The sequence below is a fragment of the Citrobacter sp. Cpo147 genome (assembly GCF_030332405.1).
Taxonomy (GTDB): domain Bacteria; phylum Pseudomonadota; class Gammaproteobacteria; order Enterobacterales; family Enterobacteriaceae; genus Citrobacter; species Citrobacter portucalensis.
Window position 1 is genome coordinate 1 of record NZ_JAOWHX010000040.1, and the last position, 104,385, is coordinate 104,385.

The 104,385-nt window shown below is 52.9% G+C and carries 90 protein-coding genes, 2 rRNA genes and 2 pseudogenes; 53 read left to right on the forward strand and 41 right to left on the reverse strand.

What is annotated here, in order from left to right:
- Positions 1 to 1,626, forward strand: a 23S ribosomal RNA gene (locus OGY06_RS20095); the annotation flags it as partial.
- A gap of 96 nt (positions 1,627 to 1,722) precedes the next feature.
- Positions 1,723 to 1,838 (forward strand): 5S ribosomal RNA (gene rrf / locus OGY06_RS20100).
- Between the two features lie 214 nt (positions 1,839 to 2,052).
- On the opposite strand, the gene OGY06_RS20105 is transcribed toward rrf, so the two are convergent.
- A complete protein-coding gene (locus OGY06_RS20105; protein WP_003826501.1) occupies positions 2,053 to 2,490 on the reverse strand; it encodes an acetyltransferase in 438 nt (145 codons plus the stop codon).
- A gap of 157 nt (positions 2,491 to 2,647) precedes the next feature.
- Here OGY06_RS20105 and metA point away from each other — a divergent pair, with 157 nt between their 5' ends.
- From metA to aceK, 4 genes are all read left to right on the forward strand, one after another.
- The gene (gene metA / locus OGY06_RS20110; RefSeq protein ID WP_003826503.1) at positions 2,648 to 3,577 is read left to right on the forward strand and encodes a homoserine O-acetyltransferase MetA; all 930 of its coding nucleotides are present in this window, start codon (positions 2,648 to 2,650) and stop codon (positions 3,575 to 3,577) included.
- Between the two features lie 268 nt (positions 3,578 to 3,845).
- Complete coding sequence (gene aceB / locus OGY06_RS20115; protein ID WP_032942053.1) at positions 3,846 to 5,447, forward strand: malate synthase A; 1,602 nt, start codon at positions 3,846 to 3,848, stop codon at positions 5,445 to 5,447.
- Between the two features lie 31 nt (positions 5,448 to 5,478).
- Positions 5,479 to 6,783 (forward strand): isocitrate lyase, encoded by a 1,305-nt coding sequence (gene aceA, locus OGY06_RS20120; protein ID WP_003826506.1) that lies wholly within the window; start codon positions 5,479 to 5,481, stop codon positions 6,781 to 6,783.
- A gap of 103 nt (positions 6,784 to 6,886) precedes the next feature.
- Complete coding sequence (aceK, locus tag OGY06_RS20125) at positions 6,887 to 8,668, forward strand: bifunctional isocitrate dehydrogenase kinase/phosphatase (protein ID WP_003826508.1); 1,782 nt, start codon at positions 6,887 to 6,889, stop codon at positions 8,666 to 8,668.
- 86 nt (positions 8,669 to 8,754) lie between these two features.
- Here aceK and iclR read toward each other — a convergent pair whose 3' ends face one another.
- The gene (gene iclR / locus OGY06_RS20130; protein ID WP_063941206.1) at positions 8,755 to 9,579 is read right to left on the reverse strand and encodes a glyoxylate bypass operon transcriptional repressor IclR; all 825 of its coding nucleotides are present in this window, start codon (positions 9,577 to 9,579) and stop codon (positions 8,755 to 8,757) included.
- 195 nt (positions 9,580 to 9,774) lie between these two features.
- Here iclR and metH point away from each other — a divergent pair, with 195 nt between their 5' ends.
- Both metH and OGY06_RS20140 read left to right on the forward strand, forming a co-directional pair.
- Positions 9,775 to 13,458 carry a methionine synthase gene (metH, locus tag OGY06_RS20135; RefSeq protein ID WP_003826511.1) on the forward strand — a complete coding sequence of 1,228 codons (3,684 nt, stop codon included), beginning with the start codon at positions 9,775 to 9,777 and terminating at the stop codon, positions 13,456 to 13,458.
- Between the two features lie 220 nt (positions 13,459 to 13,678).
- A complete protein-coding gene (locus OGY06_RS20140) occupies positions 13,679 to 15,310 on the forward strand; it encodes a Na/Pi cotransporter family protein (protein WP_003826514.1) in 1,632 nt (543 codons plus the stop codon).
- Between the two features lie 114 nt (positions 15,311 to 15,424).
- On the opposite strand, the gene pepE is transcribed toward OGY06_RS20140, so the two are convergent.
- The 5 genes from pepE to OGY06_RS20165 all read right to left on the reverse strand — a co-directional run bounded on the left by pepE (position 15,425) and on the right by OGY06_RS20165 (position 18,154).
- Positions 15,425 to 16,114 (reverse strand): dipeptidase PepE, encoded by a 690-nt coding sequence (gene pepE / locus OGY06_RS20145; RefSeq protein ID WP_218667728.1) that lies wholly within the window; start codon positions 16,112 to 16,114, stop codon positions 15,425 to 15,427.
- A gap of 110 nt (positions 16,115 to 16,224) precedes the next feature.
- Entirely contained in the window at positions 16,225 to 16,503 is a 279-nt protein-coding gene (locus tag OGY06_RS20150) for an addiction module antidote protein (RefSeq protein WP_032942057.1), read from the reverse strand.
- Positions 16,496 to 16,813, reverse strand: a complete 318-nt coding sequence (locus OGY06_RS20155; protein WP_063941209.1) for a type II toxin-antitoxin system RelE/ParE family toxin — start codon at positions 16,811 to 16,813, stop codon at positions 16,496 to 16,498. The genes OGY06_RS20150 and OGY06_RS20155 overlap by 8 nt, the downstream gene beginning before the upstream one ends.
- A gap of 539 nt (positions 16,814 to 17,352) precedes the next feature.
- The gene (locus OGY06_RS20160) at positions 17,353 to 17,820 is read right to left on the reverse strand and encodes a DUF2846 domain-containing protein (RefSeq protein WP_258893357.1); all 468 of its coding nucleotides are present in this window, start codon (positions 17,818 to 17,820) and stop codon (positions 17,353 to 17,355) included.
- A 172-nt stretch (positions 17,821 to 17,992) separates the two neighbouring features.
- A complete protein-coding gene (locus tag OGY06_RS20165) occupies positions 17,993 to 18,154 on the reverse strand; it encodes a phage protein (RefSeq protein WP_003841416.1) in 162 nt (53 codons plus the stop codon).
- Positions 18,155 to 18,295: 141 nt separating this feature from the next.
- On the opposite strand from OGY06_RS20165, the gene OGY06_RS20170 reads away from it, so the two are divergent.
- On the forward strand, positions 18,296 to 18,652 hold the full coding sequence (locus OGY06_RS20170; RefSeq protein WP_286605906.1) for a hypothetical protein: 357 nt from the start codon (positions 18,296 to 18,298) through the stop codon (positions 18,650 to 18,652).
- 49 nt (positions 18,653 to 18,701) lie between these two features.
- On the opposite strand, the gene OGY06_RS20175 is transcribed toward OGY06_RS20170, so the two are convergent.
- From OGY06_RS20175 to OGY06_RS20210, 8 genes are all read right to left on the reverse strand, one after another.
- The gene (locus OGY06_RS20175; RefSeq protein WP_286605907.1) at positions 18,702 to 19,514 is read right to left on the reverse strand and encodes a shikimate 5-dehydrogenase; all 813 of its coding nucleotides are present in this window, start codon (positions 19,512 to 19,514) and stop codon (positions 18,702 to 18,704) included.
- A 1-nt stretch (position 19,515) separates the two neighbouring features.
- Positions 19,516 to 20,739 (reverse strand): L-sorbose 1-phosphate reductase, encoded by a 1,224-nt coding sequence (gene sorE / locus OGY06_RS20180; protein WP_267397792.1) that lies wholly within the window; start codon positions 20,737 to 20,739, stop codon positions 19,516 to 19,518.
- Between the two features lie 68 nt (positions 20,740 to 20,807).
- The gene (locus tag OGY06_RS20185; protein WP_218667698.1) at positions 20,808 to 21,632 is read right to left on the reverse strand and encodes a PTS system mannose/fructose/sorbose family transporter subunit IID; all 825 of its coding nucleotides are present in this window, start codon (positions 21,630 to 21,632) and stop codon (positions 20,808 to 20,810) included.
- A gap of 11 nt (positions 21,633 to 21,643) precedes the next feature.
- Positions 21,644 to 22,441: a PTS mannose/fructose/sorbose transporter subunit IIC gene (locus OGY06_RS20190; RefSeq protein ID WP_003826527.1), complete on the reverse strand. Its 798-nt coding sequence runs from the start codon at positions 22,439 to 22,441 to the stop codon at positions 21,644 to 21,646.
- Between the two features lie 65 nt (positions 22,442 to 22,506).
- Entirely contained in the window at positions 22,507 to 23,001 is a 495-nt protein-coding gene (locus tag OGY06_RS20195; RefSeq protein WP_003826529.1) for a PTS sugar transporter subunit IIB, read from the reverse strand.
- Entirely contained in the window at positions 23,001 to 23,408 is a 408-nt protein-coding gene (locus OGY06_RS20200; RefSeq protein ID WP_063941214.1) for a mannose/fructose/sorbose PTS transporter subunit IIA, read from the reverse strand. Before OGY06_RS20200 ends, OGY06_RS20195 begins: the two co-directional genes overlap by 1 nt.
- A 9-nt stretch (positions 23,409 to 23,417) precedes the next feature.
- Positions 23,418 to 24,224, reverse strand: a complete 807-nt coding sequence (locus OGY06_RS20205) for an SDR family oxidoreductase (RefSeq protein ID WP_008786899.1) — start codon at positions 24,222 to 24,224, stop codon at positions 23,418 to 23,420.
- A 70-nt stretch (positions 24,225 to 24,294) separates the two neighbouring features.
- A complete protein-coding gene (locus OGY06_RS20210; protein WP_003826536.1) occupies positions 24,295 to 25,248 on the reverse strand; it encodes a sugar-binding transcriptional regulator in 954 nt (317 codons plus the stop codon).
- Between the two features lie 469 nt (positions 25,249 to 25,717).
- On the opposite strand from OGY06_RS20210, the gene rluF reads away from it, so the two are divergent.
- A complete protein-coding gene (gene rluF, locus OGY06_RS20215; protein ID WP_008786901.1) occupies positions 25,718 to 26,593 on the forward strand; it encodes a 23S rRNA pseudouridine(2604) synthase RluF in 876 nt (291 codons plus the stop codon).
- On the opposite strand, the gene OGY06_RS20220 is transcribed toward rluF, so the two are convergent.
- From OGY06_RS20220 to lysC, 7 genes are all read right to left on the reverse strand, one after another.
- Positions 26,590 to 26,862: a YjbD family protein gene (locus OGY06_RS20220; RefSeq protein ID WP_003826541.1), complete on the reverse strand. Its 273-nt coding sequence runs from the start codon at positions 26,860 to 26,862 to the stop codon at positions 26,590 to 26,592. The two genes, rluF and OGY06_RS20220, sit on opposite strands and share 4 nt — an antisense overlap.
- A gap of 73 nt (positions 26,863 to 26,935) precedes the next feature.
- Positions 26,936 to 27,694: a DeoR/GlpR family DNA-binding transcription regulator gene (locus tag OGY06_RS20225; RefSeq protein ID WP_126957391.1), complete on the reverse strand. Its 759-nt coding sequence runs from the start codon at positions 27,692 to 27,694 to the stop codon at positions 26,936 to 26,938.
- Positions 27,681 to 28,544: a Cof-type HAD-IIB family hydrolase gene (locus OGY06_RS20230; protein ID WP_193134906.1), complete on the reverse strand. Its 864-nt coding sequence runs from the start codon at positions 28,542 to 28,544 to the stop codon at positions 27,681 to 27,683. Before OGY06_RS20230 ends, OGY06_RS20225 begins: the two co-directional genes overlap by 14 nt.
- 18 nt (positions 28,545 to 28,562) lie before the next feature.
- Positions 28,563 to 29,402 carry a beta/alpha barrel domain-containing protein gene (locus OGY06_RS20235; protein ID WP_032942081.1) on the reverse strand — a complete coding sequence of 280 codons (840 nt, stop codon included), beginning with the start codon at positions 29,400 to 29,402 and terminating at the stop codon, positions 28,563 to 28,565.
- A 27-nt stretch (positions 29,403 to 29,429) separates the two neighbouring features.
- On the reverse strand, positions 29,430 to 31,016 hold the full coding sequence (locus OGY06_RS20240) for a PTS sugar transporter (protein WP_185879296.1): 1,587 nt from the start codon (positions 31,014 to 31,016) through the stop codon (positions 29,430 to 29,432).
- A 243-nt stretch (positions 31,017 to 31,259) separates the two neighbouring features.
- Entirely contained in the window at positions 31,260 to 32,198 is a 939-nt protein-coding gene (gene panS, locus OGY06_RS20245) for a ketopantoate/pantoate/pantothenate transporter PanS (RefSeq protein WP_126957387.1), read from the reverse strand.
- 87 nt (positions 32,199 to 32,285) lie between these two features.
- Complete coding sequence (gene lysC, locus OGY06_RS20250; protein WP_003826556.1) at positions 32,286 to 33,635, reverse strand: lysine-sensitive aspartokinase 3; 1,350 nt, start codon at positions 33,633 to 33,635, stop codon at positions 32,286 to 32,288.
- 314 nt (positions 33,636 to 33,949) lie between these two features.
- Here lysC and pgi point away from each other — a divergent pair, with 314 nt between their 5' ends.
- The 6 genes from pgi to psiE all read left to right on the forward strand — a co-directional run bounded on the left by pgi (position 33,950) and on the right by psiE (position 40,396).
- Positions 33,950 to 35,599, forward strand: coding sequence for a glucose-6-phosphate isomerase (gene pgi / locus OGY06_RS20255; protein WP_286605908.1), 1,650 nt, complete (start codon positions 33,950 to 33,952; stop codon positions 35,597 to 35,599).
- A gap of 390 nt (positions 35,600 to 35,989) precedes the next feature.
- Positions 35,990 to 36,232 carry an exopolysaccharide production protein YjbE gene (gene yjbE / locus OGY06_RS20260; protein ID WP_003826562.1) on the forward strand — a complete coding sequence of 81 codons (243 nt, stop codon included), beginning with the start codon at positions 35,990 to 35,992 and terminating at the stop codon, positions 36,230 to 36,232.
- Positions 36,233 to 36,351: 119 nt separating this feature from the next.
- Positions 36,352 to 36,990: a YjbF family lipoprotein gene (locus OGY06_RS20265; protein ID WP_126957385.1), complete on the forward strand. Its 639-nt coding sequence runs from the start codon at positions 36,352 to 36,354 to the stop codon at positions 36,988 to 36,990.
- Positions 36,987 to 37,724, forward strand: coding sequence for a capsule biosynthesis GfcC family protein (locus tag OGY06_RS20270; RefSeq protein ID WP_126957383.1), 738 nt, complete (start codon positions 36,987 to 36,989; stop codon positions 37,722 to 37,724). Before OGY06_RS20265 ends, OGY06_RS20270 begins: the two co-directional genes overlap by 4 nt.
- Positions 37,724 to 39,820: a YjbH domain-containing protein gene (locus tag OGY06_RS20275; RefSeq protein ID WP_286605909.1), complete on the forward strand. Its 2,097-nt coding sequence runs from the start codon at positions 37,724 to 37,726 to the stop codon at positions 39,818 to 39,820. Before OGY06_RS20270 ends, OGY06_RS20275 begins: the two co-directional genes overlap by 1 nt.
- A gap of 165 nt (positions 39,821 to 39,985) precedes the next feature.
- Positions 39,986 to 40,396, forward strand: coding sequence for a phosphate-starvation-inducible protein PsiE (psiE, locus tag OGY06_RS20280; protein WP_063941223.1), 411 nt, complete (start codon positions 39,986 to 39,988; stop codon positions 40,394 to 40,396).
- Between the two features lie 45 nt (positions 40,397 to 40,441).
- Here the strand turns inward: psiE and xylE are convergent, their stop codons facing one another.
- The 3 genes from xylE to malF form a co-directional block, all read right to left on the reverse strand.
- Positions 40,442 to 41,917 carry a D-xylose transporter XylE gene (gene xylE, locus OGY06_RS20285; protein WP_126957379.1) on the reverse strand — a complete coding sequence of 492 codons (1,476 nt, stop codon included), beginning with the start codon at positions 41,915 to 41,917 and terminating at the stop codon, positions 40,442 to 40,444.
- Between the two features lie 324 nt (positions 41,918 to 42,241).
- Positions 42,242 to 43,132, reverse strand: a complete 891-nt coding sequence (malG, locus tag OGY06_RS20290) for a maltose ABC transporter permease MalG (protein WP_003826575.1) — start codon at positions 43,130 to 43,132, stop codon at positions 42,242 to 42,244.
- Between the two features lie 14 nt (positions 43,133 to 43,146).
- The gene (malF, locus tag OGY06_RS20295) at positions 43,147 to 44,691 is read right to left on the reverse strand and encodes a maltose ABC transporter permease MalF (RefSeq protein WP_003826577.1); all 1,545 of its coding nucleotides are present in this window, start codon (positions 44,689 to 44,691) and stop codon (positions 43,147 to 43,149) included.
- Between the two features lie 40 nt (positions 44,692 to 44,731).
- On the opposite strand from malF, the pseudogene OGY06_RS23335 reads away from it, so the two are divergent.
- A pseudogene (locus tag OGY06_RS23335) lies at positions 44,732 to 44,806 on the forward strand (hypothetical protein); the annotation flags it as partial.
- 15 nt (positions 44,807 to 44,821) lie between these two features.
- Here OGY06_RS23335 and malE read toward each other — a convergent pair.
- Entirely contained in the window at positions 44,822 to 46,012 is a 1,191-nt protein-coding gene (gene malE, locus OGY06_RS20300; RefSeq protein ID WP_003031680.1) for a maltose/maltodextrin ABC transporter substrate-binding protein MalE, read from the reverse strand.
- Between the two features lie 360 nt (positions 46,013 to 46,372).
- Here malE and malK point away from each other — a divergent pair, with 360 nt between their 5' ends.
- From malK to ubiA, 5 genes are all read left to right on the forward strand, one after another.
- Positions 46,373 to 47,482: a maltose/maltodextrin ABC transporter ATP-binding protein MalK gene (gene malK / locus OGY06_RS20305; RefSeq protein ID WP_048215134.1), complete on the forward strand. Its 1,110-nt coding sequence runs from the start codon at positions 46,373 to 46,375 to the stop codon at positions 47,480 to 47,482.
- 91 nt (positions 47,483 to 47,573) lie between these two features.
- On the forward strand, positions 47,574 to 48,929 hold the full coding sequence (locus OGY06_RS20310) for a maltoporin (protein ID WP_003826583.1): 1,356 nt from the start codon (positions 47,574 to 47,576) through the stop codon (positions 48,927 to 48,929).
- Between the two features lie 113 nt (positions 48,930 to 49,042).
- Positions 49,043 to 49,990, forward strand: coding sequence for a maltose operon protein MalM (gene malM, locus OGY06_RS20315; RefSeq protein ID WP_003826585.1), 948 nt, complete (start codon positions 49,043 to 49,045; stop codon positions 49,988 to 49,990).
- A 180-nt stretch (positions 49,991 to 50,170) separates the two neighbouring features.
- Positions 50,171 to 50,668: a chorismate lyase gene (gene ubiC / locus OGY06_RS20320; protein WP_286605910.1), complete on the forward strand. Its 498-nt coding sequence runs from the start codon at positions 50,171 to 50,173 to the stop codon at positions 50,666 to 50,668.
- Between the two features lie 13 nt (positions 50,669 to 50,681).
- A complete protein-coding gene (gene ubiA, locus OGY06_RS20325; protein WP_003826589.1) occupies positions 50,682 to 51,554 on the forward strand; it encodes a 4-hydroxybenzoate octaprenyltransferase in 873 nt (290 codons plus the stop codon).
- Between the two features lie 55 nt (positions 51,555 to 51,609).
- Here ubiA and plsB read toward each other — a convergent pair whose 3' ends face one another.
- The gene (gene plsB / locus OGY06_RS20330) at positions 51,610 to 54,030 is read right to left on the reverse strand and encodes a glycerol-3-phosphate 1-O-acyltransferase PlsB (RefSeq protein ID WP_003826592.1); all 2,421 of its coding nucleotides are present in this window, start codon (positions 54,028 to 54,030) and stop codon (positions 51,610 to 51,612) included.
- Positions 54,031 to 54,200: 170 nt separating this feature from the next.
- On the opposite strand from plsB, the gene OGY06_RS20335 reads away from it, so the two are divergent.
- The 4 genes from OGY06_RS20335 to OGY06_RS20350 all read left to right on the forward strand — a co-directional run bounded on the left by OGY06_RS20335 (position 54,201) and on the right by OGY06_RS20350 (position 57,085).
- A complete protein-coding gene (locus tag OGY06_RS20335; protein ID WP_003826594.1) occupies positions 54,201 to 54,569 on the forward strand; it encodes a diacylglycerol kinase in 369 nt (122 codons plus the stop codon).
- A 110-nt stretch (positions 54,570 to 54,679) separates the two neighbouring features.
- Positions 54,680 to 55,288 carry a transcriptional repressor LexA gene (lexA, locus tag OGY06_RS20340; RefSeq protein WP_003826596.1) on the forward strand — a complete coding sequence of 203 codons (609 nt, stop codon included), beginning with the start codon at positions 54,680 to 54,682 and terminating at the stop codon, positions 55,286 to 55,288.
- A gap of 131 nt (positions 55,289 to 55,419) precedes the next feature.
- Complete coding sequence (gene dinF / locus OGY06_RS20345) at positions 55,420 to 56,739, forward strand: MATE family efflux transporter DinF (RefSeq protein WP_126319527.1); 1,320 nt, start codon at positions 55,420 to 55,422, stop codon at positions 56,737 to 56,739.
- A 136-nt stretch (positions 56,740 to 56,875) separates the two neighbouring features.
- A complete protein-coding gene (locus tag OGY06_RS20350) occupies positions 56,876 to 57,085 on the forward strand; it encodes a CsbD family protein (protein ID WP_003031706.1) in 210 nt (69 codons plus the stop codon).
- A gap of 48 nt (positions 57,086 to 57,133) precedes the next feature.
- On the opposite strand, the gene zur is transcribed toward OGY06_RS20350, so the two are convergent.
- Positions 57,134 to 57,652: a zinc uptake transcriptional repressor Zur gene (zur, locus tag OGY06_RS20355; protein ID WP_063941225.1), complete on the reverse strand. Its 519-nt coding sequence runs from the start codon at positions 57,650 to 57,652 to the stop codon at positions 57,134 to 57,136.
- Between the two features lie 115 nt (positions 57,653 to 57,767).
- On the opposite strand from zur, the gene OGY06_RS20360 reads away from it, so the two are divergent.
- The 3 genes from OGY06_RS20360 to pspG all read left to right on the forward strand — a co-directional run bounded on the left by OGY06_RS20360 (position 57,768) and on the right by pspG (position 59,739).
- A complete protein-coding gene (locus tag OGY06_RS20360; RefSeq protein ID WP_003031710.1) occupies positions 57,768 to 58,256 on the forward strand; it encodes a cupin domain-containing protein in 489 nt (162 codons plus the stop codon).
- A gap of 108 nt (positions 58,257 to 58,364) precedes the next feature.
- The gene (dusA, locus tag OGY06_RS20365) at positions 58,365 to 59,363 is read left to right on the forward strand and encodes a tRNA dihydrouridine(20/20a) synthase DusA (RefSeq protein WP_003826604.1); all 999 of its coding nucleotides are present in this window, start codon (positions 58,365 to 58,367) and stop codon (positions 59,361 to 59,363) included.
- A gap of 133 nt (positions 59,364 to 59,496) precedes the next feature.
- Entirely contained in the window at positions 59,497 to 59,739 is a 243-nt protein-coding gene (gene pspG, locus OGY06_RS20370) for an envelope stress response protein PspG (protein ID WP_003031713.1), read from the forward strand.
- A 179-nt stretch (positions 59,740 to 59,918) separates the two neighbouring features.
- On the opposite strand, the gene OGY06_RS20375 is transcribed toward pspG, so the two are convergent.
- Entirely contained in the window at positions 59,919 to 60,902 is a 984-nt protein-coding gene (locus OGY06_RS20375) for a quinone oxidoreductase (protein ID WP_240389515.1), read from the reverse strand.
- Positions 60,903 to 60,966: 64 nt separating this feature from the next.
- Here OGY06_RS20375 and dnaB point away from each other — a divergent pair, with 64 nt between their 5' ends.
- The 5 genes from dnaB to OGY06_RS20400 all read left to right on the forward strand — a co-directional run bounded on the left by dnaB (position 60,967) and on the right by OGY06_RS20400 (position 66,311).
- A complete protein-coding gene (gene dnaB / locus OGY06_RS20380) occupies positions 60,967 to 62,382 on the forward strand; it encodes a replicative DNA helicase (protein WP_003826610.1) in 1,416 nt (471 codons plus the stop codon).
- 145 nt (positions 62,383 to 62,527) lie between these two features.
- Positions 62,528 to 63,607 carry an alanine racemase gene (alr, locus tag OGY06_RS20385; RefSeq protein WP_003826612.1) on the forward strand — a complete coding sequence of 360 codons (1,080 nt, stop codon included), beginning with the start codon at positions 62,528 to 62,530 and terminating at the stop codon, positions 63,605 to 63,607.
- A 128-nt stretch (positions 63,608 to 63,735) separates the two neighbouring features.
- Positions 63,736 to 64,929: an aromatic amino acid transaminase gene (gene tyrB, locus OGY06_RS20390; protein ID WP_286605911.1), complete on the forward strand. Its 1,194-nt coding sequence runs from the start codon at positions 63,736 to 63,738 to the stop codon at positions 64,927 to 64,929.
- Between the two features lie 184 nt (positions 64,930 to 65,113).
- Positions 65,114 to 65,827 carry an acid phosphatase AphA gene (gene aphA / locus OGY06_RS20395; protein WP_003826615.1) on the forward strand — a complete coding sequence of 238 codons (714 nt, stop codon included), beginning with the start codon at positions 65,114 to 65,116 and terminating at the stop codon, positions 65,825 to 65,827.
- Between the two features lie 127 nt (positions 65,828 to 65,954).
- Entirely contained in the window at positions 65,955 to 66,311 is a 357-nt protein-coding gene (locus OGY06_RS20400) for an MmcQ/YjbR family DNA-binding protein (RefSeq protein ID WP_008786927.1), read from the forward strand.
- Between the two features lie 284 nt (positions 66,312 to 66,595).
- On the opposite strand, the gene uvrA is transcribed toward OGY06_RS20400, so the two are convergent.
- On the reverse strand, positions 66,596 to 69,418 hold the full coding sequence (uvrA, locus tag OGY06_RS20405; protein ID WP_016155358.1) for an excinuclease ABC subunit UvrA: 2,823 nt from the start codon (positions 69,416 to 69,418) through the stop codon (positions 66,596 to 66,598).
- Positions 69,419 to 69,669: 251 nt separating this feature from the next.
- On the opposite strand from uvrA, the gene ssb1 reads away from it, so the two are divergent.
- The gene (gene ssb1 / locus OGY06_RS20410; RefSeq protein WP_003826621.1) at positions 69,670 to 70,194 is read left to right on the forward strand and encodes a single-stranded DNA-binding protein SSB1; all 525 of its coding nucleotides are present in this window, start codon (positions 69,670 to 69,672) and stop codon (positions 70,192 to 70,194) included.
- A gap of 66 nt (positions 70,195 to 70,260) precedes the next feature.
- Here ssb1 and OGY06_RS20415 read toward each other — a convergent pair whose 3' ends face one another.
- Positions 70,261 to 70,542 (reverse strand): YjcB family protein, encoded by a 282-nt coding sequence (locus OGY06_RS20415; protein ID WP_003826625.1) that lies wholly within the window; start codon positions 70,540 to 70,542, stop codon positions 70,261 to 70,263.
- Positions 70,543 to 71,094: 552 nt separating this feature from the next.
- Between OGY06_RS20415 and pdeC the strand changes: the two genes are divergently transcribed.
- A complete protein-coding gene (gene pdeC, locus OGY06_RS20420; protein ID WP_003826627.1) occupies positions 71,095 to 72,681 on the forward strand; it encodes a cyclic di-3',5'-guanosine monophosphate phosphodiesterase PdeC in 1,587 nt (528 codons plus the stop codon).
- A gap of 2 nt (positions 72,682 to 72,683) precedes the next feature.
- Here pdeC and soxS read toward each other — a convergent pair whose 3' ends face one another.
- Positions 72,684 to 73,007, reverse strand: coding sequence for a superoxide response transcriptional regulator SoxS (gene soxS, locus OGY06_RS20425; protein WP_003031731.1), 324 nt, complete (start codon positions 73,005 to 73,007; stop codon positions 72,684 to 72,686).
- Positions 73,008 to 73,093: 86 nt separating this feature from the next.
- Here soxS and soxR point away from each other — a divergent pair, with 86 nt between their 5' ends.
- From soxR to OGY06_RS20440, 3 genes are all read left to right on the forward strand, one after another.
- On the forward strand, positions 73,094 to 73,552 hold the full coding sequence (gene soxR, locus OGY06_RS20430; RefSeq protein ID WP_003826630.1) for a redox-sensitive transcriptional activator SoxR: 459 nt from the start codon (positions 73,094 to 73,096) through the stop codon (positions 73,550 to 73,552).
- A gap of 608 nt (positions 73,553 to 74,160) precedes the next feature.
- Positions 74,161 to 75,510 carry a guanine/hypoxanthine transporter GhxP gene (ghxP, locus tag OGY06_RS20435; RefSeq protein WP_003826632.1) on the forward strand — a complete coding sequence of 450 codons (1,350 nt, stop codon included), beginning with the start codon at positions 74,161 to 74,163 and terminating at the stop codon, positions 75,508 to 75,510.
- A 157-nt stretch (positions 75,511 to 75,667) separates the two neighbouring features.
- Complete coding sequence (locus OGY06_RS20440; protein WP_003826634.1) at positions 75,668 to 77,314, forward strand: Na+/H+ antiporter; 1,647 nt, start codon at positions 75,668 to 75,670, stop codon at positions 77,312 to 77,314.
- Between the two features lie 147 nt (positions 77,315 to 77,461).
- Here the strand turns inward: OGY06_RS20440 and OGY06_RS20445 are convergent, their stop codons facing one another.
- Positions 77,462 to 78,352, reverse strand: a complete 891-nt coding sequence (locus OGY06_RS20445; protein WP_003826636.1) for a LysR family transcriptional regulator — start codon at positions 78,350 to 78,352, stop codon at positions 77,462 to 77,464.
- A 101-nt stretch (positions 78,353 to 78,453) separates the two neighbouring features.
- On the opposite strand from OGY06_RS20445, the gene OGY06_RS20450 reads away from it, so the two are divergent.
- Positions 78,454 to 78,864 (forward strand): CidA/LrgA family protein, encoded by a 411-nt coding sequence (locus OGY06_RS20450; RefSeq protein ID WP_003826638.1) that lies wholly within the window; start codon positions 78,454 to 78,456, stop codon positions 78,862 to 78,864.
- Complete coding sequence (locus OGY06_RS20455) at positions 78,857 to 79,546, forward strand: LrgB family protein (RefSeq protein WP_003826639.1); 690 nt, start codon at positions 78,857 to 78,859, stop codon at positions 79,544 to 79,546. The genes OGY06_RS20450 and OGY06_RS20455 overlap by 8 nt, the downstream gene beginning before the upstream one ends.
- 45 nt (positions 79,547 to 79,591) lie before the next feature.
- Here OGY06_RS20455 and actP read toward each other — a convergent pair whose 3' ends face one another.
- From actP to acs, 3 genes are all read right to left on the reverse strand, one after another.
- Complete coding sequence (gene actP / locus OGY06_RS20460; protein ID WP_003826641.1) at positions 79,592 to 81,241, reverse strand: cation/acetate symporter ActP; 1,650 nt, start codon at positions 81,239 to 81,241, stop codon at positions 79,592 to 79,594.
- The gene (locus OGY06_RS20465; RefSeq protein WP_003826643.1) at positions 81,238 to 81,552 is read right to left on the reverse strand and encodes a DUF485 domain-containing protein; all 315 of its coding nucleotides are present in this window, start codon (positions 81,550 to 81,552) and stop codon (positions 81,238 to 81,240) included. Before OGY06_RS20465 ends, actP begins: the two co-directional genes overlap by 4 nt.
- A gap of 191 nt (positions 81,553 to 81,743) precedes the next feature.
- Positions 81,744 to 83,702: an acetate--CoA ligase gene (acs, locus tag OGY06_RS20470; RefSeq protein WP_003826645.1), complete on the reverse strand. Its 1,959-nt coding sequence runs from the start codon at positions 83,700 to 83,702 to the stop codon at positions 81,744 to 81,746.
- A gap of 434 nt (positions 83,703 to 84,136) precedes the next feature.
- Between acs and nrfA the strand changes: the two genes are divergently transcribed.
- The 7 genes and pseudogenes from nrfA to gltP all read left to right on the forward strand — a co-directional run bounded on the left by nrfA (position 84,137) and on the right by gltP (position 92,306).
- Positions 84,137 to 85,573: an ammonia-forming nitrite reductase cytochrome c552 subunit gene (nrfA, locus tag OGY06_RS20475; RefSeq protein ID WP_003826647.1), complete on the forward strand. Its 1,437-nt coding sequence runs from the start codon at positions 84,137 to 84,139 to the stop codon at positions 85,571 to 85,573.
- Between the two features lie 44 nt (positions 85,574 to 85,617).
- Entirely contained in the window at positions 85,618 to 86,184 is a 567-nt protein-coding gene (gene nrfB, locus OGY06_RS20480; protein ID WP_003826649.1) for a cytochrome c nitrite reductase pentaheme subunit, read from the forward strand.
- Positions 86,181 to 86,852, forward strand: coding sequence for a cytochrome c nitrite reductase Fe-S protein (gene nrfC / locus OGY06_RS20485; RefSeq protein WP_003031761.1), 672 nt, complete (start codon positions 86,181 to 86,183; stop codon positions 86,850 to 86,852). Before nrfB ends, nrfC begins: the two co-directional genes overlap by 4 nt.
- A complete protein-coding gene (gene nrfD / locus OGY06_RS20490) occupies positions 86,849 to 87,805 on the forward strand; it encodes a cytochrome c nitrite reductase subunit NrfD (RefSeq protein ID WP_063941232.1) in 957 nt (318 codons plus the stop codon). The genes nrfC and nrfD overlap by 4 nt, the downstream gene beginning before the upstream one ends.
- A gap of 8 nt (positions 87,806 to 87,813) precedes the next feature.
- A pseudogene (gene nrfF, locus OGY06_RS20495) lies at positions 87,814 to 90,043 on the forward strand (heme lyase NrfEFG subunit NrfF).
- Complete coding sequence (nrfG, locus tag OGY06_RS20500) at positions 90,040 to 90,651, forward strand: heme lyase NrfEFG subunit NrfG (RefSeq protein WP_164563237.1); 612 nt, start codon at positions 90,040 to 90,042, stop codon at positions 90,649 to 90,651. The pseudogene nrfF and the gene nrfG overlap by 4 nt, the downstream one beginning before the upstream one ends.
- Positions 90,652 to 90,995: 344 nt before the next feature.
- A complete protein-coding gene (gene gltP / locus OGY06_RS20505) occupies positions 90,996 to 92,306 on the forward strand; it encodes a glutamate/aspartate:proton symporter GltP (RefSeq protein WP_003826659.1) in 1,311 nt (436 codons plus the stop codon).
- 78 nt (positions 92,307 to 92,384) lie between these two features.
- Here gltP and yjcO read toward each other — a convergent pair whose 3' ends face one another.
- On the reverse strand, positions 92,385 to 93,068 hold the full coding sequence (gene yjcO, locus OGY06_RS20510) for a Sel1 family TPR-like repeat protein YjcO (protein WP_032934129.1): 684 nt from the start codon (positions 93,066 to 93,068) through the stop codon (positions 92,385 to 92,387).
- Between the two features lie 91 nt (positions 93,069 to 93,159).
- Complete coding sequence (gene fdhF / locus OGY06_RS20515; RefSeq protein ID WP_081003612.1) at positions 93,160 to 95,307, reverse strand: formate dehydrogenase subunit alpha; 2,148 nt, start codon at positions 95,305 to 95,307, stop codon at positions 93,160 to 93,162.
- A 288-nt stretch (positions 95,308 to 95,595) separates the two neighbouring features.
- On the opposite strand from fdhF, the gene OGY06_RS20520 reads away from it, so the two are divergent.
- On the forward strand, positions 95,596 to 96,327 hold the full coding sequence (locus OGY06_RS20520) for a response regulator (RefSeq protein ID WP_003826666.1): 732 nt from the start codon (positions 95,596 to 95,598) through the stop codon (positions 96,325 to 96,327).
- 154 nt (positions 96,328 to 96,481) lie between these two features.
- Here the strand turns inward: OGY06_RS20520 and OGY06_RS20525 are convergent, their stop codons facing one another.
- The 3 genes from OGY06_RS20525 to OGY06_RS20535 are packed head-to-tail and all read right to left on the reverse strand — an operon-like array spanning position 96,482 to position 99,041.
- A complete protein-coding gene (locus OGY06_RS20525; RefSeq protein WP_122973898.1) occupies positions 96,482 to 97,486 on the reverse strand; it encodes a carbohydrate kinase family protein in 1,005 nt (334 codons plus the stop codon).
- Complete coding sequence (locus tag OGY06_RS20530) at positions 97,483 to 98,343, reverse strand: ketose 1,6-bisphosphate aldolase (RefSeq protein ID WP_126319506.1); 861 nt, start codon at positions 98,341 to 98,343, stop codon at positions 97,483 to 97,485. The genes OGY06_RS20525 and OGY06_RS20530 overlap by 4 nt, the downstream gene beginning before the upstream one ends.
- A 14-nt stretch (positions 98,344 to 98,357) precedes the next feature.
- The gene (locus OGY06_RS20535) at positions 98,358 to 99,041 is read right to left on the reverse strand and encodes a D-lyxose/D-mannose isomerase (protein WP_003826672.1); all 684 of its coding nucleotides are present in this window, start codon (positions 99,039 to 99,041) and stop codon (positions 98,358 to 98,360) included.
- A 548-nt stretch (positions 99,042 to 99,589) separates the two neighbouring features.
- Between OGY06_RS20535 and OGY06_RS20540 the strand changes: the two genes are divergently transcribed.
- The 4 genes from OGY06_RS20540 to OGY06_RS23340 form a co-directional block, all read left to right on the forward strand.
- Complete coding sequence (locus tag OGY06_RS20540; RefSeq protein WP_286605912.1) at positions 99,590 to 100,765, forward strand: type VI secretion system Vgr family protein; 1,176 nt, start codon at positions 99,590 to 99,592, stop codon at positions 100,763 to 100,765.
- Positions 100,766 to 100,867: 102 nt separating this feature from the next.
- Positions 100,868 to 102,130: a DUF2345 domain-containing protein gene (locus tag OGY06_RS20545; protein ID WP_286605913.1), complete on the forward strand. Its 1,263-nt coding sequence runs from the start codon at positions 100,868 to 100,870 to the stop codon at positions 102,128 to 102,130.
- Complete coding sequence (locus tag OGY06_RS20550; protein ID WP_286605914.1) at positions 102,123 to 104,219, forward strand: T6SS effector phospholipase Tle3 domain-containing protein; 2,097 nt, start codon at positions 102,123 to 102,125, stop codon at positions 104,217 to 104,219. Before OGY06_RS20545 ends, OGY06_RS20550 begins: the two co-directional genes overlap by 8 nt.
- A 9-nt stretch (positions 104,220 to 104,228) precedes the next feature.
- On the forward strand, positions 104,229 to 104,385 hold a 157-nt coding region (locus tag OGY06_RS23340), incomplete at its 3' end, for a T6SS immunity protein Tli3 family protein (RefSeq protein WP_502872878.1).

Here is a 104,385-nt window from a genome sequence, read left to right on the forward strand (position 1 = left end):
AAAAACCCGCACGCCGGAAGACCAAGGGTTCCTGTCCAACGTTAATCGGGGCAGGGTGAGTCGACCCCTAAGGCGAGGCCGAAAGGCGTAGTCGATGGGAAACAGGTTAATATTCCTGTACTTGGTGTTACTGCGAAGGGGGGACGGAGAAGGCTATGTTAGCCGGGCGACGGTTGTCCCGGTTTAAGCATGTAGGCGGGAAGTTTAGGTAAATCCGGACTTCTTTTAACGCTGAGGTGTGATGACGAGGCACTACGGTGCTGAAGTAACAAATGCCCTGCTTCCAGGAAAAGCCTCTAAGCATCAGGTAACACGAAATCGTACCCCAAACCGACACAGGTGGTCAGGTAGAGAATACCAAGGCGCTTGAGAGAACTCGGGTGAAGGAACTAGGCAAAATGGTGCCGTAACTTCGGGAGAAGGCACGCTGATATGTAGGTGAAGTGATTTACTCATGGAGCTGAAATCAGTCGAAGATACCAGCTGGCTGCAACTGTTTATTAAAAACACAGCACTGTGCAAACACGAAAGTGGACGTATACGGTGTGACGCCTGCCCGGTGCCGGAAGGTTAATTGATGGGGTTATCCGTAAGGAGAAGCTCTTGATCGAAGCCCCGGTAAACGGCGGCCGTAACTATAACGGTCCTAAGGTAGCGAAATTCCTTGTCGGGTAAGTTCCGACCTGCACGAATGGCGTAATGATGGCCAGGCTGTCTCCACCCGAGACTCAGTGAAATTGAACTCGCTGTGAAGATGCAGTGTACCCGCGGCAAGACGGAAAGACCCCGTGAACCTTTACTATAGCTTGACACTGAACACTGGTCCTTGATGTGTAGGATAGGTGGGAGGCTTTGAAGTGTGGACGCCAGTCTGCATGGAGCCATCCTTGAAATACCACCCTTTAATGGCTGGTGTTCTAACGTAGACCCGTGATCCGGGTTGCGGACAGTGTCTGGTGGGTAGTTTGACTGGGGCGGTCTCCTCCTAAAGAGTAACGGAGGAGCACGAAGGTTAGCTAATCCTGGTCGGACATCAGGAGGTTAGTGCAAAGGCATAAGCTAGCTTGACTGCGAGAGTGACGGCTCGAGCAGGTGCGAAAGCAGGTCTTAGTGATCCGGTGGTTCTGAATGGAAGGGCCATCGCTCAACGGATAAAAGGTACTCCGGGGATAACAGGCTGATACCGCCCAAGAGTTCATATCGACGGCGGTGTTTGGCACCTCGATGTCGGCTCATCACATCCTGGGGCTGAAGTAGGTCCCAAGGGTATGGCTGTTCGCCATTTAAAGTGGTACGCGAGCTGGGTTTAGAACGTCGTGAGACAGTTCGGTCCCTATCTGCCGTGGGCGCTGGAGAATTGAGGGGGGCTGCTCCTAGTACGAGAGGACCGGAGTGGACGCATCACTGGTGTTCGGGTTGTCATGCCAATGGCATTGCCCGGTAGCTAAATGCGGAAGAGATAAGTGCTGAAAGCATCTAAGCACGAAACTTGCCCCGAGATGAGTTCTCCCTGACTCCTTGAGAGTCCTGAAGGAACGTTGAAGACGACGACGTTGATAGGTCGGGTGTGTAAGTGTAGCGATACATTGAGCTAACCGATACTAATGAACCGTGAGGCTTAACCTTACAACGCCGAAGATGTTTTGGCGAAAGACAGAGACAATATTCAGCCTGATTACAGATTAGATTGACATGCAAAAGCGTGTTGATAAACAGAATTTGCCTGGCGGCTGTAGCGCGGTGGTCCCACCTGACCCCATGCCGAACTCAGAAGTGAAACGCCGTAGCGCCGATGGTAGTGTGGGGTCTCCCCATGCGAGAGTAGGGAACTGCCAGGCATTAATTAAAGTGAAGAAGCCCATCCTGCCGGATGGGCTTTTTTGCGTCTGTGCGGGATGAAAACCGCCGGATGCGGCGTGCCGCCTTATCCGGCCTGCAGGGGCCGGGCTGAACGCATTTTGTAGGCCTGATAAGCGCAGCGCATCAGGCAACACGTCTGCACACTGCCGGATGCGGCGTATCGCCTTATCCGGCCTACAAAAGCTAGTCCTGCTACCCTCGTACGAGGTTGAGTAACGGGTACGGTCGTCCGAGATCGTCCACCTCTGTACGTCCCGTCACGCTAAATCCCATCTTCTTATAGAATCCAACCGCCTGCTCATTCTGCTCGTTAACATTGGTTGTTAGCGTTGAACTCATTGATAAAGCATGTTCAATCAGCAGTTTACCAACGCCACTACCACGCACATCCGGATCGACAAACAAAGCATCTATATGCTGGTCGGTCAGGAGCATAAAGGCGACGGGCTCATCCTGTTCTGTCACTGCAACCCACAGAGGGGCTTCTGGTAAAAATGAACGTACCAGCTCCTCCAGCTCAATCCGATAATCCGCAGAGAGGAAATGGTGCGTGGCATCTACTGAGCGACACCAAATAGAAACTAACTTATCTCCTTCGTCCTGACGCGAACGACGAATGGTAAGGTTCATAGCATTCTCCTTTTTTCTTTACTGCACTATTCTACAGCAAGGAGCCGTGAAACTTTCTCAACTTGAGGATGCAGGCTCGACATTCGCATGATTCCTGGGTATCTTCAGCTATCTGGATGTCTAAACGTTTAAACGTATGTTGTGAGGTTATCAGGTTATGCCAATTCGCGTGCAGGACGAGCTACCCGCCGTCAATTTTTTGCGTGAGGAAAACGTCTTCGTGATGACGACATCCCGCGCTTCCGGTCAGGAAATTCGTCCACTGAAGGTGCTCATCCTCAACCTGATGCCCAAGAAGATTGAAACGGAAAACCAGTTCCTGCGCTTACTGTCTAACTCACCGCTGCAGGTTGATGTTCAGCTATTGCGCATCGATGCCCGCGAGTCACGCAACACCCCAACGGAGCATCTGAATAACTTCTACTGTAATTTCGAGGATATCTGCGATCAGAACTTTGACGGATTGATCGTGACCGGCGCGCCGTTGGGCCTGGTTGAATTTAATGATGTGGCTTACTGGCCGCAGATTAAGCAAGTACTTGAATGGGCCAAAGATCACGTTACCTCGACGCTATTTGTCTGTTGGGCGGTGCAGGCCGCGTTGAATATCCTGTACGGAATTCCCAAGCAAACCCGCACGGACAAACTCTCAGGCGTCTATGAGCACCATATTCTGCACCCTCATGCGCTTCTGACGCGTGGATTCGATGATGCGTTCCTGGCCCCGCATTCCCGCTATGCTGATTTCCCTGCAGCGCTTATTCGCGACTACACCGATCTCGAGATCTTTGCTGAAACCGAAGAGGGAGATGCCTACCTGTTTGCCAGCAAAGACAAACGTATCGCCTTCGTGACGGGTCATCCTGAGTATGACGACCATACACTCGGCAGCGAATATTTTCGTGACGTCGAAGCGGGCTTATCGCCGGAAGTACCCTATAACTATTTCCCGAAAGATGACCCGCAAAACAAACCGCGGGCAACCTGGCGTAGCCACGGTAATTTGTTGTTTACCAACTGGCTCAACTATTACGTCTACCAGATCACGCCATATGATCTGCGTCACATGAATCCAACGCTGGATTAATCTTCTGTAGCAGACGATCCTTAAGCGTTTCAGCATATTGAATCAGGCACCTTCGGGTGCCTTTTTTATTTCCGAAACGCACCTCATCGTGTAATTAAATTTTATTTATATTGTTATCAATAGGTTAATTGATAATTAAATTAAAAATGGAAATTGTTTTTGATTTTGAAATTTAAATGAGTAGTCTTAGTTGTGCTGAACGAAAAGCGCACAACGATCCTTCGTTCGCATTGGGGATGTGTTTGGATCAATGACGAGGAACTACTCAATGAATCAACAGGCAACGACAACCGATGAACTGGTCTTTACCAGGCCGCGTGGCGAACAGGAACAGCAAATTCTGACCGCTGAAGCTGTGGAGTTTCTGACTGAACTGGTGACAAGATTTACGCCAAAACGGAATAAACTTCTGGCTGCACGTATCCAGCAGCAGCAGGATATTGATGACGGTAAGTTGCCTGATTTTATTTCGGAAACAGCTTCCATTCGTGAAGGTAACTGGAAAATTCGCGGAATTCCTGATGATTTACTGGATCGCCGCGTAGAGATCACCGGACCCGTTGAGCGCAAGATGGTCATCAACGCGCTGAACGCGAACGTCAAAGTCTTTATGGCTGACTTCGAAGATTCACTGGCTCCTGAGTGGAGCAAAGTTATCGACGGGCAGATCAACCTGCGCGATGCGGTCAATGGCACCATTAGCTACACCAACGAAGCGGGTAAAATTTATCAGCTCAAGCCTAATCCGGCTCTGTTGGTATGTCGCGTTCGTGGTCTGCATCTGCCGGAAAAACACGTCACCTGGCGTGGCGAATCTATCCCGGGCAGCCTGTTCGACTTTGCCCTCTATTTCTTCCACAACTACAAAACGTTGCTGGCGAAAGGCAGCGGCCCTTATTTCTATCTGCCAAAAACGCAGGCCTGGCAAGAAGCGGCATGGTGGAGCGAAGTGTTCAGCTATGCAGAGGACCGCTTTAACCTGCCGCGCGGCACCATTAAAGCGACCCTGCTGATTGAAACGCTGCCTGCCGTCTTCCAGATGGACGAAATTCTGCACGCCCTGCGTGACCACATTGTGGGTCTGAACTGCGGTCGTTGGGACTACATTTTTAGCTATATCAAAACACTGAAGAACCACCCGGATCGCGTGCTGCCGGACCGTCAGGTGGTGACGATGGATAAACCATTCCTCAGCGCCTATTCGCGTCTGCTGATTAAAACCTGTCATAAACGTGGCGCATTCGCGATGGGCGGCATGGCAGCGTTCATTCCCAGCAAAGATGCGGAACGTAACAACCAGGTTTTGACCAAGGTAAAAGCGGACAAAGCACTGGAAGCGAATAACGGTCATGACGGCACATGGATTGCCCATCCGGGACTGGCCGATACCGCTATGGCGGTGTTCAACGACGTACTCGGTGAAAACAAAAATCAGCTGTTCGTGACCCGTGAAGAAGATGCCCCGATTACCGCAGAGCAACTGCTGGCACCTTGTGAAGGTGAGCGTACTGAAGAAGGCATGCGCGCCAATATCCGTGTCGCGGTGCAGTACATCGAAGCGTGGATCTCCGGTAACGGCTGCGTACCGATTTACGGTCTGATGGAAGACGCGGCCACCGCCGAAATCTCCCGTACCTCCATCTGGCAGTGGATCCACCACGAGAAGACGCTCAGCAACGGCAAGCCGGTTACCAAACCGCTGTTCCGTCAGATGCTGGCCGAAGAGATGCTGGTGATCCAGGACGAGCTGGGCGAACACCGCTACAGCAGCGGGCGTTTTGACGATGCTGCGCGCCTGATGGAGCAAATCACTACCTCTGATGAACTGATCGATTTCTTGACCCTGCCAGGCTACCGCCTGCTGGCGTAATTCACCACATAACAATATGGAGCATCTGCACATGAAAACCCGTACTCAACAAATCGAAGAATTACAGAAAGAATGGACTCAACCGCGCTGGGAAGGCATCACCCGTCCATATAGCGCGGAGGAAGTGGTGAAATTACGTGGCTCGGTCAACCCGGAATGCACGCTGGCGCAGCTTGGCGCGGCGAAAATGTGGCGTCTGCTGCACGGCGAATCGAAGAAAGGTTATATCAACAGCCTCGGCGCGCTGACCGGTGGTCAGGCGCTGCAGCAGGCGAAGGCCGGTATTGAAGCGGTCTACCTTTCAGGCTGGCAGGTGGCGGCAGATGCCAACCTGGCATCCAGCATGTACCCGGACCAATCGCTGTATCCGGCGAACTCCGTCCCGGCGGTGGTTGATCGGATCAACAACACATTCCGTCGCGCCGATCAGATCCAATGGTCAACCGGTATTGAGCCGAACGATCCTCGCTATGTCGATTACTTCCTGCCGATCGTTGCCGATGCGGAAGCAGGGTTTGGCGGCGTACTGAACGCGTTTGAACTGATGAAATCGATGATTGAGGCTGGTGCAGCGGCCGTTCACTTCGAAGATCAGCTCGCATCGGTGAAAAAATGTGGTCACATGGGCGGCAAAGTGCTGGTTCCGACTCAGGAAGCTATCCAGAAACTGGTGGCCGCCCGTCTGGCAGCCGACGTCATGGGTGTGCCGACGCTGGTGATTGCACGTACCGATGCTGACGCAGCCGATCTGATTACGTCTGATTGCGACCCATACGACAGCGAGTTCATCACTGGCGAACGTACCAGCGAAGGGTTCTACCGTACGCATGCGGGTATTGAGCAGGCGATCAGTCGTGGCCTGGCCTACGCACCGTATGCGGATCTGGTGTGGTGTGAAACCTCCACGCCGGACCTTGAGCTGGCGAAGCGATTTGCCGATGCGATCCATGCGAAATACCCTGGCAAACTGCTGGCTTACAACTGTTCGCCGTCGTTTAACTGGCAGAAAAACCTGGATGACAAAACCATCGCCAGCTTCCAGCAGCAGCTGTCGGATATGGGTTACAAATACCAGTTCATTACCCTGGCGGGTATCCACAGCATGTGGTTCAACATGTTCGACCTCGCGCACTCCTATGCGCAGGGTGAAGGCATGCGCCACTATGTTGAGAAGGTTCAGCAGCCAGAATTTGCGGCAGCTAAAGACGGTTACACCTTCGTCTCCCATCAGCAGGAAGTGGGCACAGGTTACTTCGATAAAGTCACCACCATCATTCAGGGCGGAGCTTCCTCGGTGACCGCGCTGACCGGCTCGACCGAAGAATCGCAGTTTTGATTAATGCGCCGGTGGCGCTGCGCTTACCGGGCCTACGAAGGGATGTAGGCCGGATAAGCGAACGCGCCATCCGGCATGACGTTGTGCCGGATGGGAGACATTGATGACGCGTGGCCTGGAATTACTGATTGCTCAGACTATCTTGCAAGGTTTCGACGCCCAGTACGGGCGTTTTCTGGAAGTCACCTCCGGCGCGCAGCAGCGTTTTGAACATGCTGACTGGCATGCGGTTCAACAGGCGATGAAAAGCCGTATTCACCTTTACGATCATCACGTGGGTCTGGTGGTGGAGCAGTTGCGCTGCATTACTGACGGCAAAAGTACCGACGCGGATTTTTTACTTCGCGTGAAAGAGCATTACACCCGGCTACTGCCGGATTACCCGCGCTTCGAGATTGCGGAGAGTTTCTTTAACTCCGTTTACTGTCGGTTATTTGACCACCGCTCGCTGACTCCCGAGCGGCTGTTTATTTTCAGTTCTCAGCCAGAGCGCCGTTTTCGCACGATCCCACGTCCGCTGGCGAAAGACTTTTTTCCGGATACCGGCTGGGAGTGGCTGCTGACACGCGTCCTTAGCGATCTGCCCCTGCGTCTGCCGTGGCAGAACAAACATCGTGATATCCACTACATCATCGAACACCTGACCGAAACCCTGGGAGCGGATGTGTTGTCGGGTTGCCATTTACAGGTGGCGAACGAACTGTTTTATCGCAATAAGGCTGCCTGGCTGGTCGGTAAGTTGATTACTCCTTCGGGGACGCTACCGTTTTTACTGCCAATCCACCGGACTGATGAAGGCGAATTGTTTGTCGATACCTGTCTGACCACGACGGCGGAGGCGAGTATTGTGTTTGGCTTCGCCCGCTCCTATTTTATGGTTTACGCCCCTTTGCCCGCGGCGCTGGTGGAGTGGCTGCGCGAGATCCTGCCCGGTAAAACCACCGCCGAACTGTACATGGCGATTGGCTGTCAGAAACACGCGAAGACCGAAAGTTACCGCGAATATCTGCTCTATCTTGCCCATTGCGATGAGCAGTTTATTGAAGCGCCTGGGATCCGCGGCATGGTGATGTTGGTGTTTACGCTGCCGGGTTTTGACCGGGTGTTTAAAATCATCAAAGACAAATTTGCCCCGCAAAAAGAGATGTCTGCCGCCCACGTCCGCGCCTGCTATCAACTGGTCAAAGAACACGATCGTGTTGGGCGGATGGCTGACACCCAGGAATTCGAGAATTTTGTGCTGGAGAAACGGCAAATCGATCCGGCGCTGATGGCGCTGTTATTGCAGGAAGCCCCGGAAAAAATTACCGATCTCGGCGATCAGATCGTCATTCGCCATCTGTATATTGAACGACGGATGGTGCCGCTGAATATCTGGCTGGAGCAGGTCGAAGGTCAGCAACTGCGCGATGCCATTGAAGAGTACGGCAACGCCATTCGTCAGCTGGCCGCCGCCAATATTTTCCCCGGCGATATGCTGTTTAAGAACTTCGGCGTGACCCGTCACGGGCGCGTGGTATTCTACGACTACGATGAAATCTGCTACATGACGGAGGTGAATTTCCGCCATATCCCGCCGCCACGCTACCCGGAAGATGAGATGAGCGCTGAGCCGTGGTACAGCGTATCGCCGGGAGATGTCTTCCCGGAAGAGTTTCGTCACTGGCTATGTGCCGACCCGCGTATAGGGCCACTATTTGAAGAGATGCACGCTGACCTGTTCAGCGCTGACTACTGGCGCGGCCTACAGACGCGCATCAAAAACGGTCACGTGGAAGATGTTTACGCCTACCGGCGTCGGCAGCGGTTCAGCGTGCGTTATGAAACCGACCGTAGGCCGGATAAGGCACTTGCGCCGCCATCCGGCAATGTGCGCCGTGCCTGATGCGCTACGCTTATCAGGCCTACAAATCTGCCCTAACCTTAGATAGCAGGCCGGGTAAGGCGTAGCTGCCACCCGGCAACCCCATCTTAGCGAAATCCGCCGTACGCCAGCGTTACTTCTTTCGCCGCTTTGATCGCCATGGCGCCAAACTCGGTCACGCGATCGTCGGTAATACGCGAAATGGGTCCGGAAATGGAAATCGCAGCGAACGGCTCGCGGTGCTCGTCATAAATGCACGACGCCACGCAGCGCAGACCCAGCGCATGTTCCTCATCATCAAAGGAATAGCCGCGCTTGCGCGTCTGGGCCAAATCCTCTTTCAGATGCACTGGCGACACCAGCGTGGCGTGTGTATAAGCATGCAGGCCTTTACGGTGCAGCAGGCCAGTCACTTGTTCTTCGCTCAGTTGGGATAAAAACGCCTTACCCGCACCGGAGGCGTGCATCGGCAGCTTGCCGCCGATAGGCGCGGACATGCGCATCAGTTGGGTGCACTGCACCTGGTCGATAATAATGGCCTGATGATCGCTTTGATCCAGCACGGCCAGGTTTACCGTCTCACCGGAATCTTCCATCAGCTTGCGCAGGATCGGATGGACAATCGCCAGCAGATTACGGCTTTGCAAAAAGCTGCTGCCGACGATGAACGCATGCGCACCTACGGCCCAGTGGCCTAATTCACCCACCTGACGGACAAAACCCTGCTGCTGCATGGTGGTCAGCAAACGGTGAGTCGTGGAGTTTGGCAGGCCAGCCTGCTGCGCCAGCTCGGTCAACGCCACGCTGCCGTTGGATTCCGCAATCCACTCCAGCAGCTTCAGACCGCGGGTCAGAGACTGAACCTGCCCGGTTGCAGGCGCAGTAGCGACGGCGGGTTTTCTACCGCGTTTCGCGGGGACAGTGGCTACCATGGCAGACTCCTTTTCTGTATCGTGGAAATCATTTTCGTTTTATTCAATTATAATGCAAGAATTCCTGTACTGATCGGATGAGTGAAGCTGAACATGTCTCATGTTGGCCGTTGTTCTCTTTTCCGCCTCTCAGGTTTGTGCCAGTATGACCTGTTGAGTTTTTTTCGGTCTGGTTGAGCGTTGTCGGGAGCGAGTGTGAGCAGCAAAGTAGAACAATTACGTCAGCAGTTAAATGAACGTATTCTGGTGCTGGACGGCGGTATGGGCACCATGATCCAGGGATATCGTCTGAGCGAAGAGGATTTCCGCGGCGAACGCTTTGCCGACTGGCCGTGCGATCTGAAAGGTAACAACGACCTGTTGGTGCTCAGCAAACCGGAGGTGATTGCCGCCATCCATAACGCCTACTTTGAGGCGGGCGCGGATATCATCGAAACCAACACCTTTAACTCGACGACTATCGCCATGGCGGATTACCAGATGGAATCCCTGTCGGCGGAAATCAACTTTGCGGCAGCCAAACTGGCGCGTGCGGCGGCTGACGAATGGACGGCGCGCACGCCGGAAAAACCGCGCTACGTCGCGGGCGTGCTCGGCCCAACGAACCGTACGGCGTCTATCTCGCCTGATGTTAACGACCCGGCTTACCGCAACATTACCTTTGATCAGTTGGTGGCCGCCTACCGTGAATCCACCAAAGCGCTGGTGGAAGGCGGCAGTGACCTGATCCTGATTGAAACCGTCTTCGATACTCTGAACGCCAAAGCCGCTATTTTCGCGGTTAAAACTGAATTCGAAGCGCTGGGCGTTGAGCTGCCGATTATGCTCTCCGGCACCATCACCGACGCTTCCGGCCGTACGCTTTCCGGCCAGACTACCGAAGCATTCTACAACTCCCTGCGCCACGCCGATGCGCTGACCTTCGGTCTGAACTGCGCGTTAGGTCCGGACGAGCTGCGCCAGTACGTGCAGGAACTGTCACGCATTGCCGAATGCTATGTGACTGCGCACCCGAACGCCGGTCTGCCGAACGCCTTTGGTGAATACGATCTCGACGCCGATACCATGGCGACGCAGATTCGCGAGTGGGCTGAGGCCGGTTTCCTGAATATCGTCGGCGGCTGCTGCGGCACCACGCCGGAACATATCGCCGCCATGAGCCGCGCGGTGGATGGCTTACCGCCGCGCCGCTTGCCGGAAATCCCGGTTGCCTGCCGCCTTTCCGGCCTTGAGCCGCTGAACATCGGCGACGACAGCCTGTTTGTAAACGTCGGCGAGCGTACCAACGTCACCGGTTCGGCGAAGTTTAAACGCCTGATCAAAGAAGAGAAATACAGCGAAGCGCTGGACGTCGCCCGTCAGCAGGTGGAAAGCGGCGCGCAGATCATCGATATCAACATGGATGAGGGGATGCTCGATGCCGAAGCGGCAATGGTGCGTTTCCTCAACCTGATCGCCGGTGAGCCGGATATCGCCCGCGTGCCGATTATGATCGACTCCTCGAAATGGGACGTCATCGAGAAAGGCCTGAAGTGCATTCAGGGTAAAGGCATCGTTAACTCCATCTCGATGAAAGAGGGGGTTGAGACCTTTATCCATCATGCGAAGCTGCTGCGTCGCTACGGTGCCGCGGTGGTGGTGATGGCCTTTGACGAGCAAGGGCAGGCCGACACCCGCGCACGTAAAATCGAAATCTGCCGTCGGGCGTACAAAATTCTTACCGAAGAGGTGGGCTTCCCGCCGGAAGACATCATCTTCGACCCGAACATCTTTGCTGTCGCGACCGGTATTGATGAGCACAACAACTACGCGCAGGACTTTATCGGCGCGTGTGAAGACATCAAACGCGAACTGCCGCACGCGCTGATCTCCGGCGGCGTTTCTAACGTTTCATTCTCGTTCCGTGGCAACGACCCGGTACGTGAAGCCATTCACGCGGTATTCCTCTACTACGCCATTCGCAACGGCATGGACATGGGGATCGTCAACGCCGGACAGCTGGCAATTTATGACGACCTGCCCGCCGAGCTGCGCGATGCGGTTGAAGATGTGATCCTCAACCGTCGTGACGATGGCACCGAACGACTGCTGGAGCTGGCAGAGAAATATCGCGGCAGCAAAACTGACGATACGGCGAATGCCCAGATGGCGGAATGGCGCACCTGGGACGTGAAAAAACGCCTCGAATACTCGCTGGTGAAAGGCATTACCGAGTTTATTGAGCTGGATACTGAGGAAGCGCGCCAGCAGGCAGCGCGTCCGATCGAAGTTATTGAAGGACCGCTGATGGACGGCATGAACGTCGTTGGCGATCTGTTCGGCGAAGGCAAAATGTTCCTGCCGCAGGTGGTGAAATCCGCCCGCGTGATGAAGCAGGCGGTGGCGTACCTCGAACCGTACATTGAGGCCAGCAAAGAGAAAGGCTCCAGCAACGGTAAAATGGTCATCGCGACCGTGAAGGGCGATGTGCACGATATCGGCAAAAACATTGTTGGCGTGGTGCTGCAATGTAACAACTACGAAATCGTCGATCTTGGCGTGATGGTGCCAGCGGAGAAAATCCTCAGAACGGCGCGTGAAGTGAATGCCGACTTGATAGGCCTTTCCGGGCTGATTACCCCGTCGCTGGATGAAATGGTCAACGTGGCGAAAGAGATGGAGCGTCAGGGATTCACTATTCCGCTGCTGATTGGCGGTGCGACCACCTCAAAAGCGCACACGGCGGTGAAAATTGAGCAGAACTACAGCGGCCCGACGGTGTACGTGCAGAACGCCTCGCGTACCGTTGGCGTGGTGGCTGCGCTGCTCTCTGACACCCAGCGCGATGACTTTGTCGCCCGTACGCGTAAAGAGTACGAAACCGTGCGTATCCAGCATGCGCGTAAGAAACCGCGTACCCCGCCAGTAACGTTACAGGCTGCCCGCGACAACGATCTGGCCTTCGACTGGGAAAACTACACGCCGCCGGTGGCGCACCGTCTGGGCGTGCAGGAAGTGGAAGCCAGCATCGAAACTCTGCGCAATTACATCGACTGGACGCCGTTCTTTATGACCTGGTCGCTGGCCGGGAAATATCCGCGCATTCTTGAAGATGAGGTGGTAGGAGAAGAGGCGAAGCGCCTGTTCAAAGACGCCAACGACATGCTGGATAAACTCAGCGCTGAGAAGACCCTGAATCCGCGCGGCGTGGTGGGGTTATTCCCGGCCAACCGCGTGGGTGACGACATCGAGATTTACCGTGACGAGACGCGTACGCACGTTATCAACGTGAGTCATCACCTACGCCAGCAGACGGAAAAAGTCGGTTTCGCCAACTACTGCCTGTCTGACTTTGTTGCGCCGAAACTGAGCGGCAAAGCGGATTACATCGGTGCTTTCGCGGTGACCGGTGGTCTGGAGGAAGATGCGCTGGCGGATGCCTTCGAAGCCCAGCATGACGACTACAACAAGATCATGGTGAAAGCGATCGCTGACCGTCTGGCGGAAGCGTTCGCAGAATATCTGCATGAGCGCGTGCGTAAAGTCTACTGGGGCTATGCGGCGAATGAGAATCTCAGTAACGAGGAGCTAATCCGCGAAAACTACCAGGGGATTCGCCCGGCACCGGGTTATCCGGCGTGTCCGGAACACACCGAAAAAGCCACCATCTGGGAGCTGCTGGATGTGGAAGCGCACACCGGGATGAAACTCACCGAATCTTTCGCCATGTGGCCAGGCGCGTCGGTCTCCGGCTGGTATTTCAGTCATCCGGACAGCAAGTACTACGCCGTGGCGCAAATCCAGCGCGATCAGGTTGAAGATTATGCCTTCCGTAAAGGCATGAGCGTGGCAGAAGTGGAGCGCTGGTTAGCGCCGAACCTCGGCTATGACGCCGACTGATTCACAAAACTGTCATCTTTCTTTACAACAAACAGGGCGCTCAATGAGTGCCCTGTCTCTTTATTACGTTTAAACCCTTATACTGAAAGGGGGCCGTTGCCGGATGGCGGCGTAAACGCCTTATCCGGCCTACATAGGGATGATTTGTAGGCCTGATAAGCGCAGCGCCATCAGGCAAATGAGCCTCAAAAAACCATAAAAATAAGGAGAACCTGATTCCGTGTTAACTCTGTTACACCTGCTTTCTGCCGTCGCGATGCTGGTTTGGGGTACGCATATTGTGCGTACCGGCGTGATGCGCGTCTTTGGCGCCCGCTTGCGTACCGTGCTCAGCCGTAGCGTTGAAAAGAAGCCGCTCGCCTTTTGTGCAGGTATCGGCGTAACGGCGCTGGTGCAAAGCAGCAACGCCACCACCATGCTGGTGACCTCGTTTGTTGCACAAGATCTCGTGGCGCTCACCCCTGCGCTGGTCATAGTGCTCGGCGCCGACGTGGGGACCGCGCTGATGGCGCGTATCCTGACCTTCGATCTCTCCTGGCTGTCGCCACTGCTGATTTTTATCGGCGTGATCTTCTTTCTCGGTCGTAAGCAGTCCCGCGTGGGGCAACTGGGGCGGGTTGGTATTGGACTGGGGTTGATTTTGCTGGCGCTGGAGCTGATTGTGCAGGCGGTAACGCCGATCACCCAGGCGAATGGGGTACAGGTTATTTTTGCCTCGCTCACCGGCGATATTATGCTCGATGCGCTGATTGGCGCCATGTTTGCGATTATCAGTTACTCCAGCCTGGCGGCGGTGCTGCTGACGGCCACGCTGACCGCGGCAGGTATTATCTCGTTCCCGGTGGCGTTGTGTCTGGTGATTGGTGCCAACCTCGGGTCCGGCCTGCTGGCGATGTTGAATAACAGCGCCGCTAACGCCGCAGCACGTCGTGTGGCGCTCGGTAGCCTGCTGTTTAAGCTGGTGGGGAGCCTGATTATCCTGCCGTTTGTTCATCCGCTGGCCAATCTGATGGATGAACTGCCGCTGCCGAAATCTGAACTGGTTATCTACTTCCACGTCTTCTACAACCTGGTGCGCTGCGTGGCGATGGTGCCGTTCGCCGAACCGATGGCGCGTTTTTGTAAGCGCATCATCCGCGATGAGCCGGAGCTGGATGCACATCTTAAACCCAAACATCTGGACGTCAGCGCGCTGGATACGCCGACGCTCGCTCTGGCCAATGCCGCCCGTGAAGCCCTGCGTATCGGCGACGCGATGGAGCAGATGATGGACGGGCTGAAGAAGGTGATGCACGGCGAGCCGCGTGAAGAAAAAGAGCTGCGCAGGATGGCGGACGACATTAACGTGCTGTACACGGCAATTAAGCTCTATCTGGCGCGGATGCCAAAGGATGAGCTGGCGGAAGAGGAATCGCGCCGTTGGGCGGAGATTATCGAAATGTCGCTCAACCTTGAGCAGGCTTCCGATATTGTCGAACGTATGGGCAGCGAGATAGCCGATAAGTCGCTGGCCGCCCGCCGGGCATTCTCTGTCGAAGGGCTGAAAGAACTGGATGCGCTCTACGATCAGTTGCTCAGCAATCTGCAGCTGGCGATGTCGGTGTTCTTCTCAGGAGATGTGACCAGTGCCCGTCGTCTGCGCCGCAGCAAGCACCGCTTCCGTATTCTCAATCGTCGTTATTCGCATGCGCACGTTGACCGTCTGCATCAGCAGAACGTGCAGAGCATCGAGACCAGCTCGTTGCACCTGGCGCTGTTGGGCGATATGCAGCGTCTGAACTCGCTGTTTTGCTCCGTGGCTTACAGCGTGCTGGAACAGCCGGATGAAGACGATGGGCGGGATGATTTTTGAGTGAGGTGAAGCGGTAGGCCGGATAAGGCATTTATGCCGCCATCCGGCAATGTTGTCGTTTACTTTGTAGGCCGGATAAGGCGAAGCCGCATCCGGCATCAGACAATAAATCAACTAAAAGCAGTGGCCTGCTTCAACGGCAGCCGCCTCTTCACCCGCTTTGAAGATATACGTGGTGTTCGGGCCGCCAAGCACGGATTGACCGTTACTCACTTTGATCCAGTTACCTTCCGGCAAGCCAATCACCGTCAGCTCTGGTGCCACAACCAGCAGCTCGCGGATACGCTGTTCACGCGTTTCGCCTTTGTGGCCTTCCGGCAGCGCGTTGGTGAAGTGTGGGTTAATTTGCAGCGGGAACAGACCGAGCGCATCAAAGCCTTTTGGATCAACAATCGGCATGTCGTTGGTGGTGCGGATGGTCTGGCAGGCGAGGTTGGAACCTGCGCTCCAGCCAATGTACAGCGCACCGCGTTTGACGACATCCACAATCGGCGCCAGCAGTCCGCGTTCGCGGCTTTCTTTCAGTAACTGGAAGGTATTACCCCCGCCGACAATCACCAGCTCTGCGTTTTCAATAGCGGCAATCGGGTCGGCAACGGTATGAATACCCGTAACTTTGACGCCCATTGGCGCAAAGATGGCTGCCGTTTTCGCCGTGTACTCATCCCAGGTTTGCGTCACGCCAGCGAACGGAATAAACACCGCCGTACGGCGACCATTCAGTTGTTCAGCAATCAGCGGCAGCGCATGTTCCATCCAGCCTTTGCCCGGCAGCGTCGAGTTACTCAATAAAAGCAGTTCCATCATTTCTCCATGTAATCAGAAAATTACAAACCGCGCTAATGCTACCACTATCAGGCTAACGCCTTACTGATATGGCTCACGATGTTGGAAGGGGGAGATAGAAGCTGAGGCTATTTTTTAAGTGTCAATTCAATACCGAGCACCTTCATCACTGCAAGTGTGGTTTTCAGCGTCGGGTTACCTTTCTCACTAAAAGAGCGATAAAGCTGCTCGCGGGATAATCCCGTTTCTGCTGCGATGTTCGCCATACCCTTAGCACGAGCCACCACGCCCAGTGCTTTTGCAATGTATGCTGCATCACCTGTTTCGAGGGCATCGGCCATAAACACGGCAATTTCTTCATCATCAACCAGCGCAGTCGCGGGATCGTAGTGAGTAAGTTTATTCATGGCGGAAGACCTCCTGATAATCCAGTGAACGGGCAAGCATTTTTGCAAGAGTAATATCGTTGGCTTGTGAGCTTTTATCGCCCCCACATAACAAAATGATGATGCGGCAGCCTTGCTGTTTAAAGTAAATCCTGTAGCCAGGACCGTAAGAAATGCGCATTTCGCTGACGCCTTCCCCAACAGGTTTTACATCACCAGATAAACCATTAGCCAAACGAAAAAGGCGTGTGGCAATGAGCGTTTTAGCTCTCCTGTCCCGTAGGTTTTGCTCCCAACGCCGGAAAACCATTGTCTGAAGAATTTCCATGATGACGTTCCATGTATTTTATAAACTACATTATGAATTGACAAGTTGAGACCAGAGAGTAAAAAAATGGGGAGTAAGGGGAAATGTTGGGTGGAAGAAACAGGAAAGTGCCTCGCAATAATAGATAGTTTTTCAGGATGCTGCGGTTGATACGAGAAACGATAACAGGGGATAGGAGCGGCTTTGTGCCAGGAGCGGAAGTTGCCGAGGGGTCATAAAGCGCTAAACCCCGGCATTGCTTGTCAGTTGTTTATAGCCGTTCCTGGGAACAATTGAGCACTAAGACGAGCATTGTTAAAATCACCAACCAATCACTGGTGGTGTACAAATTCTGACCACAAAGCGAACTCTCCGGCATGTAGGTTGGAGAAAGCACAGTTGACCTAAAATGCTCCTCCAGCCAGAAACAAAAGGCGGCTGATAATTCGAAAGCCAAAAAAGATAAAGTGGAAAATGTGCCCGTAAATTCTTAACCATATAGTCAAACCGAGCAGCGAATGATATCCAGCCCTGATGCAGGCTGGATATTAAATTTCCGCCGGTCAGTTATCGCAATGACCTGGCACTGCTAACTTAACTTCAGGTTTAGAAAGGACGCGGATACCTTCGTTTTCGGAAACTTGCTCAAGTCCAGCGCCACCAACAAAAACGCCCATTTTGATGTATTGGCGAACAAAGTAGTTTTTCCCGGACGTGACATTGAGTGTCAGATTATTTGGTGAAAACTCGGATTCAGTTCCCAGCGTATGTGGTTGGCTGGTCGATATTTGCTGATAGAAAAAGACTCTGTCAGCCGTTTCACCAAGACAACGTCCGTCAAGATAAACATCCTTTTTTAACGCTTTACCGACAAAGCTGTCTCTGTAAACGTATAGACCGGCTTTGCCATTTTCCGGGACTGGGAAAGACTTAGCCGTCTCGTTTTCAGCATTACTGGCCAGAGGAACCGATGCACACCCCCCCAGAAGTACAGAGGAAAGAATGACTGCAGCAATTATAATTTTATTCATTGAATTCTCATGGAGTTAAGTAAATCATGCTTGATGAAAATAATCTCATTTTACACTTATGTCATTAAAGGAGGCATTGAATCACGACAACATCAATGTTCATCCCGGAACAGTCAACTTCCGCTGTTCGCTCTAAACAGACCTTCAGAAAAGCGATATAAACTACTGCCTGTTACACTTCAATTCCTTTCTGTTTCAGCTCTTTTCTAATCACACGTTTAATCCAGGCTGCCAATGATTCATCGCCATCCTGCCGTTGTGCTTCTTCCATCGCTTTGCGCAGTTCCGGATCCAGACGGAATTGAAACGGGGGATTGCCTCTTCTTTCGTTCATGTGTGTTGACACCTTAATTACACAAGAGTAGTGTGAGTATGTGTGATGACACATTACTCTCACACACCCAAAATGACAACGCCCCGAAAGTGCGGGAACACGATCAGGGCGTCTTACCACAACATTATACGAGGTAATGCTATGGTTGATGCTAATAGTACTACTAACGCCTGTTTTGCGTCTTCTTCTCCCATTCCGCAAGCCGATCTGCTTTATTTTCCACTCGCCGAGGCGTTCCACCATCTTGATTGTAGCCATCTCACTACCGAAGAAAATCTGGCGCTATCGTTTGGCTGTGAAGAGGCGCTGGCAGGGTTGTACCAGACGCTGAATTTTATGGGCGAAAGCCTGCTGACCATGGCGGGTGAAGGTCAGGAACATTTTGCGTATGAGAGCATATGCCAGTTAGGACACAGTCTGGTCAACATCAGCCAATTGATTCCCGCGCTGGCGCAGTTGGAAGCGAAAGCTGACCAGCAACTGTTCGCTGTTGCATAGTACCTAAAATAGACAGAGCGCCCATCCCTGGCGCTCTGTTCCTGCTTCTTTACCCCGCCCGAGCAAATTCTGCCGCTTCGGCGATTAGCGCGTCATCCGGGCGTACGCCGGTGTACATGGCGAACTGCTCCACGGCCTGTAAGGCAATCACCTCTGCACCGCTGATGGTCTTTTTACCTAATTGCTGTGCCAGTTTGATTACCGGTGTTTCCGGCGGCAGGGCGACGACGTCAAACACCACGCTGGCGGCAGCGACCATCGCTTCGCTGTAGGCCAGTTCATCGCTCTCTTTACCGCCAGCCATGCCGACGGGCGTCACGTTGACCAGAATATCGCAGGTAATCCCTTCCGGCTGCGGTTGCCACTGGAAACCGTACTGTTGTGCCAGCGCCGGACCGCTCTCCCGGTTACGGGCGGCGACGATCACATCGCGAAAACCGGCATCGCGAAATGCAGCAATGACAGCTTTACCCATTCCACCGCTGCCGCGGATCATGACGCGTGCGTGGTTATCAAGCTGGTGGCTGGTAATCAGGCTTTTTACCGCAATGTAGTCGGTGTTAAATCCTGTCAGCGTACCGTTGTCATTGACAATGGTGTTGACGGAATCAATGACTTTTGCGGAAGGATCGATGGCATCCAGAAACGGCATGCAACTCTCTTTAAACGGCATAGAGACCGCACAGCCGCGAATCCCGAGTGCGCGAACGCCTTTCACTGCGGCCTCAATATCCTGCGTAGTAAAGGCTTTGTAGATAAAATTTAACCCTAACTTTTCATACAGATAGTTATGAAAGCGTGTGCCAAAGTTGCCGGGGCGACCGGCAAGCGACATGCACAACTGGGTGTCGCGGTTAATCATGTTAAATCTCCTCGGCGTGAGACAATATGTACTGTTCGGCTTCCTGCGACCAGATCCCCTGATGACGCTCCAGGATATCGCGCAAGGCCGGATCGTCAATCTGGGTGAGCGCAGTTAACGGCAATGCTTTTCCGGTGTAAACCAGTTTTTTACCCCCACCGACTTGCGGCAGTTCCAGCGTTGTTTCACCTGCCGCATTCAATCCCAGAATGTGCGTCACCACTTTTGCCGCCTGAACTTTCTTCTCTTCGATCAGTTTTACCGCCGTGCGCATGTCGTCGGTATTGCCGCCAGATGTCCCAACATAATGGGTGAAGGCATAGTGCACGTCGTAGAAGTTAATCGGCGCGCTAAACTGCTTATCCTGCGGACCGGCAAAGAAGTTCATGCAACCATCCGCAGCCAGCAAAGAAGAGGCCAGCGTGACCAGCTGTTCATTGGGCACAAACACAAAGATGTCATCAAACCCGTGCCCGCCGCTCAGCGCCATCAAGCTGTCATAACTCGCATCCTGGGCGTGGAGATAATGGATCAACGTTTGTGGTTCTGATGGATAGTGCTTGCGGGCGTAGCTCAGCTTGTCGTTATTGGTGTCGGTCACCACCAGCAGCGCTGGGTTAACCGGACCATGCAGCGCGTAGTCGATCGCCAGTAGTCCCATCGGCCCGGTGCCGCCGAGTATCAGTGTACGCCCCTGCGGACGAATGCCCATCTTGTGGTTATAAGTACCTTCCTGTAGGTGATAGTTGGCGTTGAATGCGCCAATCACGCAGGACAGCGGCTCAACCAGCGAGCCTTCAAAATAGGTTTCACCTTCGTAGGCCAACAGGCAGTCCTGCTCCATGACTTCATCAGGAATGATAACGTGCGTGGCTTCACCGCCTACCCACGGGAAGGAGTAGCCGGGGCAGTCCGGGCGATCCGGCAGTTGCAGGTTAGCCTGAATGACATAGCGCTGGCCGGGCTGAAACTTATGCTGCCATTTTTTCCCCACGGCAATAATATCGCCGCAAAACTCGTGACCGATGATGATCGGGTTGGTGGCCACATCGTCCGGCACCTTTTTGTGGTTCTCGCCCTGGTTAGCCTCTTTCCAGGAAGAAAGGCACAGGCTGTCGGTTACGACTGAGGCCAGAATTTCATCGTCCTGCATTTCAGGAAGATCGAAGGTTTCCAGGCGCAGATCGCGTTTACCATAAAGGCGTAAAGCTGTTGTTGTTTGCATTGTTACCACCTCTTCCTCTTTCGAGGACTATTTGTTGAAGTTGCCCCGGCATTGCCGGAGCGAAAAAATCAGGACAGGAAACCCAGCGCGTTACCGATAATCCCCAGCGCAAACAGGGCGAAGATCAGCCATACCGGATTAATTTTCTTGTTAAGCAGACGCACCATCAGCAGCGTCAGACCCAGCGCCAGCAGGCCGGGGCAGAGTTGGTCGAGAATGTTCTGCACGGTCATGGTGACGGTGGTGCCGTCTGCGCCAGGCGTTTGCGATACCACCAGCGGCACGTTGATGCTGGTCCATTTGGTGACCAACACCCCCATGACAAACAGGCCGAGAATCGATGCGCCTTCGGTCAGTTTCTGCAGCAGGTTGCCGCCCATGTCGCTGACGATATTGACCCCTTTACGAAAGCCAAGCTGTAAGCCGTACCACTTCATGGCAAGACGTACTGAATTGAAAATAAAGAAGAATAATAGTGGGCCGAGAATGTTTCCGGACAGCGCCAGCGATGCGCCGAGCGCGGCGGTAATCGGGCGCAATGTTCCCCAGACCAACGGGTCGCCAACACCGGCCAGCGGGCCCATCAGCCCAACTTTGATGCCGTTGATGGCGCCGTCGTCAATTTCCGCACCATTGGCGCGAGCTTCTTCCATCGCGGCGGTCACGCCAATCACCGGGCCGCACACGGCAGGCGTGGTGTTGAAAAACACCAGGTGGCGTTTGAGTGCTGCAACCTGGTCCTCTTTCAGCGGATACAGGCGCTTGATGGCAGGGATCATGTCGTAGCAAAAGCCCAGCCCATGAATGCGTTCAAAGTTGAATGACGCCTGTTGTAGGTTGGAGCGAACAAACATGCTAAACAGGTCGGATTTGGTTAGTTTTTTCTGTTCCATGGCTGGCTCCATTAGTCATCAAGCTGATCGAGAGCTTGAGAAGAGGCGGGTTGCGCCTGCGGTTCGGCTTTACGCCACTGTGGGTTCAACTGGATGTAGACCAGCGCGATAATCACGCCAACCCCACCGAAAGCCAGCAGGCTCAAATCGAGATACCCCCCAGCGATAAACCCGAGGAAGAAGAAGGGCATCAGGTACTTCACGCCCATCATGCGCAGCACCATGGCGTAGCCGACCACCACGATAAAGCCACCGGCAATCTGCAATCCGCGGGTGACGAATTCCGGAATGGCGTTGAGCATATTGCTGACCATATCGGCGCTGACAAACAGCGAGACGATTAATGCAGGAATGGCAACGCGCAGCGCCTGTACGCCGAGAGCGGAAACGTGCAGCATGTCGATGGTGCGAAAGCGGGCGTCTTCGGCTGCTTTATCCGCCGCGTGCTGGAACACCACGGTGATGGTACGGGCAAAGACAGTTAGTACCTGACCTGCCGCCGCGACTGGCAGGGCGATGGCGATACCGGTAGCAATGCTTTGCTGACCGACGATAACCAGAATGGCGGAGATAATACTGGCGAGCGCCGAATCGGGAGACTGCGCTGCGCCGACGTTCATCCAACCAAGAGCGATTAACTCCAGCGTGCCGCCGAGCATAATCCCGGTTTTTAAATCACCAAGGATCAGGCCGATAACGGTACAAGCAATTAGCGGACGGTGGGTCTGGAACTCATCCAGCACGCTGCCCATTCCGGCAATACAGGAAAATAGGAATATGGCGATAATTTGTAGGGTACTTATTTCCATAATATGTCACCTTGTGAATGTGATCATCCCTGCCTGTTAAAGCATAAGAACACAGGCATTTTTATTTATTCAGCGAACGATTGTTCTTCTATTTTTTCGAGAATATTAATAGATGGATCGGATGCGACGACGCGTAAATCCAGCGTGACACCCAGTTTAGCTAATTCTCGAAACGCATTAATGTCGTCACTGTCTAAAGAAACGGCTTTAGTTAATTGTTTTTTACCCGGTCGCCAAGCCATGCCGCCAATATTTAACGTGGCGATTTTCACGCCTTGCTTGACCATTGCTAATGCATCCTGTGGGCGGGTAAACAGATAAAAAACGGTTTCGTTCTGGTATTGCGGATTATGGTAAACCGCGACCGCCTTTTCGATATTAACGACGTTCACTTTTATTCCCGGTGGGGCGGCCTGACGTAATAATGTGCGACGTACTTCATCGTTATAAACGTCGTCATTACAGATAATAATCCGTTGGGCATTCGCCACCTTCGACCAGACGGTGGTGACCTGACCGTGGATCAGGCGGTCATCAATACGAGCAAGGGTAATGTTCATCAGAAATCCTCTTCGGCCGTTTCCAGATGCTTCCAGACGACACAGGTTTGTTGAGCAATGGTCGTCAGGTGTTCGCACAGTTCATCCACATTCATATTGCTTTGGTTGTCTACCAGTTCCAGCGCCAACGGCAGTGATAACCCGCTAATGACCCGTATCGCCGGATTGTGCATCGCCAGCGTCGCGGCGGCATTCCAGGGACTGCCACACTGCAAATCGACGGCAATCAGCCATTCATCGCCAGTGTGAATACTTACTAACTTTTTTAGCTTTTCCACAATATCGCTGGCGTTCTCTCCGGGGACAAATGCCACGGCTTCAACGTTGGCATCACCGTAGACCATCTGTACCGATTCCAGCATGGCGCAGGCCAGTTTGCCGTGAGCACAGAAGATTGCATTGACCATAAAATCTCCTTAGCCGCGCGTTTTTCCGCCCGCAATGTTAGTGGTTACTCCGGTGATGTAACTGGCACGCTCAGATAAAAGATAACAAACAAAATCAGCGACTTCGCTTAAGCGTCCTGAACGACCAATCGGGATCGCGTTCTTGGTGTAGCCCTCGCGCAGCTGTTCGACGGTGATGTTGCGGGTCCAGGCCAGCGCTTCTTCATACTCGGGGGTCCGCAGTCCGGTTTTTTCCAGAATGCCAGGTGCAATGCCAACTACACGGATGCCGTGTTTGCCCAACTCTTTCGACCAGGAACGGGTAAAGCTATTCAATGCGGCTTTGGTCGCGGCGTAACAGCTTTGACCTTCAGAACCTTCCAGTCCGCTTTCAGAAGAGACATTCACAATCACGCCGTTACGCTGTTTTACCATTTGGCGTGCCGCTGCCTGCGACATTAAGAACACACCTTTCTGGTTGATATTAACCATTTTTTCAAAAGCAGCTTCGTTGAGTTCGTATTGCCCGGCGGGTGCTTTTTCATCGACCAGCAGACGCGGAAAATTAACGCCAGCATTATTTACCAGCCCATCAATACGTCCGTAGCGTTGGATAATTTCAGCGACCGTATGATTAACCTCTTTGGCACTGGAAATATCCGTTGGCCAAAAATGATACCCGTCATGGCTATCGTATTTACCTTCTCCGCCATGAATATCTGCCATTTGCACATTAGCGCCTTGCGCTAATAACTCCTCGACAATTGCCAGACCAATTCCGGATGCACCACCGGTAACAATAATGACTTTGCCCTGCAAGTTTAACCACGTTTGCATAATTAACTCCCGATTTCAGATAAGGGGATCCCACATAAATTTAATTATGGTAGGACCAATTAGAATTTATTTACTTCAACAATAACTCAGCGGTATTGCTGTTGGTGACTAAACAGTTAATATAATTCCCACGTAATGCGCCTAATATCCCACTGTATTTTTCTTCACCCATTGCAATGCCAATGGAGTAACGCGCCTGTTTTAATTTATTGGTTTCGATGGAGAGCGTCTTTTCACTCATATTGGTCTCTACGGTTACACCGTTGATATCGTAAAAGCGCGAGCAAATGTCTCCGGCGACCTGGCGGGCATGCAGGTCATCACTCTCTTCACTGCCGTAAAAAGCGTGCCAGTTGGCGCCATCACGTATCGCCGGAGATCCAATCCCGACCAGCGCGATGTCCAGATTATCCCAGTACGCAGAAATCGATTTAAAATGTCGTGACTGCATGATCCCGTTACGGATCAGCGGGTTTTCCAGCAGTGCCGGGAAATCTGCCAGGTGTGATTCCCCTTTGAGCTTTGCCGCAGCGCCGTAGGTCAGCGTATTGACGTGGTAGCGGCTTTCAAGCTTGCCGGATGGTCCGCCGATAATCGGCACACAGATCAGCTGGCGCGACTGGCTGGCAGGAGATAATCCTTCCACCAGTCCCCGTACCGCGCGGCCCCATGAGAACCCGATAATGTCCCCAGGTTCCAGTAAGCGTTCCAGCAACTGTGCGCCATGTGCGCCCATCATATTAAGTTGTTCATCTTCCTGCTCGCTATCGCAGGAGACTACGACCGCCTCTTTCAGGCCAAATTTCTGTTTTAGCTGCTGTTCCAGCCACAGATTTTCGTTGTAGTCGTAATTAATGGCGATGGTGACGATACCCTGCTCGCGTCCACGTTTTAGTAAACGGCTGATCGTGGTGCGATAAATACCCAGCTCGCGAGCTATTTGCGCTTGTGTCATATCCTGTTCGTAATACAGCTGCGCTATTTTTACGATCAGGCGGATATCATCGCTGTTTTCCGTCGCCATTTTTGGACTCCTGCACATTTGTGCAAATCACGAAATTGCCTTCTTGATCTGATATAACCCCATCTGTTCTCCATCTCAAAGCTATTTTCACTTATTTCATCGTCCTGAAATGACCGATTGTGTTGCACATTTGATGTGGTGATGGTGCGTTGTCGGCACAGATGTGCATGCCTCTCTAATGTATTGATTCTGCTTGTTTTCACTCAACAAAATTGCAGGGATGGATCGCTGACACTTTTGTGTCAAAAGGTGTGACGGATCACAAATAGCGCGTGGGTAGTCGAACACGATTATTTTTTATCGTCCGCAAGGTAGGGTATATTTCGCTTTTAATACACAAAGTCATTCAAGTTGTATCAAGGCGGCAAGGGAGCGAACCCCCGGGAGCATAGATTGCTATGTGACCTGGGTGAGTGAGGGTAGCCAACGCAGAGACAGCTTGCAGGATGAAGTGTATACAGGAGAAATTATGCTGCCCGACTCATCTATCCGATTAAATAAATACATCAGTGAAAGCGGAATCTGCTCGCGTCGCGAGGCGGATCGCTTTATCGAACAAGGGAATGTCTTCCTGAATGGCAAACGCGCCACCATCGGCGATCAGGTGATGCCTGGCGACGTCGTAAAAGTAAATGGTCGGTTGATTGAGCCGCGTGAAGCGGAAGATCTGGTTTTTATCGCGCTGAACAAGCCGGTAGGGATTGTCAGCACCACGGAAGACAGCGAACGCGACAACATTGTTGATTTCGTGAATCACAGCAAGCGCGTGTTTCCAATTGGCCGTCTGGACAAAGATTCCCAGGGACTTATCTTTCTGACTAACCACGGCGACCTGGTGAATAAAATCCTGCGTGCCGGTAACGATCACGAAAAAGAGTATCTGGTGACGGTCGATAAGCCGGTCACTGATGACTTTATCCGTGGGATGGGGGCCGGTGTGCCCATTCTCGGTACCGTCACCAAAAAATGTAAGGTGAAGAAAGAAGCGCCGTTTGTGTTTCGCATTACGCTGATTCAGGGACTTAACCGTCAGATCCGTCGTATGTGCGAACACTTTGGCTATGAAGTTACCAAGCTTGAGCGTACGCGAATCATGAACGTTGGTTTGTCTGGTCTGCCGCTTGGTGAATGGCGCGACCTGACAGATGACGAACTGATCGATCTGTTCAAGCTGATTGAGAACTCGTCCTCAGAAGCCAAACCGAAGGCGAAAGCGAAGCCAAAAACCGCAGGCATTAAGCGTCCGGTAGTGAAAATCGAAAAATCAGCGGAGAAAGAAAAATCGCGCCCGGCGGCAAACGGTAAGCGTTTTACCTCTCCGGGGCGTAAGAAGAAGGGACGCTAACGTCTGCCGCGTGTCGGCGTATTTGCTGACCAGGAAAACGATGCTTCCGCATCCGGTTTATAAGCCTGCTTTTTCTTTAACTGGCGGGCTTTTTTAGCTTCTGCTTCGCGCAAAGCCATCAGTTTATCGATGTACTCTTTCTTGATGCTGTTTGTTTCAGCGTTGGTAAGCAGCCGACCATGCGCAATGCGCGCGCGGTCGAGCAGCGTTTTCAGTTCACGCTGTTCGCGCTCGGTCATCTCTTTTTGGGTAATGCGGGGGAGTGCCATAAGGGTGCCCTCTGTTAGCCGATATCCTCAGTGTACGGTAATCCAGAACCTGCTGATAGCGTCATGTATTGTATTATTCAGCAATACGTAATTTTCCGGCGAAGTCCTGCTGTGTATAGCCCGTTGTTACGAATCGTTTGTCTGTGATGATGTTATCGATCTCTTTTAATGTGGCGATACACATCACTCCGTCCTGGCCAAATTTTGTATGGTCGGCAAGAATTACCGACTTTTTACTCATAGCAATCATTGATTTGGCAACATAGGCTTCATCGAAGCTTTTCACCAGCACACCATGTTGAGGTGAAATACCACCCGCGCCGATGAAGCAGATATCTGCGTGAATAGTGTTTATTTGCTGACAAACGGAGACGCCGAGATTGGCACGGAAATGGTAGTCATATTCACCACCTAATACATAAACGCGCGCTTTAAGATTATGTTCTTTTATTTTATCGGCAATTAAGGCTGAGTTAGTAATAACGGAGTAGGCCAGAGGAGGTAATTGTTCGGCCAGAATAAGATTTGTTGTACAGGAGTCAATGAATAGAGTGTCGTGCTCGCTGACCATCCCGGCGGCAAGTTTACCAATTGCCATTTTTTCTTCGCGGTGTATATCAATCCGCGCGCCAAATTCATCTTCCTGAACAACCTGCTTTTTGACGGCTCCGCCGTGAATCTTGGTAATTTGCCCTTCAGACTCCAGGATGGAGAGATCGCGGCGAATGGTCTCTGATGTGACTTTTAGCGTTTCCGATAATTTGATAACCGTCACTTCACCGAATTTATTTAATTCATCGAGGATATGTTTTCTTCTTTTAATCGGGTTCATTATTTTCCGCCAACGTCGTGCTTTGGCGCATGGTAACTGGATGTGCAGAGCAACGCAACCACTCCAGCGCACAGACAATACCCTCATCATCATTAGAGGCCGTCACATAGCTGGCTTGTCGTTTTACTACCTCAGGCGCATTCCCCATTGCAATACCAATGCCGGCGGCGGAAAACATACTGATATCGTTTTGCTGGTCGCCAATCGCCGCAACTTTATCGGCTGTTATATTTAGCTGGTGCATTAACATGCTAATAGCATAACCTTTATTTATTTCGCTACGTTGGATATCAATGTAATTCTCCCCAGTGATAGTCGCTGTATAGCCATAAGGCAATTTATTATTCACTTCTGCACATAGTGCATTTATTTTTAACTGCTCGGTAACGAGTGTGATTTTATAAATATCCTGCCGATTTAAAATATTTCCAGGCGCTGCCAAAATAAGTGGTAATTCAAATAAACGGGCTTCATAAGTTGTCCATGGCGCAATCTGTTGGTCGCAACGATGATAAATAGCATCGGCGCTAAAAAAGTGATGAGGACAGAGGGAAAGCGAAATATGCCAGTCAATATCCCGAAGATTCATACAAGAGAGCGCTGCAGTATGAATATTGTGCTGCTGCGCCATCTCGAGGATCTGACCTCCGTTAAAGCCTGCGCACCAGCCAAACAGCGCATTAACCTGCTGCTGCTGTAGCAGGCGCATCATAGAGGAGACCGGTCTGGCGGAACAGGCGGCCAACAGGCCACCGCGCTGGTGGAATTCTACGAGTGCTTGACGAGTGCGTGGACTGATTGTCTTTTGCGAAGTCAGTAGTGTTCCATCCAGATCGGTGACCAGTAACATGCTTTTTTTCCCTTAATATCAATGCGCAATAAACGGTGTGACAGCCTCTTTGGCGGCGTTGCAGACCATATTGTCGATTGCCGTACCGACGACCAGAATATTGACCCCGGTATCCTTAAACGCTTTGGCATTGGCGAGGTTAATTCCGCCTTCCGCCAGCGTCGGCACGCTTACCGCGCCGACCAGTGCCCACAGGCGATCTTTAATGGCTTGCGGAATATCACCTGCGGCTACGCCTTCGTAGCTCATACCGGTCATTAAACCAATCATGTCGACGCCAATTTCCTGCATCCGTTTTGCTACGCTGGCGACCTCTTCCGGAGTGCGTGCAGGAATACCGAAGGTATGCAGGTCATCCGGGTGACCAATATAAGCATCAACGGTCAGGCCATACTGATGGGCGAGATTAACGATGTCCTGTAGATCGTCCCAGTCGGATTTATGGGTGTGTAAGCCATCGGCACCAGCACGGGCAATCTCCAGTATCTCTGTTTCCGTGAGCGGGACTGGTAACGTTTCGGTAAAGCCACCTGCGATACCGACGGTAATGAAGATATCGTCAGGAACCACATTACGTACGCCATGTACTGCTTCGGCCATCTGGCTGTTGGTGATTTCGTGGCGGATTTGTTCTGCCGCGTGCATGTTGCTTACCCCCTTATGCCCACGCGCCAGCGCCAGTGCGGGATGGTTCGGTTCGAGCAGCTTAACGCCCGCCTCACATACTGCTTTTGCCAGACGCGCATCGTCGCCGGTTATCCCTGTACTGAGGATGGTCTGCCCGCCGTGCAGCGTGATGGCATCTTTCACTTTCTGTAACGCTTTAGCGCGTTTTTTATTCATATCGCCTTTAAACATGGTGTACCTCTGGTGTTGGTGCATTAATTAATGGGCTGACGCGGTAGATTCTTTCTGTGCGACAGCCTTAAAACGGTTGGCAATAATGGTGGAAATACAGGTCAGGCCCATGACGGTAACCATAACAATCGCCATTTGCAGCGCATTGCTGGATAAGAACGGAGAGGCAAATGCGGGGACATAAGCCACGCCTTTGACGTTAAAGAAACCCAGCATCACGCCGCCCAGACCGGCCCAAACGATCGCTGAACCAAAGACAATTTTGTTGGCAAACATGAACGGATAGGCCGATTCAACGAAGGTCCCAAAGCCGAGGTTGATAAGCAGGCCGGGCGTCGCGACGGCTGCTTCGCTTTTTTCTCGTGGTGCGATGACGTTAGCCAGGTTGATTCCTGCAGCAACCATCACCAGGCCTACCATATCGACAGCGCCGAGGAAGCTGACTCCGGATTTTTCCATTTCCAGGAGCACCAGCGGCAGAATGACTGCGTGATAGACTCCCCCCAGAATAGCTGGCCAGATAACCAACCCAGCCAGCAGGCCGGCAAGAATAGGGCTGAAGGCCAGCGTGCTTTCGATAGCCAGTTTGATGTAATTACCTGCTGACAGCGCCAGCGGACTCAGCAGATAGTGCATGATTAACCCAGCGGCCAGGCCTGAGATCCCACCCGCTACAATGTTGACGGTGGTCATCGGAAAGCGCCAATTCAGGCATAATTCGAACAGCCAACGAACGAAAATCCCGGCCATCAAACCACCGATGATCCCTCCAATCAGACCGCCTTCGACGGAAAGTACTCCGGCGACCACCCCGGCAACAATTGAGACTTCATCCAGTTCCGAAATCTGTTTTGCTGCGAGAACCGCAACTAAAACCGGTAGGCCCTTCAGTAGAATTTCAAAGATATCGTTGAGTTTTTCCAGGCCCGGAATGTGACTGAGTGCGAGCACGATTGCCATGGCAATAAAGCCCGGCAGCGCAGGGATCATTATGCTGCGAATATTGAAGCGCTTAAGCAGACTTTTTCCAGAACCGCCCTGTGAAGGAGAGGCACTGCCCAACTGTGGTTTGTATTTAACGCCCCAGTGCTTACACAGTGATGCGATGAAGGAGACTGCGCGGGTTCGGCTGGTGGTACCCGTCGTGCCCGAGGTTGCGACGATATTTGCCCCTTTTGCCGCCACTAGCGCCATTGAGGTTCCGCCGGTGCCAACAATCGGTGTTTTCATTTCAACAGCTGCGGCAAAGACCGCCTGGTTGGCCTTCACCGGATCGGCGCTCATCACGATGATCCCGTCGATCTCACCGTTACGGATCATTTTAGCAATCCTGCAATCGCTCTCAACTACCGAGTCGTTCACTTCTGAAAGTTTGCCCTGAAATATCCTTTGTGGTTTTTGTTGGTTTTCTGTGGTTAGTGAAAATACAGACGCTGGTGTGTGAGGTTTGGCAGCGTCCATTGAGGCCTCTGCCGCAATGAACTGCACAGCGGCAACTTCCACACCTGCGGCTTCGCACTGCTGGTAAATTTCCTGGAGTAGCTTTTCGGGTTCGGCACCACCCAGGTTGTAGAGGTTGCCTCCACTGCTTCCAATAATCGCAATTTTTTTCATAGCGGCCTCGAAGATAGGGTAAGGGTTTATCTGTGTTGTAGTGGAATCATATTCCCAATTAAAACAAACCAAATCAACATGCAAAAAATGATTGAACTGGGGTTTGAAACAGGTTTATTTGTATATTTGATTGAAATATAACAATTAAATAATTATTTTGTTTTGTGTTGATATTTGTTGTTTTGTGATGGGGTTCAAATGCAGGTAGGGAGAAATGGAGGATGCCTCCTCCATTTATGAAGATTAGTGTTGTTTTACTGCGTGTGGTTTCTCTTCAATCGGCTTGCCGGACCAGTAGCCTGCCAGCAGCGAACCGGAAAGGTTATGCCAGACGGAGAACAACGCGCCGGGCAGGGCGGCAAGCGGGCCAAAGTAGATCTTGCCCAGCGCAGCGGCAAGTCCCGAATTCTGCATGCCCACTTCGATTGCCAACGTACGGCAGGTTGACTCGTCGAAACCAAACAGTTTTCCGCCCCAGTAGCCGCCGAGCAGGCCAATGGTGTTATGCAGGATTACGGCGATAATCACCACAAAGCCGACAGATGCAATGTGCGAGGCAGAACCCGCTACGACGGCGCTGATGATCGCCAGAATGCACACCATTGAAAATGCGGGCAGATACGGTTCCACGGCTTTTACGACGCGTGGGAACAGGTGGTGAATGACCAACCCCAACGCAATCGGAATGACCACGATCTGCAGGATACTCAGCAGCATACCCATCACATCTACCTGGATATGCGCGTCGACATACAGCCGTGTAAGCAGCGGTGTGGCGACAACGCCCACCAGCGTTGAAACCGATGAAATAGTCACAGAGAGTGCCACATCGCCTTTTGCCAGATAGATCATTACGTTTGATGCTGTTCCGCTGGCGACGCTACCGACCAGCACCATCCCTGCGGACAATTCCGGCGGCATATTAAATGCCAGCGCTAAAATCCATGCGGCGAGCGGCATCACCAGATAGTGCAGGAAAATACCCGCCGCGACTGGTGCAGGACGTGAGAGTACGCGTTTAAAGTCGTCTACCTTCAGGTGAACGCCCATACCGAACATGATCAGCATCAGTAACGACGGCACGAATGGCCCGACAGGCGTAAAGGTGGTGGGCGTGTAATACGCAACAACAGAGAGCAGCAGTGCCCATAACGGGAACAGCCGCGTGAGAGTAGCGAGCATGTTATATTCCTTGCGATTGAAATGTGTTGTTATAAAAAAGCCGGGTTCGAGCCCGGCTATCGTTATTGTTTATTGCGTGATGAAATTTTATTCAAACAAATTATGGTGCAGCTTCTGTACCACTTGTTCGGCTTCAGTACCGGGCACCAGGAAGCACAGGTTATGGCTGGATGCGCCGTAGCAAATCATGCGGATGTTGAACGGTTCCAGTACGCCGAACACCTCTTTACCCACGCCACAGGCTTTGGACAGGTCGTTGCCAATCAGTGCCACCAGCGCCAGGCCTTCTTCCACTTCAACCCGACACAGTGCAGACAGTTCCATCAGCAGAGACTGTGTTAACAGTGTATCGCCGGTGGAGGTGGAGCCTGTAGTATCCAGTGTCAGCGCCACGCTGACTTCGGATGTGGTAATCAAATCTACCGAGATATTGTGGCGTGCCAGGATGCCGAACACTTCCGCTAAAAAGCCGCGAGAGTGCAGCATATTCAGGCTATGCAGCGTTAGCAGCGTTTGCTTACGGCGCAGTGCCAGCGCCCGGAACAGCGGTGGATTCGCGGTTTTATTGCATACCAGCGTACCGCCTGCTTTTGGATCCTTACTGGAGCCAACAAACACCGGGATATCGCTACGCACGGCTGGCAACAACGTTGCCGGGTGCAGCACTTTCGCGCCAAAGGTCGCCATTTCTGCGGCCTCTTCAAAGGCGATTTCATCAATACGCTGCGCCGCCGGAACAACGCGCGGATCGGTCGTGTAAATGCCAGGAACATCGGTCCAGATATCGACGCGCGTGGCGTGCAGCGCTTCGGCCAGCAGGGCAGCCGTATAATCGCTCCCGCCGCGCCCCAACGTGGTGGTGCGGCCTTTACCTTCACTGCCGATAAAGCCCTGAGTAATCACCAGACCTTCGCTCAGACGCGGGGCCAACTGGAGCGTTGCCAGTTCGGCTAGCGCCGCGACGTCAGGCTCTGCGCGGCCAAAACGATCGTTGGTGCGCATCACTTTACGTACGTCAAACCACTGCGCCTGCACGTTGCGCTCACGCAGGATCTCGACGAACAGCAGGGTAGACATCAGTTCACCGTGGCTGACCAGTTCGTCGGTCAGCGCGGTTGAGGTCGCCAGTGACGCCGCTTCTGCCAGCGTGGTGATGTTTTCCAGCAGACGTTCGATCTCTTCACGGATCACGTTTGGATAACGCAGGCGCTCCAGAATATTGAACTGAATTTGACGAATGGCATCGAGTTTTTCGAAGCGCGCGGTTGGCTCCAGCCCTTCAGCCAGTGCGACCAGCAGGTTGGTGATCCCCGCAGAAGCGGAAAGTACCACTACACGGACGTTAGCATCAGAAAGCACTACATCAGCGCTGCGATTCATGGCATCAAAATCCGCCACGCTGGTACCGCCAAACTTGGAGACAACTACATCAGTCATAACTACCTCGTGTCAGGGAATGAATAGAGCGACCATGGCACATAAGGCAGAACAGAAACCGGTGCAGGCGCAAATGCAAATACCGTATTTATAAATAAAATGTGTAGCTTGCACTGTCAACGCTGGGATTATGCGGATTTTTCATGCTGCAACTGCGTTGAGTAACGGTACTAATAACAACGCTGATAACCGCTATACTTTTTAGCCACGTTTGGCGGATGCCCTGGCAATGGCATTAAAACAATCACACTTTTCTGTGACTGGCGTTACAATCGATCTCAGTCACAATTCTCAAAATCAGAAGAGTATTGCTAATGAAAAACATCAATCCAACGCAGACCTCAGCCTGGCAGGCACTACAAAAACACTTTGAAGAAATGAAAGACGTTACTATCGCGGATCTTTTCGCGAAAGATAGCGATCGTTTCACTAAGTTTTCCGCGACGTTTGACGATTTGATGCTGGTGGATTTCTCCAAAAACCGCATCACTGAAGAGACGCTGGCTAAACTGCAGGATCTGGCGAAAGAAACCGATTTGGCGGGCGCCATCAAGTCCATGTTCTCCGGTGAGAAAATCAACCGCACTGAAGACCGTGCCGTGCTGCACGTGGCGCTGCGCAACCGTAGCAATACGCCTATCATCGTTGACGGCAAAGATGTCATGCCGGAAGTGAATGCTGTGCTGGAGAAGATGAAATCCTTCTCTGAAGCGATCATCTCCGGAAGCTGGAAAGGCTATACCGGTAAAGCCATCACTGATGTAGTAAACATCGGTATCGGCGGTTCTGACCTCGGCCCGTTCATGGTGACCGAAGCGCTGCGTCCGTACAAAAATCACCTGAACATGCACTTTGTGTCTAACGTCGATGGTACGCACATTGCCGAAGTGCTGAAGAAAGTGAACCCGGAAACCACGCTGTTCCTGGTCGCTTCCAAAACCTTCACCACCCAGGAAACCATGACCAACGCCCACAGCGCGCGCGACTGGTTCCTGGCGACCGCAGGCGACAACAAGCACGTTGCCAAACACTTCGCTGCGCTCTCCACTAACGGTAAAGCGGTTGGCGAGTTCGGTATTGATACTGCCAATATGTTCGAGTTCTGGGACTGGGTAGGCGGTCGTTACTCCCTGTGGTCTGCAATCGGTCTGTCCATCATCCTGTCCGTAGGCTTCGACAACTTTGTTGAGCTGCTCTCCGGCGCGCATGCGATGGACAAACACTTCTCCACCACTCCGGCTGAGAAAAACCTGCCGGTGCTGCTGGCGCTGATCGGTATCTGGTACAACAACTTCTTCGGTGCCGAAACCGAAGCGATTCTGCCGTATGACCAGTATATGCACCGTTTCGCGGCTTACTTCCAGCAGGGCAACATGGAATCCAACGGTAAATACGTTGACCGTAACGGCAATGCGGTGGATTACCAGACTGGCCCAATCATCTGGGGTGAGCCGGGTACTAACGGCCAGCATGCGTTCTACCAGCTGATCCACCAGGGCACCAAAATGGTTCCATGCGATTTCATCGCGCCGGCCATCACCCACAACCCGCTGTCGGATCACCATCCGAAACTGCTGTCTAACTTCTTCGCGCAAACCGAAGCGCTGGCATTCGGTAAATCTCGTGAAGTGGTTGAGCAGGAATACCGCGACCAGGGTAAAGATCCGGCAACGTTGGACCACGTTGTGCCGTTCAAAGTGTTCGAAGGTAACCGCCCAACGAACTCCATCCTGCTGCGCGAAATCACGCCGTTCAGCCTGGGTGCGCTGATTGCACTGTACGAACATAAAATCTTCACTCAGGGCGCTATCCTGAATATCTTCACCTTTGACCAGTGGGGCGTTGAGCTGGGCAAACAGCTGGCGAACCGCATTCTGCCAGAGCTGAAAGATGGTTCAGAAGTGAGCTGCCACGACAGTTCTACCAACGGTTTGATTAACCGTTATAAGTCCTGGCGTGCCTGATAGCACACACTTGTAGGCCGGATAAGGCGTTTAGCCGCATCCGGCATTAATGAAATAAAAAGCCGATATTAATATCGGCTTTTTTGTAAGAATGCTCCAGGATATCTACGTTTTAACTTCATACCTTAATTGAGCTTAATCCTAAAATAATTTTCTTAATGTTATTCAAATTCTTATTTTTTCGGATTTACCGGATATTGCATTTTAATTTTTATATTTTAATTTATTGATTTAGTTGTCTTTATTATATTTTTAATCATTTTTCCTTTCGTTATCTAATTATCCTAAATTCCCGCATGGTGTAATTTGCACACTTTGGTTTGTGTATACTCGATCTCGCCCGAAATTCTTTTGGGTAAATCTCCATTCATACAATGAAGGGAATTTTTAATGAAAAAAGTTCTGTATGGCCTGTGGGCTATATCTGCGCTTGCGGCGACTTCTGTCTATGCTGCCCCCGTTCAGGTGGGTGAGGCGGCAGGGTCGGCTGCCGCGTCGGTTTCGGCAGGAAGTTCCTCCGCAACCAGCGTGAGCACCGTAAGTTCTGCAGTGGGGGTCGCCCTGGCGGCGACCGGTGGTGGCGATGGTTCTAATACCGGAACCACAACCACTACAACCACCAGTACCCAGTAATAAAGGTACGTTTAATTCTAACCACACTTCGGTGTGGTTATTTTGGAATCGCCAAAAGTCTGTGGGATTTGTAGACCGGGTAAGCGTCGCGCCACCCGGCAATAATGCGGAGAAACGTCGTGAAGCGACCAGCGCTCATAATGGTTTGCCTGTTACTGCAGGCGTGCTCAGCCACCACCGAAGGGTTGGGACATTCGCTGTGGGATAGCGTGTTTGGTACTCCCGGCGTACAGATGACGGACGATGAAATCCAAAATATGCCCTACGCCAGCCAGTATATGCAGCTAAACGGCGGCCCCCAGCTGTTTGTGGTACTCGCGTTTGCGGAAAACGGACAGCAGAAATGGGTGACTCAGGATCGGGCTATTCTCGTCACGCAGCATGGGCGCATTGTGAAAACGCATCTCGGTGGGGACAACCTAATCGAGGTGAATAATCTGGCGGCAGACCCACTCATCAAACCCAATCAGATAGTCGATGGCGTAACGTGGACCCGCACAATGGGCTGGACTGAACATCAGCAGGTACGCTATGCCACCGCGCGCTCGGTTTTCAAATGGGATGGCGCAGACACCATCAAGGTCGGCAGCGATGACACGCCGGTACGGATCCTCGATGAAGAGGTAACCACCGATCAAACGCGCTGGCATAACCGCTACTGGATCGACAGTGAAGGGCAGATTCGCCAGTCGGAACAGTATCTTGGCGCGCATTACTTCCCGGTGAAAACCACGCTGATTAAGGCGGCAAAATCATGATCAAACGAGCCGTTATGGCGCTGCTGTTGAGCCTGAGCGCAGCGTCTGTTTTTGCTGCGGGCAGCGTTAAGGTCTTTACCTCTGCCAGCGAAGAGCCAAAAACGCTGACCGGGGCCGAACATCTGCTCGACCTGGTCGGACAGCCGCTGTTGAGCAATAGCTGGTGGCCAGGTGCGGTTATCAGCGAAGAGCGGGCAACGACGGAGGCGGGACGTCAGCAGCAGGCGTTACTGGCTCGCCTGGCGACGCTGGGCGCTGAAGAAAGCGGTGACGATGCTGCCGCTATCAACGCATTACGCCAGCAAATTCAGGCGTTGAAGGTGACCGGCAGGCAGATGATTAATCTTGACCCGGATGTTGTGCGCGTCAGCGAGCGAGGCAACCCGCCGTTGCAGGGCAATTACACGCTGTGGGTCGGAGCGCAGCCAACGCATATCACGCTGTTTGGCCTGCTAAGCCATCCGGGTAAACAACCGTTTATGCCCGGGCGTGATGTTGCCAGTTATCTCGATGGGCAAAGTCGGCTCAGCGGCGCGGATCGTAGCTTCGCCTGGGTTATCTATCCCGACGGGCGCACGCAAAAAGTACCGGTCGCTTACTGGAACAAACGTCACGTTGAGCCGATGCCCGGCAGCATCATTTATGTCGGACTCTCTGATGCTGTCTGGAGCAGCACCCCGGATGAAATTAATGCCGACATTCTTCGCACCCTGACCCAGCGGATACCCGAATAATGAGAAAAACTTACCTGCTCAGCGTATTGGCGCTGGGCGTAAGCGTTGCCTGCCATGGTGAAACCTGGCCCGCGCCCATTGGACCTTCGCAGTCCGATTTTGGCGGCGTGGGGCTGCTGCAAACCCCAACCGCACGCATGGCGCGCGAGGGCGAAATGAGCCTCAATTACCGCGATAACGATCAGTACCGCTACTACTCTGCGTCGGTGCAGCTCTTCCCGTGGCTGGAAACCACGCTGCGCTATACCGATGTGCGTACCAAAAAATACAGTAGCGTGGAGTCGTTTTCTGGCGATCAGACTTACAAGGATAAAGCTTTTGATCTCAAACTACGGCTGTGGGAAGAGAGCTACTGGATGCCGCAGGTGGCGGTTGGCGCGCGAGATATTGGCGGAACTGGCCTGTTCGATGCGGAGTATATTGTGGCGAATAAAGCCTGGGGGCCGTTTGATTTCTCGCTTGGCCTGGGCTGGGGATATCTCGGGACCAGCGGTAACGTCAGCAATCCGTTTTGCTCATACAGCGATAAATTCTGCTATCGCGATAACAGCTACAAGCAGGCCGGTTCTATTGACGGCAGCCAGATGTTCCACGGCCCGGCATCGCTGTTTGGCGGCGTCGAGTATCAGACACCCTGGCAGCCGTTGCGTCTGAAACTGGAGTATGAGGGAAACAATTACCAGCAGGATTTTGCGGGCAAGCTGGATCAGAAGAGCAAGTTTAACGTCGGCGCTATTTATCGCGCCACCGATTGGGCCGACGTTAACCTCAGCTATGAGCGCGGGAACACCTTTATGTTTGGGGTCACGCTGCGGACTAACTTCAACGATCTGCGGCCAAACTATAACGACAACGCCCGCCCGAAATATCAGCCACAGCCGCAGGATGCCATCCTGCAACACTCGGTGGTGGCGAATCAGTTAACGCTGCTGAAATATAACGCCGGACTGGCCGATCCTAAAATTCAGGTGCAGGGCGATACGCTGTATGTGACCGGTGAACAGGTGAAATATCGTGATTCGCGCGAAGGGATCGAACGTGCCAACCGGATCGTGATGAACGATCTTCCCGACGGGATCCGCACGATCCGTATTACGGAAAATCGTCTTAACTTACCGCAGGTGACGACCGGAACGGAGGTTTCCAGCCTCAAGCGTCATCTGGAAGGCGAACCGTTGGGCCATGAAACCCAGCTGGCGCAAAAACGCGTTGAGCCTGTGGTGCCGAAAACGACCGAGCAGGGCTGGTATATCGATAAGTCACGCTTCGATTTCCACATCGATCCGGTGCTTAACCAGTCGGTGGGCGGCCCGGAAAACTTCTATATGTATCAGTTGGGCGTGATGGGAACAGCGGATTGGTGGGTGACCGATCACCTGCTGACCACCGGAAGTTTGTTCGCCAACCTCGCCAATAACTATGACAAATTTAACTACACCAACCCGCCGCAGGATTCGCATTTGCCACGAGTGCGTACCCATGTGCGCGAGTATGTGCAAAACGATGTCTACGTGAATAACCTGCAGGCCAACTACTTCCAGTCACTCGGAAACGGGTTCTACGGACAGGTTTATGGTGGCTATCTGGAAACCATGTACGGCGGAGCGGGGGCAGAAGTGCTGTATCGTCCGCTGGACAGCAGCTGGGCGTTTGGTGTTGATGCCAACTACGTGAAACAGCGTGACTGGCGTAGCGCGCAGGATATGATGAAATTCACCGACTACAGCGTGAAGACCGGGCATTTGACGGCGTACTGGAATCCGTCATTCGCTCAGGATGTACTGGTGAAAGCCAGCGTGGGCCAGTATCTGGCGGGAGATAAGGGCGGAACGCTGGAAGTGGCGAAGCGCTTTGACAGCGGCGTTGTGGTCGGCGGCTATGCGACCATCACCGACGCCTCGCCGGATGAGTACGGAGAGGGTGATTTTACCAAAGGGGTGTACGTATCCGTGCCGCTGGATCTGTTCTCGTCTGGCCCGACCCGCAGCCGTGCGGCGATTGGCTGGACGCCGTTAACGCGTGATGGCGGCCAGCAGCTTGGACGTAAGTTTGGTCTGTACGACATGACCAGCGACAGAAGTGAAAACTTCCGGTAATACGCGATCGCCTGGTGCGCAGAGCTTACCGGGCCGTAGGCCGGATAAGTCAAAGCCGCCATCCGGCAAGGACCTTCTGGAGAACAAAAAATAAACAAAAAATGTAGATCTCTGTCACATTTTTGCGTTATACAGGAACCTCGCCACTGAGTAAGAGGTGCTGTTATGACGTCGCTATCTCGTCCGCGCGTGGAGTTTATCTCCACCATCTTACAGACCGTGTTGAATCTGGGGCTGCTGACTCTGGGCCTGATCCTGGTTGTATTCCTCGGGAAAGAAACGCTGCATCTGGCGGATGTGCTGTTCGCGCCGGAACAAACAAGCAAGTATGAGCTGGTGGAAGGGCTGGTGGTTTACTTCCTCTACTTTGAATTTATCGCGCTGATTGTGAAGTACTTTCAGTCAGGGTTTCACTTTCCGTTGCGCTATTTTGTCTATATTGGGATCACCGCGATTGTGCGGTTGATCATCGTCGATCATAAAGCACCGATGGATGTACTGATCTATTCCGCGGCGATCCTGCTGCTGGTGATCACCCTGTGGCTGTGTAATTCCAAACGGCTGAAGCGAGAGTAAAAGATAACACGCCGCAATCGGGCTGCGGCGTGTTGCAGGTCAGGATTACTGCGCAGAGGCAGGCTGGGTTTTCTCTGTGGCGGGTTCCCACAGTTCTTCAAGTTCTTCCAGCGTTTTGCCTTTGGTTTCCGGTACAAACTTCCACATAAACAGCGCCGCCAGAATACCCATACAACCGTAAATCCAGTAGGAGAAACCGTTGTGGAAATGGGAAACCAGCCACGAATTTTTGTCCATCATCGGGAAGGTCCAGGAGACGAAGTAGTTCGCCAGCCATTGAGCGGCAACGGCAATGGCGAGCGCTTTGCCACGAATCGCATTGGGGAAGATTTCTGCCAGCAACACCCAGCAAACCGGTCCCCAGGACATGGCGAATGCGGCGACGTAAAACAGCATCGACAGCAGAGCAACCAGCCCGGAAGCCTGGGTATAAAACGCGGTACCGAGGCTGAACATACCGATGGCCATGCCCAGAGCGCCAATAATCTGCAGCGGTTTTCGACCAAATTTATCCACCGTCATGATCGCCAGCACGGTGAAGCTCAGGTTGATCACGCCAACAATGATGGTCTGTAACAGCGCCACATCGGTGCTGGCTCCCAGCGTTTTAAACACCTCCGGGGCGTAGTAGAGCACGACGTTAATACCGACGAATTGCTGGAAGATGGACAGCATTACGCCGATGACGATAACGCCTGCGCCAAACATCAGCAGGCGGCCGCCGGTTTTACGACCATGTTCCAGAGACTGATTGATCTCCTGCATGGCCTGGGTGGCGAGGGCGCTGCCCATAATTTTGCGCAGAATACCTTCCGCCTGCTCGTGTCTGCCACGTGCCATCAGCCAGCGCGGGCTTTCTGGTACGGTGTACAGCAGCAGTAAAAACAGCAGGGCGGGAATACTTTCGGACGCAAACATATAGCGCCAGCCATCGGTATTCAGCCAGTTGGCGTCGCCTGAACGTGCGATAAAATAGTTAACGCAATACACTAACAGTTGACCAAAAATAATGGCGAACTGGTTAAATGACACCAGTTTCCCGCGAATGTGTGCGGGCGCCAGTTCTGCAATATACATTGGTGAGAGCATTGAAGCTAAACCTACGCCAATACCCCCAATGATACGATAAATAACAAATTCGGGAACGTATCCGGCTAAATAAACGGGTACGGCGTTATCTGGGTTAATAGTCGTAAAACCTAATTCTGGCCAGGCGGAACCAATACCGGAAATAAAGAACAGCAGAGCCGCGATTTTCAGCGAGTCCCGGCGGCCAAACCGGTTACTACAATAGCCGCCCAGGGCACCGCCGATGATGCAGCCTATCAACGCACTGGCGACGCAAAAGCCCAACAGCGAGTTGGCGGCGGATTCACTTAAATGTTGTGGGGCGACAAACACGGTATTCAGGGATTCTACCGTTCCGGATATGACCGCAGTGTCGTAGCCGAATAATAGCCCTCCTAACGTTGCCACTAATGTAATCGAAAAAATATAACTGGAATTATATTGAGAGTTCATTCAGACCTGCCTTAGAGGATACAGCTCTTTTGATCAGTGCCGTGATGTTGAATTTAACAGGCAGGGAAGACAATTATCATTTTTTACATTGCAATTACGTTTTGTCTTTTCTGTGATCTTAATTCTGTTTGATTTATCTATATTCAGACAGGAAATAGAATTGCAGTGATGGAGAGCACGAAAGGAAATAATCGTAACAGTGATGCAAAATAACATAAAAAAAGGGCGCTCCGTAGAGCGCCGAATAACAGTCACAGGTTGGGATAACATAAGTTGAGGGTTGCAGTGGCATTGCCCGTTGCCGGGCAGGTACTTCGGTAAAACTTAACCTTTCACACCACCCGCGGTCAGACCGTTGACTAGCCAGCGCTGCGCCAGCAAGAACACCAGAGTGATCGGAATGGCTGAAAGTACAGCCGCGGCGGCAAAGTCGCCCCACAAATAGTTCTGTGGGTTGAGGTACTGCTGCATACCTACCGCAAGGGTATAGCTGTTCACATCACGCAGCAGCAGTGACGCGACCGGTACTTCGGTAATAGCGGCAATGAAAGACAGAATAAACACGACCGCCAGAATCGGAACGGAAAGCGGCAGCAGCACCAGGCGGAATGCCTGCCACGGCGTAGCGCCATCCAGCGCGGCCGCTTCTTCCAGTGAACCGTCGATAGTTTCGAAATAGCCCTTTATCGTCCATACATGCAGCGCAATACCGCCGAGGTAGGCGAAGATCACGCCGCCGTGCGTGTTCAGGCCGATAAACGGAATGTACTGGCCCAGGCGATCAAACAAAGCATACAACGCGACCAGAGACAGCACCGCCGGGAACATCTGGAAAATCAGCATCCCTTTCAGCAGGGTTGCTTTGCCCGGGAAACGCATACGAGCAAAGGCGTAAGCACAGGTAGTGGAAAGTGTCACGATACCGATCGCGGTAATGCTGGCCACTTTCACCGAGTTCCACAGCCATAACAGTACCGGGAACGGCGGTGGCGTCACACGGCCATCCGCGTGTTCAACGCTAAAGCCCAGCGCCAGTTTCCAGTGTTCCCAGGAGATGTTTTCCGGGATCAGGCTGCCGGTGGCAAAGTTACCTTCGCGCAGCGAGATAGCGATAACCATCAGCAGCGGGAACATGATCGCCGCGATAAAAATCAGCAGCCCTAAGTGCGTTGCGAATAAACGTAACTTTTGTGATTTCGGTTGGACCATAGCCATTGTCGTTATCTCCCCTAATCAAACTTCATACGTGTGGCTTTCAGGTTCACAATCGCCAGCGCACCAACCAGCAGGAAGATCAGCGTAGCAATCGCCGCCGCCAGACCGAAGTCCTGACCACCGCCGCCTTCAAAGGCGATACGGTAGGTGTAGCTCACGAGCAGGTCGGTATAACCGGCTGGTGTGGTGGTACCAAGACGGTCCGGACCACCGTTGGTCAACAGCTGAATCAGCACGAAGTTGTTAAAGTTAAAGGCGAAGCTGGCGATCATCAGCGGCGTCAGCGGCTTAATTAACAGCGGTAGCGTTATCTTAAAGAAGTTCTGGAATGGACCTGCGCCATCCATCGCTGAGGCTTCATACAGGTCGTCAGGAATCGCTTTCAGCAGACCCATGCACAGGATCATCATGTATGGATAACCGAGCCAGGTGTTGACAATAATAATCATCGAACGCGCGGTCGTTGGGTCGCTGAACCAGGCCGGTTTGATGCCAAACAGCGCGCTCAGCATCATGTTGATTTCACCAAAGCTCTGGTTGAATAAGCCCTTGAAAATCAGAATCGAGATAAACGACGGTACGGCATACGGAAGAATCAGCAGGACGCGGTAAATCGCTTTGCCTTTGAGAGACTCCCACTGTACGAGACAGGCCAGCACCATGCCCACGGCAACGGTCAAAATAACGGTCAGTACCGAGAAGACCACCGTCCAGACGAAGATGGCGAAGAACGGTTTCTGGATGCCTTCGTCGGTAAACACGCGGGTGAAGTTATCCCAGCCGATGGCAACGGTGTAGCCCGGGCTGAGTTTTTCGCTACCCCAGCTACCGTCAGCGTTAATCGCCTGATAATAACCAATATCGTTGTTGGCGCGGTATTTTACGCCGCTCTGGCTGTTGGTGAGTGTGCCGTCTTCAGCGAGCGTATAAAGTGGCTGCGTGCCGGAAAACTGGCGCAGCGAACTCATGGTAACTTTGCTTTCATCCGGCAGGATGGCGGTCAATTGGGTAAGCGCCTGGCGATTCTGCGTGATGATACGCAGTGTTGCACGTTCGCCTGCCGGCAGCGCCTCGGCTTCTTTCAGTTGCAGTTTCTGCTCGCCGCCAAATTTAAAAGCGTCAGAAAGGTAATTCTTGCCGGTTTCACCGTCGGTGAGGGCCAGTTGCCACTCATCACCCGCCGGATACAGGCCAAAGTTGTAGGTTTTCCCAGCCTGATACGAACGATCCATCAGGACTTCCTGAGCGCGTTCAAAGGTCAGCTGGTTGGTACTGCTGTAGTTGGTAAAGGCAATGGCGATCGTACAAATCAGCGGAAACAGGACAAACAGCCCCATACCGGCAACGCCCGGGTAAACATAGCGCCAGGCATAGGCTTTACGGTTAGCGAAAATATACAGGCCAGCAGAGCTTAAAATCAGCGTCATGATGGCAAACAGGTACTCCCCCTGAGCGTACATCAAAACAACAAGGTAACCGACCAGCAGCCCAAGCAGACCCATCACTGACCATTTCAGCGTGTCGCTTTGCCACCAGTGTTTCTTTTTAATGACATCCATGGGGATCTTCCTCTACAACATTGAACATCTGTCGGCAAAAGTGCCTGATGGCGCTGCGCTTATCAGGCCTACGGTGAGTTGTAGGCCGGATAAGGCATTTATGCCGCCATCCGGCACGTGTGCTACAGCACTACTTGGTGATACGACCCTGCGCGTCTTTCAGTGCGGCATCGACGGTCTGACGGCCGCTGGCTGCATTGATCACTGCGGTACGAACGGCATACCAGAATGCGGACATCTGTGGGATGTTCGGCATGATTTCGCCTTTCTGGGCGTTATCCATAGTGGCGGCGATACGTGGGTCTTTCGCTAACTGATCCTGGAAGGATTTCAGCGCAACGGCGCCCAGCGGTTTGTCCTTGTTCACTTCATCCAGACCCTGATCGGTCAGCAGGTAGTTTTCGAGGAACTCTTTCGCCAGTTCTTTGTTCGGGCTGGCGGCGTTGATACCGGCGCTCAGAACGCCAACAAACGGTTTAGACGCTTTGCCTTTGAAGGTTGGCAGCAGCGTGACGCCGTAGTTGATTTTACTCTTATCGATGTTGGACCACGCCCACGGACCGTTGATGGTCATCGCGGTATCGCCTTTGTTAAAGGCCGCTTCGGCGATGGAGTAATCAGTATCCGCGTTCATGTGTTTGTTCTTGATCAGATCAACCAGGAAGGTCAGACCCGCTTTCGCGCCAGCGTTATCCACGCCCACGTCTTTCACATCGTACTTACCGTTCTCAAACTTGAACGCGTAACCACCGTCGGCGGCAATCAGCGGCCAGGTGAAGTACGGTTCTTGCAGGTTAAACATCAGCGCGGATTTACCTTTCGCCTTCAGCTCTTTATCCAGTGCAGGAATTTCTTCCCAGGTTTTCGGTGGATTTGGAACGAGGTCTTTGTTGTAAATCAGCGACAGCGCTTCAACCGCGATCGGGTAGGCAATCAGTTTGCCGTTATAGCGTACGGCATCCCAGGTGAACGGATAGAGCTTGTCCTGGAACGCTTTGTCAGGCGTGATTTCAGCCAGCAGGCCAGACTGAGCGTAGCCGCCAAAACGGTCATGTGCCCAGAAGATGATGTCCGGGCCGTCGCCGGTCGCGGCAACCTGCGGGAATTTCTCTTCCAGTTTGTCAGGGTGCTCAATAGTGACTTTGATCCCGGTGTCTTTCTCGAATTTTTTGCCCACTTCAGCGAGGCCGTTATAGCCTTTGTCGCCGTTAATCCAGATAACCAGCTTACCTTCTTCAATCTTGGCGAGAGCCGAGGCGGAAAACATCATCGTCGTTAATGCAGACAATGCGAGGATGCGTGCGCCAGTTTTGATTTTCATAGTTCCCATCCTGTTTGGTGATTTTGCAGAGGTGGCTTAACGGTTACTAGTTTCTTTATACGACAACCTCTTTCCATCCTCCTTACCCCTACGCCCCACCCGCTCTTTATGTGATCTGTGTTACATAAATGTGAGTATTGCGTACTGGCGCACATAAAAACCCACCGATTTTTGCAGGCTGCATCACGAAATTCCTCTGAGGCTGGTGGCCCGGGTCTCAGACGCTGCTCTCTCATCCTCCCGCCTCCTCCCCCATAAAAAAGCCGGGGGGTGGAGGATTCACGCAGTCAAGGGATCGCGCATAGTCAGCCCATCATGAATGTTGCTGTCGATGACAGGTTGTAACGAAGGGAGAAGGGCATGGCGAGCGTACAGCTACGAAATGTAACGAAAGCCTGGGGTGACGTGGTGGTATCGAAAGATATCAATCTCGACATTCACGAAGGGGAATTCGTGGTGTTTGTCGGACCGTCAGGCTGCGGTAAGTCGACCTTGCTGCGTATGATCGCCGGACTTGAAACCATCACCAGTGGTGACCTGTTTATCGGGGAGACCCGGATGAACGACATTCCGCCCGCCGAACGTGGTGTAGGCATGGTCTTTCAGTCCTACGCGTTGTATCCCCATTTGTCTGTCGCGGAAAACATGTCGTTCGGCCTCAAACTGGCCGGAGCGAAAAAAGAGGTGATGAACCAGCGAGTGAACCAGGTTGCGGAAGTTCTGCAACTGGCACACCTGCTGGAGCGTAAACCAAAAGCGCTTTCCGGCGGACAACGTCAGCGTGTGGCGATTGGCCGTACGCTGGTCGCCGAACCGCGCGTATTCCTGCTGGACGAACCACTGTCGAACCTCGATGCCGCTCTGCGCGTGCAGATGCGTATTGAAATCTCCCGCCTGCATAAACGTCTTGGCCGCACGATGATTTACGTTACCCACGATCAGGTCGAAGCGATGACTCTGGCCGACAAAATTGTGGTGCTGGATGCCGGTCGCGTAGCGCAGGTTGGTAAGCCTCTGGAACTGTATCACTACCCGGCTGACCGCTTTGTGGCGGGCTTCATTGGTTCACCGAAGATGAACTTCCTGCCGGTGAAAGTCACGGCAACGGCTATCGATCAGGTGCAGGTTGAACTGCCCAACCGCCAGCAAATATGGCTCCCGGTAGACAGCCATGCGGTACAGGTTGGCGCCAACATGTCTTTAGGTATCCGCCCGGAACATCTGCTGCCCAGCGATATCGCCGATGTCACCCTCGAAGGTGAAGTGCAGGTGGTCGAGCAGCTTGGTCACGAAACACAAATTCATATCCAGATCCCCGCCATCCGTCAAAACCTGGTTTACCGCCAGAACGACGTGGTGTTGGTAGAAGAGGGTGCCACATTCGCTATCGGCCTGCCGCCAGAGCGTTGCCATCTGTTCCGTGAGGATGGCACTGCATGTCGTCGGTTGCACCAAGAGCCGGGCGTTTAAGGTCCCCATAAAAAAACGAAACGCAAAACCATTCGCAGTTTTAGAAGGTGGCAGCGTTTAAAGAAAAGCAATGATCTCAGGAGATAGAACGATGATTACTCTGCGCAAACTCCCTCTGGCGGTTGCTGTAGCAGCAGGCATTATGTCTGTTCAGGCAATGGCTGTGGATTTCCATGGTTATGCTCGTTCCGGCATTGGCTGGACAGGTAGCGGCGGTGAACAACAGTGTTTCCAGGCAACTGGTGCCCAAAGTAAATACCGTCTTGGTAACGAATGTGAAACCTATGCGGAAATCAAATTAGGTCAGGAAGTGTGGAAAGAGGGCGATAAGAGCTTCTACTTCGACACCAACGTTGCCTACTCCGTTGCACAGCAGAATGACTGGGAAGCGACCGATCCTGCTTTCCGCGAAGCCAACGTGCAGGGTAAAAACCTGATTGAATGGCTGCCGGGTTCCACCATCTGGGCCGGTAAACGTTTCTATCAGCGTCATGACGTCCACATGATCGACTTCTACTACTGGGATATTTCAGGTCCTGGTGCCGGTATTGAAAACATCGATCTGGGCTTCGGTAAACTGTCTCTGGCCGCAACCCGTTCTCAGGAAGCGGGTGGTTCTTACACCTTCAGTAGCCAGAATATCTACGACACATCCAAAGATACCGCGAACGACGTATTCGACATGCGTTTAGCGCAGATGGCCATTAACCCGGACGGCATGCTGGAACTGGGTGTTGACTACGGCCGTGCGAATAAAACTGACGGTTATAGCTACGCGGATAGCGCTTCTAAAGATGGCTGGATGTTCACTGCAGAACATACTCAGAGCATGCTGAAGGGCTATAACAAGTTCGTGGTTCAGTATGCAACTGATGCGATGACCACGCAGGGTAAAGGTGGCTCGCAGGGTACTTACGGTTCAACCTTCGATACCCAGGCAACACCAAATGATCCCGTTATCCATCATGTAAACAACAATATCAATAACAACGGTAGCCTGGTGCGCGTACTTGACCACGGTGCTATCTCTCTGGGCGACAAGTGGGACCTGATGTACGTCGGTATGTATCAGAATATCGACATGGATAATGACCTGGGTACTGAATGGTACACCGTGGGTATTCGTCCGATGTACAAATGGACACCAATCATGAGCACCCTGATGGAAGTCGGCTACGACAACGTCAAATCTCAACAGACTGGCGATCGCAACAGCCAATACAAAATCACCTTGGCACAACAGTGGCAGGCAGGCGACAGCATCTGGTCTCGTCCGGCAATCCGCGTCTTTGCAACCTATGCCAAATGGGATGAAGAGTGGGGCTACGTTAAAAATGGTAACAACGTATCTAAATACGCAGCTGCAACGAACTCTGGTATCAGCACAACCAGCCGTGGCGACAGCGATGAGTGGTCCTTCGGTGCTCAGATGGAAATCTGGTGGTAATTCAGCTCTAACCTGACGTAAAGACCGAAAGAGGGGCGCAAGCCCCTCTTGATTACGGTTTAGCGCGCTATTGCCTGGCCACCGCTGAACCCATGCTATCTGAGGTGATAACAATGAAAATGAAGAAAAGTCTCGTTGCCCTTTGTTTATCTGCAGGGTTATTTGCCAGCGCGCCTGGCATCAGCCTGGCCGATGTAAATATTGTTCCGCAGAACACCACCGCGGCGCCTGCTATTCCCACTGCAGCGTTGCAACAGTTAACCTGGACGCCAGTTGATCAATCGAAAACCCAATCAACCTCGTTGGCGACAGCGGGACAGCGTCTGGACATTGCCGGTATTAGCGGCCCGGTTGCCGCCTACAGCGTACCGGCCAACATTGGTGAACTGACCCTGACACTGAGCAGTGAAGTTAACAAACAAACCAGCGTATTCGCGCCAAACGTCTTAATTCTTGATCAGAACATGACGCCATCTGCGTTCTTCCCTAGCAGTTACTTTACCTACCAGGCACCGGGTGTGATGAGTGCCGATCGTCTGGAAGGGGTGATGCGCTTGACGCCAGCGCTGGGACAGCAAAAACTGTATGTTCTGGTCTTTACTACTGATAAAGATCTCCAGCAGACCACAACCCTGCTTGACCCGGCAAAAGCCTATGCCAAGGGGGTAGGTAACGCTGTTCCGGATATTCCGGACCCGATTGCCCGCCACACCACCGACGGTCTGCTGCATCTGAAAGTTAAAACCAGCTCCTCCTCCAGCGTGCTGGTCGGGCCGCTGTTTGGTTCTTCCGGTCCTGGCCCTGTTACGGTTGGTAATACCGCAGCGCCTGCAGTGGCCTACGCGGCTCCGGCGGCAGCCGTTGCTGCTCCGGCACCACAACCCGTGAAGAAAAGCGAGCCAATGCTGAACGACACGGAAAGCTATTTTAATCAGGCGATTAAGGATGCAGTTGCAAAAGGCGATGTTGATAAAGCGCTGAAGCTGCTTGATGAAGCGGAACGTCTGGGATCCAAATCTGCCCGATCCACCTTTATCAGCAGTGTAAAAGGCAAGGGGTAAACATCTCCCCACATTGTTGATTTTGCAACAACTGGTGCGTCTCCTGGCGCACCTTTTTTTATCCTTCGGTGCTAATTGTTACACTTATGTTGCCCTACCGATCACTTAATCGTGTTTGCTCACCCCGTAATGCCTTTTCTGCGATACAATGCCTTCAGGTTATAAATCGGAGAGTAAGGCATGCTACACCCTGCGTTAACGCAACTGCGTGCGCTGCGTTATTTTGATGCGATCCCGGCGCTGGACGCCCAACTGCTCGACTGGTTGTTATTGGAAGATTCCATGACCAAACGTTTTGAGCAGCAGGGGAAAAAGGTCACCGTAACGTTGATTCGCGAAGAATTCGTTGGGCAAAATGAGGTGGCTGAAGAACTGACGCTGCTGCCTAAAGAGTCTCGTTATTGGTTACGTGAAATCCTGTTATGCGCGGATGGTGAACCCTGGCTTGCCGGACGGACTGTGGTGCCTGAATCAACCTTGTGCGGCCCTGAACTGGCCTTACAGAACCTTGGGAAAACCCCGCTCGGACGCTACCTGTTTACGTCATCGACATTGACCCGAGATTTTATTGAGATTGGCCGCGATGCAGCGCTGTGGGGGCGTCGTTCCCGCCTGCGGCTGAGCGGTAAGCCACTGATGCTTACCGAGCTTTTTCTGCCTGCGTCGCCGTTGTACTGAGAGGAAGATAAAGATGGAGTGGAGTCTGACGCAGAATAAGCTGCTGGCGTTTCACCGCTTGATGCGTACGGATAAGCCAATCGGCGCCTTACTGCTGCTCTGGCCTACGCTGTGGGCACTGTGGGTGGCGACCCCAGGCATGCCGCAACTGTGGATCCTGGCGGTTTTTGTCGCTGGCGTTTGGTTAATGCGCGCCGCCGGATGCGTGGTGAATGATTATGCCGACAGGAAATTTGACGGGCACGTCAAACGCACCGCGAATAGACCGCTGCCGAGCGGGGCTGTCACCGAGAAAGAAGCCCGAACGCTGTTTGTGGTACTGGTGCTGCTGGCCTTCCTGCTGGTTTTGACCCTCAACACGATGACCATTTTGTTATCCGTTGCGGCATTAGCATTAGCGTGGGTTTATCCGTTTATGAAGCGCTATACGCATCTGCCGCAGGTGGTGCTGGGGGCGGCGTTTGGCTGGTCGATCCCGATGGCGTTCGCCGCCGTGAGTGAGTCCGTACCGCTGAGCTGCTGGCTGATGTTCCTTGCGAATATTCTCTGGGCGGTGGCTTATGATACGCAGTACGCCATGGTTGACCGGGATGATGACCTGAAGATCGGCATTAAATCGACCGCGATCCTGTTCGGTCAGAACGACAAGCTGATTATTGGTATTTTGCAGGTAGGCGTGCTGGTGCTGATGGCGCTGGTGGGCTGGTTAAACGGGTTAGGACTGGGCTATTACTGGTCTCTGCTGGTGGCGGGCGCGCTGTTTGTCTATCAGCAGAAACTGATCGTCAACCGTGAACGTGATGCCTGCTTTAAAGCGTTTATGAACAATAACTACGTCGGTCTGGTGCTGTTCTTAGGCCTGGCAATGAGCTACTGGCATTTTTGATTTTGGCTTAGCCTGCAAAATAAAAAACCGGTCATTTCGACCGGTTTTTTTATGCTTACTCGCCCTGAGTGGCGCTCTCGATAGTCAGACGCACATCTGACGTGACCAGTTCGGCCAGCATCTGATAGATCTTCATCGTCTCTTCCGGTTCGGCATCTCCGGTATCGCTGATGAATCCCTCGTCACGCAGCGTCAGTACCAGAGAGCTGAACACGGCTTTATCGAAGAATTCCGGCGCGTTAATGCCGTGCAGCACTGAGAGGCGTTGCGCCACGGTGCGGCTCTCTTTTTCCAGCGTGCCACGGTTGATGGACGGGTTCGCGCTCAGCAGCCAGAAGGTAATGGCGTAGCGCTGCAACGTCTCGCGAGCACCTGCCGCCAGCAACTGTAGCGTACGGGAGCGGGCTGGATTGATATGCAGTTCGTCATCGGTCAGGGTGATGAGTCCCTGGCGCTGCATTTCGCTGGCCAGTTCATCAATTACCCCGGCAAGCTCATCACGCTCCCAGCGTAAGAACAGCTCCGCTTTCAGCATCGGGTACAGCGCATCAATATGCTGCTGCAATGCGGCGCGTGAAATACGACGATGCTGAGTCACAATGGCTGCCATCAACGAAGGCAGAACCAGCATATGCGCAATATTATTGCGGTAGTAGGTCATCAATACCGCCTGCTCGCGCGGCAGAATAATGATGTCACCGATGGTGTCTTTCTCGACCTCAAACTTGTTCATCTGCAAGGCGTGGTCGATCAGTTCACTGGCACTCTGCGCAGGAACAGTAGCATCCGCCGCGTACGGCACGTTGCGCAGCAGGCTCAGGTAGCAGTCAAGCTGCTCGGTCAGCTGTTCACGGGTCAGAGAGCGCTGGCGGGAAGCCAGTAACGCGGTACAGCACAGGTTCATGGCGTTGGCCGCGCCTGCGTTGTTAATGCGCACCATCAAATCGGCGGCAATGTTATTCACCGTCGGCGTCAACCAGGCCGGGCGGATCGACTCGATAGGGTCAATAGATTCACGCCACTCCGGCACATGCTGGTTGAGGTAAGTCATCAATGGCATTGGTTCACCAAAGTTGACGTAGCCCTGACCCAGGTTACGCAGCTTGCTTAAGCCACGCAGCATTTGCGGCAGACTTTCTTTCTCTTTCGTCGCGCCACGCAGCTCTTTCGCGTAGGTGCCCACTTCCATTACGTGCTCATAGCCGATGTAAATAGGTACGAGGGTAATAGGGCGCGTACCGCCGCGCAGCATCGCCTGAATAGTCATCGACAGCGTGCCGGTTTTCGGGTCGAGCAGACGACCGGTACGTGAACGGCCCCCTTCGACAAAGTACTCAACCGAGTAGCCGCGGCTGAACAGCTCGCCCAGGTATTCGCGAAATACGGTGGAATAGAGCTTGTTGCCCTTGAAGGTACGACGAATAAAGAACGCGCCCAGACGGCGGAAAATCGGACCCGCTGGCCAGAAGTTCAAATTGATACCAGCAGCGATGTGCGGCGGAACCAGACCCTGGTGGTACAGAACGTACGACAGCAGCATATAGTCCATATGGCTGCGGTGGCACGGAACGTACACGATTTCATGCCCATCGTGCGCCAACTGGCGTACACGTTCAGCATTATGAACGTTAATCCCCTGATACAGACGATTCCAGGTAAAGCCCAAAATACGGTCCGTCAGACGAATCATTTCGTAGGAGAAGTTGGCGGCAATCTCTTCCATCAGCGCAATGGCATTTTGCTGCGCTTTTTCGTGGGAGATTTTTTTACTGCGCGCTTCATCTTCTACCGCACGAGCGATCGCTTTTGAAGCTAACAGTTTATTAAACAGATCCTGGCGGGCAGGGAGGCGCGGGCCGACAGCGGCCAGGCGCTGGCGAGCAAAGTGCATACGCGCCACGCGTGCCAGCTTCTGGGCGATGATCTTATCCGTACCGTGTTCATCCGCCATACGGCGCAGAGAGACCGACGGGGAGAAACGGACAAAACTGTCGCGACCCAGCCAGGACACCGCAAAGAATTTCTGTACGCCGTTTAGCATACGTAACGGCGGATTGACCTCGCCTTTTTCACGCCCCGGCGCACGGCCAAACATCACCGAAACCGGCACCATCTGCACATCCAGATCTGGATTGCTGCGATGCAAGTCGAGATAGTTGTGGAACAGCTTGATAGACTCTTCTTTCGGCGTGTAATAGGTGAATACACGCGGACCGCCGTGAATAAACACGTAGCGCGGTAACAGCGTTCCGTCTATCTCTAGTGGTTCCAGGGGATCGGGGAGGTCGTGCACCAGACATTGGGCACGCAGCGTCAGCAAGTCTGCTTTCGAATTGTACGGTAGGACGTACATAATGGGACGCGAAGTATCGAGTCCTAATTCCGGAGCAGGTTCTGCTGGAATAGACTTGCTTTTTACCAGGACGCTTAATGGTAAATTCAGTAATTTGTAGTAAATTCGTGGCCAGCCGGACATAAACGATGTAAAGCCTCTGGTTAATAATGCAAATGCGCTGCAAGGATATCAGAAAGTTTAGTGAATTTCTGTGGTATCCGGTCATACTTCGCGCTGCTTTGCCACACCCTGAACAAACGGGGTAACGTTACAATGACATTGACGCTAATAATGTAAAAAGGTTCTTTTTGATGGCCAATAATACCACTGGATTCACCCGAATTATCAAAGCAGCAGGTTATTCCTGGAAAGGTTTTCGCGCTGCATGGATTAATGAGGCGGCATTCCGTCAGGAAAGTGTTGCCGTCCTGCTGGGCGTCGCCATCGCCTGCTGGCTGGATGTTGATGCAATTACCCGCGTGTTGTTGATCGGTTCTGTGATGCTGGTGATGATCGTTGAAATCCTCAACAGTGCGATTGAAGCGGTAGTTGATCGTATTGGTTCTGAGTACCACGAACTTTCCGGTCGGGCGAAAGATATGGGGTCGGCAGCGGTATTGCTGTCTATTTTTGTCGCGCTGATCACCTGGGGCATTCTGTTGTGGTCGCATTTGCGATAAGGCTTCCACAACTGCATAAATCTCCTGTTTTTTGTGCAGTTTGCGGTTCCAAAATCGCCTTTAGCTGTATATACTCACAGCATAACTGTATATACACCCAGGGGGGCGGAATGAAAGCGTTAACGGCCAGGCAACAAGAGGTGTTTGATCTCATTAGAGATCACATCAGCCAGACAGGTATGCCACCGACGCGTGCGGAGATCGCGCAGCGTTTGGGGTTCCGTTCCCCAAACGCAGCTGAAGAACACCTGAAAGCGCTGGCGCGTAAAGGTGTGCTGGAAATTGTATCCGGCGCATCGCGCGGTATTCGACTGTTGCAGGAAGAAGAAGAAGGGTTACCGCTTGTGGGGCGCGTGGCAGCCGGTGAGCCACTTTTGGCGCAGCAGCACATTGAAGGCCACTATCAGGTCGATCCTTCACTGTTCAAACCGAACGCCGATTTTCTGCTGCGCGTTAGCGGTATGTCGATGAAAGATATTGGGATTATGGACGGTGATTTACTTGCTGTGCATAAAACCCAGGACGTGCGTAACGGCCAGGTTGTTGTTGCCCGTATTGATGACGAAGTTACGGTTAAGCGTCTGAAAAAGCAGGGCAACAAGGTTGAACTCTTGCCAGAAAACAGTGAATTTAAACCTATCGTTGTCGACCTGCGCGAACAAAACTTCACTATTGAAGGGCTGGCAGTAGGCGTCATCCGTAACGGTGAATGGCTGTAATTTTCTGTTGAATCCCTGTAGGCCGGATAAGACGATGACGTCGCCATCCGGCAACGTGCCCGGTAGCGCTGCGCTTGCCGGGCCTGCATCACATTGTCCAGTACGTCTAACTTCTTCTCAGGCCCTCCTGTATGCCTTTCTTTACCTCTTCTGATAAAGCACTCTGGCACCTCGCCTTACCGATGATCTTCTCCAATATCACCGTTCCCCTGCTGGGACTGGTGGATACTGCGGTGATTGGTCATCTGGATAGTCCAGTCTATCTTGGCGGTGTTGCGGTTGGTGCCACGGCAACCAGTTTTCTTTTTATGCTGCTGCTTTTTTTGCGCATGAGTACCACTGGTCTGACCGCACAGGCATTTGGTGCGAAAAATCCACAGGCGCTGGCGCGCGCACTGGTGCAGCCGCTCATGCTGGCGCTGGGAGCGGGGTTGCTTATCGCACTGTTTCGTACGCCAATTATCGATCTGGCTCTGCACATTGTTGGCGGAAGTGAAGCGGTACTGGAGCAGGCCCGACGTTTCCTCGAAATTCGCTGGTTAAGCGCACCCGCCTCGCTGGCGAATCTGGTGCTGCTCGGCTGGCTGCTTGGCGTTCAGTATGCGCGTGCGCCGGTTATCTTGTTGATTGTCGGCAATATTCTCAACATTGTGCTTGATATATGGCTGGTGATGGGCCTGCATATGAACGTGCAGGGTGCGGCACTGGCAACGGTGATTGCTGAATATGCCACCTTGCTGATCGGCCTGATGATGGTGCGCAAAGTCCTGCATATGCGCGGAATTTCGCTGGCAATGCTGAAGCAGGCGTGGCGTGGCAACTTCCGCCGTTTGTTGGCACTTAACCGTGACATCATGTTGCGCTCGCTACTGCTGCAGCTCTGTTTTGGCGCTATCACGGTGCTGGGTGCGCGTCTGGGAGGCGATATCATTGCGGTTAATGCCGTTCTGATGACCCTGCTAACCTTTACCGCCTACGCGCTGGATGGATTTGCCTATGCCGTGGAAGCGCATTCGGGCCAGGCCTATGGGGCGCGAGATGGTAGCCAGTTGCTGGACGTCTGGCGGGCGGCCTGCCGACAGTCCGGTATTGTGGCTATTTTGTTCTCGTTGGTTTATGCCCTGTTTGGCGAGCAGATTGTTGCGCTACTGACCTCGCTGCCGCAAATCCAACTGCTGGCCGATCGCTATCTTTTCTGGCAGGTGGTGTTACCGCTGGTGGGTGTCTGGTGTTATCTGCTCGACGGAATGTTTATTGGCGCGACGCGCGCGGCAGAAATGCGCAACAGTATGGCCGTTGCTGCCACAGGATTTGCATTAACGCTGCTGACTTTGCCGTGGCTGGGAAACCATGGCTTGTGGTTGGCGTTAACGGTTTTCCTGGCGTTGCGCGGGCTTTCACTGGCCTTTATCTGGCGACGTCACTGGCGTAATGGAACCTGGTTTGCCTGAGCGGGATGGTTAAAAATTCCGAATAGTAAATAAAACCCAGAATCACTGACTACACTTATTCTCACGTCCAGCAAAAACAGCATGTGTCTGGACATGGCACTCTCGCTATTCACAACCTAACGATGAGGACTTGATGATGAATAAAGACGAAGTCGGCGGCAACTGGAAGCAGTTTAAAGGTAAAGTGAAAGAGCAATGGGGCAAACTGACCGATGATGATATGACGGTCATTGAAGGTAAACGTGACCAACTGGTCGGTAAAGTCCAGGAGCGTTACGGTTACGCGAAAGATCAGGCGGAGAAAGAAGTTAACGATTGGGAAAAACGTAATGATTACCGCTGGTAATTAACCCTTCCCTCCTGAGAGTACAAGGATGTACGCTCTCCCGCTTACCTAGCGCCCAACCTTCTTCTTCACCTGAATCGTATGGTCATGCTGGCACTCGCCAGGATGGCGGCAAGATTCAACTTCCACACAGGCCGGACACAGCCCGTGGGCTTCAATAACGTTATGCCGCAGTGCAAAGCCCATTTTTGCCGCCAGCGTATGCATAATGTCTTCAACGCCTTCCGCACACTCTTCTTTTACCACGCCGCAGCGGTCGCAAATGAACATTGCAGAACTGTGGGTTGGCTGATCGAACAGATGACAAAGCACATAGCTGTTGGTGGATTCTACCTTGTGCACGAAACCTTGTTCCAGCAGAAAATCGAGCGCACGATATACAGTAGGTGGTTTAGCCTGTGGCTCAGTTGCCCGCAACAGGTCGAGCAGGTCATAGGCACTGATCGCACCTTCCTGCAGGCTCATCAGGCGCAGTACTTCGAGGCGTTGTGGCGTAAGCCGCACGTTGCGTTGCGCGCAGAGTTTTTCAGCTTGAGCCAATAACTCTTGCGTAGTGGTTTTGTCCATTTGGCGCCTCGATTTGCGTGGAAGGTTAATCCCTTACTTTAACATGTTCTGCTTAAAACACCGAGATCCACCGTGGTGTGCTATACCTGACGCATCGCAATACTGGAAAATAACCATGAAAAGACCCGATTGTATTCGCCACTGGCGTGAGGTTGAGGGGGCTGATGACTCCACTTATCCTGACAGCGATGAGCTATTTGCTATTGGCGCGCCACTTGCCCGCAAGTTGGGGTTAGGACGACTCGGCATTCATCATGAACGCCTGCCGCCGGGTCGGCGCACGTCGTACCCGCACGCTGAAAGCGATGAGGAAGAATTTATCTACGTGCTGGAAGGTTATCCTGAGGCCTGGATTAACGGGTATTTATGGAAGCTGGAACCGGGCGACAGCGTCGGTTTCCCGGCAGGTACAGGCGTGTGCCATACCTTTATTAATAACACCAGTGAAGAGGTGCGCCTGTTAGTCGTGGGTGAGGCGAACAAAAAATACAATCGCATTTATTATCCGCTTAACCCGGTCTATGCCGCTACACGTGAGGATCGCTGGGTCGACCATCCGCCGCAGTTTTTTGGATCTCACGACGGAAAACCGGGGCGTAAATAGCGTTTATTTAGGGTCAGGGGGAGTGAGCCGCGAGGATGTGGCTCACTATCGTAACGGTCTATGCTATAGTAGCGCCCTTTTTTTTAACCGGATGCTTGAATATTCGCCATGCTGCCTGAATCTCAGTCTACCGCTTTTCCCGCTCATCGTTTTTCTATCGCGCCGATGCTCGACTGGACGGACAGACACTGCCGCTACTTTTTGCGCTTACTGTCCAGCCAGACGCTGCTCTATACGGAGATGGTAACCACTGGGGCAATCATTCATGGTAAAGGCGATTATCTGGCGTATAGCGAAGAAGAACATCCGGTCGCATTACAACTGGGTGGGAGCGATCCTGCGGCGCTGGCGCAGTGCGCAAAGCTCGCTGAACAGCGGGGCTATGACGAAATTAATCTCAACGTGGGTTGTCCTTCCGACCGCGTACAGAATGGCATGTTTGGCGCCTGCCTGATGGGGAATGCGCAACTGGTCGCCGATTGCGTCAAAGCGATGCGCGACGTGGTGTCGATTCCGGTTACGGTGAAAACCCGTATCGGCATTGATGACCAGGACAGCTACGAATTCCTCTGCGATTTCATCAACACGGTATCTGGCAAAGGCGAATGTGAGATGTTTATCATTCACGCTCGCAAGGCCTGGCTGTCCGGGTTAAGCCCGAAAGAAAACCGCGAAATTCCACCGCTGGATTATGACCGTGTTTATCAGCTAAAGCGTGATTTCCCGCATCTGACGATGTCGATCAACGGTGGCATTAAATCGTTGGAAGAAGCGAAAATTCATCTGCAACATATGGATGGCGTGATGGTGGGGCGTGAAGCTTATCAAAACCCAGGCATTCTGGCGTCCGTTGACCGTGAGATTTTCTCTGCCGCTACCGAAGATACCGATCCGGTCGCCGTGGTGCGCGCCATGTACCCGTATATTGAGCGTGAACTGAGTAAGGGAACCTATTTGGGACATGTGACACGCCATATGTTGGGGCTGTTTCAGGGGATCCCTGGTGCCCGTCAGTGGCGTCGCTATCTGAGCGAGAATGCACATAAAGCCGGGGCAGATATTAACGTTCTGGAGCACGCGCTGAAGCTGGTGGCAGACAAGCGTTAAGTTTTCACCAAAAGTTAGTTAATTTCACCACGCCCTGCGCTTTGACGCGGGGCGTTTTCTTTATAAATCAACGCATTATTTTTGGCATGTTTCTTGTAAAGCAATGGAGAGAATTTCATTTCGGGAGAGAGCCATGCTGGAACTACTTTTTGTGATTGGATTTTTTATCATGCTGATGGTCACCGGCGTTTCTTTGCTGGGCGTTCTGGCCGCATTGGTCGTAGCCACCGCAGTGATGTTTCTGGGCGGACTATTTGCCTTGATGATTAAACTGTTGCCCTGGCTGCTACTGGCTGTTGCCGTGGTGTGGGTTATCAAGGCGATAAAAGCGCCAAAAGTCCCACAGTATCAGCGCAATAACCGCCGGTTTTACTAAGGTATTGAGCGGTACGTCACAACCTGCAACATTGCCTTTAGAACCAAATAGGAATTGATTATCAAATCTGTCACTATTGCCAGGTTAACGAATTCATCGAGCTGTACCCTACATACAGCCGAACTAAAAAAAGAAAGGGCTTCCTACGGGAAGCCCTAATTCTTTCTTTCCCCGTCATCTTACGGAATCAGCAAACTCGATCCCTGCGTGGCCCGGCTTTCCAGTACTTCATGAGCACGCTGTGCATCGTGCAGTGCGAACGTCTGACCAGGCGCGACATCCACTTTGATCACTCCACTGGCAATGAGCGAGAATAGCTCATTGCTGGCTTCGGTTAATTCGCGGTGATTGGTGACATACCCCTGGAGTGAAGGACGGGTCACGTACAGCGAACCTTTCTGGTTCAGAATGCCTAAGTTCACGCCAGTCACCGGCCCGGAAGCATTACCAAAGCTGACCATTAGTCCCCGGTGCTGTAAACAATCCAGCGAGGCTTCCCAGGTATCTTTCCCTACCGAGTCATACACCACCCGCACTTTTTTACCGCCAGTTATCTCTTTCACTCGCTCAACAATGCTCTCTTCACGATAGTTAATGACCTGCCATGCGCCAGCCTGCAGCGCAATTTGCGCCTTTTGCGCACTGCCGACGGTACCTATCAGCTTCGCACCCAATGCTTTTGCCCACTGGCAGGCAATCATGCCGACGCCGCCCGCAGCCGCATGGAACAAAAACGGCTCATCAGGCTGAATTTCATAGGTTTTACGTAACAGATAAAAAACGGTTAGCCCTTTAAGAAACGAGGCGGCAGCTTGTTCAAACGAGATAGCGTTAGGCAGGATAGCGGCTTTATCGGCCGGAACGTTATGCACTGAGCTGTAGGCGCCAAGGGCAGACTGGGCGTACACCACGCGATCGCCAGCTTTAATGTGTGTCACTTTGCTGCCGACTTTGCTGACCACGCCTGCGGCTTCGGTACCCAGACCGCTGGGCAGGGAAGGCGGTGGATAAAGACCACTGCGGATGTAGGTGTCGATATAGTTGATCCCAATCGCTTTGTTCTCGACCTGGATTTCGTTTTCCGCCGGGTCTACGGGCGTAAACTCCACCGCCTTGAGTACATCAGGGCCACCATGCTTGTGAAATTCAATACGTGTTGCCATGCTTCCTCCAAAAGAAATGTGGTAATCTTTCGACCCAATCATTATCTCGGTAACTCCATTCACTATGGCAGGAAATAAACCCTTCAACAAACAACAGACTGATGCTCGTGAGCGCGATCCCCAGGTCGCCGGGCTGAAAGTACCGCCGCACTCGATTGAAGCGGAACAGTCGGTGTTGGGCGGTTTAATGCTGGATAACGAACGCTGGGACGATGTCGCCGAGCGTGTGGTGGCGGAAGATTTTTATACCCGACCACACCGGCATATCTTCACGGAAATGCATCGCCTGCAGGAGATGGGAAAACCCATCGATCTGATCACGCTGGCAGAGTCGCTGGAGGTTCAGGGACAACTGGACAGCGTCGGCGGTTTTGCTTACCTGGCTGAGTTATCTAAAAATACGCCAAGTGCGGCGAATATTAGCGCTTATGCGGATATCGTCCGCGAACGTGCCGTTGTTCGTGACATGATTTCAGTTGCGAACGAAATCGCGGAAGCCGGTTTTGATCCGCAAGGACGCTCCAGTGAAGATCTGTTGGACCTTGCGGAATCCCGCGTCTTTAAAATCGCGGAAAGCCGCGCTAATAAAGACGAAGGCCCGAAAAATATCACCGATGTGCTCGACGCAACCGTCGCGCGTATCGAGCAACTGTTCCAGCAGCCGCACGACGGCGTCACCGGAGTGAACACCGGTTATGACGACCTCAATAAAAAGACGGCTGGTTTGCAGCCGTCAGACTTAATTATTGTCGCCGCGCGTCCGTCGATGGGTAAAACGACATTTGCAATGAACCTCGTCGAAAATGCGGCGATGTTGCAGGATAAGCCGGTTCTTATCTTTAGTCTTGAAATGCCCTCAGAACAGATCATGATGCGTTCCCTGGCCTCGCTCTCACGCGTCGACCAAACCAAAATCCGTACCGGTCAACTGGATGATGAGGACTGGGCGCGAATTTCCGGAACAATGGGTATTTTGCTGGAGAAACGAAACATCTATATTGATGACTCCTCCGGCCTGACGCCTACGGAAGTGCGCTCGCGTGCCCGTCGTATCGCCCGTGAACATGGCGGTATCGGACTTATCATGATCGACTACCTGCAGCTGATGCGCGTGCCGTCGCTCTCCGACAACCGTACGCTGGAAATTGCAGAAATCTCCCGCTCGCTGAAAGCGTTAGCGAAAGAACTGCATGTGCCGGTGGTGGCGCTGTCGCAGCTTAACCGCTCTCTGGAACAACGTGCCGACAAGCGTCCGGTCAACTCGGATCTGCGTGAGTCCGGCTCCATCGAGCAGGATGCCGACTTAATCATGTTTATCTATCGTGATGAGGTTTATCACGAAAACAGCGACCTGAAAGGGATCGCAGAAATCATTATTGGTAAGCAACGTAACGGCCCGATCGGTACGGTGCGCCTGACGTTTAACGGTCAGTGGTCGCGCTTCGATAACTATGCGGGCCCACAATACGACGACGAATAAATCTCCGTCATCCTTCATGCTGCAGATGTGTTGACTACGCCCGTTCACCCCGATCACTTAGTTTACTAAGCTTCCGGGGATTCTCTGGCTTGTCGCCCTCCAGCAACACGAATGATTTAGAAGATTCTTTTATAAAGGAATACAAATGCAAGCGGCAACTGTAGTCATTAACCGCCGCGCTCTGCGACACAACCTGCAACGTCTGCGTGAACTGGCTCCAGCCAGCAAACTGGTTGCGGTCGTGAAAGCGAACGCCTACGGCCATGGTCTGTTAGAGACCGCGCGAACGCTCCCCGATGCGGACGCTTTTGGTGTCGCTCGTCTTGAAGAAGCCCTGCGCTTGCGAGCGGGAGGGATCACGCAGCCCATCCTGCTGCTGGAGGGTTTTTTTGATGCCTCCGATCTGCCGACTATTTCCGCGCAGCGTCTGCATACTGCCGTCCACAACCAGGAGCAGCTCGAAGCCCTGGAAGCCGCTAAACTGGCTGAACCCGTTACCGTCTGGATGAAGCTCGACACCGGTATGCACCGCCTGGGCGTACGCCCTGAGCAGGCCGAGGCGTTTTATCAGCGCTTAACACAGTGTGAAAACGTGCGCCAACCGGTCAATATCGTCAGCCACTTTGCTCGCGCGGACGAGCCTGAGTGTGGCGCGACCGAAAAACAGCTCGATATCTTCAACAGTTTTTGTGAAGGCAAACCGGGGCAGCGTTCGATTGCCGCGTCGGGTGGTATTTTGCTGTGGCCGCAGTCTCACTTCGACTGGGCGCGTCCGGGGCTGATTCTGTATGGCGTATCGCCACTGGAAAATCACTCCATCGGCGCTGATTTTGGCTGCCAGCCGGTAATGTCGCTGACCTCAAGCCTGATTGCGGTGCGCGAGCACAAAGCGGGGGAGCCGGTTGGTTATGGTGGAACCTGGCTGAGTGAGCGCGACACGCGTCTTGGCGTGGTAGCGATGGGCTATGGAGATGGTTACCCGCGCGCAGCGCCTTCGGGGACGCCGGTACTGGTCAATGGCCGTGAAGTGCCGATCGTCGGTCGCGTCGCGATGGATATGATCTGCGTCGATTTAGGCCCCGAAGCGCAGGATAAAGCCGGCGATTCGGTGATTCTGTGGGGCGAGGGCTTGCCCGTTGAACGCATTGCTGAAATGACGAAAGTAAGTGCTTACGAACTTATTACGCGCCTGACCTCAAGGGTAGCGATGAAGTATATCGATTAGCAGCATGATGTGCCGGACAGGTGGTTACGCCGCCTTCCGGCAATATTCCTCTCAACATCCTCTCGATCTTCTCCCACTTCCGGTTTATTGTGTTCTTAACCCCTGCCTGTAAACCCGGAGAACCACACGTGTTTCAAAAAGTTGACGCCTACGCCGGCGACCCGATCTTATCGCTCATGGAGCGCTTCAAAGAAGATTCACGTAGCGACAAAGTGAATCTCAGCATCGGCCTGTATTACAACGAAGACGGCATTATTCCTCAGCTTAAAGCTGTGGCAGAAGCGGAAGCCCGCCTCAATGCCAAACCGCATGGCGCTTCGCTGTATCTGCCGATGGAAGGTCTGAACACGTATCGCCATACTATTGCGCCGCTGCTGTTTGGCGCAGAACATCCGGTTCTCCAGCAGCAGCGCGTCGCAACCATTCAGACGCTGGGCGGCTCCGGTGCGTTAAAGGTTGGCGCAGACTTCCTGAAACGTTATTTCCCTGATTCTGGCGTGTGGGTCAGCGATCCGACCTGGGAAAACCATATCGCGATTTTTGAAGGTGCCGGATTCGAAGTAAGCACTTACCCATGGTATGACGACACGACCAACGGTGTGCGTTTCAACGACCTGCTGGCAACGCTGAATACCCTACCGGCGCGCAGCATCGTGCTGCTACATCCGTGCTGCCATAACCCGACAGGGGCGGATTTAACGCCTGCGCAGTGGGATAGCGTTATTGAGATCCTGAAAGCACGCGATCTGATTCCGTTCCTGGACATTGCTTACCAGGGCTTTGGTGGTGGAATGGAAGACGATGCCTATGCGATTCGCGCCATTGCCAGCGCCGGATTGCCTGCTCTGGTCAGTAACTCATTCTCGAAGATTTTCTCCTTATACGGCGAGCGTGTCGGCGGACTGTCAGTGGTATGTGAAGACGCTGAAGCCGCTAGCCGCGTGCTGGGGCAGCTAAAAGCGACGGTGCGTCGTAACTACTCCAGCCCGCCAAACTTTGGTGCGCAGGTAGTTGCCGCGGTGCTGGGTGATGACGTGCTGAAAGCCAGCTGGCTGGCGGAAGTTGAAGAGATGCGTACTCGCATTCTGGCGATGCGTCAGGAGCTGGTTAACGTATTAAATGCGGAGATCCCAGGCCGTAATTTTGACTACCTGCTGCAACAGCGCGGTATGTTCAGCTATACCGGGCTTAGCGTAGCCCAGGTTGATCGTCTGCGCGATGAGTTCGGTGTATACCTGATCGCCAGCGGTCGTATGTGCGTGGCCGGGCTGAATCACGGTAACGTGCAGCGCGTGGCGAAGGCATTTGCTGCCGTCATGTAACCGACTTTGCAGGCCTGATAAGCGTTGCGCCATCAGGCCTGTTTTCCAATGTGATCGTGCTCCTTTTCCAGGACAAAACCAGAGAAAATCCTTCCTTTCCCTCCCCCTAAGGGGTAAGGTCAGATAGTTTTTTGACCAGTTGTTAATAAAAAAATGATAACTAACTGACTACTTAGGGAAAAATATGCGCAAGTTTACGTTGGCACTGAGTGCCGTTTGTTTATTGTTCACGCTAAATCAGCCAGCCCAGGCACTCGTTTCTTCTCCCTCTCAGCTCAATCCAGGCACTAACGTTGCAAAGCTCGCTGAGCAGGCTCCCATTCACTGGGTCTCCGTGGCACAAATTGAAAACAGCCTGACCGGACGTCCGCCGATGGCCGTCGGGTTTGATATCGATGACACTGTCCTCTTTTCCAGCCCAGGCTTCTGGCGCGGTAAAAAAACGTATTCTCCGGACAGTGAGGATTACCTGAAGAATCCGGCCTTCTGGGAAAAAATGAACAATGGCTGGGACGAGTTCAGTATTCCAAAAGAAGTCGCGCGCCAACTGATTGATATGCACGTGCGTCGCGGCGACAGCATTTTTTTCGTAACCGGTCGTAGCCAGACGAAAACGGAAACCGTGTCGAAAACGCTGTCCGATAACTTTCACATCCCGGCTGGTAATATGAATCCGGTCATTTTTGCCGGCGACAAGCCGGGTCAGAACACCAAAACGCAGTGGCTGCAGGATAAAAATATCCGCATGTTCTACGGTGACTCCGATAATGACATCACTGCCGCTCGCGACGTGGGTATTCGCGGTATTCGCATTTTGCGCGCCTCTAACTCCACTTATAAGCCGCTGCCACAGGCCGGTGCGTTTGGTGAAGAGGTGATCGTCAACTCGGAATATTGAGGACGCTGGCTGCGGATTGCTGTTTTTTTAAACAAATTTACATTGCTGGCTTTTACCTTTTGCGGACTTGCTGCACACTGAATAAAAGATGTTCTCATGAGGCAATATGCTGGTAAGGGGAATAAAGATGACGAATTCGGAGTTGCTGCAATACTGCATGGCAAAAACGGGCGCGGAGCAGAGCGTTCACAGTGACTGGAAGGCCACGCAAATCAAAGTCGAAGATGTGCTTTTTGCCATGGTAAAAGAGGTGGAAGAACGCCCGGCGGTGTCTCTGAAAACCAGCCCTGAACTGGCAGAACTGTTGCGCCAGCAGCATAGCGATGTTCGGCCAAGCAGGCATCTCAATAAAGCGCACTGGAGTACGGTGTATCTGGACGGCTCGCTGCCGGATTCACAGATTTATTATCTGGTCGACGCCTCTTATCAGCAGGCAGTGAACACGTTGCCGGAAGATAAACGCCGGATACTGACGCAGCCCTGATCCGTTTCGCCGGATGCGGCGCAAGCGCCTTATCCGGCCTACAGGCTTTATGCATATTCTGTAGTTTCGTAGGCGCTGATAAGCGCAGTGCCATCAGGCACAACCGTAGCCGGATGCGGCGCAAGCACCTTATCCGGCCTACAAGATTTATGCCTGGTCTGTAGTTTCGTAGGCGCTGATAAGCGCAGTGCCATCAGGCACAACGGTTGCCGGATGCGGCGCAAGCGCCTTATCCGGCCTACAAGCTTCATGCATATTCTGTAGGCCAGACAAGTGTTGCGTAATTACAACAGCGGTTTGAGGAAGCGGGCCGTGTGTGAGGCTTCACACTCAGCGACCGTTTCTGGTGTGCCGGAGACAAGGATTTCGCCGCCGCCGCTGCCGCCTTCCGGACCGAGATCGACAATCCAGTCTGCGGTCTTAATCACGTCCAGATTGTGCTCAATCACTACGATGGTGTTGCCCTGATCCCGGAGTTGATGCAGCACGTCCAACAGTTGCTGAATATCCGCAAAATGCAGACCGGTGGTCGGCTCATCGAGAATATACAGCGTTTGCCCGGTACCGCGTTTGGACAGTTCGCGCGCCAGCTTCACGCGCTGTGCTTCACCGCCCGAGAGCGTGGTAGCGGACTGACCCAGTCGAATGTACGTCAGGCCAACGTCCATCAGCGTTTGCAGCTTACGTGCCAGCGCCGGAACGGCATCGAAGAACTCACGTGCTTCTTCAATCGTCATATCCAGCACTTCGTGGATAGTCTTGCCTTTGTATTTAATTTCCAGCGTTTCGCGATTATAGCGCTTGCCTTTGCACTGATCGCACGGCACGTAGATATCCGGCAGGAAGTGCATTTCGACTTTGATCACGCCATCGCCCTGACAGGCTTCACAGCGTCCGCCGCGAACGTTAAAGCTGAAACGACCCGGCGTATAACCGCGCGCACGCGACTCCGGGACACCGGCAAACAGTTCGCGCACTGGCGTAAACACACCGGTGTAGGTCGCCGGGTTAGAGCGCGGCGTACGGCCAATCGGGCTTTGGTCAATGTCGATCACTTTGTCGAAATGTTCCAGGCCTTGAACGTCGCGATACGGCGCAGGTTCAGCCAGCGTCGCACCGTTTAGCGCCGTCTGTGCAATCGGGAACAGTGTGTCGTTAATCAGCGTCGATTTACCCGAACCGGAAACCCCGGTAATGCAGGTAAATAAACCAACCGGCAGCGTCAGGGTGACATCTTTCAGGTTGTTGCCGCGCGCGCCGGTGAGCTTCAGCACTTTTTCCGGATCGGCTGCCACGCGCTGTTTAGGCACTTCAATCTTGCGCTTACCGCTCATGTACTGGCCGGTCAGCGACTCAGGCACCGCCATGATATCTTTCAGCGTACCTTCGGCAACCACCTGGCCGCCGTGAACGCCAGCACCGGGGCCGATATCGATAACGTGGTCAGCGGCGCGAATCGCGTCTTCATCGTGCTCGACCACAATAACGGTATTACCCAGATTACGCAGGTGGATAAGCGTACCCAGCAGACGTTCGTTATCGCGCTGGTGCAGGCCAATAGACGGCTCATCCAGCACGTACATTACACCGACCAGACCCGCGCCGATCTGGCTTGCCAGACGAATACGCTGGGCCTCACCGCCGGAGAGTGTTTCTGCCGAACGCGATAGCGTCAGGTAGTTGAGGCCGACGTTGACCAGGAACTTCAGACGATCGCCAATCTCTTTAAGAATTTTCTCGGCAATCTTCGCCCGCTGACCCGCAAGCTTCAGATTGTTGAAGAAATCCATTGCATGACCGATGCTCATGTCAGAAATCGCAGGCAGCGGCGTATTTTCAACAAATACGTGACGAGCTTCCCGGCGTAAACGCGTCCCTTCACAGCTGGCGCAAGGTCGGTTACTGATGAACTTGGCTAATTCTTCACGTACTGCGCTGGATTCCGTCTCTTTATAACGGCGCTCCATATTGTGCAATACGCCTTCGAACGGATGGCGACGTACGGACGTATCACCACGATCGTTCATGTATTTAAATTCGATATTCTCTTTACCGGAACCGTACAGTACCACTTTATGCACGGCAGGGTTCAGGCTGGCCCACGGGGCTTCAACGTCGAATTTATAGTGTTCCGCCAGAGACTTAAGCATCTGGAAGTAATAGAAGTTACGGCGATCCCAACCGCGGATAGCACCACCGGCCAGCGACAGTTCCGGGTTTTGGATCACCCGATCAGGATCGAAATATTGCTGCACGCCGAGACCGTCACAGGTTGGACACGCGCCCGCCGGGTTGTTAAACGAGAACAGCCGCGGTTCCAGTTCGCGCATGCTATAGCCGCAGATAGGGCAGGCGAAGTTGGCGGAGAACAGCAGCTCCTCCGCTTTCGGGTCGTCCATATCGGCAACGACCGCCGTACCGCCGGACAGTTCCAGCGCGGTTTCAAAGGATTCCGCCAGGCGCTGGGTGAGATCGTCACGGACTTTAAAGCGGTCAATCACCACTTCAATGGTATGTTTCTTTTGCAGCTCAAGCTTGGGCGGATCGGAAAGGTCACAGACTTCACCGTCGATACGGGCGCGGATATAGCCCTGGCCTGCCAGGTTTTCCAGCGTTTTGGTGTGCTCGCCTTTACGCTCTTTAATCACCGGCGCCAGCAGCATCAGACGCTTACCTTCCGGCTGCGACAGGACGTTATCCACCATCTGGCTTACGGTCTGCGCTGCCAGGGGAACGTCGTGATCCGGACAGCGCGGCTCGCCAACGCGGGCAAACAGCAGACGCAGATAGTCGTGAATTTCGGTAATTGTACCTACCGTGGATCGCGGGTTATGGGACGTCGATTTTTGTTCAATTGAGATGGCAGGAGAGAGCCCCTCAATGTGGTCGACGTCCGGTTTTTCCATCAGCGACAGAAATTGACGCGCGTACGCGGAAAGGGATTCAACGTAACGACGCTGCCCTTCGGCATATAAGGTGTCGAAAGCGAGCGAAGATTTGCCTGAGCCCGAAAGCCCGGTGACGACAATCAGCTTGTCGCGCGGGATGACGAGGTTGATGTTTTTGAGATTATGGGTGCGGGCGCCCCGAACTTCGATCTTATCCATTCATCTTTCCCGGATTAAACGCTTTTTTGCCTGGCTGCATGGTGCTACCGGCGATCACAAACGGTTAATTATGACACAACCTGACCTGAATGGATATACAGTATTGGAATGCAAAACGCAGACGTCTGTGCAACAATGTCTGGCTGGGGTTGTTTACTGGAATCAACTTCGCAACGTAGTAAAAGCGCTATTGGAAATGCTACAATCCCGCGCTTACACTTATTCAGTAACGTTTTTCAGGAGACACGATCATGGCCAGCAGAGGCGTAAACAAGGTGATTCTCGTCGGTAATCTGGGCCAGGACCCGGAAGTACGCTATATGCCGAATGGTGGCGCAGTTGCCAACATTACGCTGGCTACTTCCGAATCCTGGCGTGATAAAGCGACCGGTGAAATGAAAGAGCAGACTGAATGGCACCGTGTTGTGCTGTTTGGCAAACTGGCGGAAGTGGCCAGCGAATATCTGCGTAAAGGTTCTCAGGTCTATATCGAAGGTCAGTTGCGTACCCGCAAATGGACCGATCAGTCCGGCGTAGAAAAGTACACCACAGAAGTTGTGGTTAACGTTGGCGGCACCATGCAAATGCTGGGTGGTCGTCAGGGTGGTGGTGCTCCGGCAGGTGGCGGTCAGCAGCAGGGCGGTTGGGGTCAACCTCAGCAGCCGCAGGGTGGCAACCAGTTCAGCGGCGGCGCGCAGTCTCGTCCGCAACAGTCAGCTCCGGCTGCGCCGTCTAACGAGCCGCCGATGGATTTCGACGACGATATTCCGTTCTAATCCCACTGTGTTACGCTGAAAATAATGGCTACCTCAAGACTGGGGTAGCCATATGCAATTTTGTTATCAGTTCAACACCATCGGCCAATCTGGCGGTGTGTGGCTCATCACGTCAACCATCACGGTTTCAATGTTCTTCCAGATAGCGGACATATCCACCAGGGTTATGCCGAGCAATCCAGTCGCAAACCAGCAGGCAAAAACCAGCCCCAAACCGCTGCTAATGACGGCCAGGCCAATATAATCTGATTTACGAAAACGGATATTGAGCGTACTGGCTAAAAACATCAGCACCGCGCTGAGTAGTTGCCACCGCAGAAGAACCACGCCAGTTGTTATTGTCGCCATGAAAAACGTCCTCAGAAAGTCTGGATGCCCAGGACAGCGCGGGGGTGTTCACCGAGGGTGTGATACTCTGGCTATCGACGGGCAATAACATGAATGAAACATTGTTTCTGTTACATGATTTTTGTGAAATATATCACAACTGGTCGTTTGTTCACCACTATTGGACGTTATTTTTGTAGGGCTAAAACCACTCTAAATGTGTGGCTTTATTTAATGAAGGGTTGATAAAAAATAACCATGCTTTAAACATGCATTTAATCTACTTGTTATATTTATCCTAAATTAAACGTTAAAAAACTTTAATGAATTTCTTAAACGCAGCCAGGATAATGCTCATAAAAAATTACTCCTTGGGGATAATAACGTTATGAAATAAGCATGACTTTAAGTTTGCCTTACGGAAAAATAATATCATCATCAACTATTATCAGACTTTTACATAGAGAAGTCTGTTGCTAATACTGATAGATTCATGCAACTTAATCAGTCGGTGTTTATAGCATCCTGCCTTGATGGGTTCTGGCATATACGAAACAGGGAAATAGGGCTGACATGAATCACAGAGCGCGACGCAAGCTGCTGAAGTTCCTGGGAACATTCATGGTGGTATTGTTCCCCGTGGTGCTGGCGATATGGTTTGCACACATCCGGGCGATGACCGAAACCCATAGCCAACTCCGCTCTTTTGCTCAACTGGTGTTAAATAAAACAGAATTGGTGATCCTACAAGCTGATTTGGCGCGTGATATGGCCCAGTTGTATCAGGGTAAGATGTGTACCCCGGCACATCAGAAAAGTATGCTAAATATTATTCGCGGTCGTTTATATATCAGTGAGCTAATTTATGCGCAGGGCGATCACTTTTTGTGCTCTACGTCGATGGCGCCGCCTGTTACTTATATTATGCCGACAGCCGATTATAAACGTACGCCGGATATCTCCATCTATTACTACCGCGATACCCCTTTTTTCGCTGGCTACAGAATGACGTACATGCAACGCGGGAACTACGTCGCAGTCATCAATCCATTGTCCTACAGCGAAGTCATGTCAGATGATCCGGATCTCTCATGGGGCGTGTATGACACAGTAACAGATACGTTTTTCTCTGCCAGCGAAGCGGCGAATATTGCGCAATTCGCGCCGCTCATACGCGGTGAAGCCTCGACCTTTCAACAAGACGATCGCTTCTACACCATCGTGCATTCAGAAAAACGTCCAATTGCGATTATTGTGTCGACCTCAGACAACCGCGTAAGTCAGATTTTCTATCACGAGGCGGCATTAACCATTCCCTTCGGGATTATCTGCAGCATCCTGATACTGCTAATGTGGTGGCGCACGCGCCAGGAATACTTATCTCCCCGGCGCTTATTAAAACGCGCGATCAAAAAACGTCAGCTTTGCCTGCATTACCAGCCGATCATTGATATTAAGAATGGGCAATGTGTTGGTGCTGAAGCTCTGCTGCGCTGGCCGGGCTGTAAAGGTGAGGTGATGAGCCCGACGGAGTTTATTCCACTGGCTGAAAAAGAGGGAATGATTGAGCGGATCACGGATTATGTCGTTGAAGAGGTGTTCAACGATTTGGGGTATTTTCTTTCGGCGCATCCTCAGCTTTCTATCTCGATTAACCTTTCCGCTTCTGACTTTCATTCATCCCGATTGATTGCTCTGATTAACGACAAAAATCGTGAGTACTCCGTGGCGGCCCAGCAAATTAAAGTCGAAGTGACCGAGCGTGGGTTCATAGATGTACATAAAATGACCCCCGTAATCCAGGCGTTCCGCAAGGCGGGTTATGAAGTGGCATTTGATGATTTTGGCACGGGATATTCCAATCTGCATAATTTGTCAGCGCTGAATGTCGATATCCTGAAGATCGACAAATCGTTTATTAGCACGTTGTCCACTAATAGCACCAGTCACTTGATTGCCGAACATATTATTGAGATGGCACAAAGCTTACACCTGAAGACGATTGCGGAAGGGGTGGAAACGAAGGAGCAAATCGAATGGCTGCTTGAACGCGGCGTACAGTATTGTCAGGGCTGGTATTTTGCGAAGGCGCTGCCGCCGCAGGAGTTCATGCACTGGATACAACGGTCGCCCGCCATACTGACGCAGAGCGGGCAATAATCTTACAGACGATGGCGGTAGTCGCTGGGAGTACGATCAAATTCGCGGCGAAACACACGCGAGAAGGTTTGTTGCGACACATAACCAAGATCCATCGCGATATCAAAAATAGGTCGCTCAGTTGTCCGTAGTTCAACGGCGGCCAGCAAAAGTCGACGCTGGCGGATGTAGTCACCCAAGGTCTGGCGCGTCACCGTGCGGAACATTCTTTGTAAATACCACTTCGAGTAACCTGATTTTTTCGCCACCGCCTCAATGTTCAGCGGTTGATCGATATGTTCATCAATCCATTCAATAAGGGTCTGAATAATCTGCTGATGGGACATAGGGCTGCCTCTTTCTCAGTATTCGATTCGTCGTTTTGTCTGTGGGCGAGTATAATTCCTCAAGTTAACTTGAGGTAAAGCGATTTATGGAAAAGAAATTACCCCGGATAAAAGCGCTGCTCACACCAGGTGAAGTCGCCAAACGTAGCGGCGTGGCGGTATCGACCCTGCATTTCTATGAAAGCAAAGGGTTAATCAGTAGCATGCGCAATAGCGGCAATCAGCGGCGATACAAACGTGATGTGTTGCGTTACGTCGCGATAATCAAGATTGCTCAACGCATCGGGATCCCGCTGGCCACGATCGGTGACGCGTTAGGTGTATTACCTGAGGGGCATTCGCTTAGTGCCAAAGAGTGGAAGCAGCTCTCTTCGCAATGGCGTGAAGAACTGGACCGACGCATTCATACTTTGGTGGCGCTACGTGATGAGCTGGATGGGTGTATTGGTTGCGGATGCTTGTCACGCAGCGATTGCCCGTTGCGTAACCCAGGCGATCAGCTTGGCGAGCAGGGGACCGGAGCGCGGCTGCTGGAAGATGATTAATTGGTTTAAAATATGTGATGGGTATGAAGGGCATAAAACTAAAGCGCCACAGAGGGCGCTTTAGTTTGGTTCCGGTCTTTGTCTTTCACTCTATCCCGCTGGTTCACGGGAGGGTTTCCCCCGACATCAACACCCCTCAGTCGAGCACATTAGGGGAGGTTCCGGCCTGTGTTGATAATGTAAGTGTAAGCCACCTCCCTCCATTTGCCAGTGAAATGGTGATTTTTTAGCCAAAAAATTTTATGCATCTTCACCTGTTTTCTTGCGCGAGTTGCGCGAAATAAACACGCCGATGTTGTAATAACTCCGCGAAATTTGTTGCCAAATTGCGCATTGACGATAACGTTTGCGCATCGACTGGTTATTTCTTGCGCGTTATAAGAAGAAATGAGTAAAAAGCGGCAAAGTTCAGTTGAAAACCAGCGTATGATCGCTGGATAATCGTTTGCTTTTTTTTACCACCCGTTTTTTATGCGCGGAGCTAAACGTTTGCTTTTTTGCGACACCCCTATTGACGCAAACCTGGCACATGGAGAAAACGTTTAGCAGGCAGTGGATTGTCCAGCACGCATAATGACGAAAAAATAAACTCTCAGGGGATGTTTTCTATGTCTACGCCTTCAGCGCGTACCGGCGGTTCACTCGACGCCTGGTTTAAAATTTCGCTCCGCGGCAGTACCGTTCGTCAGGAAGTCGTTGCCGGATTAACGACCTTCCTGGCCATGGTCTACTCCGTTATCGTGGTTCCGGGGATGCTGGGTAAAGCCGGGTTCCCGCCTGCTGCTGTATTTGTGGCGACCTGTCTGGTCGCAGGCGTCGGTTCAATCGTGATGGGCCTGTGGGCAAACCTGCCGCTGGCAATTGGTTGCGCCATTTCTCTGACCGCATTTACCGCATTCAGTCTGGTGCTGGGCCAACATATTAGCGTGCCCGTTGCGCTGGGTGCGGTGTTCCTGATGGGTGTCCTGTTTACCATCATTTCCGCGACCGGTATCCGTAGCTGGATCCTGCGCAATCTGCCGCAGGGCGTTGCGCATGGCACGGGGATTGGTATCGGCCTGTTCCTGCTGCTGATTGCGGCAAACGGTGTTGGCCTGGTGATTAAGAACCCGCTGGACGGCCTGCCGGTTGCGCTGGGTGACTTCGATACCTTCCCGGTCATTATGTCGTTGATTGGTCTGGCGGTGATTATTGGCCTCGAAAAACTGAAAGTACCGGGTGGCATTCTGCTGACCATTATCGGTATTTCCGTGGTTGGTCTGATTTTCGACCCGGCCGTGCATTTCTCCGGCATTTTTGCTATGCCGTCTCTGAGTGATGAAAACGGCAACTCGTTGATCGGCAGCCTGGATATCATGGGGGCACTGAACCCGATTGTCCTGCCGAGCGTGCTGGCGCTGGTCATGACCGCTGTCTTCGATGCAACCGGAACCATCCGCGCGGTAGCCGGACAGGCGAATCTGCTGGATAAAGACGGACAGATTATCGACGGTGGCAAAGCGCTGACCACTGACTCCCTGAGCAGCGTGTTCTCTGGTCTGGTGGGTGCAGCTCCGGCGGCGGTTTACATTGAATCCGCAGCGGGTACGGCGGCAGGCGGTAAAACCGGCCTGACAGCGATCACCGTTGGCGTACTGTTCCTGCTGATTCTGTTCCTCTCTCCGCTCTCTTATCTTGTACCTGTGTACGCAACGGCACCTGCGCTGATGTATGTGGGCCTGTTGATGCTGAGCAACGTCGCGAAAATCGACTTTGCTGACTTTGTCGACGCGATGGCAGGACTGGTTACGGCCGTATTTATCGTGCTGACCTGTAACATCGTTACCGGCATCATGATTGGCTTTGCTACCCTGGTAATTGGCCGCATCGTTTCTGGTGAATGGCGCAAACTGAACATCGGCACCGTGGTGATCGCCATCGCGCTGGTGGCCTTCTACGCCGGCGGTTGGGCTATCTGATTCTGATTTCCTGACGATCCTAAAAACGGGTGGCTTTGGCCGCCCGTTTTCATTTTCAGAACACACTCGTTGTCTTTTGCGTTACTCTCAATTAGATAGAATTGAGGCACGACGCCTCTCATTAGCAATCATAAGAAACATCGCAAACAGGGAACGCATGGAAATCTTTTTCACCATACTCATCATGACCCTTGTGGTCTCGCTGTCGGGGGTATTTACTCGCGTATTGCCCTTCCAACTTCCTTTACCCCTTATGCAGATCGCCATCGGCGCCTTGCTGGCGTGGCCGACGTTTGGTTTGCATGTGGAATTCGATCCTGAGCTGTTCCTGGTTCTGTTCATCCCGCCGCTGCTCTTTGCCGATGGCTGGAAGACGCCAACGCGTGAGTTTCTCGAGCACGGGCGAGAGATTTTCGGCCTGGCGCTGGCGCTGGTACTGGTCACGGTGGTCGGCATTGGCTTTATGATTTACTGGCTAGTGCCGGGGATCCCTCTCATCCCAGCCTTTGCGCTGGCTGCTGTGCTATCGCCAACCGATGCTGTCGCACTTTCCGGCATTGTGGGAGAGGGACGTATACCGAAGAAAATCATGGGTATCCTGCAGGGCGAAGCGTTGATGAACGACGCCTCCGGTCTGGTCTCTCTGAAGTTTGCCGTCGCCGTGGCGATGGGCACGATGGTATTCACCGTTGGTGGCGCAACGCTTGAGTTCTTCAAAGTGGCGATTGGCGGCATCCTGGCTGGTTTTGTCGTCAGTTGGCTGTACGGCCGCTCCCTGCGCTTCCTCAGCCGCTGGGGCGGTGACGAGCCGGCAACGCAAATCGTCCTGCTGTTCCTGCTGCCGTTTGCGTCTTACCTGATTGCGGAACATATCGGCGTTTCCGGTATCCTCGCGGCGGTCGCTGCCGGGATGACGATCACCCGTTCCGGGGTGATGCGCCGCGCGCCGCTGGCGATGCGTTTACGTGCTAACAGTACCTGGGCGATGCTGGAGTTTGTATTTAACGGCATGGTCTTCTTGCTGTTAGGGCTACAGTTACCGGGAATTCTGGAGTCTTCTTTGGCGGCGGCCGAGGCCGATCCGAATGTTGAAATCTGGATGCTGTTTACCGATGTCGTGCTGATTTACGTGGCGCTAATGCTGGTACGTTTTGGCTGGCTGTGGACCATGAAAAAGTTCAGTCTGCGCTTCCTGAAGAAAAAACCGATGGAGTTTGGATCCTGGACGACGCGTGAAATCATGATCGCCTCTTTTGCCGGTGTACGCGGGGCAATTACTCTTGCTGGTGTGCTCTCCATTCCACTGTTGTTACCAGACGGTAGCGGCTTCCCGGCGCGATATGAGCTGATCTTCCTTGCCGCAGGCGTGATCCTGTTTTCGCTGTTTGTTGGCGTGGTGATGCTGCCGATTCTGCTACAACATCTGGAAGTGGCAGACCACTCGCAGCAGCAGAAGGAGGAACGTATTGCCCGCGCTGCCACGGCAGAAGTGGCGATTGTCGCGATCCAGAAAATGGAGGAGCGACTGGCCGCGGACACCGAAGAGAACATCGATAACCAGTTGCTCACCGAGGTGAGTTCACGCGTGATTGGTAACCTGCGCCGACGCGCCGACGGGCGCAACGATGTGGAAAGCTCGATGCAGGAAGAAAACCTCGAACGGCGTTTCCGCCTGGCAGCGCTACGTTCAGAACGCGCGGAGCTTTATCACCTGCGCGCCACGCGTGAAATCAGCAATGAAACGCTGCAAAAATTACTGCACGACCTGGATTTGCTGGAAGCGCTGTTGATCGAGAATCAGTAAACGGTAGTGCCTGATGCGGCCTACAAGACCGGCATACCGATGTAGGCCGGATAAGGCGTTAGCCGCATCCGGCGACGGGTGTGCCTGATGCGCTACGCTTATCAGGCCTACAAGACCAGCATACCGATGTAGGCCGCATCCGGCATTTTACGACGCTTGCGGTAGCCAAAACCCTTCACAGCATTTGAGCCACGCCTGGGCGCTGTGCGACAGATAAACGCCTTCGCGCCAAATCATGCCCAACTGCCAGCGTAAGTCACTCTCCAGAGGGATCCAGCGCAACGTTTGCTTATCCAGTCGCTGGCAAATCGGCTCTGGTAAAATGGCAATCCCGACTCCGGCTTGTACCATTGCCGCCAGAAAATCCCACTGCCCGCTGCGCACCGCTATGCGGGGCTTGACGTTGTGTTGGCTAAACAGCTCAAGCAATTGGCGGCTCAACGCGAAATCTTCGTTGTAGATAAGCAGCGGATGTTCCGCCAGCGCCTCAGGGGGAATGGATTCGCACGTTGTCCACTGACCGGAGCGAGGAACCAACACGCAAAGTGGATGGCTAAAAAGCGGCAGGGTTGCCAGACCGCTCTCTTCTTCAACCGGCAGCGCGGTCATCGCGACATCCAGGTCACCGTTCATTACCGCCTGCTGAACGGTTAAGCCGCCAAATTCAGAGACCTTCAGCTCCACGCCGGGATAGCGCTGGCGAAACAGGCCGATCGGCCCGGCCATCAACATCCCCACCATGGGCGGGATACCGAGGCGCAGCACGCCCTTGTTGAGGTGATTAATGTCACTGAGTTCTGCTTCAAGCTGGCGAAACTCGGCAAGGATCGCCAGGCCGCGTTCGAAAACGACCTGCCCGGTGTCGGTTAACAGCAGTCGCCGACCGTCGCGGATTAACAGCGTGCAGTTAAGCTCGTCTTCAAGGTTCTTCAACATCTTGCTGATGGTGGGCTGGGTGACAAAAAGCTTCTCCGCTGCGCGGGTAAAGCTCTGCTGACGAACCACCTCAACAAAATATCTCAGCGTTCTGATATCCATGATTATTCCTTAAGACTATGCCTGCAATGAGTTTAATTCATTTCAGTCCTGGACGGGGGCTCTCTATACTGGCGCTCTCTATTTTTTAAGGACATACCCTCATGGCTGTGGCGATAAGCCGCGTGACGCCTGCCGTTATTCATCGACTCCAGATCCCCGTTCAGGTTCTGTTGTATGCAGGTCTCTTTGTATTTGCTCAATATCTTGTCTCCTGGCTGCATCTGCCGCTTCCTGCCAACCTGGTAGGGATGGTGCTGATGCTGGCGTTAATTGTCTGTCGAGTTATCCCGCTGAACTGGATTCGCGCAGGTGCTCGCTGGTTACTGGCTGAAATGCTTCTGTTTTTTGTCCCGGCGGTGGTCGCCGTTGTGAATTACACGCAGCTGTTGCTGGTTGATGGCTGGCGTATATTTGCCGTGATTGCGATCAGTACGCTGATGGTGCTCGGCGCAACGGCGTGGGTCGTGGATAAAGTGTATCGCTATGAAATGCGCAGGCTAAACCGTGAGTAATTTCCAGTTAAGCGTATTGTGTCTGGTGATTACGCTGGGTATCTACTTTGCCAATAAGCGTCTGTATCGCCGTTTTCGTAAATTACCCCTGATGCCATTAGTTCTCACCCCGGCCCTGCTGGTGCTGATGCTGGTTTTCGGCCATATCTCCTGGCAAAACTATATTGGTGAATCGCACTGGTTGCTGTGGCTGTTAGGCCCGGCTACCATCGCCTTTGCCGTTCCGGTGTATGACAACCTTGCCGTGATTAAGCGTCACTGGATGTCGCTGACGGCGGGCGTGGTAACGGCAACGCTGGTGGCCGTCACCAGTTCCGTATGGCTGGCGCGCCTGTTTATGTTGCCTGATGAGATCCAACGCAGTCTGGCGGTGCGCTCCGTCACCACACCGTTTGCGCTGGCGGCGGCAGAACCGTTGGGCGGGCAGCCGGACCTGGTGGCATTGTTCGTGGTGGTGACCGGTGTATTTGGTATGGCGGTCGGCGATGTGCTGTTTTTACGGCTTTCTATTCGTGAAGGGATGGCGAAAGGCGCAGGATTTGGCGCAGCATCGCACGGCGCAGGCACGGCACGCTCTTATGAGCTCGGTCAGCAGGAAGGGGTCGTTGCCAGCCTGGTGATGATGCTTTCCGGCGTGGTGATGGTGCTGGTGGCACCACTGGTGGCGAAGCTGATGTTCTGAGAAAGGATGTAATCCTCCGGCCCGAAAGCCGGAGGAGAAGGGAAGTTAGTGCGCGCGACCTTGTTCTACGCCGTACCCGGTCTGGGAACGGATGAACTGAGCACGGAACTGCTCGCGTTCGCGGTTGCCTTCTTCTGAGTTGTCGGTGGCTGAGAAGAACCAGATCCCGAGGAATGCTACGCTGATGGAGAACAGCGCCGGATACTCATACGGGAAAATGGCTTTTTCGTGTCCGAGGATCTGGACCCAAATCGTTGGGCCAAGCACCATCAGCACAACCGCCGTCAGCAGGCCTAACCAGCCACCCAACATTGCGCCACGCGTGGTCAGTTTTGACCAGTACATGGAGAGCAGAATGATAGGGAAGTTGCAGCTGGCCGCGATAGCAAACGCCAGGCCCACCATGAAGGCGATGTTCTGGTTCTCAAACAGCACGCCGAGCAGAATAGCAATCACGCCCAGCACCAGTACGGTAATCTTCGAGACTCGCAGCTCTTCACGTTCAGTTGCGCCTTTACGGAATACGTTGGCGTACAGGTCGTGAGAAACCGCCGATGCGCCCGCCAACGTCAGGCCGGCAACCACCGCCAGGATGGTGGCAAAGGCCACTGCTGAGATGAAGCCGAGGAACAGGTTACCGCCTACCGCATTCGCCAGGTGAACCGCCGCCATGTTATTACCGCCAATCAGCGCGCCCGCAGCATCTTTGTACGCCGGATTAGCACCTACCAGCATGATTGCGCCAAAGCCGATGATAAAGGTCAGGATGTAGAAATAACCCATAAAACCGGTGGCGTAGAACACGCTCTTACGTGCTTCACGGGCATCGCTAACCGTGAAGAAGCGCATCAGGATGTGCGGCAAGCCTGCCGTACCAAACATCAGGCCGAGACCCAACGACAGTGCGGAGATTGGGTCTTTTACCAACCCGCCCGGGCTCATAATGGCTGAGCCTTTCGGGTGTACCGCCATCGCTTCGGTGAACAGATTATTGAAGCTAAAGCCGACGTGTTTCATCACCATAAAGGCCATGAAGCTGGCACCGAACAGCAACAGTACGGCTTTGATGATCTGTACCCAGGTGGTCGCCAACATGCCGCCAAACAAAACGTACATCATCATCAGCACGCCAACCAGTACGACAGCGATGTGATAGTTCAGACCAAACAGCAGCTCAATCAGCTTACCTGCACCAACCATCTGCGCGATCAGGTACAGCGCAACCACCACCAGGGAACCACAGGCGGACAGAATACGGATTGGCCCTTGCTTCAGACGATAAGACGCAACGTCGGCAAAGGTGTAACGACCCAGGTTACGCAAACGCTCAGCAATCAGAAACAGGATAATTGGCCAGCCAACCAGGAAGCCGAGGGAATAGATCAGCCCGTCATAACCCGAGGTAAACACCAGCGCGGAAATCCCGAGGAACGATGCCGCCGACATATAGTCGCCCGCAATCGCCAGCCCGTTCTGGAAACCGGTGATGTTACCGCCAGCGGTGTAGTAGTCATTACGCGAACGTACGCGCTTTGACGCCCAGTAGGTAATGCCGAGCGTAAAGATGACGAAAATCAGGAACATGATAATCGCCTGCCAGTTGGTTGGCTGGCGCTGGACTGCACCGCTAATAGCATCCGCCGCGTTTGCGGCGAAGGGCAGCGTGGCGGCAAGCGCCGTCAGGACTCTCTTCATGATGCTTTAACCTCGTGCAGAACCGCATTGTTCAGGCGATCGAATTCACCGTTTGCCCGCCAGATGTAGATCCCGGTCAGGATGAAGGAGATAAGGATCACACCGACCCCAATCGGAATACCGCGGGTGACGCTGGTTCCCGCGTGTAGCGGAGTACCCAGCCAGCCCGGCGCAAAGGCAATCAATAAAATAAAGCCGATATAAACTGCCAGCATGATGATGGACAGAATGGTGGCAAACCGTTGCCGTTTTTCCACTAACTCCCTGAAACGCGCACTGTCTTCTATCCGCTGATAAATTTGGTCATTCATCACAGAGCTCTCCAGAGGTCCCCTTCGTCTTTCGCGCAGCAGGCATGACCTGGCTGCTGTCGCAGTCCTGCAACGCGAAATCCTTTGGGGGAGGTTTTTTATATTTCCCTCCCGGTGAAGAGAGGGTAGGGTCAGATTTGTAGGCCGGATAAGACGCTTTCGCGTCGCCATCCGGCATTTTCAGGACTTTGTTATGATGGCATCGCGATGGCCTGCTTCTCTTCGAGCAGTTTCTCAACTACGCCAGGATCGGCGAGGGTCGAGGTATCGCCCAGATTGCTGGTATCGCCCGCCGCGATTTTACGCAGAATGCGGCGCATGATTTTGCCGGAGCGGGTTTTCGGCAGTGAGTCGGTCCAGTGCAGCACGTCTGGCGTTGCCAGCGGGCCAATTTCTTTACGCACCCAGTTGCGAACCTCGGCGTACAACTCAGGTGACGGTTCTTCGCCGTGATTCAGCGTGACGTAGGCGTAGATCGCCTGACCTTTAATGTTATGCGGGATACCGACCACTGCGGCTTCAGCAATCTTCGGATGCGACACCAGCGCTGATTCGATTTCAGCCGTTCCCAGACGGTGGCCGGAGACGTTCAGCACATCGTCCACTCGTCCGGTGATCCAGTAATAGCCATCTTCGTCACGGCGCGCGCCGTCACCGCTGAAGTACATATTCTTGAAGGTAGAGAAGTAGGTTTGCTCAAAGCGTTCATGATCGCCAAACAGGGTTCTCGCCTGGCCTGGCCACGAGTCGGTAATCACCAGGTTACCTTCCGTCGCGCCTTCCAGCGGATTACCTTCGTTATCGACAATCGCAGGCTGTACGCCAAAGAACGGACGGGTTGCAGAACCGGCTTTCAGCTCGGTAGCGCCCGGCAGTGGGGTGATCATGAATCCCCCAGTTTCGGTCTGCCACCAGGTATCGACGACCGGGCATTTTTCGTTGCCGATCTTCTTCCAGTACCACTCCCACGCTTCCGGGTTGATCGGCTCGCCAACGGAACCCAGGATACGCAGCGACGAACGGTCAGTACCTTCAATCGCTTTGTCGCCTTCTGCCATCAGTGCGCGAATGGCGGTCGGTGCGGTATACAGAATATTGACCTGGTGCTTGTCCACAACCTGCGACATACGCGCAGGCGTTGGCCAGTTTGGCACACCTTCAAACATCAGCGTGGTTGCGCCGCAGGCCAGCGGGCCGTACAGCAGGTAGCTGTGTCCGGTTACCCAACCCACGTCAGCGGTACACCAATAGATATCGCCCTGATGATAATCAAACACGTACTTAAAGGTGGTTGCAGCGTAGACCAGATACCCGCCGGTGGTGTGCAGCACGCCTTTCGGCTTGCCGGTTGAACCGGAGGTATACAGGATAAACAGCGGATCTTCCGCGTTCATCTCTTCCGGTTGGTGTTCTGAGCTGGCTTTCTCGATAAGATCGGACCACCACAGGTCACGGCCTTCCTGCCACTCCGTTTTACCACCGGTACGTTTGAGGACGACCACATGTTCAACGGTTTTCACGTTCGGGTTTTTCAGCGCATCATCGACGTTCTTTTTCAACGGGATAGCGCGTCCGGCGCGTACGCCTTCATCGGCGGTGATCACCAGGCGTGAATTAGAGTCGATGATACGTCCGGCGACGGCTTCCGGTGAGAAACCGCCGAAGATGACAGAATGCACGGCCCCTATGCGGGCACAGGCCAGCATGGCAACCGCAGCCTCTGGCACCATCGGCATATAAATGGCCACCACGTCACCTTTTTTAATGCCTAAATCCAGTAGCGTATTGGCGAAACGGCAGACATCGCGATGCAACTCGCGATAGGTAATGTTTTTGCTTTGGGTAGCGTCATCGCCCTCCCAGATAATGGCGGTACGATCGCCGTTTGCCTGCAGATGGCGGTCAAGGCAGTTTGCGGCCAGGTTCAGGGTGCCGTCTTCGTACCATTTAATAGACACGTTGCCTGGTGCGAAGGAGGTGTTCTTCACCTGGCTGTACGGCTTGATCCAATCAAGAATCTTTCCCTGCTCGCCCCAAAATGTGTCGGGTTCGTTAACGGATTGCTGGTATTTCTCTGCGTACTGCTCCGGATTTATCAGGCAACGATCCGCAATGTTTGCGGGAATAGCGTGTTTATGTATTTGGCTCATGGCTTTTGTTCTCCTTGTAGGATGTTAATAATATGTCTCATAAACGTTAAATGTAGGGGCTTTGAGAGTTTTGTTTAGTATTTGCGCGGCAGATCACGCAATAAACGAATTGTGCAAATTAGCGACAAACTGAATTTTGAAGGGAACTAGCAAAAATTGATCAAATCTCGCGATAACATGCAGTTATCTAAAGGATTGTTGAAAAGGTGATCTGTCTCTGAATTAGACAAAAGAGTGAGAGGTTAGAGGGGTGTTATAACTCTAAAGTGGTATTTTACATACACTTACAATTGATTAAAAACAACATTTTCAGTGTGGTTTCTTGTTACAAATAGGGTGGAGCAATGTCATGACAGTATTCGTGTGGTTGCTGTTGTGGAAAACAATAAAAGAACCGCCATTGCAGATAATGGCGTCATCTGGATGAGACCCCTATGGCAAGGATAAAATCACGCGTACGCCGTTTCTTCAGCCTGTTATTACCTTTATTATTTATTTCTGCTGTTCACGCTGAACAAACTTCTGTACCTGCAAAAACCGTCACCGTTGAAGCGAAGAATGAAACCTTCGCACCTCAGCATCCCGATCAATATCTCTCCTGGAAAGCCACGTCTGAGCAATCAGCCCGTGAAGATGCACTGGCAGAAGATCCGCGTCTGGTGATCCTGTGGGCGGGATACCCATTCTCGCGCGATTACAACAAACCGCGGGGACACGCGTATGCCGTGACCGATGTCCGTGAAACCTTACGTACCGGCGCACCAAAAACGGCAGAAGATGGTCCGTTGCCGATGGCCTGCTGGAGCTGTAAAAGCCCGGACGTAGCGCGTCTTATCCAGAAAGACGGTGAAGATGGCTACTTCCACGGTAAATGGGCGCGCGGCGGTCCGGAAATTGTTAACAACCTCGGTTGTGCGGATTGCCATAATACCGCGTCACCAGACTTCGCCAAAGGCAAGCCAGAACTGACTCTGTCGCGTCCTTATGCAGAACGCGCGATGGAAGCCATCGGTAAACCGTTTGAGAAAGCCGGTCGCTTTGACCAGCAATCCATGGTCTGCGGCCAGTGTCACGTGGAATACTACTTCGACGGTAAAAACAAAGCCGTTAAGTTCCCGTGGGACGACGGCATGAAAGTCGAGAACATGGAGAAATACTACGACAACATTGCTTTCTCTGACTGGACCAACTCCCTGTCTAAAACGCCGATGCTGAAAGCGCAGCACCCGGAGTATGAAACCTGGAGCGCGGGCATTCACGGCAAGAACAACGTGACCTGTATCGACTGCCACATGCCGAAAGTGCAAAACGCGGAAGGCAAGATCTACACCGACCATAAGATTGGTAATCCGTTCGATAACTTCCCTCAGACCTGCGCGAACTGCCACACCCAGGACAAAGCGTCCCTGCAAAAAGTGGTCGCCGAGCGTAAACAGGCCATTCATGACCTGAAAATCAAGGTTGAAGATCAGCTGGTTCGTGCGCACTTCGAAGCGAAAGCCGCATGGGATGCGGGCGCGACTGAAGCGGAAATGAAGCCGATTCTGGAAGATATCCGTCACGCACAATGGCGCTGGGACCTGTCTATCGCCTCACACGGCATTCATATGCACGCCCCGGAAGAAGGTCTGCGGATGCTGGGTAGCGCAATGGATAAAGCCGCTGACGCGCGTACCAAACTGGTCCGTCTGCTGGCGACCAAAGGCATCACGCATGAAATTCCGTTGCCGGATATCTCGACCAAAGAGAAAGCCCAGGCGGCGATTGGTCTGAACATGCAGCAAATCAATGCTGAGAAGCAGGACTTCATCAAAACGGTGATTCCGCAGTGGGAAGATCAGGCGCGTAAAAACGGTCTGTTAAGCCAATAACCCCATTTCGCCCCGCAAGGGGCGGATAACTCAACGGAGTGAATATGAGCGTATTACGTTCGTTATTAACTGCTGGGGTGCTGGCGTCAGGCTTGTTATGGAGCCTGAGTGGAATCACTGCCACGCCAACGCCGCAGGAGTCGGATCAACGCTGGACGGTTACCCAACAGCGTAATCCGGATGCCGCTTGTCTGGACTGTCACAAGCCGGATACCGAAGGCATGCATGGTAAGCATGCGGAAGTCATCAACCCGAATAACAAACTGCCGGTCACCTGCACCAACTGTCACGGCCAGCCGTCACCGAATCACCGTGAAGGGGTGAAAGATGTGATGCGCTTTAATGAGCCGATGTACAACGTGGAGCAGCAGAACAGCGTCTGTATGTCCTGTCACCTGCCTGAGCAGCTGCAAAAAGCGTTCTGGCCGCACGATGTCCACGTAACCAAAGTGGCGTGTGCCAGCTGTCACTCACTGCATCCGAAGCAAGACACGATGCAAACGCTGAGCGATAAAGGACGGATCAAGATTTGCGTCGATTGCCACAGCGATCAGCGTAACAATCCGAACTTTAACCCGGCGTCGATTCCGTTGCTTAAGGAGCATCCATGAGTTGCTCTCGTCGCCAGTTTATCACCGGCGTCGGCGCGCTGGTGGCAGTGAGCGGGACGGCGGGGCGCGTTGTGGCGAAGACGCTGAACATCAACGGCGTGCGTTACGGTATGGTACATGATGAGTCATTATGCATCGGCTGTACGGCCTGTATGGATGCTTGTCGCGAAGTCAACAACGTGCCGGAAGGCGTATCGCGTCTGACGATTATTCGCAGTGAGCCACAGGGTACGTTTCCTGATGTGAAGTATCGCTTCTTCCGTCACTCGTGCCAGCACTGCGACCACGCTCCCTGCGTTGACGTCTGCCCGACGGGGGCATCGTATCGCGATGCCGCCAGCGGCATTGTGGATGTGAACCCGGACCTTTGTGTTGGCTGCCAGTACTGCATCGCCGCGTGTCCTTATCGCGTGCGCTTTATCCATCCGGTGAGCAAAACGGCGGATAAATGCGATTTCTGCCGGAAAACCAACCTGAAAGCGGGCAAACAGCCCGCCTGCGTTGAGTCATGTCCGACGAAGGCGCTGACGTTTGGTAATCTGGACGATCCCAACAGCGATATCTCCCGTTTGTTGCAGCAGAAAACGACCTACCGTTACAAGCTGGCGTTGGGTACAAAACCGAAGGTCTACCGCGTTCCCTTTAAATTTGGGGAGGTGAGCCAATGACATCCGCTTCTGCATTTCATTTTGAATCATTGGTGTGGGACTGGCCCATTGCCATCTATCTGTTCCTGATAGGTATCTCTGCCGGACTGGTCACGCTGGCGATTCTGCTGCGTCGCTTCCATCCGGAGGCGGGCGGTTCGGACAGCACGCTGCTGCGCACTACTCTGGTGTTAGGACCGGGGGCGATTATCTTCGGTCTGTTAATTCTGGTGTTCCACCTGACGCGTCCATGGACTTTCTGGAAACTGATGTTCCACTACAGCTTCACTTCGGTGATGTCAATGGGGGTCATGCTGTTCCAGTTGTACATGGTGGTGTTAGTGCTGTGGCTGGCAAAAATCTTTGAAAAAGAGGTGATTGCCCTGCAACAGCGCTGGCTGCCGCGGTTAGGTATCGTGCAGAAAGTATTGACGCTGATCGGGCCTTTCCATCGTGCGCTTGAGACGTTAATGCTGGTGCTGGCGGTTCTGCTCGGGGCGTACACCGGCTTCCTGCTGTCGGCGCTGAAATCTTACCCGTTCCTGAATAACCCGATTCTGCCGGTGCTGTTCCTGTTCTCTGGGATCTCCTCCGGCGCCGCGGTGGCGCTGATCGCCATGGCGTTACGCCATCGTAGCAACCCGCACAGCACCGAAGCGCACTTTGTGCACCGCATGGAAGTCCCGGTGGTATGGCTGGAGATCTTCCTGCTGGCGGCGTTCTTCGTCGGTCTGGCGCTGGGCGATGACGGCAAAATGCGCGCGCTGGCGGCGGCACTGGGCGGCGGATTCTGGACCTGGTGGTTCTGGCTTGGCGTGGCTGGGCTTGGGCTGATACTGCCGATGCTGCTAAAACCCTGGGCCAACCGCAGTTCGACGTTTCATGGCGTGCTGGCAGTGTGCGGCGCCAGCCTGACCGGCGTACTGCTGCTGCGTTTTTTTATACTCTATGCGGGTCAGCTAACTGTTGCGTAAGGTGATATCTGGACGTTCTCCTTCCTGAAGCCGGTTTTCTGGCGCTGTTATTAAGCCTTGGGGTCAACGTGTTGACCCCGCTTGCCGTGTTGGTGGGTGTCCGCCAGCGCTGGCAAGGGGTGATGCGCCTTGCAACGGTGGGCGTGTGGGCGCAATTTACCCTGCTACTGCTGGCTTTTGCCATTCTGGTATTCTGCTTTTTGACCAGCGATTTTTCGGTGGTCTACGTTGCTCAGCACAGCTACAGTCTACTGCCGTGGGGATTAAAACTGGCGGCGGTGTGGGGCGGTCATGAAGGATCGCTGCTGCTGTGGGTGCTGTTTCTTTCCGGCTGGAGCGCGCTGTTCGCTTTACGCTATCGGCGTGATACCGACGCGCTGTTTCCGCTGACGCTCAGCGTCCTTTCAATGATAACGGCCCTGCTGCTGCTGTTTGTGGTGGTATGGTCCGATCCGTTCGTGCGCATCTTCCCGCCAGCCATTGAAGGGCGCGACCTTAACCCGATGCTGCAACATCTCGGGTTAATCCTCCATCCACCTCTGCTGTATCTGGGTTACGGTGGGTTGATGGTGGCGGCAGGCGTGGCGCTGGCCTCGCTGCTACGTGGTGACTTTAATGCGCAGAGCGCCTGGGTGTGCTGGCGCTGGGCGCTGCCCGGCTGGTGCGCGCTGACGCTGGGAATTATCCTCGGCTCCTGGTGGGCCTATTGCGAGCTGGGCTGGGGCGGCTGGTGGTTCTGGGACCCGGTTGAAAATGCCTCCTTATTACCCTGGCTTTCCGCCAGCGCGCTGCTGCATAGCCTGTATATCACGCGCCAGCGCGGTATCTTCCGCCACTGGTCGCTGCTACTGGCGATCGTCACGCTGATTTTATCGCTGCTGGGGACGCTGATTGTGCGTTCCGGCATTCTCGTTTCGGTGCATGCTTTCGCGCTGGATAACGTCCGCGCCGCGCCGCTGTTTGCGCTGTTTACCGTGTTGAGTCTGGCGTCGCTCGGGCTGTACGCCTGGCGGGGCCAGCAAGTCCGGCAGAATGCGCGTTTTGGCGGTTGGTCACGCGAGATGCTGATTCTGGTTGCGCTGCTGCTCTTTAGTGCGGTGCTGCTGATTGTGTTGATTGGCACGCTCTACCCGATGATTTACGGGCTGTTCGGCTGGGGACGGCTCTCCGTAGGCGCACCGTACTTTAACCGCGCTACGCTGCCTTTTGGCCTGCTGATGCTGCTGGTTATCGTGCTGGCAACGGTCAGAAGCCGCAACGTGTCTTTCCGCATCCAGCTTCCGGCACTGCTGGCGCATGCCGGGGTGCTGATGTTTGCGGCGGGGATCGTCTTTTCCAGCGGTAGCCGTCAGGAGATAAGCCTGAACCTGAGCCCTGGGCAGCAGGTTGAACTGGCGGGTTACATTTTCCGTTTTGAGCGTCTCGACCTGGAAGCCAAAGGTAACTACACCAGTGAAAAAGCGCAGATCACGCTGTGGCACAATGAGAAACGTATTGGCAGCCTGCAACCCGAAAGGCGCTTCTATGCCGCGCGCCGTCAACAGATGATGGAGCCGGGGATCCGCTGGAATCTGATGCATGACTGGTACGCGGTAATGGGTGAAAAAACCGGACCTGACCGCTATGCCATGCGTTTGTACGTGCAGACCGGCGTGCGCTGGATTTGGGGTGGGGGACTATTAATGGTCTTTGGCGCGCTGCTGAGCGGATGGCGAGGAAGGAAGCGTGATGCGTAAATTAATAACAGCGTTGCCGGATGGCGGCGTAAACGCCTTATCCGGCCTACAGGCAGCGCGAACCGTAGGCCGGATAAGCGCAGCGCCTTCCGGCAAAAAATTTTTACTCTTAACGCTCCTCCTGTTTTTCATCCCTTTCGCTACCCATGCCCAGGTTGTGGACACATGGACGTTTGCCAACCCGCAGCAGCAAGAACAAGCGCTGTCTATTGCCAGCCAACTGCGTTGCCCGCAGTGTCAAAACCAAAACTTGCTGGAATCCAATGCGCCGGTAGCGGTCAGTATGCGCCATCAGGTTTATAGCATGGTGGCGGAAGGGAAAAGCGAAGCTGAGATCACGACATGGATGACCGAGCGTTATGGTGACTTCGTTCGTTATAATCCGCCGCTGAATGAGCAAACGTTGCTGCTGTGGGCGTTACCGTGCCTGTTGTTATTGCTGGTAGGTGTGGTGGTCTGGCGAGTGAGAAGACGTCAGCATACGGAGGAGGGTGAGCAATGAACCAGTGCGAACCGTCGTTACGCCCAATGCCCATGAAGCGGCTGACCGCTGCGGCGGTGCTGATGGTTGTGGCCTGTATTGGAGGCTACCTGTTGACGCCAAAATGGCAGGTGGTTCGTCAGGAGCAGACGCGACTGGCGGACCCTTTACATGCTTTCTCCGATGAAAATATTCAGGAAAAACAGCTGCTTTTGCTGCAATCGCAGATTCGCTCTAACCCCCAGGACGGCGTGAAATGGGCGCAACTCGGGGAGTATTATCTTTGGCAAAACGCGTATCATAATGCGCTGCTGGCCTACGAGCAGGCGCTGCGTGTCGGCGGTGAAAATGCTGAGATCTATTCAGCGATGGCAACGGTATTGTATTACCAGGCCGGACAACATATGACGCCGCCCACTCGCGAGATGATTGATAAGGCTCTGGCGCTGGACCCGGCAGAGGTCACCGCGCTGATGCTGTTAGCCTCAGATGCGTTTATGCAGGCAGACTACGCCCAGGCTATTTCAGTGTGGCAAAAGGTTATGGATTTAAACTCGTCGAGGGTGAACCGGGCACAGCTCGTTGACTCTATTAATATGGCGAAGTTATTACAGAATCGGCAAAAATAAATTTGTTTTTTTTGTGATTTGTATCATTTGGCCTGTTTAAAAAACAGGCAAACGAACAAATGGGCGAAAAAAACTCACACCATGACTTCTTCATTTTTGAACATATTAAAATTCTTTTATAACAAAAAGTTATTCATTAATACCGCGATAAAATTGCATTTTTATGCATAAAATCAGCCAAAAGCCCTGTTCTTAGAGGGTTGCGCGGAATGCCATGCAGATGATAATGATAATAAGCGTTAAAAAACTCCATAAACGAACGCAACACAATTCATACCCTTTCAGTATGTACTATTCCCACACAACGCATGTGGAATAGCGCTCCATCGAGGAAGTCCGTTGTTATGAAAAATTTGAAAGTCAGCCTGGCATGGCAGATTCTAATCGCCATGGTGCTGGGCATTCTGCTAGGGAGTTACCTGCATTACCATAGTGACAGCCGTGAATGGCTGGTTGTAAACCTGCTGTCACCGGCGGGCGATATCTTTATCCATCTGATCAAAATGATCGTTGTGCCCATTGTCATCTCTACGCTGGTTGTCGGTATCGCCGGAGTCGGTGATGCAAAACAGCTGGGCCGCATTGGCGCCAAAACTATTCTCTATTTCGAAGTGATCACCACCGTGGCGATTATCCTTGGGATCACGCTGGCTAATGTGTTCCAGCCGGGTTCCGGGATTGATATGTCGCAACTGGCGACCGTGGATATTTCGAAATATCAAAGCACGACTGCAGAAGTACAGAGCCACGCGCATGGTTTGATGGGGACAATTTTGTCACTGGTGCCGACCAATATCGTCGCCTCAATGGCAAAAGGCGATATGCTGCCGATTATCTTCTTCTCGGTGCTGTTCGGTTTAGGCTTGTCTTCCCTGCCGGCAACTCACCGCGAGCCGCTGGTTACCGTGTTCCGCTCTATTTCCGAAACCATGTTTAAAGTGACCCACATGGTTATGCGCTATGCGCCAGTCGGCGTTTTCGCGCTGATTGCCGTTACCGTCGCGAACTTCGGTTTTGCCTCCCTGTGGCCGCTGGCGAAGCTGGTGCTGTTGGTGCACTTTGCCATCCTGTTCTTCGCACTGGTGGTGCTGGGGATTGTCGCGCGTATCTGCGGTTTGAGCATCTGGATCCTGATCCGCATTCTGAAAGACGAGTTGATTCTGGCTTACTCTACCGCCAGCTCCGAGAGCGTACTGCCGCGTATTATCGAGAAGATGGAAGCCTATGGCGCACCGGCTTCAATCACCAGCTTTGTGGTGCCGACCGGCTACTCATTCAACCTTGATGGTTCAACGCTGTACCAGAGTATTGCCGCGATCTTTATTGCGCAGCTGTATGGTATCGACCTGTCGCTGTGGCAGGAAATCGTGCTGGTGTTGACGTTGATGGTGACCTCGAAAGGGATTGCGGGCGTGCCGGGCGTATCATTCGTGGTGCTGCTGGCAACGCTGGGCAGCGTGGGGATCCCGCTGGAAGGCCTGGCGTTTATTGCCGGTGTTGACCGTATCCTCGACATGGCGCGTACCGCGCTGAACGTGGTGGGTAACGCACTGGCGGTGCTGGTTATCTCCAAGTGGGAACACAAATTTGACCGCAAAAAAGCGCTGGCCTATGAGCGCGAAGTATTAGGTCAGTTTGATAAGACCGCCTTGTAGGCCGGATAAGGCAACGCCGCCATCCGGCAACCTGCTCCGGGTTGCCTGATGGCGCTACGCTTATCAGGCCTACAACGGCTACCCATTGGTTAACTTATCAAACTCTTCGCAGCCGGTATCGAATCCTTCCGTACAGCTCAAATTCAGCCAGTGCAGTGCCTTCTGTTTATTCTTCACGATAAAACCCTGCTCACCGTTTAAGAACATCATCCCAGCCCAGTATTCGGAATAACCGGTGCGGGAAATGGCAGAGCTACGTTTGAAATACCACGTCGCTTTCTCATCGTCTGCGGGAATACCCACGCCGTTGGCGTAAATCAGCCCAAGCAGCATTTGCGCGTCGACGGCGGAGTCGTTTTCCAGGTCCTCGGAGGCGTTTTGCAGCAAGGTAATGGCTTTGGGGTAATCGGTGTGTCCAGCCTGAGTGTTGACCAGAATACGCGCCAGCGTAATTTCCCCGGTTTTACTGCCTGCCTGGGTCGCTTTTTCCGCCAGCGTTTTGGCCTGGGGGTAATCCAGACTGACCGGATTGGTAATCTTAATCTGAGCCAGCAATGCGTAAGCATCGGCATCACCATTGTCGGCGGCTTTTTGCGCCCAATATTCCGCTTTACCCAAATCGCCTGAGCTAAACCAGGTATCAGCGAGGAAATATTGTGCACGTCGGTCTCCGGACTCGGCGGCTTTCAAAAACTGACTACCGGGCTCTTCGGCATGGACAAAGCATGTCATTAACACCATCAAGGCGAAAAGTCGTTTCATCTTATATTTAGATTTAGTGTAGGGAATGAACAGTATAGAGAGATTATGTGCATAAAAAAACGGCCTCCGAATGGAGGCCGTCAGGGGAAGCTTAACCCATCGCGCTTTCGCGCAGGCTGGCTTTCAGCTTGGTGTACTCATCAATGACATACTGCTCGGCAGCGCGCTGATCGGCAATGCGTTCAACGTTTACAGCACAGTACTTGTACTCCGGCGTTTTGGTAATCGGGCTTAAGTTCTCGGTTACCAGTTCATTACATGCACCAATCCACCACTGGTAGGTCATGTAAATCGCGCCTTTGTTTGGACGATCGCTGACTGCCGCACGGGTAATGACCCGGCCTTTACGCGAGTTCACCCACACCAGCTCTTCATCCTGGATGCCCAGGCGTTCTGCGTCGGCGGTGTTGATCTGGGCATAGCCCGGTTCATCCGCCAGCGCGGCCAACGCCGCACAGTTACCGGTCATCGAACGGCAAGAGTAGTGGCCGACTTCACGCACTGTAGACAGTACCATCGGGTACTCCTCAGTGAGTTTGTCGATTGGCGCTACCCAGTCGCAGGTGAAGAACTGCGCCAGGCCGTTCGGGGTGTCGAACTTCTCTTTGAAGAGATAAGACGTACCCTGGTCGGCTTCTGAGGTGTCGCGGCAAGGCCACTGGATATAACCCAGTTCGCCCATTTTCTCGTAAGTGGCACCGTAGAAATCCGGGCACAGATGACGCAACTCGTCCCAGATTTCCTGGGTGTTGTTGTAGTGCATCGGATAGCCCATACGGGTGGCGATTTCACTGATAATCTGCCAGTCCGTTTTCAGATCCCACTTCGGCTCAACGGCTTTAAAGAAGCGCTGGAAGCCACGGTCAGCTGCGGAGAATACGCCTTCATGCTCACCCCATGACGTAGACGGTAAAATAACGTCTGCGGCAGCGGCAGTTTTGGTCATGAAGATATCCTGCACGATGACCAGTTCCAGATCCTCAAAGCCTTTGCGCACTGCGGAGAGTTCAGCATCGGTTTGTAATGGATCTTCACCCATGATGTACGCCGCGCGTACTTCGCCATGCGCTGCACGGTGCGGCAGTTCGCTGATGCGATAGCCGGTATGAGCAGGCAGACTTTCCACGCCCCAGGCTTTAGCGAACTTCTCGCGGTTAGCCGGATCTTTCACATACTGATAGCCCGGATAGGTATCCGGCAGCGCGCCCATGTCACATGCGCCCTGAACGTTGTTCTGCCCACGAACCGGGTTAACGCCCACGCTCGGCTTACCGAGGTTGCCGGTCAGCATTGCGAGGCTGGTCAGTGAACGCACGGTTTCCACGCCCTGATAGAACTGGGTAACACCCATGCCCCACAGGATTGCCGCGCTTTTCGCCGTGGCATACATACGTGCAGCCTGACGAATATCCTGCGCGCTAACGCCAGTGATATCTTCGACGGACTCCGGCGTGTAGCCTTCGACGATCTTGCTGTACTCTTCGAATCCTTCCGTACGGGAGGCGACGAACGCCTGGTCGTACAGTTTTTCTTCGATGATGACATGCCCCATGGCGTTGAGCAGCGCGATGTTCGAGCCGTTTTTCAACGCGATGTGCATGTCGGCAATACGCGCGGTTTCAATTTTGCGCGGATCGCAGACGATGATTTTCGCCCCGTTACGTTTAGCATTAATCACGTGATTCGCCACGATCGGGTGGGAATCCGCCGGGTTGTACCCGAAGATGAATACTAAATCTGTGTTATCAATTTCATTGATAGCATTACTCATTGCGCCGTTACCGACCGATTGGTGCAGACCTGCAACCGATGGGCCGTGTCAGACGCGAGCGCAGCAGTCAACGTTATTGGTACCAATAACGGCGCGCGCGAATTTTTGCATTACATAGTTGGTTTCGTTACCCGTACCGCGAGATGAACCGGTCGTCTGAATAGCGTCCGGGCCATACTTCGCTTTGATGGCGCTCAGACGACTGGCGACGTAATCAAGCGCTTCATCCCAGGAAACGGATTCCAGTTTGCCGCCACGCTGGCGACGGATCATAGGGGTTTTCAGACGAGGGGTCAGGATCTGGGTATCATTGATAAAATCCCAGCCATAGTAGCCCTTCAGACACAAGGTACCCTGGTTGGTTTTCCCCTGCGCCGCTTCAGCCCGGACGATTTTGCCGTTATCGACCACCAGGTTGATTTTGCAACCTGATGCGCAATATGGGCAAACCGTGACGACTTTTTTCATCGGTCTCGCTCCAGTTAATCAAATCGCGCATACGCGCTTGTCGTTTTTGTTATGCATCTTTTATGCCATGTTTTTATCAGGGGCATTAGTCGATATTACGGGCGAATTTTGCGCAAAACTCTGACGAAAAACAGGCTGTCGTCATATTTGACGTGACGAATCTCCAATACGTGACAGCCCGGCAGTGTGACCGAGGTTATGTTTCCCGCACATCCTTGTGCCTTATCGCTGTCACTCTGTGCAGAATCAATCACACTCATTTAAGTTGGCCAGAAATGGGGAAAAACAATGAAGCCAGCCATACTGGTTGTGGATGATGACATCGCTGTCTGCACGCTTTTACAGGATGTGCTGAGCGAACACGTCTTTACGGTGACCGCCTGTCACACCGGGCAGGAGGCGCTGCGCTGCATTGAGACTCAGCCGGATATCGCTCTGGTATTACTGGATATGATGTTGCCCGATATTAACGGCCTGATGGTGCTACAACAGGTGCAGAAGTTGAGGCCCGGATTACCGGTGGTGATGCTGACTGGGCTTGGCAGCGAGTCGGATGTGGTTGTCGGGCTGGAAATGGGGGCTGACGACTATATCGGTAAGCCGTTCAATGCGCGGGTGCTGGTAGCTCGGGTAAAGGCGGTGCTCAGACGCGTTGGCGTGTTAACGGCAGAAAGCGGCGGTCCGCAAACCACGGGGCTTTCTTTCAATGGCTGGCATCTCGATACCGCCGGTTGCCAGCTGCATAATCCCCAGCAGTTGAAGGTGGAGTTGACGCAGGGGGAATACAGCCTGCTGTTGGCGCTGGCCCAAAATGCCCGCCGGGTGCTGAGTCGGGAACAACTGCTGGAGCTGACGCGCAGCGACAGCGTTGAGGTGTTTGACCGCACTATTGACGTGTTAATCATGCGGCTGCGGCGAAAAATAGAGAACAACCCGCACCAGCCAATGTTGATCAAAACCCTGCGCGGGCTGGGTTATGTGTTTGCCGCCGACGTGCAACATCACGATAAGGCGGCGTGATCGTGTGCAGTTGCCGGATGCGGCGTAAACGCCTTATCCGGCCTACAAAAGCGAAAACGACCCCGTAGGCCTGATACGGTCGTAGGCCTGATAAGCGCAGCGCATCAGGCATATTTCCGGACGATGCGAACGTAGGCCTGATAAGCGCAGCGCATCAGGCGTCAGCCATTTCTGCTTTTAACTCTGCCAGCGTCTTCGCGCCATCTATCGCGTTGGCGCATAGCAAACTTGCCCGCGCACAGGCGTGTGCCAACCTGACGCTGTCCGTCAGCGACCAACGCTCATGACAGCCATACAAAAATCCAGCGCAAAACGCATCTCCCGCCCCGACGCTGCCAACGATCTCCTCCTGCGCCAGGTACTGCGACGGGATCCAGACGCCCGGCACATCCGGCGCTTCACCCCAGGCACCTTCCGGACAGTGGATCACCACCCGCTGGCGCACGCCTGCATTCAATAATTCGTGTGCGGCGGTGGCGATGTGCGCAATATGCAGTTCGCCGTTGGGCTGGCGGATCTCTAGCCCGCTGAACTCCCCGGCTTCCAGCTCGTTAATCACCAGATAGTCGAGATGGCGCAGGGCTGGCATCACCAGCGGTTGATAGCGCGGGTCGCCCTTGCGTGAGACCAGATCCAGCGACGTCTCAAAGCCGTTGTCGCGCATTTGCGCCAGCAGCCGTGCGCTACGCGTCCCGTACTCCTCATCCGGCATGTCCAGACTGTCGAGCAGCAGCAGATAACCCAGATGGAAGATTTTCATCGAGGTATCCAGTTGCTCAAACGCGGGCAGATCGAGTAGCCGATTGGCTCCCGGTGAGTGGAAAAAGGTGCGCTGACCGCTGGGATCGGTCATCACCTGCGACATCGACGTGGGGGCGAATGTGGTGCGCTGCACGTGTTGGCGATTAACGTGATACTGCTCCAGCATCGCCATGATGTAGTCGCCGTCGCTGTCCTGACCGATTAACCCCACCGCCTGCAACGGCAGCCCAGTGTGCATTTTTGCCAGCGTCAGCAGCACATTAAGCGGCGCACCGCCCGTGGCGCGTTCGCTACGGGTGATTTCCGCCAGCCAGCCACGTTCCGGCCACTGCACAATTTGATGCACGTGATCGACCAGCATGTTGCCTGCGGCGATAACGCCTTTGCGTTCCATCAGACCCGTCCCGCGCTGCCAAAAATGCGCATCTGTTCCGAAACGGTATCGGTAATGGCCTCTTCAATGCCGAGCAGCAGTTCGGCGAATTCGTCGTACAGCGGCTGGCGATTCGCCATCCGTGTTTCTACCGCCGACAGCGCCGCCTGCGACATGCCGGTATAGAAGTTGATTTTGTGAATGCCGAGTCCAATCGCGCGCTTGAAATCGTCGTCGCTGATGCCGGAGCCGCCGTGCAGTACCAGCGGGATTGCCGCCTGCTGGCGAATGGCATCCAGACGCGGGAAGTCGAGCAGCGGTTCGCCTTTATATTTGCCGTGGGCATTGCCAATGGCGACCGCCAGCGCGTCAATCCCGGTTCTGTCGACGAAATCACGCGCCATCATCGGGTCGGTAAATAACGATTCGTCGGCATGACCGTACAGCGCGCCGCCTTCATCACCGCCCACCGCGCCCAGTTCGGCTTCCACCGATACGCCGACGGCGTGGCACATCTTTACCACTTCTCGGGTCTGGCGGATATTTTCTTCATACTCCAGCGTGGAGCCATCGAACATTACTGAACTGAACCCTAAGCGTAGTGCCCGAACCACCGACTCAAAGTGCAGGCCGTGGTCAAGGTTCAACACCACCGGAATGTCATGCCGTGCGGCTTCGAATTTGACCGCTTCGACCAGAGAATCCAGCGAGATATATTTAAAGTGCACCTCGGCGATGTTGATGATAAACGGCGAACGTTCTTGCTTTGCCGCGGCAAACAGCGCACGCAGGAAGTGTGAATCCAGAACGTTAAACGCCCCTAAGGCATAGCGATGCTCACGGGCATGGGCAAGGCCATCAGCGAGAGATATCAACGGCATAATGCGCTCCTTGGTTAGCGGAACAGGCGATATTCGTTACACAGCACCAGCTGCGCAGGTTCGTCTTCTTCAATGTCGTTATAGCGGGCGATCGGTTGCAAAAAGTGGTTATCGTGGTCGTCGTCATTAACAGACGAAACCTCGCCGACCAGCACGTCGCCAAACCCTTTTTCCGCCCAGAAGCTGTGATACAGGCCCGGTGGCAGGCAGATGCTTTCACCCGGCGTCAGGCGCAACTGACTGCCTGCCGCATGGGTTTGCCGACAGCCGTCAATCACCACGCTTACGTCGGTCTGCTCCGTTTGCTCCCGGATCCCCGCATTCCACAGTTCCACTATTAAATTGCCGCCGCCGCGATTGATAATGTCTTCGCGCTTGCGCCAGTGAAAATGCATCGGCGTGACCTGTGCATCGCGAACATGCATGATTTTCTCGGCGTAGCATTTTTCATAAGGCATACCTTTCGGCGAGCCGTTACGCAGAGTGAACAGCGTTAACCCTTGCGCGGCGAAATTGTTGCCGCCAAACGCGGTGACATCCCAACCGAGCTTAAGGTCGAACACTTCGCTCCAGGCTGTGGCATCAAGCTTGCGCCATTGGGTCGGGGGGAAGCTGGCAAAAGGGGGGAGATGCACGTCGTGCTGAGAGAAAAACTGGCGCGTGTGGCCAAGGATCTCGTTTATTGCGGAGCGTTTCATTGATTCTCCTGTGGCTGATAAGATGACCTTTATGCGGCCCTCTCTCAAAGGGAGAGGGAGAAAACCAAAATCTTTCCTTAGGAACACATGGGCATAATCCAGTTACCTCTCCCCTCACAGCAGAATAGGGAATAGTTATATTTTATTGTGTTTTTTTATGGGAGGATGTGATTTATTCAATAAAAAAATAAATAAAAAGAATGCTTCTATAAATGTTATTGTAAATCATTGGGTTAATGTTTTGTTTTTTTTAGTTCCCTCTCAGTTTTTGGAACCATTTGGATGTGACTGCTTGATCGTTGCCTCACGGTGAAAAACGAATGCGGCGTTATATAAATCGTTTTGTTAAAAAATTATTTCATTGAATCTAAAATCGCGTCAGTTAATCGTTTATTTATATGTCGTAATTATATTACGTGTTTGACTAATAATAATTAATTTACTTTCCAGATTTTTTCAGTAAAAAAACAACCTTTTTTTATTATTGTTGATATGCTGACTGGACTTTATTTCTTATGTATTACTTTCTTTTTGCAAGGGATGCGATAATGAAAAAGGGTTCGGGTTTCTATAATCTTGAAGGTATAGTTTCAGAGGAGAGTATCAATAAGTATTTATTCTCCGTAAGGGGCGAGAGTAAATTAGGGTTGCTGGATGTTGAAACAATTGAAGGTCATGAAAAGTTAAGTAAACCATACAGTTATAAAATTACATTCACATCAAAACAAAAAAGCATCCCTCCTGACTCACTTCTTAACATTGAAGGCTCGCTGAAAATCAGAGCACCTAATCATAGCTGGAATAAATATATTCAAGGTTCTGAGATGTGGCTATATGAACGGCAAATTGAAGGCGTCATTACGTCATTTTCGCTTATTAGTACATCAGCGGATGAATCACTGTATGAAATCAGGCTGGAGCATAAGCTGGCATTACTCTCACGACGCAAGCGTTCGGCTATTTACCTGAACATAAATGTGCCGAAACTGGTCACGCAGATCCTCAAAGAACATGCTTTTGCCGATTATGAAATCGACTTTGATAATCTTGTTTGTATCTATCCCAACCGGGAAATGATTGTTCAGTGGGAGGAGTCAGATTTAGCGTTTATCAGCCGCATCCTGTCAGAAGTTGGGATCTGGTTCAGGATCGCAAATCATCATGCTGTTTCGCACATTATGGTGGTTATTTTCAGTGATTCACAATGCCAGTACATTTTTGATCAAAAGATTATGCACTCATCCCACGCAGGGCTGACATCAAATGATTATTCGATCGATAAGCTGGTATCAAAGCACAATGTTGTCTCGGCAGACGTTAGGGCGAAGAACTTTGATTACAGGCTGGCAAACTCGCTGATGCTAAATGCTGACGCCGATGTGTCTGCGGAAAGGGCTACGACATATGGCACAGAGTATCGCTATGCGGATATCCATCATCAGCCGGGATCGCAATTTGCCGAGGCGCAGCCAGGCGAGTCCAGCTGGTTTTACGCCAAACTGCATCACGAAATTATTCTTAATAATCAATCCATTTTAACCGGTGTGACCACCAGTCCGTCGATCGTGCCGGGGATGGTGCTGGAAATTGACGGCGCCATTCCACATGCCTTCGCCTCTGGATTTGTGGTAACGGCAATGCAGGTGACGGGGAGGCGTGATGCAGCGCTCCAGTCCCGGCTTATCGGTATTCCCTACAGCCAGAACGTTTGTTTTCGACCGTAGCCGCTACCCCGGCCACGTATTGCAGGTACTGTTCCCGCGATCGTTTCATCACCAATAGACAATGACCAATATGCTCATATCGATGTGCAGGGTCGCTATTGGGTGAAGTTTGATTTTGACCTCGACCAGCACAGGCAAGGTTATGAAAGCATGCCCGTTCGTCTGGCGCGGGTTTATGCCGGTGATACTTATGGTCATCACTTTCCGTTAATCCAGGGCACAGAGGTCGCCATTGCGTTTGAAGGCGGCGATCCGGAAAGACCTTTTATTGCGCACGCCCTGCATCATGCTCCAAAGCCTGATCCCGTTACTAGTCGCAACAATACCCGCAACGTCATCCGTACTGCGGGTCTGAATAAGCTGCGAATGGAGGATCGGCGCGGGCAGGAACACGTCAAACTGAGTACCGAGTACGGCAAAACGCAATTGAACATGGGCCATCTTGTAGATGCTGGCGGTAAACCTCGCGGCGAAGGCGCAGAACTGCGCACCGATGACCGCGCGGTCCTGAGGGCGGCAAAGGGGATATTACTCACGACCGAGGCGCAGCCAAAAGCCCAGGGCAAGCAGCTTGATATGAGCGCAGTGGTTCAGCAGCTTCAGGACGCGCTTACGCTGGCAACGTCACTTCAGCAAAGCGCGCTGACGGCGCAGGCGTTAAATGTCGAATTGGGGCCGCAGCAGCAGCTTAACGCTGCGCTTGAACAGCTTACCCGTTCGGGACTGGTGGCCTACGCCGATCACGGTATGGCCCTGCTGACACCACAAACGATGGCATTATCAGCAGACAAAGATTTGTCGCTAAACGCCGCCAGCAACGGCAGTTTTAACGTCTTTAAAAAACTCTCAATGGCCGTTGGACAGGGCCTGTCACTTTTCAGCAGAGCTATCGGAATCAAAATCATCGCCGCAAAAGATGATATTTCCGTCCAGGCGCAGCGCGGCGAAATGGGCCTGCTTTCTGATAAGCATTTTCATATTCAGAGTATGAACGGCAACGTAACCATCAGCGCCAGGAAGAATATCCAGCTTTTGTGCGGTGGTGGCGGTATCAGAATAAATGAAGACGGCTCTGTAAAAATATTCTCTCCCGCAAAAGTGCAGTTGAAAGGCACCTCTCTTGACTGGAGCGGACCGGAGTCGGCGAAAGATAAAACCCCTGTCTTTCAGGAGGAGCAGTTTCATCGCCGCATTAAATTACATGGCTCTGGCAACCCAGACGATGTTCTGAAAAAGACAAAATTCAGACTGACTAAGGCATCAGGCGAAACCATTGAAGGCGTCACTGACGATGAAGGAATGACGCCGTTATTGGATATGACTGAAATGGACGAAATGAAAATGGAGATTTTGCCAAATGAGTAACAGTCCCTTTAATCCACGGGTGGTGGCGACAGGTGTACAGGGCGTGCCTAAATCAACGGGCGGAAAAATGGCTGTCTGCGACGTGCCCGTTAAGTATTCCATGCCCTGCATTGTGATCCTTGTGCACGGCGTCAACGATGTGGGCGAGGCCTATCAGAATCAGGAGCAGGGTATTATCGCTGGCCTGAATGAGCGTATGGGTCGCACGGATATGTATCCACATGAATGGCAGCAGTACAAAATGGATATGGGCGATGGCGAGCAGCAGAATGTAAAAATGCCCGGACGCAGCCCGGTAATTCCATTTTATTGGGGATATAAACCCGTCGATCATGCGACGTATATAGAAGACCAGCGGCGTTATCGCGAAGAACGGGCAAAATCAGGAGACGCCGCAAAACTGCCTTACAACGCCTATCAGGAAGATGACAACACAAAGCTGGAAAAGCTGGGGCATATTCCCCAAACCACCTTGAAATATCAGAATGATAATTTCGGCAACGTGCTGGACGATGTGTACGCCAAAGGCGGTGGTACCTTTGCCAATGCGACAACCACTATTCCGGATATGCTAGGCCCTGGCTCCGGCGGCCTGGCGAACGGTGCGGCAGGATTTGCTTCATTTCATCTGAATGGTGGGGATTTTACGCACCCTATTTGTGATAACCCGCACCGTATTTATCAGTTTTTTGCCGCGCAGCGGCTGGCTGATTTAATCCTGATGATTCGAAGAGAACCGGCAACAAAATTCGATCCCATTAATATTGTCGCGCACTCCCAGGGAACGATAATTACCATGCTGGCCAATATGCTGGTGATGCAGGCTAATGAGAAACCCGCTGACTGCGTGATTCTCAACCATTCTCCCTACGCACTGGAAAAAACGGCTGCTGAAGGTATGACGCCCGGACATCATCAAACGGATCGCGCCCGGCAGCAGACGTTCCGCAATTTCTGCCAGTTGATGGCGACCAACGCCAGATATGGCAAGGGGGAATATCACACGCAAACCGAGATCGATGAATTAGAAGGCGCGCTGTGCCTGAGTAAAACCAATTCTCAATGGCGCAAGAATAAACTTTATACCCGTAATAACTTTGGCAAGGTATATAACTATTTTTGCCCCAATGACAGTGTAGTTTCATTACTTAACGTCCAGGGTTTGGGCTGGCGGGGAGTCCCCCATAACATTGCCAGCGGCATAGATAATCTGCGCCAGAGGGTTTTCTGTGAAAATGGTCCGGAAATAGGCGGCAGCCCACTGAGCGTGCCTTTTGAAATGCCGGCGTTAAAAAAAGGTTGTTTTGATCAGGATACGCTGGCGACCAGACAATATACATTTGCGGATGTTGTTGTGAATGGTGAGCAGCTCCCCGTCACCTTCAGACACCAGTTACAGGGTGCGGGAAGTCAGTATAAATATTCGATAGCGCCGGGTTCACCCGATCAGGACATCTCATTTTCTGCAAAAGCCACGGTTATTTCGCGCACTGAAACCGACACCAGAACGCTGAGCGGGGCCGGTTTTGATTCTTTACAGCCGGGCCAGGCATTAACGCCCACTGAACTTGCGATGTTCTCCAAAAAATATGGTAAGCCTTATACCAAAGGCGTTGTTCTGGGTGGGGGATACAATAAAACCGTTCAACTGATTTATGAAAAAACGCCGGATGAGCTGCAAAAAGAATGGCTGCAATCAGAGCGGATTGGTTACAGCCAGCACTCTTCTATTGTTATGTCGAAAGATGCCCCCGCGAAAGCGATGGCCTTCGATCTGGCGGTGGGAATATGCAGGGCATTTGATCACCGCTGTGGAGAATTCTGGACCGAGCTACTCCTGCGCGGAGACTGGCGTATGAAGCGTAATGGTCTGCCAAAAACTGTGGATTATTATACAACGGGGATATTGAATAAAGCTGACACAAAAGATTACATGAATAGACCGGATGATATTTTACCGACAGGCGAGTTTGGCGTGGTTAACGAATATTGTCATTCAACAACGGTTAAACCTGCCAGACATAATGAAATATATAATACCGAGACTCCCAATCTGCAATGGGATATGCCTAAGCCGCTTAACGTTTAAGGATAAATTATGAAACTGAGAAATACGGTAGGAATAATAATCGGAGCGGTTTTACTATGCGCTATCACTGCCTGTACAAAAAAAATACCCTCACAGGTAATTTACCGGTTTGATGATAATCGCTACCTGGAGTTGATCGGTTATGATTGTGAAGGATATGTTGTTT

Coding starts and splice junctions, on each gene's coding strand:
- OGY06_RS20105 (WP_003826501.1), bottom strand. CDS start 2,490: ATGAACCTTACCATTCGTCGTTCGCGTCAGGACGAAGGAGATAAGTTA.
- metA (WP_003826503.1), top strand. CDS start 2,648: ATGCCAATTCGCGTGCAGGACGAGCTACCCGCCGTCAATTTTTTGCGT.
- aceB (WP_032942053.1), top strand. CDS start 3,846: ATGAATCAACAGGCAACGACAACCGATGAACTGGTCTTTACCAGGCCG.
- aceA (WP_003826506.1), top strand. CDS start 5,479: ATGAAAACCCGTACTCAACAAATCGAAGAATTACAGAAAGAATGGACT.
- aceK (WP_003826508.1), top strand. CDS start 6,887: ATGACGCGTGGCCTGGAATTACTGATTGCTCAGACTATCTTGCAAGGT.
- iclR (WP_063941206.1), bottom strand. CDS start 9,579: ATGGTAGCCACTGTCCCCGCGAAACGCGGTAGAAAACCCGCCGTCGCT.
- pepE (WP_218667728.1), bottom strand. CDS start 16,114: ATGGAACTGCTTTTATTGAGTAACTCGACGCTGCCGGGCAAAGGCTGG.
- OGY06_RS20150 (WP_032942057.1), bottom strand. CDS start 16,503: ATGAATAAACTTACTCACTACGATCCCGCGACTGCGCTGGTTGATGAT.
- OGY06_RS20160 (WP_258893357.1), bottom strand. CDS start 17,820: ATGAATAAAATTATAATTGCTGCAGTCATTCTTTCCTCTGTACTTCTG.
- OGY06_RS20165 (WP_003841416.1), bottom strand. CDS start 18,154: ATGAACGAAAGAAGAGGCAATCCCCCGTTTCAATTCCGTCTGGATCCG.
- OGY06_RS20170 (WP_286605906.1), top strand. CDS start 18,296: ATGGTTGATGCTAATAGTACTACTAACGCCTGTTTTGCGTCTTCTTCT.
- OGY06_RS20175 (WP_286605907.1), bottom strand. CDS start 19,514: ATGATTAACCGCGACACCCAGTTGTGCATGTCGCTTGCCGGTCGCCCC.
- sorE (WP_267397792.1), bottom strand. CDS start 20,739: ATGCAAACAACAACAGCTTTACGCCTTTATGGTAAACGCGATCTGCGC.
- OGY06_RS20185 (WP_218667698.1), bottom strand. CDS start 21,632: ATGGAACAGAAAAAACTAACCAAATCCGACCTGTTTAGCATGTTTGTT.
- OGY06_RS20190 (WP_003826527.1), bottom strand. CDS start 22,441: ATGGAAATAAGTACCCTACAAATTATCGCCATATTCCTATTTTCCTGT.
- OGY06_RS20195 (WP_003826529.1), bottom strand. CDS start 23,001: ATGAACATTACCCTTGCTCGTATTGATGACCGCCTGATCCACGGTCAG.
- OGY06_RS20200 (WP_063941214.1), bottom strand. CDS start 23,408: ATGGTCAATGCAATCTTCTGTGCTCACGGCAAACTGGCCTGCGCCATG.
- OGY06_RS20205 (WP_008786899.1), bottom strand. CDS start 24,224: ATGCAAACGTGGTTAAACTTGCAGGGCAAAGTCATTATTGTTACCGGT.
- OGY06_RS20210 (WP_003826536.1), bottom strand. CDS start 25,248: ATGGCGACGGAAAACAGCGATGATATCCGCCTGATCGTAAAAATAGCG.
- rluF (WP_008786901.1), top strand. CDS start 25,718: ATGCTGCCCGACTCATCTATCCGATTAAATAAATACATCAGTGAAAGC.
- OGY06_RS20220 (WP_003826541.1), bottom strand. CDS start 26,862: ATGGCACTCCCCCGCATTACCCAAAAAGAGATGACCGAGCGCGAACAG.
- OGY06_RS20225 (WP_126957391.1), bottom strand. CDS start 27,694: ATGAACCCGATTAAAAGAAGAAAACATATCCTCGATGAATTAAATAAA.
- OGY06_RS20230 (WP_193134906.1), bottom strand. CDS start 28,544: ATGTTACTGGTCACCGATCTGGATGGAACACTACTGACTTCGCAAAAG.
- OGY06_RS20235 (WP_032942081.1), bottom strand. CDS start 29,402: ATGTTTAAAGGCGATATGAATAAAAAACGCGCTAAAGCGTTACAGAAA.
- OGY06_RS20240 (WP_185879296.1), bottom strand. CDS start 31,016: ATGAAAAAAATTGCGATTATTGGAAGCAGTGGAGGCAACCTCTACAAC.
- panS (WP_126957387.1), bottom strand. CDS start 32,198: ATGCTCGCTACTCTCACGCGGCTGTTCCCGTTATGGGCACTGCTGCTC.
- lysC (WP_003826556.1), bottom strand. CDS start 33,635: ATGACTGATGTAGTTGTCTCCAAGTTTGGCGGTACCAGCGTGGCGGAT.
- pgi (WP_286605908.1), top strand. CDS start 33,950: ATGAAAAACATCAATCCAACGCAGACCTCAGCCTGGCAGGCACTACAA.
- yjbE (WP_003826562.1), top strand. CDS start 35,990: ATGAAAAAAGTTCTGTATGGCCTGTGGGCTATATCTGCGCTTGCGGCG.
- OGY06_RS20270 (WP_126957383.1), top strand. CDS start 36,987: ATGATCAAACGAGCCGTTATGGCGCTGCTGTTGAGCCTGAGCGCAGCG.
- OGY06_RS20275 (WP_286605909.1), top strand. CDS start 37,724: ATGAGAAAAACTTACCTGCTCAGCGTATTGGCGCTGGGCGTAAGCGTT.
- psiE (WP_063941223.1), top strand. CDS start 39,986: ATGACGTCGCTATCTCGTCCGCGCGTGGAGTTTATCTCCACCATCTTA.
- xylE (WP_126957379.1), bottom strand. CDS start 41,917: ATGAACTCTCAATATAATTCCAGTTATATTTTTTCGATTACATTAGTG.
- malG (WP_003826575.1), bottom strand. CDS start 43,132: ATGGCTATGGTCCAACCGAAATCACAAAAGTTACGTTTATTCGCAACG.
- malF (WP_003826577.1), bottom strand. CDS start 44,691: ATGGATGTCATTAAAAAGAAACACTGGTGGCAAAGCGACACGCTGAAA.
- malE (WP_003031680.1), bottom strand. CDS start 46,012: ATGAAAATCAAAACTGGCGCACGCATCCTCGCATTGTCTGCATTAACG.
- malK (WP_048215134.1), top strand. CDS start 46,373: ATGGCGAGCGTACAGCTACGAAATGTAACGAAAGCCTGGGGTGACGTG.
- OGY06_RS20310 (WP_003826583.1), top strand. CDS start 47,574: ATGATTACTCTGCGCAAACTCCCTCTGGCGGTTGCTGTAGCAGCAGGC.
- malM (WP_003826585.1), top strand. CDS start 49,043: ATGAAAATGAAGAAAAGTCTCGTTGCCCTTTGTTTATCTGCAGGGTTA.
- ubiC (WP_286605910.1), top strand. CDS start 50,171: ATGCTACACCCTGCGTTAACGCAACTGCGTGCGCTGCGTTATTTTGAT.
- ubiA (WP_003826589.1), top strand. CDS start 50,682: ATGGAGTGGAGTCTGACGCAGAATAAGCTGCTGGCGTTTCACCGCTTG.
- plsB (WP_003826592.1), bottom strand. CDS start 54,030: ATGTCCGGCTGGCCACGAATTTACTACAAATTACTGAATTTACCATTA.
- OGY06_RS20335 (WP_003826594.1), top strand. CDS start 54,201: ATGGCCAATAATACCACTGGATTCACCCGAATTATCAAAGCAGCAGGT.
- lexA (WP_003826596.1), top strand. CDS start 54,680: ATGAAAGCGTTAACGGCCAGGCAACAAGAGGTGTTTGATCTCATTAGA.
- dinF (WP_126319527.1), top strand. CDS start 55,420: ATGCCTTTCTTTACCTCTTCTGATAAAGCACTCTGGCACCTCGCCTTA.
- OGY06_RS20350 (WP_003031706.1), top strand. CDS start 56,876: ATGAATAAAGACGAAGTCGGCGGCAACTGGAAGCAGTTTAAAGGTAAA.
- zur (WP_063941225.1), bottom strand. CDS start 57,652: ATGGACAAAACCACTACGCAAGAGTTATTGGCTCAAGCTGAAAAACTC.
- OGY06_RS20360 (WP_003031710.1), top strand. CDS start 57,768: ATGAAAAGACCCGATTGTATTCGCCACTGGCGTGAGGTTGAGGGGGCT.
- dusA (WP_003826604.1), top strand. CDS start 58,365: ATGCTGCCTGAATCTCAGTCTACCGCTTTTCCCGCTCATCGTTTTTCT.
- pspG (WP_003031713.1), top strand. CDS start 59,497: ATGCTGGAACTACTTTTTGTGATTGGATTTTTTATCATGCTGATGGTC.
- OGY06_RS20375 (WP_240389515.1), bottom strand. CDS start 60,902: ATGGCAACACGTATTGAATTTCACAAGCATGGTGGCCCTGATGTACTC.
- dnaB (WP_003826610.1), top strand. CDS start 60,967: ATGGCAGGAAATAAACCCTTCAACAAACAACAGACTGATGCTCGTGAG.
- alr (WP_003826612.1), top strand. CDS start 62,528: ATGCAAGCGGCAACTGTAGTCATTAACCGCCGCGCTCTGCGACACAAC.
- aphA (WP_003826615.1), top strand. CDS start 65,114: ATGCGCAAGTTTACGTTGGCACTGAGTGCCGTTTGTTTATTGTTCACG.
- OGY06_RS20400 (WP_008786927.1), top strand. CDS start 65,955: ATGACGAATTCGGAGTTGCTGCAATACTGCATGGCAAAAACGGGCGCG.
- uvrA (WP_016155358.1), bottom strand. CDS start 69,418: ATGGATAAGATCGAAGTTCGGGGCGCCCGCACCCATAATCTCAAAAAC.
- ssb1 (WP_003826621.1), top strand. CDS start 69,670: ATGGCCAGCAGAGGCGTAAACAAGGTGATTCTCGTCGGTAATCTGGGC.
- OGY06_RS20415 (WP_003826625.1), bottom strand. CDS start 70,542: ATGGCGACAATAACAACTGGCGTGGTTCTTCTGCGGTGGCAACTACTC.
- pdeC (WP_003826627.1), top strand. CDS start 71,095: ATGAATCACAGAGCGCGACGCAAGCTGCTGAAGTTCCTGGGAACATTC.
- soxS (WP_003031731.1), bottom strand. CDS start 73,007: ATGTCCCATCAGCAGATTATTCAGACCCTTATTGAATGGATTGATGAA.
- soxR (WP_003826630.1), top strand. CDS start 73,094: ATGGAAAAGAAATTACCCCGGATAAAAGCGCTGCTCACACCAGGTGAA.
- ghxP (WP_003826632.1), top strand. CDS start 74,161: ATGTCTACGCCTTCAGCGCGTACCGGCGGTTCACTCGACGCCTGGTTT.
- OGY06_RS20440 (WP_003826634.1), top strand. CDS start 75,668: ATGGAAATCTTTTTCACCATACTCATCATGACCCTTGTGGTCTCGCTG.
- OGY06_RS20445 (WP_003826636.1), bottom strand. CDS start 78,352: ATGGATATCAGAACGCTGAGATATTTTGTTGAGGTGGTTCGTCAGCAG.
- OGY06_RS20450 (WP_003826638.1), top strand. CDS start 78,454: ATGGCTGTGGCGATAAGCCGCGTGACGCCTGCCGTTATTCATCGACTC.
- actP (WP_003826641.1), bottom strand. CDS start 81,241: ATGAAGAGAGTCCTGACGGCGCTTGCCGCCACGCTGCCCTTCGCCGCA.
- OGY06_RS20465 (WP_003826643.1), bottom strand. CDS start 81,552: ATGAATGACCAAATTTATCAGCGGATAGAAGACAGTGCGCGTTTCAGG.
- acs (WP_003826645.1), bottom strand. CDS start 83,702: ATGAGCCAAATACATAAACACGCTATTCCCGCAAACATTGCGGATCGT.
- nrfA (WP_003826647.1), top strand. CDS start 84,137: ATGGCAAGGATAAAATCACGCGTACGCCGTTTCTTCAGCCTGTTATTA.
- nrfB (WP_003826649.1), top strand. CDS start 85,618: ATGAGCGTATTACGTTCGTTATTAACTGCTGGGGTGCTGGCGTCAGGC.
- nrfC (WP_003031761.1), top strand. CDS start 86,181: ATGAGTTGCTCTCGTCGCCAGTTTATCACCGGCGTCGGCGCGCTGGTG.
- nrfD (WP_063941232.1), top strand. CDS start 86,849: ATGACATCCGCTTCTGCATTTCATTTTGAATCATTGGTGTGGGACTGG.
- nrfG (WP_164563237.1), top strand. CDS start 90,040: ATGAACCAGTGCGAACCGTCGTTACGCCCAATGCCCATGAAGCGGCTG.
- gltP (WP_003826659.1), top strand. CDS start 90,996: ATGAAAAATTTGAAAGTCAGCCTGGCATGGCAGATTCTAATCGCCATG.
- yjcO (WP_032934129.1), bottom strand. CDS start 93,068: ATGAAACGACTTTTCGCCTTGATGGTGTTAATGACATGCTTTGTCCAT.
- OGY06_RS20520 (WP_003826666.1), top strand. CDS start 95,596: ATGAAGCCAGCCATACTGGTTGTGGATGATGACATCGCTGTCTGCACG.
- OGY06_RS20530 (WP_126319506.1), bottom strand. CDS start 98,343: ATGCCGTTGATATCTCTCGCTGATGGCCTTGCCCATGCCCGTGAGCAT.
- OGY06_RS20535 (WP_003826672.1), bottom strand. CDS start 99,041: ATGAAACGCTCCGCAATAAACGAGATCCTTGGCCACACGCGCCAGTTT.
- OGY06_RS20540 (WP_286605912.1), top strand. CDS start 99,590: ATGAAAAAGGGTTCGGGTTTCTATAATCTTGAAGGTATAGTTTCAGAG.
- OGY06_RS20550 (WP_286605914.1), top strand. CDS start 102,123: ATGAGTAACAGTCCCTTTAATCCACGGGTGGTGGCGACAGGTGTACAG.